Raw genomic sequence first — 114570 nt, forward strand, 5'->3', positions numbered from 1 at the left:
GGAAGCTAAGACTCTCAGCGCCGATGGTACTGCAAGGGGGACCTTGTGGGAGAGTAGGACACCGCCGGACATACTTTGAGAAATGGCCACCCAGCAATGGGTGGCCATTTCGCTTTAACATCACCACAACACCACACTGAGTACGACAGAGATCCCTAGGGGGCCATCGTGAGCGAATCCGACGACGAGCAGCGGAACACCGGCGACCGTCGACCCCCGCGGAAGGACACCGGCTCACGCCCCTTCACCGGCCGCCGCGACAGCAGCTCGGGCCCTGACCGCCCCTCTCGCTCATCCTCGAACTCCGATCGTCCCTCCCGTGACGGCGCTCGTCCCCCTCGGGATGGCGACCGTCCCTTCCGGGCCTCCGACCGTCCGTCCCGTGACGGCGATCGTCCGCAGCGCAGCGGTGACCGTCCCTCGTGCAACTCGGACCGCCCCTCGCGTGGTGGTGACCGTCCCTCCTACAACTCGGATCGCCCCGCCCGTGGTGGTGACCGTCCGTCGTACAACTCGGATCGCCCCGCTCGTGGTGGTGACCGTCCCCAGCGTGACGGCGATCGCCCGCGCTGGAATTCCGACCGCCCGTCGTCGGGTGACCGTCCGCAGCGCAGCGGTGAACGTCCGTCGTACAACTCGGACCGCCCTGCACGTGGTGGTGACCGCCCGTCGTACAACTCGGATCGCCCCGCTCGTGGTAACGACCGTCCCCAGCGGGACGGCGATCGCCCGCGCTGGAACTCCGACCGCCCGTCGTCGGGTGACCGTCCGCAGCGCAGTGGTGACCGTCCGTCGTACAACTCGGATCGCCCCGCTCGTGGTGGCGACCGTCCGTCGTACAACTCGGATCGGCCTGCACGTGGTGGTGACCGTCCCCAGCGGGACGGCGATCGCCCGCGCTGGAACTCCGACCGTCCGTCGTCGGGTGACCGTCCGCAGCGCAGCGGTGACCGTCCGTCGTACAACTCGGATCGGCCCGCCCGTGGCGGTGACCGTCCCTCGTACAACTCGGATCGCCCTGCTCGTAGCGGTGACCGTCCGTCGTACAATTCGGATCGCCCGGCCCGTGGTGGTGACCGCCCGTCGTACAACTCGGACCGGCCGGCCCGGGATGGTGACCGGCCTGCTCGCGGTGGCGACCGGCCCTACAACTCGGATCGTCCCGCCCGTGGTGGAGATCGGCCTTCCTACGGGTCGGACCGTCCGGCGCGCGGTGGAGATCGTCCGTCCTACAACTCCGACCGTTCGGATCGTGGCGGGGATCGCCCCGCCCGCGGCGGTGACCGACCGTCCTACAACTCGGATCGGCCCTCGCGCGGTGGGGACCGCCCGTCGTACGGGTCGGACCGACCGCGTGGTGGGGACCGTCCGGACCGGGGCGGCGATCGACCGCGCCGCGATGGGGGGCGCCCCGGTGGCGACGGAGAGCGTCGGCTCTGGACCCGCGACGGGAAGCCGGCGCGTGGTGACGCGGGCGCATCCCGGTTCGAACGCCCGGAGCCGACCGAGGAAGAGCGCCTGGCCAAAGAGCTGCGCATGGTGCGCACCCGCCACGACGACCCCGAGATCCCGTTCGACGTGACTCCGCGCGACCTGGACAAGGTCGCCCGCAACGAGCTCAAGACGCTGAACAAGGAGAACGCCGACGAGGTCGCCCGCCACCTGGCGATGGCCGCCCGCCTTATCGACGAGGACCCCGAGCTCGCGCATCAGCACGCGATCTCCGCGGGTCGTCGCGCCGGGCGGATCGCCGTCGTGCGCGAGACCCTCGCCATCACGGCGTACAGCACCGGTGACTACGCCCTGGCGCTTCGCGAGCTGCGGACGTATCGGCGCATCTCCGGATCCAACGAGCAGCTCGCGCTGATGATCGACAGCGAACGCGGCATGGGCCGCCCCGAGCGCGGACTCGACGAAGGCCGAGCGGTCGAACGCTCGTCGCTGTCGGTGCCGGCGCAGGTCGCCGTGGCGATCGCGATGTCGGGCGCCCGACTCGACCTCGGTCAGACGGACGCGGCGCTCGGTGAGCTCGAGATCCCGCAGCTGAAGCCGGACGTAGCGTACTCGTACAGCCCCGCCCTCTTCGACGCCTATGCCGAGGTGCTGACGGAGCTCGGTCGTGACGAGGACGCCGCCACCTGGCGCCGTCGCGCCGAGGTCGCGGCCGCAGCACTCCACGGTGACGGCGAGGACGACACCATCGAAGTCGTCGAGGACTTCGACGCCCCCGACGACGACGCGGACGCCTTCGACTCGGCCGCCTTCGATTCGGCCGATGCCGATGCCGATGCCGATGCCGATGCCGATGCCGATGCCGATGCCGGTGCGGATGCCGACGCTGATGTCGATGCCGACGACAGCTCGGCCGATCTCGACGCCGATGCCACCGGTTTCGACGATGAGACTCGGGACGCCGATGGCGCCCTCGACGCGGATGAGCCCGAGGCTGACCTCGACGACCGCGTCCGTCACGCCGACATCGACGACGCGCACAGCAGCATCGCAAGTGTCCCTGATGCTACGGACGAGGTGGATGAGGCGGGCGCAGCGTCCGAGGCCGACGCCGCACCCGCGGACGCGGTGGCTGAGGAGGCTCCCGTCGAGGCGGGATCCTACGTGGACGCGGAGGTGCCCACCGAATCCGACGACGTTCCCACGGACGTCGAGGCTGATGTCGCGTCCGTCGAGGCAGGATCCTACGTGGATGCGGAAGCGCCCACCGACGCAGAGGCCCCCGCGTCGATCACGGCGCCCACGAAGCGGACGACCCCGACGAGGGCGAAGGCCCCGGCGAAAGTTCCGGTGAAGGCCCCGGCCGAAGCGGAGGCACCGGCGAAAGCGAAGACCCCGGCTGTCGGGAAGGCTCCGGCCAAGGCGAAGGCGCAGGCTCCGTCGAAGGCGAAGGCCCCTGTCGAGGCGGAGGCCCCTGTCGAGGTGAAGGCCCGGGTCGTGGCTGAGGCCCCGGTGGAGGCGGAGGCCCCTGTCGAGGTGAAGGCCCCTGTTGAGACGGAGGCCCCGGTCGAGGCGAAGGTGCCGGTGAAGGCGAAGGCGCCGGTGAAGGCTCCGGTGAAAGCGAAGGCCCCGGCGAAGACCCCGGCTGTGGCGAAGGGGAAGGCGCCCGTTGAGACGGAGGCCCCGGTCGAGGGGGAGCCGGCCGTCGATGCGGGAGCCACGGACGAAGGCGCGGCGCAGGCAGAGGTCGCGGAGCCTGCGAAGAAGGCCGCGTCCCGAACTCGCGCCAAGGTCGCGGGTACTGCCGACGTCGCAACGGACGAGGCGTCTGCTCCGACCGAGGCCGCGCCCACCGCCAAGGCGAAAGCCCCTGCCAAAGCGAAGGCGCCCCTGAAGGCGAAAGCGCCCGCCAAGGCGAAGGCGACGGCCGCCGTGGCGGCGTCGGCGGATGAGTCCGCAGGCGCGACGGATGTCGAGGACGTGGTTCCGGCGACGAAGGCGGCTGCGAAGGCTGCGCCCGTCGCGGGCGAGGCTGCTCCGGCCAAGAAGGCGTCCGCTCGGGCGAAGGCTGCGACGGTTGCGGGCGAGGCTGCTCCGGCCGAGAAGGTGTCCGCTCGGGCGAAGGCTGTCGTTTCGTCCGAGTCCGCCGCCCCCACGGAGGACGCGGCTGCCCCGGCAGCGGCGGCCGAGGCCGACGCTCCGGCGAAGAAGACGCGGGTGAAGAAGGCGCCGGCTGCTGCTGCGCCGACCGGGGACGCAGCTGTGGCTCCGAAGAAGGCGGCGGCGAAGAAGGCCCCGGCTGCGGCTGCGCCGGATGGCGATGCGGGGGTCGCTGCCGAGAAGGCAACCGTGAAGAAGGCGCCGGTGAAGAAGGCGGCGGCGAAGAGGGCGCCTGCCACGGCTGCGGCGGGCGAGAGCGGCGGCGCGGGCGACGGCGGCGCGGGCAGCGTGGGCGGGGAGGGTGGCCGTGGGGCTGTTCGGTAAGGCGAAGGGGGAGGTCGTGCATCCGCTCGACGGGGTCGATGCCGTGCTGGCCGACCTCGACGGGGTCGTGTATCAGGGGGCCGGCGCCATTCCGCACGCGGTGGACGCGCTGAACCGGGTGGCCGCCGAGGGGCTGCGCGTGGGGTACATCACGAACAACGCCTCGCGCACCGATGCGCAGGTCGCCGGGCACCTGAGCGAGTTCGGGCTGGCCGTCGCGGCCGAGGACGTCGTGACGTCGCCGCAGGCCGCCATGCGCGTCATGCGCACGCTGATCGCGCCCGGGTCGACCGTGCTGGTCGTGGGCGGGGACGGGCTGACCTCCGAGGTCGAGAAGGCCGGGTTCGTCGTGACGCGCTCGGCCGAGGATGCTCCGGCCGCCGTCGTGCAGGGGTTCGCGCCCGAGGTGGGGTGGACCCAGCTGGCCGAGGCGGCGTTCGCGCTGCACGACCCGGCGGTGCAGTGGGTCGCCACGAACACCGACTGGACGATCCCGGTGGCTCGAGGTATCGCACCCGGCAACGGAACGCTCGTGTCGGCCGTGCACACCGCCGTCGGGCGGCTGCCCGTAGTGGCCGGCAAGCCCGAGACGACGATCTTCGAGGTGGCGGCCGAGCGGTTCTCGGCGCAGAACGCGGCGTTCATCGGCGATCGGCTCGACACCGACACGATGGGGGCGAAGCGGGCGGGACTGCGGGGGATCCACGTGCTGACCGGCATCGATCGCGCGAAGCAGCTGCTGGCGGCGCCGAAGGATTCGCGGCCCGACTTCATCCTCGACGATCTGCGGCAGCTGTTCGAGCCGTATCCGGTGGCGCGTGCCTCGCGCGACGGCGTCGAGACCACGGTGGGGTCGAGCGTCGTGACGATGAAGGGGCACGTCGTGCGGGTCGAGAGGGCCGGCGACCGGCCGGTCGATCTGCTGCGGGCCGGATGCGCGGCGATCTGGGGCTCGGGCAAGTCCATCCACGTGCTCGACGTCGATCCGGCGCTGTACAGCTGAGCTGACGCCGGGCCCCTGGCGCCTGACGCCTGACGACCGGTGCCCGGTGCGCTACCCGATGCCCGACGGGTGCGGTGGCGGGGCCGGTCGCGGCACGGTGGCAGGAAAGCGGGGGCGCGTGGCCGTCCGGCGGTGGAGCGGTGTCGGTGGGCGGCTCTACGCTCGGGGCATGGCGATCGTTCCTGACACCAAGAACTGGACGTGGGTGCTCGAGCGCGAGTGCCCCGACTGCGGCTTCGACTCCTCGGCGACGGCGGCGGGCGAGGTGCCGCGGCTTCTGCGCGAGAACGCGGCGGCCTGGCCCGCCGTGCTCGAGCGCGACGACGTGCGGGAGCGGCCCGACGAGGGCACCTGGTCGGCGCTGGAGTACGCGGCGCACGTGCGGGACGTGTTCCGCGTCTTCGACGGGCGGCTGGCGCTGATGCTCGAGCAGGACGAGCCCGATTTCGCGAACTGGGATCAGGACGCGACGGCGATCGAGGAGCGGTACGCCGAGCAGGACCCAGCGGTGGTCTCGCGGGAGCTCACCGAAGCCGCCGAGACCATGGCGCGGGCGCTCGAGGCGGTTCCCGACGACGCGTGGGGGCGGCGGGGGCTCCGCAGCGACGGGTCGGCGTTCACGGTGGAGACGCTGGCGCAGTACTTCATCCACGACCCGGTGCATCACCTGCATGACGTGCGGGGCTGACCCGCCGAGCTGCGCGAGCCGAGCCGACACACGCCGACCCAAGCCGAGCCGGGGCGGGTCCGGAGTGCCGTCAGGCCTCGGGGTCGCCGATGCGCTCGAGGGCGTCGACGATGAGCGCCCAGAAGCGCTCGTGGTCGAGGTCGACCGCGACCTGGGTGGTGCAGTCCTCCGGCGCGGGGGAACGGAAGTCGGCGACGGTCATGCCGAGCGTCAGCGTGCCCGAGAGCTCGACGTCGAGCGGCACGCGGCGGGCCGTCATCACGTCGGGGTCGATCACCCGCGCCACAGCGCAGGGGTCGTGCACGGGCGGGTGCAGGAAGCCCTGCGCCTCGAGGTAGGTTCCGGCGAAGAACTCGAGCAGCTCCTCCACGAAGCGCCCCGGCGCCGTGTCGATGGCCCGGATGCGCTCCCGCACCTCGGGCGTCGCCAGCGCCTGGTGGGTCAGATCGAGGCCGACCATGGTGAGCGGCCACGACTCGTTGAAGACGATGTGCGCGGCCTCCGGGTCGATGATGATGTTGAACTCGCTCGTCGCGCTCCAGTTGCCCACGTGGTAGCCGCCGCCCATCAGCACGACCTCCTTCACGCGCGGGACGATGCGCGGCTCCTTGCGCGCGGCCATCGCGATGTTGGTGAGGCCGCCGGTCGGCACGAGGGTGACGGTGCCGGGCTCCTCGGCCATGATCGTGTCGATGATCAGGTCGACGGCGTGACGCTCGTCGAGCTCGATCAGGGGCGCGGGCAGCACGGGCCCGTCGAGCCCCGACTCGCCGTGGATGTCGGGGGCGACCTCGACCGTGCGCACGAGCGGGCGGGCGCAGCCGGCGGCGAAGGGTACGCCGGTGATACCCGCGACCCGCGCTACCGACAGGGCGTTGCGGGTGACCTTCTCGAGGGTCTGGTTGCCGACCACCGTCGTGACGGCGAGCAGCTCGATCTCGGGGCTGCCGTGCGCGAGGAGGAGCGCGATGGCGTCGTCGTGACCGGGGTCGCAGTCGAGGATGATCTTCTTCGGCACGGGGTCTCCTCGGGGATGGGTCGGGACGAGCATCCTGAGCATATATGAAATGCGCGTTCATCTGTGCAATACTCGCGCCATGACTGACACCGACCTTGCTGCGCGCGGAGCTGCGCGCGTCGACTGGATCCGTTCACGGATGCCGCTACTCGCCCAGGCCCGGGAGGACCTCGCCGCGACCCGGCCGTTCGCCGGCCACCGCATCGGCATGTCGCTGCACATCGAGCCGAAGACGGCCGTGCTGCTCGAGACGCTCGCCGCGGGTGGTGCCGAGATCGTGGGGACGGGCAATCACGGCTCGACGCAGGACGACGTGGTCGCCTTCCTGCAGACACTCGGCATGACGCTGTTCGGGCGGCGCGACGACACCCTCGAGGAGCACCACGCCAACGTGCTGCGCGTGCTCGATGCCGAGCCCGACATGCTGCTCGACAACGGCGGCGACCTGGCGGCGGGAGTCGTCGCCCGCGGTACCGCGGAGAGCCCGATCGGTGGCACCGAGGAGACCACCTCGGGCGGCGACCGGCTGCGAGGCGAGCTCTCGGGGGCGGTGCCGTTCCCGATGATCGTGATCAACGACAGCCTGCTCAAGGCGATCGGCGAGAACAAGCACGCGGTGGGGCAGTCGGTGGTCGAGAGCTTCATGCGCATCACCAACCTGATGGTGCCCGGGCGGCGGTTCGTCGTGTTCGGCTACGGCTGGTGCGGCCGCGGGGTGGCGCACTACCTGCGGGCGCTCGGCGGCAAGGTGGCCGTGGTCGAGATCGACGAGCTCAAGGCGTTCGAGGCGGCGCTCGACGGGTTCCGGGTGTCGGACGGGCCGTCGCTCGCGCCCTGGGGAGACGTGTTCATCACCGCCACCGGTCACGCCGGCGTGCTGCCGGTCGAGGTCATCGAGCAGATGCAGGACGGGGCGGTGCTGGCGAACTGCGGGCACTTCCCGTGGGAGATCGACGTCGCCGGGCTGCGCGCGGCCGCGGTCGGCAGCCGCGAGATCATCGACGCGGTCGAGCGCATCGACCTGCCGAACGGCCGGCACGTCGTGCTGCTGGCGGGCGGGCGGATGTTCAACCTCGCCGGCCGCGAGCCGAAGGGCAACTCGCTCGAGTCGATGGACCTCGGCTTCCTGCTGCAGACCCTCTCGCTCGAGCGGGTGGCGACGGATGCGGCGGGGCTCGTCGCCGGGGCGCAGCCGGTTCCCGACGACATCGATCGCACGATCGCCCGGCGGATGCTCGCCGCCCTGCACGCGGGGGAGTGACGTGAGCGCGTCCACCGACGGGGTCGAACCCGGTGGGAAGGGGCCCGAGTACGCCGTGCCGGCGTTGGACAAGGCGCTCGACATCCTCGAGGTGCTGGCCGGGCGGCTCGAGGGGATGAGCCAGGTCGAGATCGCGGCGGCGGTGGAGCGGTCGCCGAGTCAGATCTTCCGGGTGCTGACGACGCTCGAGCGGCGGGGGTATCTCTTCCGGGAGCGGCAGACCGGGCTGTACTCGCTGTCGCTGCGGCTGTTCGACCTGGCGCACCGGCAGGAGCCGCTGCGGGCGCTGACCGCGGCCGCGCTGGCCCCGATGCGGCGGCTGGCCGACGAGACGGGGCAGTCGTGCAACCTGAGCGTGCTCGACGTGGACCGGGTGCGGGTGGTGGCGCAGGCGGAGTCGCCGGCGGACTTCGGCTTCCGGGTGCGGGTCGGGGCGACGTTCTCGGTGGAGGAGACGGCGACCGGGGCGGTGCTGCGGGCGTTCGGAGGCCGGGCGGCGGAGGGCGACGGAGGCGTGGCGGCGGGTATCCGGGAGCGCGGTTTCCTCGAGCGGGCGGATGCGGTGCGGGGGTCGATCACGGACGTGGTGTTCCCGGTGCTGGGCGCGTCGGGCGGGGCGGTGGCGGCGCTGACGGTGCCCTATGTGGCGACGAGCTACAGTGCCGTGCCCGCCGAGCAGGTGCGGGAGGCCGCCGCTCGGGCCGCCGCGGAGATCTCGGCGGGCCTCGGCGTCTGAGCCGTGAGAGCAATCAGGCGCCGTGGTGCGGGGGTCAGCGGCACTCGGCCGCGGTGGCGATCTGCTCGTCGGTGGGGCGGCCGTAGGCCTCGATGCCCGAGCCGGGGAGGTCGAAGCCCAGGCTGATCGACCACGCGGTGGCCCAGGTCTCGTGCTCCGAGCCGAAGACGGGGCCGGTGAACAGCGGCTCGCAGACGTCGCGGATGACCTGGGTGTGTCCGACCTCGTGCGCCACCAGCGCGCGGGCGTTCTCGTCGCCGTCGGCCCAGGCCTCCTCGACGGTGTAGTTCAGGCTGATGATCGACCAGCCGCCGTCACTGTCGTAGGTCTCGGCGGTGCCCGAGAGCCAGTTCTCGCCGAGCCCGTTCACCTCGGGTGCCCAGACGAAGTCGAGCACGACGCCGGCGCTGAGCGAGCGGGCGTACTCCTCGATCTCGCGGCGGGTGGCGAAGGCGGGGTCGCTCGCCTCCATGGTCTCGACCGCCTGCGAGTCGCGGAGCGCCTGCTGGGCGGTCTGGAACGAGGTGAGGAACGCGCCGTCGCGGTAGTCGGCCTGGCCCGGGTCGGCGGCGGTGTCGATGAGGTACGAGAGGTCGACCTGCGACTTGCGGCTCGCCAGCGGGCTCGCGTCGATCTCGGCTTGCGCGCGGGTGGCGAGGGAGGAGAAGTAGCCGGCCTCGGCGTCGACGACGGCTTTCTCGGCGTCGTCGGTCGCCTCGGCGGTCGCCAGGAGGAAGGTGGCGACGGTGTCGGCCCGGTGGGCATCCGCTTCGAGCTGCTCGGCCTCGCTCATCAGCTCCCAGGGGAGGGTGAAGGCCGGGGCCGGATCGGCGGCGGCCTGCTCGTCGGTCTCGGCCGGCACGGGGGTCGCGGCGGCCTCGCCGGCCTCGAACAGCGCCAGGTCGAGCGCGCCGAGCGCGGTGCGCAGGGACTCGGCCGAGGGGTCGGTGTCGGCGGCGAAGGGGCCGGAGCCGATGACCCCGCGCACGCGGTCGGCCTCGGCCTGCGAGCTGCGGGTGCGGGCGGTGAGGGCTCCGTGGGCCTCGACGGCGCCGCTCTCGCGATCGGCGAGGAGCGAGACGGCGTCGGCGCGGCGCTGGTCGGCGACGACGGTCCAGCCGTAGAAGCCGCCGAGGAGGAGGGCGACGACGCCGACGAGCGCCGCGACGATGCCGACGACCCGCAGGGCCCGGCGGCGGCGCGGCGCGGGCGGCTGGGCGGGGAAGGGCGGGAGGCCGAAGCCGCCGTCGTGCGCGATGACCGGGGCGCCGCCGGGGCCGCCGACCGGGGCGCCGTCGGGGGCGGGATCGACGCGCTCGCCGTAGCGGGGCTCAGGGATCATGGCGCGGGTCTTCCGTGTCGGCAAGCGGTGCCGTGACGTCACCCGGCGACCAGAGCATAGCCCGTGGTCGACGCTCGTCGGGTAACGATTCGGGCCGGTCGGCCAGGGCGCGGAACCCTAAGCTGGGGACATGAGCACCCCAGCGGAGGAATACCTCGTTCCCGGTTCGACCATCAGCTTCAACTCGCTTCCCAAGGTGTCGTTGCACGATCACCTCGACGGCGGTCTGCGGCCCGCCACGATCGTGGAGCTCGCGAAGCGGATCGGCCTCGAGCTGCCCGCGACCGACCCGGTGGAGCTCGGCGACTGGTTCGAGGACAGCGCCGACTCGGGTTCGCTGCCGGCCTACCTCGCGACCTTCGACATCACCATCGCCGTGATGCAGAGCCGCGAAAACCTGGTGCGCGTCGCCCGCGAGTACGTCACCGACCTGGCGGACGACGGCGTGATCTACGGCGAGGTGCGCTGGGCGCCCGAGCAGCACCTCACCGGCGGCCTCAGCCTCGACGAGGTCGTGGAGGCGGTGCAGGAGGGCATCGAGATCGGCACCGACGACGTGCGGGCGAGCGGCCGCAGCATCCGCGTCGGTCAGCTCGTGACCGCGATGCGGCACGCCGACCGCTCGCTCGAGATCGCCGAGCTGGCCGTGCGGCACCGCGAGAACGGGGTCGTCGGGTTCGACATCGCGGGGGCGGAGGCCGGGTATCCGGCGAGCAAGCACCTCGCCGCGTTCGACTATCTCGCGAAGAACTACTTCCCCACCACGGTTCACGCCGGTGAAGGGGACGGGCTGGAGAGCATCCGGGGCGCCCTGTTCGACGGGCGAGCGCTGCGGCTCGGCCACGGCGTGCGGATCGCCGAGGACATCGAGAACGAGCGGCAGGACGACGAGGCCACCTACGTCTCGCTCGGGCTGCTCGCCCAGTGGGTGAAGGACCGGGAGATCACGCTCGAGCTCTCGCCGTCGTCGAACCTGCAGACCGGGGCCGTGGCGGCGTGGGGCGACGAACTCGTCGACCACCCGTTCGACCTGCTGTACCAGCTCGGCTTCCAGGTGACGGTGAACACCGACAACCGGCTGATGAGCAACACCTCGATCAGCCGCGAACTGGCCCTGTTGACGGATGCGTTCGACTACGAGCTGGCGGACCACGAGGTGTTCCAGCTGAACGCGGCGGCGGCGACGTTCCTGCCGGTGGAGGACCGCGAGGATCTCGCGGACGCGATCTCGGACGGATTCGAGGCGCTCCAGGCGCGCTCGCGCTGATGCCGCCGGCGGTGACGGTGACGGCGGCGGTCGCGGGGGTGCTGCGGTCGCGCCGTCAGGCGGTCGCCGCGGCGGCGCCGGCCGCGTAGGCCGGCAGCTGCTGCAGCGCCCAGCTGTTGCCGTCTGGATCGTCGAAGTACACGAACAGGCCCCAGCCCTCGTCGACCACCTCCGAGCAGGTGACCCCGTTCTCGACGAGGTGGGCGCGGGCCTCGGCGGCATCCGGCACCACGATCTGAACGCCCTTCTGCGTACCGGGCACCATCTCGCCGATGCCCGTGCCGAAGGCGATCGAGCAGGCCGAGCCGGGCGGGGTCAGCTGCACGAAGCGGATCTCGGGCGTCGGCGACTGGTCGTGGTCGGCGTGGAAGCCGAGCTGGTCGACGTAGAACGCCTTGGCGCGGTCGACGTCGGTGACGGGGATGAAGACGAGCTCGATCTTCCAGTTGTCGATCATGGCCGCGATTCTGCTCGGGTGGCGCGACGGCGTCAAGGGCACCGTCAGGCGACGGTCGGGCCGGTCGCAGGGAACTCCCCGGTTGGGGTCGCGCCGGGCTGAGAGAATGAGCCTGCGATGACGTACCAGATGCCCCCGCTCGATCAGTTGCCGGATGCGGCGATCGCCCTCCGCCGACCCGCCGGCGACTGGCAGTCCGCCGTGCTGCGCGCCGCCGAGGCGCTCACGGCGAGCGGCGCGGCCGACCCCTCCTACGGGGAGCGGATGATCGCGATGATCCAGGAGTACGGGCCGTACATCGTGATCGCGCCGGGCCTCGCCATGGCGCACGCGCGGCCGGGGCCCGACGTGCACGCGCCCGGGCTCGTCATCGTCACGCTCGACGAGCCGGTGAGCTTCGGCCACGCCTACAACGACCCGGTGTCGGTGGTGATCGGCATCGCCGCGACCGAGGCCGACCAGCACGTCGCCTCGGTGGCGGCGCTGGCCAACATCTTCAACGACGAGACCGTCATCCCGGCGCTCGCCGCGGCCTCCGACACCGACGAGGTGCGCCGGCTGCTCGCGGCGGCGTCGCACCCTGACCTAGGCTGAGGCCGTGAAGATCGTCGCCCTCTGCGGCGCGGGAATCGGCACCTCCGAGATCCTGCGCGTGAACGCCGTCCGAGCGCTCGCGCGCCTCGACATCGAGGCCGACGTGTCGGCGTCCGACGTGGCAGGGGTGGGGGCGGCGGCCGCCGATGCGCAGGTCATCCTGACGTCGCCCGAGCTGGTGTCGGCGATCGGCCGCACCAACGCCGACGTCGTGGTGATCGAGAACTACTTCGACCTCGACGAGATCACGGCGAAGCTCGAGATCGCGGTCGGCTGACGGCGGCTCGCCGCTTCCGGGTGGGTGGGTACGGATGCGCGGCGGGGGTGTTGCGCCGGGCAGCGTCGGGCGGGTGACGGATGCCCGGCGGGGGTGTGCCGCCGGGCATCCGCTCGTCAGCTGAAGAGGCGGCGGAAGACGTTCGTGTCGGCGAGGTCGATCAGCTCGTCGCCGCGGCCCGACATGATGGTGCGGATGGCGTAGAGACCGAAGCCCTTCGCCTGCTCCACCGAGACGGTGGGCGGGATCGAGAGCTCCTGGCGGGCGGTGACGACGTCGACGAGCGCGGGTCCGTCGTGGGCGAAGGCGTCACGGAGGGCTCCCTCGAGGTCGTCGGGCTTCTCGACGCGGCGGCCGAAGATGCCGAGGGAGGCCGCCACGGCGGCGAAGTCGGGGTTGTCGAGCTCGGTGCCGTAGTTGACGAAGCCTGCCGCCTTCATCTCGACCTCGACGAAGTTGAGCGAGGAGTTGTTGAACACGACGATCTTCACGGGCAGCTTGCTCTGGCGCACCGTGAGCAGCTCGCCGAAGAGCATGGCGAGACCGCCGTCGCCCGAGAGCGCGACGACCTGGCGGTCGGGGAAGGCCGACTGGGCGCCGATCGCGTGCGGGAGCGCGTTGGCCATGGTGCCGTGGCTGAACGACCCGATGAGGCGGCGGCGGCCGTTCATCTTCAGGTAGCGGGCCGCCCAGACGACCGGTGAGCCGACATCGGGGATGAAGACGGCGTCGTCGGTGGCGAGCTCGCTGACGAGGCGCGCGACGTACTGCGGGTGGATCGGCGTGCGGTTGCGGTCGTTGTCGGCGAGCTCGTCGAGGCCCTTGCGGCTCTTCGCGTAGTGCGCGACGGAGGAGTCGAGATGATGGCTGGAGTGCGCATCCGCATCCAGGAGGGGCAGGAGCGCGCGCGCCGTGTCGCCCACGTCGCCCACCAGGCCGAGATCGACGGGGGTGCGCTTGCCAATCTGCTCGCCGCGGATGTCGAGCTGGATGACCGTCGCCTTCGACGGGAAGAACTGCGGGTAGGGGAAGTCGGTGCCGAGCATGAGCAGGGCGTCGCAGTCCTCCATCGCACGGTAGCCGGAGGCGAAGCCGAGGAGGCCGGTCATGCCGACGTCGTAGGGGTTGTCGTACTCCAGGAACTCCTTGCCGCGGAGGGCGTGCACGATCGGGGCCTTGAGGCGCTCGGCGAGGGCGACGACCTCGTCGTGGGCGCCCTGGGTGCCGGCGCCGCCGAGAATCGTGACCTTCTTCGCGCCGTTCAGGATGGCGGCGGCCTTCTCGAGTTCGGCATCGGCGGGGCGCGCGACCGTGGCCGCCCGCACGATCGGTGCCGACTTGGGCCGGCCGGCGGTGGCCTGCAGGAAGATCTCGCCCGGGATGACGACGACCGCGACGCCGCGCTTCTCGATAGCGGTGCGCATGGCGATCTCGAGCACGCGGGGCAGCTGCTCGGGCACGCTGACGAGCTCGGTGTAGACGCTGCACTCGCGGAACAGCTCCTGCGGGTGGGTCTCCTGGAAGTAGCCGGTGCCGATCTCGCTCGCCGGGATGTGGGCGGCGATCGCGAGCACGGGCACGCGGCTGCGGTTGGCGTCGTAGAGTCCGTTGATCAGGTGCAGGTTGCCGGGTCCGCAGCTTCCGGCGCAGACCGTGAGCTCGCCGGTGAGGGCGGCCTCGGCGGCGGCGGCGAAGGCGGCGGCCTCCTCGTGGCGGACATGGGCCCAGGTCACGTCGCCCTTGGTGCGACGGATGGCGTCGGTGAAGCCGTTCAGGGAGTCGCCGGGGAGGCCGTAGACGCGCTCGACCCCCGCGTCCTGGATGATCTCGACGATGGTGTCCGCGATGGTGGTCATGGTTCGAACCTACGGCGTGGGGTGCCGCGGCGCATGCGACCGGTGACGGATGCGGGCGCGGCGGGGCGCCCGCCCGTCAGGAGATGTGGTCGCGCATCCCGCCCTCGAGGCGCTGGAGGAGCTCTACGACGGCGTCGCGGCGCTCGGGCACGCTGCCGGTGTCGCTCCACGCGTCGAGGTAGATCTTGAGCTTGGGCTCGGTGCCGCTCGGACGCACCATCACGCGGGCGCCGTCGAGGTGGAGGCGCAGCACGTCGCTCGGCGGCACGCCGTCTCCGCCACCCTGGGCGAGATCGTCGATGCGCGTCACGGGCAGGCCGCCGATGTTGCTCGGCGGGTCGGCGCGCAGGCGCTGCATCACGCGCTCGATCTGCGAGAGCTCGGTCACCCGCAGCGAGATCTGGGCCGAGCCGTAGTGCCCGAAGCGAGCGCTGAACTCGTCGAGGCGGTCGGCGATCGTGCGGCCGGTGGCGGCGAGCTGGGTCGCCAGGTCGAGGAGGGCGATGGCGGCCGAGATGCCGTCCTTGTCACGCACGGTGCCCGGGTTCACGAGGTAGCCGAGGGCCTCCTCGTAGCCGAAGACGAGGCCGGGGGTGCGGGAGACCCACTTGAAGCCGGTGAGGGTCTCGGCGAAGCGCAGGCCGTGCGCGCGGGCCACGGCGCCGAGGGCGGGAGAGGAGACGATGGAGCAGGCCAGGGCGGGGGCGTCGGGATTCGCGGCGTCACCGGCTGCGGCCGCCTCGGCGGCGCGCCAGCCGAGCAGCATGCCGACCTCGTTGCCGGTTAGCGCGCGGTAGCCGCCGGTCGAGGAGGGGTCGGGGACGGCGATCGCGAGGCGGTCGGCATCCGGGTCGTTGGCGACGACGAGGTCGGCGCCGACCTCGCGCGCGCGGGCGAAGGAGAGGTCGAGGGCGCCGGGCTCCTCGGGGTTCGGGAACGCGACCGTGGGGAACGCGGCATCCGGAGCGATCTGGGGCTCGACGAGCGCCGGCCGCGGGAAGCCTGCCGCGTCGAGCACGCGCGCGAACGTCTCCCAGCCCACACCGTGCATCGCCGTGTAGACGACCGAGAGCGGGGCGCGCTCGGCGCGGCCGCCGGCGACGGCCGCGGTGGCCTCGACGTAGCGCTCGACGAGCGACTCGTCGGCGAGTTCGTAGTCGTTCGACCGAGGCAGCTCGAGCACGCTCTGCGTCGCGGCGACGCGGTCGATCTGCGCGGCGATCTCGCCGTCGGCGGGCGGCACGATCTGGGAGCCCTGGTCGTCGTCGCCGAGGTAGACCTTGTAGCCGTTGTCGCGCGGCGGGTTGTGCGAGGCGGTGACCATGACGCCCGCCGAGACGCCGAGCTCGCGCACGGCGAAGGCGACGAGCGGGGTGGGCAGCAGGCGGGGCAGCAGCACGGCGCGCACGCCGGCTCCGGCCATGATCTCGGAGGTGTCGCGGGCGAAGACCTGCGACTTGGTGCGGCCGTCGTAGCCGATCACGACCGAGGGGGTGGTTCCCGGATGCGCGCGCTCGAGAAGGAACGCGGCGAGGCCGGCGGCCGCCTGGCCCACGAGCACCCGGTTCATGCGGTTGGGGCCGGCGGCGATCTCGCCGCGGAGGCCGGCGGTGCCGAACGCGAGGCGGGAGCCGAAGCGGGAGCGCAGGTCGGCGACGGCGTCGGTGTCGTTGGCTCCGACCCGGCGCAGCAGCATGTGCAGCTCGTGGTGGGTCTCGGGGTCGGGATCCTGGTTCAGCCAGGCCACGGCGTCCTCGACGAGTCGTTCGACCTCGTTCAGCTCGTCGTCGTGCTCGGCCTCGCCACCGTCCAGGCGGGACGCGGCGTCGCGGAGGTCGTCGTGCTCGGCGGTCACAGCGCGGTGACCACCCGGGCGAGCAGGCCGCCGATGGCGGCCTCGGCGTTCTTGCCCGCCTCGATCACCTCGGCGTGGCTGAGCGGCGTCTTCTGGATGCCCGCGGCGAGGTTGGTGATGAGCGAGAAGCCGATGATCTCCATGCCGGCCTCGCGGGCGGCGATCGCCTCGAGCGCGGTCGACATGCCGACGATGTGGCCGCCGATGGCCTTGGCCATCTGCACCTCGGCCGGGGTCTCGTAGTGCGGGCCGCGGAACTGCACGTAGACGCCGTCGTCGAGCGTCGGGTCGACGCCACGGGCGATCTCGCGCAGGCGGCTGGAGTAGAGGTCGGTGAGGTCGACGAAGGTCGCGCCCTCCAGCGGGGAGTCGGCGGTGAGGTTGATGTGGTCGCTGATCAGCACGGGGGTGCCGGGCGTCCAGGTCTCCTTGATGCCGCCGGCGCCGTTCGTGAGCACCATCGTCTTCGCGCCGGTCGCGGCGGCGGTGCGCACGCTGTGCACGACCCGGCGCACGCCATGGCCCTCGTAGTAGTGGGTGCGCGCGCCGATGACGAGGGCGTGCTTGCCGTTCGGCAGGCGCACGGAGCGGAGCGTTCCGACGTGACCGGGGACCGCGGGCATCCCGAACCCGACGACGTCGGTGGCCGGCACGTTGGCGACGGTCTCACCGATGAGGTCGGCCGCCTTGCCCCAGCCGCTGCCGAGGATGAGGGCGACGTCGTGCGAGGGCACCCCGGTGATCTCGGCGATCTGCGCGGCGGCCTCGCGGGCGACCTCGAACGGGTCGGCGTCGGGCAGGTCGAGGGGGTTGGGAGTCGGAGAGGACATTCGTCCACTCTATTCGCCCTCGAGGCCGGTGGGGCGGGCAGGATCTCCGCACGACCGTCCGCCCGAGTGTTCGCCCGACTGTTCGCCCGACGGGCGTGCCCCGTTGGTTTGGCGGGGGTGCGCCGACCGGGGAGAATGGGCCGCATGGGCAATGAGTTCGAGCGCAAGCAGAGGGTCGTCGTCGTGGGCGGGGGCCCCGGGGGATACGAGGCGGCGATCGCCGGAGCGCAGCTCGGTGCGGAGGTGACCCTCGTCGAGCAGGTGGGGGTGGGCGGCTCGGCCGTCATCACCGACGTCGTGCCCTCCAAGACGCTGATCGCGGTGGCCGAGGCGACCAACGGCATCGGCGAGGCGGCCGACCTCGGCGTGCAGTTCTTCTCGCGCAACGAGGCGGGTCGCCCGGTGCGTCCCGAGGTCGCCGTGAACCTCGCCCAGGTGAACAAGCGGCTGCTCGGGCTCGCCCGCCAGCAGTCGGAGGACATGCGGGCGAGCCTCGTGCGCGCCGGCGTCACCATCGTCAGCGGCCACGGGCGGCTCGACGGGGCGAGCTCGGTCATCGTGTCGACGGCCGTCAGCGGGGGCACCGACTTCGACCAGATCGAGGCCGACACGATCGTCGTCTCGGTCGGGGCGAGCCCGCGAATCCTGCCGACCGCCGTGCCCGACGGGGAGCGCATCTTCACCTGGACCCAGCTCTACGGCCTGCAGGCGGTGCCCGAGCACCTGATCGTCGTCGGATCGGGTGTGACGGGAGCGGAGTTCGCCTCGGCCTACACGGCGCTCGGCTCCAAGGTGACGCTGATCTCGAGCCGCGACCAGGTGCTGCCCGGTGAGGACGCCGACGCGGCCGCCGTGATCGAGAACGTCTTCAAGCGCAACGGCATGACCGTGCTGTCGAAGTCGCGGGCCGACAAGGTCGAGCGCACGGCCGACGGGGTCGTCGCCACGCTCAGCGACGGGCGCACCGTCGAGGGCTCGCACTGCCTGATGGCGGTCGGCTCGATCCCGAACACGAAGGACATCGGGCTCGAGCAGGCCGGGGTGCAGCTGTCGGACTCGGGGCACATCCGGGTGAACCGGGTCGCCCGCACGAGCGCGCCGAACATCTACGCCGCGGGGGACTGCACGACGTTCCTGCCGCTGGCGTCGGTGGCGTCGATGCAGGGGCGCACGGCGATGTTCCACGCGATGGGCGACGCGGTGAACCCGACCGAGCTGCGGAACGTCGCCTCGAACATCTTCACCCAGCCCCAGATCGCGACCGTGGGCTGGACCCAGCGGCAGATCGAGGAGGGCATCGCCCAGGGCGACATCTACAAGCTGCCGCTGTCGTCGAACCCGCGCGCCAAGATGATGGGCATCAAGGACGGCTTCGTGAAGCTGTTCGCCCGCACCGGCTCGGGCACCGTGATCGGCGGGGTCGTGGTGGCGCCGAACGCGTCGGAGCTGATCTTCCCGATCGCGCTCGCCGTCGAGCACCGGCTCACGGTCGACCAGGTGTCGCGCGCGTTCACGGTCTACCCGTCGCTGTCGGGGTCGATCTCGGATGCGGCGCGGGCCATGCACATCGTCCTGTAGCCAGGCCGGGTGGCGGTCGCCGTCGGGTCGGGTGCGGCCGGCGCGCGGGCGGCCTCGGTCGCCGGCGCGCGCGGCCGCGGTGCCGGTCGCCGGTCGCCGGTCGCCGCCGGAGGATGTGACGCGGTGGCTAGAGGGGGATCGCGCGGAAGACGGTGGCGATGACGGGGGTCTCGTCGGTGAGCGTCCAGGTGGGGTCGGCGAGGTGGGCGCGGATCGGGTCGGTCAGCGTCTCGAAGTAGTCGCGGTGGGCGGCGCGCCAGGCGTCGACCGAGGATGACTCGTGCCGGGCCAGCTCGGGGGTGATCGCGACGAGCGTGGTCTCGGTCACCTCGAGGTACTCGACCACGGCCGCGGGGCGCCCGTCGGAGTCGACGAGGACTCGGCGCTCGCCGACCTGCGGCACGGGGGTTCCGGTCAGCGGGTAGGCGGCGGCGAGTGTGCTGCTGCCGGTCTTGCGGCCCGAGCGGATGCGCGCGACCATCTCGTCGCGGAAGGCGCCCGGCTCGCCGAAGACCAGGGGCACGAGGGCGGCGACGTCGTCGGCGGTGGGGCGGGCGGCACGGTTCGCGGCGGACGAGGCGAGGATGCGGTCGCAGAGGTCCATGGTGGCGACGTTGTCCCAGGCGCCGTCGGGGGAGAGGGTGCCGGCGGCGACCGCGTCGGCGAAGGCGCGGAGTTCTCCGACGAAGCCGCGGAGGTGGAGGTCGCGGCCGATGCCCGACATCGCGCTCTCGGCGGGGTGCAGCACGACGTCCGCCTCGGCGAGCGTGCCCCAGGCGGGGCCGGCGGCGGGTGGGGCGGCGGCGGTCGCGGGTGTGGCGGAGGCGGTGGCGGCGGGGGCCGCAGGCGCGACGGGCGGCACGAGGTCGGCCGGGGCGGCGGCGGTGCGGTGCAGGCGGAGGGTGCGGGCATCCGTCGTCTCGGCGAAGCCGGTGTCGCCGAGCACGCGCACGCTCTCGACCTCGGTCGCGCGGCTGGGCAGGCCGGTGAGTTCGAGCGTGCCGGCGACGCCCGAGGCGAACCCGAGTGTGACCGAGAGCGCGACGTGGGCGCCCGCGCCGCTGTTGACGGCGTGCACGGTCGCGACCTCGCCGAAGAGGAAGCGCGCGAGGTCGATCAGGTGGATCGCCGCGAGCGTCACGAACTCCGCCTCGGTGCGGCAGAACGGCGTCGAGTCGCAGCCGAACTGCACCGAGAACGAGCGCACCGTGCCGAGCGACCCGTCGGCGATCAGCGTGCGCAGTTGCCGGTAGACCGGGGCGTGCCGCTTCATGAAGCCCACCTGCACCCCGGCGCCCGATTCGTCGGCGGCGCGCGCCACGGTGCGGGCCTCGGCGGCGGTGAGGCCGAGCGGCTTGTCGACGAAGACGGGAACACCGGCCGCGACCGCCCGGTGGGTGATCGCGAGCTGGTCGGCGGGCTGGGCGACGACGATCACGCCGTCGAGCCCCGGATGCGCGAGCAGCGCCTCGACCGAGTCGTACGCCGCTCCGTCCGAACCGAAGCGCGCGAGCGCCGCCCGCGACCCCGCCTCCGAGCGCGTCGCCAGGGCGGCGAGCGGCACGCCCGCGAGGCCGAGGGCCGGCAGGATGTTCGTCGTCGCGTGGAAGCCCGCGCCGACGACGCCGATCACGGGTTCGCGAGGGGCATCGGCGGGCGGGGCGGCGGTCATGCCGAGATGTCGAGCAGCACGTGGCCCGACGAGACGGTGGCCCCGACGGTGGCGGCGATGTTCGCGATCGTGCCGTCCTTGTGCGCGGTGATCGGCTGCTCCATCTTCATGGCCTCGAGTACGAGCACCAGGTCGCCCTTGACGACGGCGTCGCCCTCGGCGACCGCGATCTTGACGACGGTGGCCTGCATGGGGGCCTTCACCGAGTCGCCGGTGGCCGAGGACACGCCGCCGACCGCTGCACCGCGGCGGCGGGGCGGTGCGCCCGCGGTGCGCGAGGCGCCGGCTCCGGCGCGGGCACCGGCCGAGACGAGCGTCTCGGGCAGCACGACCTCGACGCGCTTGCCGTCGACCTCGACGATGACCGTGCGGCGCTCGGCGGGCGCAGGAGCGTCCTCGAGCGAGCCGCTCCACGGCTCGGCGGGGTTGACGTAGTCGGTCTCGATCCAGCGCGTGTAGATGGAGAACGGCGAGCCGTCGGCCGGGGCGAAGGCCTCGTTGCGCACGACGTCGCGGTGGAACGGCAGCACGGTCGGCAGGCCGTTGACCTCGAACTCGTCGAGGGCTCGGCGGGCGCGCTCGAGGGCGTCCTCCCGGCTGGAGCCGGTGACGATGAGCTTGGCGAGGAGCGAGTCGAACGAGCCGGAGATGACGTCGCCGGCCTGCACGCCCGAGTCGACGCGCACGCCGGGGCCGCCGGCGGGCTTGAAGACGTGCACGGGGCCGGGCGAGGGCAGGAACGACCGGCCCGGGTCCTCCCCGTTGATGCGGAACTCGAAGGAGTGGCCGCGGGGCTCGGGGTCGGCGTAGTCGAGCACGCCTCCCTCGGCGATGCGGAACTGCTCGCGCACCAGGTCGATGCCCGTGACCTCCTCGGAGACGGGGTGCTCGACCTGCAAGCGGGTGTTCACCTCGAGGAAGGAGATGGTGCCGTCGCGCCCGACGAGGAACTCGCAGGTGCCGGCGCCGAGGTAGCCGACCTCCTTCAGGATGGCCTTGGACGCGCTGTAGAGCAGCTCGTTCTGCTCGGCGCTGAGGAACGGCGCGGGCGCCTCCTCGACCAGCTTCTGGTGCCGGCGCTGCAGCGAGCAGTCGCGGGTCGACACCACGACGACGTTGCCGTGCGCATCCGCGAGGCACTGGGTCTCGACGTGGCGCGGGCGGTCGAGGTACTTCTCGACGAAGCACTCGCCACGGCCGAACGCAGCGATCGCCTCGCGGGTGGCCGAGTCGAACATCTCGGGCACCTCCTCGACGGTGCGTGCGACCTTGAGGCCGCGGCCGCCGCCTCCGAAGGCCGCCTTGATGGCGACGGGCAGACCGTGCTCGGCCACGAAGTCGAGCACCTCCTCGGCGCCGGTGACGGGGTCGATCGTGCCGGGGGCGAGCGGGGCGCCGACCTTCTCGGCGACGTGCCGGGCCGAGACCTTGTCGCCGAGCTTCTCGATGGCCTCAGGGGAGGGGCCGATCCAGATCAGGCCGGCGTCGATGACGGCGCGCGCGAAGTCGGCGTTCTCGGCCAGGAAGCCGTAGCCCGGGTGCACGGCGTCGGCGCCGGACCGCCGGGCCACCGAGAGGATCTTGTCGATCACGAGATAGGTCTCGGCGCTGGTGGTGCCGTCGAGCGCGTAGGCCTCGTCGGCGAGCTGCACGTGCAGCGCGTCGCGATCCTGGTCGGCGTAGACGGCGACGGAGCCGATCCCGCTGTCTCGAGCGGCCCGGATGACTCGGACCGCGATTTCGCCTCGGTTGGCGATCAGGACCTTGGAGATACGGGGCATAGTGACCTAGCTTATTGCCGCCGTCGATCGCCGTTTTGGCATGTGCGGCCAAAGATGCCCCGGCAGGCAGGTGCAGACCCTACAAACGAGGCCTAGTGCGACGACGGATGCGCGCCCGAGCCGGGCCCCCACAGCTCCGTCCACGACACCCCGAACCCGGCGAGCAGATCGCGCAGCACGGGCAGCGACATGCCGATCACGGCCGACGGCGCCCCGGTGATCGAGCGGATGAACGGTGCCGCCAGCCCGTCGATGGTGAACGCCCCGGCGACCAGCAGCGGCTCTCCCGAGGCCACGTAGGCGTCGATCTCGGCGTCGGCGATGTCGTCGGCGAAGGTGAGCTCGGCCTGGTCGGTGCGGCCGGCCGCGCCCTGCCGCCGCCCGCCGCGGTGGTCGACGAGCCAGTGGCCGGAGTGCAGCACCCCCGTGCGGCCACGCTGGGCGATCCACCGTTCGCGCGCGACCGCGGGGAGGTGCGGCTTGCCGTAGGCGACGCCGTCGAGCTCGAAGGCCGAGTCGCCGCCGAGCACGAAGCCGTCGACCGGCTCCCCGTTCGGCAGCTGCTCGACGGGCAGCGCCGCGAGGGCCGCGACGACCGCCTCGGCCTTGGCCTCGGCGAGCAGCTGCACCAGCTCCGCGGTGGTCAGCGGCGCCCGGCCGGAGGCCAGACGGGCCGCGTTCTCGGCGTCGACCGCCGCGTCCTCGTCGACCTCCGAGGGCAGCACCACCGGCTCGATGCCGATCTGGCGCAGCAGCGCCAGCCGGGCGGGGGAGGTGGAGGCCAGGTAGAGCCGCATCCGGCACGCCTTTCGCTGGGTGGTCGCTCGTCACGGGCGGCGATGTCGTCTCAGGCGTCGACGTCGTCACAGCCAGCTGTGGGATGCTCGGATGATGCCTGACACCGACAGCGAGCTCCTCGAGCTGACCATCGACAATGTAGCCCACGGCGGGGTCTTCGTCGCCCGGCACGAGGGCCGCGTGGTCTTCGTCGCCGACGCGGTCCCGGGCGAGCGCGTTCTCGCCCGCGTCGTCGACGCCAAGTCGTCGTTCTGGCGCGCCGACACCGTCGAGGTGCTCGAGGCCTCGCCCGACCGGGTGCCGCACATCTGGCCGGCGGCCGCACTCGAGCGCGACCCCTCCGCCCGCGCCGGTGGCGCCGAGTTCGGGCACATCGCCCTCGAGCGCCAGCGCGCCCTGAAGGGGCAGGTGCTGACGGAGGCGCTGGCCCGCTTCGGCCGGATCGACCGCCCGGTCGAGGTCGAGGCCGTGCCCGGTGAGGCCGACGGCACCCGCTGGCGCAGCCGGGTGCGCCTGCACGTCGGCCGCGGCGGACGCATCGGCCCCTACGCCGCGCGCTCGCACACGATCGTGCCGGTGGACTCCCTGCCGCTCGCCACCGAGGCCATCGAGGCCGAGGCCCGTGGCGTCGCCGGAGCCCTCGAGCTCGGCGGTCAAGGCGCCGCCGCCGTCGACTTCGTCGAGACCGCCGACGGGGAGCTGCGGGTCTCGCTCGTCGCCGAGGAGCTGTCCAAGTCGGGCGGGCGCGGAGACGGCCGCCGCGGGGGACGCCAGGGCGGCCGGAACGCGGGAGGCCGCGGAGGCCGGGGCGGTGGCCGCGTATCCGGAGCCGGCGAGCGCAGCAGCACCCCCGCCGAGAAGCCCGCGACGATTCTCGAGCGGGTGGGCGACCGCGAGTTCCGCCTGGCCGAGAACGGCTTCTGGCAGGTGCACCGCGCGGCCGCCCAGGTGCTGACGAGCGCGGTGCAGGAGCTGACGCGAGAGGACCTCGTCGACCCGCGCGCCGCCAATCACGACCTCTACGGCGGCGTGGGCCTGCTCGCCGCCGCCTTCGCCGACCGCTTCGGCCAGGCCACCCGCATCACGAGCGTCGAGAGCGAGGCGAGCGCCACCGACCACGCCGCCGAGAACCTGTCGGAGTGGATCGGCGCCCGCGCCGTGACCGGCCGTGTCGACCGCTACCTCGCCGAGCTCGAGCGCGACGCCTCGGCGGAGGACCTGCGGCGCCTCGCAGCCGCGACCATGGTGATCGACCCGCCGCGCTCCGGCGCCGGCAAGGAGGTCGTCGGGGCGCTCACCCGCCTGAACGTGGCCCAGGTGGTCTACGTCGCCTGCGACCCGGTGGCCTTCGCCCGCGACGTCGCGTTCTTCGGCGAGGCGGGCTACGAGCTCGACCGGGTGCGGGCGTTCGACCTCTTCCCGCACACCCATCACCTCGAGACGGTCGGTGTGCTCGTCCGCTCGTAGCGCCGCCCGGCCCCGCCCTAGGATGGGACCAGTCTTCGCGAGGGGTGACCGTGCACGACGAGAACGAGCCGACCACGACGGATGCGGGCAGCGACGCCCCGGCCGCCGCCGTCCCCGCCGTGCGGGTCGCGATCGTCGACGACCACGAGTCGGTGCGGCTGGGCATCCGGGCCGCGTGTCAGGAGGCCGGCTTCGAGGTCGTCGCCGCCAGCGCCTCGGTGAGCGAGCTGTGGGTGGCGCTGGCCGGCCGCGGCTGCGACGTGGTGGTGCTCGACCTCAGCCTCGGTGACGGCTTCTCGGTGACCGAGAACGTGCAGCACGCTCTCTCGATGGGCGCTTCGGTGCTCGTGCACTCGATCGCCGACCGGGTGGGGCTCGTGCGCGAGGCGCTCGCCGCAGGGGCAGCGGGCGTCATCCCGAAGTCGGCCGCCACCAAGACCGTGATCGCGTCGATCGCCGCCGTGGCGCGCGGCGACGTGCTGAACAACCTCGAGTGGGCGAGCGCCATCGACGCCGACCCCGAGTTCGGCAAGGCGCAGCTCGCCCAGCGCGAGCGGGACGTGCTGCACCTCTACGCCTCGGGCCTGCCGCTGTCGCAGGTGGCTCTGAAGCTCAACATCAAGGTCTCGACCGCCAAGGAGTACCTCGACCGGGTGCGGGCGAAGTACGTCGAGGTCGGGCGTCCGGCGCGGTCGAAGGTGGAGCTCTTGCGGCGCGCGGTGGAGGACGGCATCCTGGCCCTCGACGACAACGGACATGTCGGCTAGCAGCGTGCCGCTCAGCCGGGCGCAGATCGACCTGGTGCTGTCGCGCCTGCAGGGGCTGTTCGGCTTCGCCTTCGCGCTGCTGTCGATCCCGGTGCTGGCCGGATCGGCGTCGACGCTGAAACCGGAGTGGGGCTGGGGCATCGCGGTCGTGCTCTTCGGACTGATCGCCGCCTGCTTCGTGACCTCGCTCGCCGGCCGCGGCATCCGGATCAGCATGACCCTGTTCGCCGGGGCGTTCGTGCTCGCCCTGCTGCTCTGGCCGTTCGCGGTGCGGAGCCCGGAGGCCGCGCTCGGGGTGCAGCCGTGGCTCTGGTACATCGTGATCGTCGCCGTGGGGGCGGCCGCGAACGCGCTGCCGACGCCCTGGGCCGTGGTGTACGCGATCGCCGTGCCCGGCCTCTTCTTCGCGCTCCGCCTGCTGCCCGCGGGCGGCGGCGCGCCGGTGCTGATCGCCCTGCTCGACACCGTGTACTCCCTCGTGCTCGGCGCCTTCCTCGTGATCGTGAACACCGGGCTGCGCTCGGCGGCGGGCGGGGTGGACGACGCCCAGCGCACCGCCGTGCGGCGCTACGCGGAGGCGGCCAAGCGGCACGCCACCGAGCAGGAGCGCACTCGGGTCGACACCGTCGTGCACGACCGGGTGCTCTCCACCCTGCTCGCCGCCGCGCGGGCCGAGGGGCCCGACGACCGGCGTCGCGTGGTCGCGATGGCCGAACAGGCGCTGGTGGCGCTGCAGAGCGCGGACGCGGAGTCGGAGCTCGGCGGCGACCGCCCACTGGGCAGCCTCGTCGAGCGGCTGCGCGCGCTGGCCGGCACCATCACGGCCGAGGTGTCCTTCCACGCCGAGGGCGACATCGAGCAGCCGGTGCCCGCGCGGGTGCTCGAGGGCGTCTACAGCGCGGCCGTGCAGGCGGTGTCGAACAGCGTGCAGCACGCGGGCGAGCAGGGCGTGACGCGGAGCGTGCGGGTGCACTGCTGGGGAGCATCCGGATTCAGCGTCGTGATCAGCGACGACGGGCGCGGCTTCGACGCCGACGCGGTGCCCGCCGACCGGCTGGGCCTGCGCGTCTCCATCCGCGAACGGGTCGACGCCGTCGGCGGCTCGGCGAGCGTGTGCTCGACGCCGGGCGGCGGCACGGTCGTGGTGCTCGAGTGGGCGCCCGGCGCGGTGCGGGCCGAGGAGCCGCTGGCATGATCGCCATCCCGCGGCTGCTGCTGGTGGGCCTCGCCGCCATCTTCTCGTCGTTCCACCTCGTGCTCGGCGTCTCGGCGCTCGACGTGCCCTCGAACCCCTGGCCCGGTGTCGTGGCGATGGTGCTCTACGCGGTCGCCACGGCCCTCAGCCTGTTCCCGCTGCGATCGGTGCGGATGCCCGTGGGCGTCGCCGCGGGCAACGTCGCCGTCTCGGCGGTGTCGCTCATCCTCGTGCTGCCCCAGCTCGACCCCGACGCGGAGAACGGCTACGCGACCTGGATCATCGGAGCCATCGGCACCCTGATGACGATCACGGTCGTGCGGCAGCGGGCGCTGTTCGCGTGGGCGGGCATCGTGGTGATGGTGCTGGGCATCCTGGTCTGGACCCGGGATCCGCTGCAGCTGCCCGAGCTCGGGGTGATCGGCGGCCCGATCTGGGTCGGCATCGGCCAGGCGGCGACCATGGCGATCGTGCGGGCGACCCGGGACGCCCGGCTGTTCGAGCTCGCCGAGCAGCGCGCCGCCGAGTGGGAGGCGCAGGAGGAGGCGGAGTTCTACGAGCGCCGGGTGCGCCTCGGCCAGATGGACCGCGTCGTCGCCCCGATGCTGCGGGCCGTGATCGCCGCCGAGGGACGGCTCTCGGCGGACCAGCGGCAGGAGTGCCTGCACCTCGAGGCCGCGATGCGCGACGAGATCCGCGGCCGCCGGCTGCTGGACGACCGGGTGCGGCAGGAGGTGCTCGAGGCCCGGCGCCGGGGCGTCGAGGTCACGCTGCTCGACGACGGCGGCATCGACGACCTCGACCGGCACCAGCACGCGCGGGTGACCGCGGTGATCGCCCAGCAGATCGGCGACAGCACCGCCGACCGGCTGGTGGTGCGGACGGCGCGGCCCGACGACGAGGTGGCCGTGACCATCGTGGGGCTCCGCGACGCGGCCGAGCCGGCGGGCACGGACGAGGAGGAGCCGACGCTCGAGCTCTGGCTCGAGGTGCCGCGCACGCCCGGGCGCGAAAAAGAACCGGGGGCCGATGACTCGGCCCCCGGTTGAGATTTCGAGTCAGGACGATAACCCGAATATCGCCCTGACTCGCCCCCGGAATGCGAGCCCGCTTACCCTAGTCGACCCGCATCCGGCGCGATGCCGCTCCGGAGAGCGCCACCTAGCATGACCATCCTGCCGAGCGTTTCCCGGCTGCGCAGTCGTCATTTCGGTGGACATTTTCGCCGCCGCCCACGGCTGACGTTCAGGATTCGTGCAGGTGGATCAGGCCGAGAACGAGCGCCAGGCGCCCGGGCCGGGCTGCAGCGGCGTGCGCAGGGAGCGCTGACTGCGCTGCCAGGCCGTCGTGGAGGTCGTGGGCTCGGACTGCAGCTGCTCGAGCTCCTGCTGCACGGCGGCCTCGACGACCACCGTCACCGCGGCGAGCTCGCCGGCGCTGAGGCCACGTGTCACCACCCGGAAGGGGGGTTCGGCGGCCGCGAAGTCAGTCGATTCGTCCACACCGTCGAGGCTACATTAGAAGCCGGACCACGAAAGGGCGACCGACGCTGATGCGCAAGGCACTCACCTTCCTCGGGCGGTACCTCGCCACGATCCCGGTCAGTATCGGCTTCGCCGTCCTGATCCTCGTCACCTCGCTCCTCGCCGGCACCTTCTTCGGTCCGCCCTCCGAGGTCACCGAGGACACCTGGGCCGCCGGCGTCACCACGGTGATCGACATGGGCCACTGGTGGACCATCGTGACCGCCCTGTTCATCCCGTGGGATCCGTTCCAGCTCGTCGCGGGTATCCTGGCCTCGCTCACCCTGCTCGGCGTGGCCGAACGGCTGCTCGGCCGGCGCCGGCTCGTGCTCGTCTTCCTCGTCACCGGCCTCCTCGGCGTCTCGCTCGGCGTGCTGCTGCAGTGGATCGGCTCGCTCGCCGGCGAATGGTGGGCCGACGGAACGAGCTACGACCTGACCATCGACCCGCTGACCCCGATCGTCGGTGCGCTGCTGGCGTCGAGCTCGCTGATGGGACCGCTGTGGCGGCGCCGGGTGCGGCTGGTGTCGATCGGGTTCCTGCTGATGTTCACCCTCTACGTGGGCGACACCTCCACGGTCTACCGCCTCATCGCGGGTATCGCCGGTCTCGTGATCGGCCACTACGTCTCGGGCCGCGCGCGCCGGGTGGTGTGGCTGAAGAGCTCCTTCGGCGAGGTGCGGGTGCTGATCGCCACCGTCGTGCTGATCACGGCCGTCGGCCCGCTGGTCTCCTGGCTCGACCCGAACGGCAGCGGGGCGTTCGGCCTCGCCGGCAGCTTCTACGGCGACATCTTCCCCACCGCCTCGGGCATCGACGACTTCTGCTCCACCGCGAACACCGACGTCTGCGACGACGTGAAGCGGCTCGCCGAGCTCGGCGGGCTCGGCCCGATCGTGCAGACCTTCGTGCCGCTCGCGCTGCTGCTGGTGTCGGCCTGGGGTCTCCGCAAGGGCCGGCGCTTCGCGCTCTGGCTCGGCATCGTGACGAACCTGGCCATGATCGTGCTGGCCTTCGTGTTCCTCGGCCTCATCCTGACCCTCGCCGACGGCCAGAACGCGGCCGTCGACGACACGCCGCTGCAGGCGATCGACGTGGGCGAGTACATCGTCTGGGGCGGCTCGACCATCGCCGTGCCGCTGGCGGTCGCCATCCTGCTGTTCGTGAACCGGCGCCGCTTCGCACTGAAGGCGCCGCGCGAGGCGCTGATCCGCTTCGCGGTCGTGGTGGCCGGCAGCGGGGCCGTGCTCGCGCTGGCCTACCTCGTGGTGGGCGGCTTCGCGCTCGAGACGTTCGTGCCGAAGGACACCACGGTGGTCGACCTCTGGTTCGACCTTCCCCGGCGCTTCCTGCCGGTCACGCTCGTCGGGGTGACGGGCGACGTGCTCGTTCCCTCCGCCGGGGTGGCCTCGTTCCTCTTCCAGTGGATCGGCCCGGCGTTCTGGGCCGTGTTCACCGTCGCGTCGCTGCAGCTGATCGCCTCGACCGAGCAGCGCGTGAACGTGGGCGATCACCAGCGCATCCGGGCCCTGCTCCGCCGAGGTGGCGGCGGCACGCTCGGCTGGATGACAACCTGGCCGGGCAACGTCTACTGGTTCAACGCCACGGGTGACGCCGCCGTCGCCTACCGCGTGATCAACGACGTGGCCATCACGATGAGCGACCCGGTCTGCCTGCCCGGCACCGAGCGCGACGTGGTGCGCGACTTCGTGGCGTTCTGCGACTCGCGCAGCTGGACGCCCGTGTTCTACAGCGTGCACGCGCAGTTCCTGCCGGCGTTCGACGAGCTGGAGTGGCAGCACATGTCCGTCGGCGAGGAGACGCTGATGCACCCGCAGACCCTGGAGATGACGGGCAAGGCCTGGCAGAACGTGCGCTCCTCGCTGAACCGCGGCACCCGCGAGGGCATGACGACGCTCTGGACCACCTACGACGAGCTCAGCCGCAGCTACGTCTCGCAGATCAACGCCATCTCCGAGGCCTGGGTCTCGGAGAAGGAGCTGCCCGAGATGGGCTTCACTCTCGGCGCCCTCGAGGAGATCAAGGACCCCGACGTCGCGCTGATGCTGGCTCTCGACTCCACGGGGCGCATCGCCGCCGTGACGAGCTGGCTGCCGGTGTACCGCGACGGCCGGGCCGTCGGCTACACGCTCGACTTCATGCGCCGCGCCGACGAGTCGATGGGCGGCACGATGGAGTTCCTGATCGCCTCGGCCGCGCTGCACATGAAGGAGCTGGGGGTCGAGGTGCTGTCGCTCTCGGGCGCGCCGCTCGCCCAGGCTCCCGTGCCGAAGGGCTCCGAGCCGCCGGCGCCGACCGTCATGACCGAGCTGAGCGATTTCCTCGCTCGCACGCTCGAGCCCGCCTACGGCTTCTCGTCGCTGTTCAAGTTCAAGTCCAAGTTCAACCCGACGTACTCGACCATCTACATGGCGTACCCCGACCCGCTCGGGCTGCCGTCGATCGGCGGGGCGATCGGGCGGGCGTACCTGCCGTCGATGAGCGCCAAGGAGACGGTGGCGCTGGTGCGCACGCTGGTGCCGCGGCGGTAGCTGTCTACGACCGTGGTTTCTCCGGCGTCTCGATCCACTGCTCGAAGAGGTCGTCGAGGTCCTCGCCCGAGACCTCCTCGGCGTGTTCGATGAAGTCGGCGGTGCTGACGGTGCCTCCGGCGTTCTCGGATGCCCAGCCGCGCGCGATCGCGAAGAACGTGTCGTCGCCCACCCGCTCGCGCAGCGCCTCAAGGGTCATCGCGCCGCGCTGGTAGACGGCGTCGTCGAACAGCTCGGCCGGGCCGGGGTCGGACACGGTCACCGACCAGAACGGGTCGTCGGCCGACCGGGCGGCGAGAGCATCCGCCTGCATCGCCGGGGACGGGCCGCCGGTGTGCTCGGTCCAGAGCCACTCGGCGTAGGTGGCGAAGCTCTCGTTCAGCCAGAGGTCCCTCCAGTGCTCGATCGTCACGCTGTCGCCGAACCACTGGTGGGCGTACTCGTGCACGAGGAGGGCGAGGTCGTCGGGATCCTCCCAGGCCCAGGTGGGGTAGACCGGGCGGGTCTGGGTCTCGAGCGCGAACTCCAGCTCGGGCTGGTCGCCCGCGATGCCGCCGGCCTGGTGGAAGGGGTAGGAGCCGAAGCGGTCGGCGAGGAAGGCGACGATCTCGGGCTGGCGGGCGAACTGGGCGGTGGCGACGGCGCCGTAGGTGGGGGCTGCGCCTACGGTGGCGCCAGCGGCTGTAGCGCCGGTGGCGGTGGGGTCGGGGGTGTCGGTGCCGGCGGTGTCGGTGTCGGTGGCGGCGTCGGGGTCGATCGGGCGGTCGAACAGGTCGCGGTCGACGGCGTTCCAGTAGTCGATGCCGTCGACGGTGGCCGTGGTCAGCTCGAAGTCGCCGATCGCCAGGGTGGCGAGATAGGGCGCCATCGGCTCGTCGAGCTGCCAGGACCAGACGGTGCGGCCGCCCGTGCTCTCGGCCGACACCAGCCGGCCGTTCGAGACCGCGGTGAGCCCGTCGGGCACCGAGACGCGCAGCGCGAAGGCCGCCTTGTCGGAGGGATGGTCGTTCGCCGGGAACCAGGTCGCGGCCGAGCGCGGCTGCCCGGCGACGAGCAGCTCGCGGTCGTCGCCGGTGCCGGTCGTGAAGACCCCCGCCGCGCCGAAGCCGTCGTCGATCGTCTCGGGCACCCCCGCGTAGCGCACGCTCACCTCGAAGGCGTCGCCGGCCGCGATGCCGGCCGCGGGCGTCACCGTGAGCTCGGAGCGGCCCGGGGTCACCACCGGGTCGTCGCTGCCCGCCTCGAGCGGCTGACCGGTCAGGGCGCTGATCTCGGTACTGCGCCTGGTCCAGGAGGCGTCGACCCCGTCGACGGTGACCTCCCGCACCTCGAGGTCGTCGAGGTCGAGGTCGAACGCCGAGAGGTTCTGCGTCGCGGTCGCGGCGATGGTCGCCGAGCCCGACAGCTCCCCGGTCCGCGGTTCGTAGCTCAGGTCGAGATCGTAGCGGGCGACGTCGTAGCCGCCGTTGCCGTCGAGCGGGAAGTAGGGGTCGCCGATGCCTTCGGCGCCGGCCGAGAATCCGTCGACCGTCGCCGCGTCGGAGCCCTGGTCGTTCTGACCGTCGGGCCCCGCCACGCAGCCCGCGAGCAGCACGGTGCCGAGCGCCGCCGCGACGACGGCATCGAGCGGCCCGCGCCGGGTCACAGGGGGATGTTGCCGTGCTTCTTCGGGGGCAGGGAGGCACGCTTGGTCTTCAGCGCGCGCAGGGCCTTGATGACCGAGACGCGGGTGGCCGCCGGCTCGATGACGCCGTCGAGCTCGCCGCGCTCGGCCGCGAGGAACGGCGAGGCCACGTTGTAGGTGTACTCGTTCGCGAGCTTCGTGCGCACCGCCGCGACGTCTTCTCCGGCCTCCTCGGCGCGCTTGATCTCGCCGCGGTACAGGATGTTCACGGCACCCTGACCGCCCATGACGGCGATCTCGGCCGTCGGCCAGGCCAGGTTGATGTCGGCGCCGAGCTGCTTGGAGCCCATCACGATGTACGCGCCGCCGTAGGCCTTGCGGAGGATGACGGTGACGAGCGGCACGGTCGCCTCGGCGTACGCGTAGAGCAGCTTGGCGCCGCGGCGGATGACGCCCGTCCACTCCTGGTCGGTGCCGGGCAGGTAGCCGGGCACGTCGACGAGCGTCAGGATCGGGATCGAGAACGCGTCGCAGAACCGCACGAAGCGCGAGGCCTTCTCGCCGGCCTCGATGTTGAGGGTACCGGCCATCGAGTTCGGCTGGTTCGCCACGATGCCCACCGAGCGGCCCTCGATGCGGGCGAAGCCCACCACGATGTTCGGCGCGTAGAGCGGCTGCGTCTCGAGGAACTCGCCGTCGTCGACGAGGTGCTCGATGACGGTGTGCACGTCGTAGGGCTGGTTCGGCGAGTCGGGGATGAGGGTGTTGAGCTTGCGGTCGGCGTCCGTGATCTCGAGCTCGGGGGTGCTGTCGTACTCGGGCAGCTCGGCCAGGTTGTTCTGGGGCAGGAAGCTGAGCAGGGCCCGGGCGTAGTCGAGTGCGTCGTCCTCGTCGCTCGCGAGGTAGTGCGAGACGCCCGAGATGCTGTTGTGGGTGAGCGCGCCGCCGAGCTCCTCCATGCCGACGTCTTCGCCGGTGACCGTCTTGATCACGTCGGGGCCGGTGACGAACATCTGGCTGGTCTTGTCGACCATGATCACGAAGTCGGTGAGCGCGGGGGAGTAGACCGCGCCACCGGCCGCCGGGCCCATGATGATCGAGATCTGCGGGATCACGCCCGACGCCGCCGTGTTGCGGCGGAAGATCTCGCCGTACTTGCCGAGCGCGACGACACCCTCCTGGATGCGCGCGCCGCCCGAGTCGAGCATGCCGATGATGGGCACGCCGGTCTTCAGCGCCAGGTCCATGACCTTGATGATCTTCTCGCCGGCGACCTCGCCGAGCGAGCCGCCGAAGATCGTGAAGTCCTGCGCGTAGACGGCGACCTGACGGCCGTGGATCGTGCCCGTGCCCGTGACGACCGCGTCACCGTAGGGGCGCGACTTCTCCATGCCGAAGGCGTGCGTGCGGTGCCGCACGAACTCGTCGATCTCGACGAAGGAGCCGTGGTCGAGCAGCTGCTCGATGCGCTCGCGGGCCGTCTTCTTGCCACGCTTGTGCTGCTTCTCGATGGCCGCCTCGCCCGACGCGGTCACGGCCTCGTGATAGCGGTTCTTCAGGTCGGCCAGCTTGCCCGCCGTGGTGTACATATCGGGCTGCGTCGTCACGTCTTCACTCACGCGGTTCACTCTACCGGCCAGCCCTACGGCTCTTCGGTTGACGAAAGCTACAGAAACCCGGGCTGTCGGTGGCAGGCCGTAGTTTGGGGGGATGGATCTGCCGCTCTCCCGTGCCCTCGTCCCGCGCCTGGAATGGATGCCGAGGGCGGGGTCGACGAACGAGGTGCTGGTGCGGGCTGCGTCGGGCTCGTCCGGGCCGTCGGGTTCCTCGGGGCCGTCGGGTTCCTCCGCCTCGGCGTGGCCGGCGTTCGCCGTGGTGGCGACCGACGACCAGGTGAGCGGGCGGGGGCGGCTCGGGCGCACGTGGTCGGCTCCGGCGGGGAAGGCGCTCGCCGTGTCGGTGCTGCTCCGGCCCCGCGCCGACACGGCGCTCTGGGGCACGCTGCCGCTGCTCGCGGGGGCCGCGGTGCGGCGGGCCGTCGAGTCGGTTCTCGCCGGGGCGGTGCTGCCCGGGCATCCGGTCGCCCTGAAATGGCCGAACGACGTGCTGATCGGGGGGTCGAAGGTGTCGGGCGTCCTGGGTGAGCTGCTTCCGGATGCTCGGGGCCTCGTGATCGGGGCGGGCATCAACCTGACCCTGGCCGCCGACGAGCTGCCGGTGCCGACGGCGACGTCGCTCGAACTGGCGGGCGCCCCGGCGGCGTCGCTGGGGGTGGATGCGGTGCTCTCGGCGTACCTGCGCGAGCTCGTCGCACTGTTCTCGGCCTGGGAGTCGGCGGGCGGATCGGCGCGGGAGTCGGGGCTGCTCGACGAGCTCGGATCGACGTCGGCGACGCTCGACCGGGCCGTGCGGGTGGAGCTGCCCGGCGGCCTCGTGCGCACCGGGACGGCCCGCGCGATCGACGACGACGGGCGGCTCGTGGTCGACACCGACGACGGATCGGCGCTCGTGGTCGCGGCGGGCGATGTGACGCACCTCCGGCTCCGCGACGGCTGATCGGGGCCTTCGGGGGTGACAATGGCGGGATGTCCCGGCCCGATCACACGACCGTCGAGCCGCCTCGGGAGCTCGTGCTCGCCCGGGTGCGGCCGCACGCGCGACGGCTGACGGTGCCCGTGCTGCTGCTGTTCGCGACGGCGACGGCGTACGGCTGGTTCGGCGGGCGCTTCGCGGAGGAGTGGCAGAACCAGGCCGCGCTGGCGGGCGCGGTGGCTGTCGTGGTGCTCGGCACGGTGCTGCCGTTCCTCACCTGGCTCGGGCACCGGTACACGATCACGTCGCGGCGGATCATCGCGCGGCGCGGGCTCGTGAACCGTCACCGGCACGACCTCTGGCTGTCGCGGGTGACTGCGGTGCGGCTGCGGCGGAACCCGGTGCAGGCGGCGTTCGCCACCGGGAACGTGCTGGTGGAGTCGGGGTCGGAGCTGACTCTGGAGCTGCACGACGTGCCGTCGGCGAAGCTCGTGGCGGCGCTGCTGGACGAACTGACCGAGCACACGCCGCCGCCGTCGCGGCTGCCGGCGTTCCCGGGGTCGTAGCCGGGCTTCCCGGGGTCGTTCCCGGGGTCGTTCGGTGGCGGGCCGCCGCTAGGCTGAATCCGTGACTCTTCGTGTGGGTGTGATCGGTGGCGGACAGCTCGCGCGGATGATGATCCCGCCGGCGATCGAGCTGGGGATCGACATCCGGGTGCTGGCCGAGGCCGAGGGGATGTCGGCGTCTCTCGCCGCGACCGCGGTCGGGGACTACACCGATCTCGACACGGTGCTCTCGTTCGCGAGGGGGGTCGACGTGGTGACGTTCGACCACGAGCACGTGCCTCAGGCCGTGCTGCAGGGGCTCGTCGCGGCGGGTGTGGCCGTGCATCCTGGGCCGGATGCTCTGCAGTACGCCCAGGACAAGCTGCTCATGCGCGCCAAGCTCGCTTCGCTGGGTGTGCCGGTGCCTGCGTGGGCCTCGGTCGCCGACGCCTCCGATCTCGACGCGTTCATCGCCGCCCACGGTGGGCGGGCCGTCGTCAAGACCGCTCGGGGCGGCTACGACGGCAAGGGCGTGCGCGTCGTCTCGTCGGCGGCGGAGGTCGCGGACTGGTTCGGCGACGACCCGCTCCTCGCGGAGGAGCTCGTGGACTTCAAGCGTGAGCTGTCCCAGCTCGTGGCGCGCCGGCCGTCGGGCGACGTGACGCTGTGGCCCGTGGTGGAGTCGATCCAGCGGGACGGGGTGTGCGCCGAGGTGCTCGCCCCCGCGCCGGGCGGGTCGCCGCGGCTCGCCGCCGTGGCCGCGCAGATCGGCACCACGATCGCCGAGTCGCTCGGTGTCACGGGGGTGCTCGCGGTGGAGCTGTTCGAGACGGTCGACGAGCGCATCCTGGTGAACGAGCTGGCGATGCGGCCGCACAACACCGGCCACTGGACCATCGACGGTTCGACCACCAGCCAGTTCGAGCAGCACCTGCGGGCGGTGCTCGACCTGCCGTTCGGGGCCACCGGGCACACCGCCCCCTGGTCGGTCATGGTGAACATTCTCGGCGGGCCCGCCTCGGGGGACCTCGATGCCCCGCTGCGCGCGGCCGCGGCGGCCCAGCCCACGGCGAAGCTGCACCTCTACGGCAAGTCCCCGCGCCCCGGCCGCAAGATCGGCCACGTCACGGTCTCGGGCGACGACCTCGCCACGGTCGCCTACGAGGCCCGCGCCGCCGCCGCCGCCTTCAACTCCTGACATAACCTCACTTCTGCGGTAGCATCGGGGCATGAAGCCCCTCTTCCGAGCCCTCACATTCGCCGTCGCCACCGCGCTGCTCTCCGGCGGTGCTCTGTCGGCGCAGCCGGCCGCGGCCGCGGTCGCGACCTCGGCCTCGGACGCCGCCGCCCGCTCGAGCGCCCGCTTCGACATCCTCGATACGATCGAGCCCGGCTCGGACGAGCTCTACGGCCTGGCGATCGACAACGTCGCTCGGAAAGCCTTCGTGCTCGACAACCGCAATCGGATGCTGCGGGCGTACGACGTCTCAGCGGGGGAGCTCACTCCCTCCGGATCAGTCGTCGTCGGGACGTCAGCCGGGTGGATCAACGGATTGGCGGTCAACGAAACCGCTCACCAGGTCTACGTGGTGGACAACAGTTCCGGCTCTGACGAGCTCGTGGTGGTTGACTCCGCGTCAATGAAGGTCGTCTCCCGTGTCGCGACAGGTGGGCGAGGGGCTACAGCTCTTGCGGTTGACGAGAAGTCCCACCGTGTCTTCGTCGCGAACGTGTCGCCGAGCAACGTCAGCGTCGTCGATCTCGACGACGGCTCGAACCAGAGCATCGCTACCGGTGTGAGACCGCGGGACATCGCCGTCGATCAGGCGACGCAGACCGCCTACGTCGCCAATTCCGACGACTCGTCCCTCGACGCGATCAAGCCGGACGGGTCGTGGACCAGGACGCAGCTCGAGGGCGCTCCGACGCTCGTCCGGATCATCGACGGGCAGCTGGCGGTGGCGGGCAAGGCGGCTTTCGGCTTCGGGATTCAGATGTTCGATACGGCAACCATGACCAGGACGGCGGTGTCGGAATCCTTCGCGAGCCCGATGTCCGACCTCGTCGAGGATCCTGGGCGCAACGTGGTGTACGTCGTCAATGCCGCTGTGGACACGGCCGGGATCGTCGCACTTCGCGGTGACAACCTCCTGACTCTCGGTGTCGGGCCCGTCGACTACTTCGGCGATATGGTCGTGGATCGGGCGAGCCACCGGCTGATCGGCCTGCAGAACGCGGCTTCGTCGAAGGTGCTGTTGATCGAGCCGCGGGTGAGTCCGTTGCCGGCGGTGGATCGGGTGGGGGGTGCGGATCGGTTCGCGGTGGCGGCGGGGGTGTCGCGGGACACGTTCGAGTCGGGGGCGGCGCCGGTGGCGTATGTGGCGTCGGGGGAGGTGTTCGCCGATGCGTTGAGCGGGGCCGCAGCCGCCGGGCTGGCTGGTGGGCCGGTGCTGCTGGTGACGCGGGACGGGGTGCCCGCGGCGACGGCGGAGGAGCTGCGGCGGTTGCGGCCGGGGCGGATTGTGGTGCTGGGCGGGCGCGCCGCCGTGGGTGCCGGGGTGGAGAAGGCGTTGGGGGAGTTCGGGACGGTATCGCGGATCGGCGGACCGGATCGGTTCGCGGTGTCAGCGGCGATTTCGGCGAAGGCGTTCCCGGGCGGGGCGACCTACGCGTACCTGGCGTCGGGCGAGACGTTCCCGGACGCGCTGTCGGCGTCGCCGTTGGCAGGGCGGGAGAAGGGGCCGGTGCTGCTGACGCAGAAGAACGCGCTGCCCGCCGCGGTGGGGGCGGAGATCGGGCGGTTGAAGGCTCAGTACGTGTACGTGATGGGCGGAGAGCAGGCGGTCAGCCCCGCGGTGGTGGCCGAGGTGGAGAAGCAGGCGACGGTGATCCGGATTGACGGTCCGGACCGGTTCGCGGTGTCGGCCGCGGCGTCGAAGCGGTCGTTCCGGCCGCACACGTACACGGTGTACGTGGCGTCGGGGCAGGCGTTCCCGGATGCGCTCGCGGGCGGGCCGGCGGCGATCATCGGCGGGGCGCCGGTGCTGCTGGTGACGAAGGACGGCATCCCCGCGCCGGTCGCGGCCGAGCTGGAGCGGTTGTCGCCGTACCGGATCGTGCTGCTGGGCGGCCCGAACGCCGTCTCCGATGCCGTCAAGACCCAGCTCGAAAGCTATCTGCCCGATTGAGGCACGCGAGCGCGCCGCTCCGCAGAAGCCGGCGGGGGCGACCGTACGATGGGGGCATGCCCGAAGAGAGAGCCGTCGTGGGCGTCGTCATGGGGTCGGACTCCGACTTCTCCGTCATGAGCGACGCCGTGCAGGTGCTGAAGGACTTCGGCGTGCCGCACGAGGTGCGCGTCGTGTCGGCCCACCGCACCCCCGAGGCCATGATCGAGTACGGGCGGAGCGCTCGTGAGCGCGGGCTCAAGGTCGTCATCGCCGGTGCCGGCGGCGCGGCGCATCTGCCCGGGATGATCGCGGCCGTCACGACACTGCCTGTCGTCGGGGTTCCGGTGCCGCTCTCGCGCCTCGACGGTCTCGATTCACTTCTCTCGATCGTGCAGATGCCGGCGGGCATCCCGGTCGCCACCGTCTCGATCGGTGGGGCCAAGAACGCCGCGCTGATCGCTGTCAGCATTCTCTCGACCGGTGATGATGGGCTTGCCGACGCCCTCGACCGTTATCGCAGCGAGCTCTCCGAGCTCGTCGCGCAGAAGAACGAAGACCTCCAGACCCGCCTATGACCACGATGCCAGGCAGCACGACAGCCAGCCCGATCCGGTACCCGGACACCACCTCGCCGAAGGCCATGACCGTTCGCGGGTGGTGGCTGGTGGTGCTCAACGTGCTCATCCCGGGCTCGGCGCAGGTGCTCGCGGGCAACCGCAAGCTCGGCCGCTTCGGGCTGTACTTCACGCTCAGCCTCTGGGCGATCGCCGTGGTCGGCTTCGTGATCTACCTCATCTGGCCGCAGGTGATCTTCTCGATCGCGACGAACCCGATCCCGCTGCTGCTCGTGCAGGTAGTGCTGATCGCGTACGCAGTGCTGTGGATCGTGCTGACCCTCGACACGCTCCGCCTCGTGCGGTTCGTGCGGGTGGGGGAGCGGGCTCGGCCGTGGCTGGCGTCGTTCTCGGTGCTGCTGCTCGTAGGCACCTCGGGGGTCGCTGCGGCGGGCGCCTGGTACGCCAACGTGGCGGCCGACGGGCTCAACTCGGTGTTCTCGGCGCAGGCCGCGGCCGAGCCTCCGGTCGACGGGCGGTACAACATCCTGCTGCTCGGCGGCGACGCCGGGCCCGACCGTGACGGCATGCGGCCCGACAGCATGACCGTGGTGTCGATCGAGGCCGACACCGGGCGCGCCACGATGATCGGGGTGCCGCGCGATCTGCAGCAGGTGCCGATCGGCGCCGACTCACCGCTCGTGGGCAGCGACTACGCGCCCGACGGCGTCTACGACTGCGGCAGCCAGTGCCAGATCAGCTTCCTCTACCCCCGCGTCGAGGCGTATGACCAGGACCTGTACCCGAACGCCGAGGCCGAGGGCTCGAACCCCGGCGTCGAGGCCACGAAGGATGCGATCGAGGGCGCCCTGGGCATCACGATCCAGTACTACGTGATGATCGACATGCAGGGCTTCTCCGACCTCATCGACGCGCTCGGCGGCGTGGACATCAACGTCACCGAGGCGCTGCCCATGGGCGGCGACGAGGAGGGCAACGAGATCGAGGGCTGGATCTGGCCCGGCGAGCAGCACATGAACGGCTACACGGCCCTCTGGTACGCGCGCTCCCGGCACACCACGAGCGACTACGACCGGATGCAGCGGCAGGGCGAGCTGCAGACGGCGATCCTGCAGCAGTTCCAGCCGGTGAACGTCCTCACGAAGTTCCAGGGCATCGTCGAGGCGGGCACCCAGGTGGTGCAGACGGACATCCCGCAGTCGACGCTGTCGTACTTCATCGACCTCGCGATGAAGACGAAGGAGCTGCCGATCGATCGCGTCGACATGACGCCGCCGCTGATCGATCCCGAGAACCCCGACTGGGACGTCGTCCACCAGACGGTCGCCGACGCCCTCGTGCTCTCGACGGCGTCCGACTCCGCCGCCCAGTAGCCCGCGACCTTCCCGCACCGTCGCGAGTGGTCACTCGTGGCGCGAAACACCCCGAGGAAGCGCCGATACTGACCACTCGCGAAAGTGAGTGGGCGCGCGAGGGAGCGGGCGCGAACGCGAGGGGCCGTACTCGGTGACCGGCGGCGGCGGTACCGGCGCCGCACGGCCGCGGCGCAGCCACGGGCGCGCGACGGCGGCACCGCGTATCGCCCGCGCCGCAGCGGCGGCGGCGCGGCTACTTACAAATCCGCGTGGAGCTGCCAGACCTTCTCGGCCGAGTCGCGCCAGGAGAAGGCGCGGGCACGGTCGAGGCCCGAGATCGAGAGGCGGGTGCGGAGCGCCGCGTCGGAGACGACGTCGGCGATGGCCTGGGCGAGCTGCGCCGGGTACTCCGCGGGGGTGGTGCGGGTGACGACGTGCGTGGAGCCGTCGGCCACCTCGAGCAGCGCGGGCACGTCGGCGTGGATGACGGGGGTGCCGAAGTCGAAGGCCTCGATCAGCGGCAGGCCGAAGCCCTCCGCGAGGCTCGGGTAGACGAAGACCGTGGCGCGCTCGAGCACGAGCGCGAGATCGGCGTCGCTGAGGAAGCCGAGCACGCGCACCCGCGCGGGGTCGACCCCGGCCGCCGCGGCGACGGACGCCACGTCGACGTCGCCCCACCCGGAGGGGCCGGCGATCAGCAGCGGCAGCGAGCCGGTGGCCGGCAGCGCGAGCGCCTCGATCAGCGAGGCGAGCCCCTTGCGCGGCTCGAGGGTGCCGACGGCGAGCAGGTACTCATCGGGCAGATCGAGCTCGACAGCACGTGAAGCGGGGTTCGCGGGCAGCCGCAGCTCGTCGCTGACGGCCCCGCCGATGACCCGCAGCCGGTCGCCGAAGCGGAAGTGCCGCGAGAGCTCCTCGGCCACCGCGTGCGTCGGCACGACGACGGCGTCGGAGTAGCGCGCCGCCCGCTTGGCCATCGCCCGGTGCCAGCTGACGCCGCGCGGGGTCAGGGTCTCGGGATGCGTCCACGGCACCACGTCGTGGATCGTGACGGCGGTCTGCGTGCCGATGTCGGCGCGGCGGTCGTGCTTGCGCAGCGGCGCCATCAGGCTCGTGGCGTGCACCATGCCGGCCCCCGAGGAGCCGATGACGCCGTGCTGCCAGGCCGCCGCGAGCTCACGCCGGGGCAGGGTGGCGCGGTGCAGACCGGCCAAGCCGGGCAAGCGGTCGGCAAGAGCATCGGCCGTGGCCTGAGGGATCGCCGGCACGATGCCCTCGACGTCGCAGTCGCGGGGAGCGGTGGCGATCAGCTGCCGGGTGAGCTCGAGCGTGTACCGGCCGATGCCGCCCGGGACCGGAGCCACGAGCTGGTCGACGACTACCCGCAGCGTGGCCATTACTCTCCAAAAACTCCCGAGGTCACCGCCTCGTGCAACGCGGTGCGCCAGTCTCGCATGGGCTCCAATCCCGCTCGGGACCACGCGTCATGCCCGAGCACGGAGTACGCGGGACGCGGGGCGGGACGAACAAACTGCGAGCTGTCCGTGGGCTTGACCTTATCAGGGTCGAGTCCGGCTTCCTGAAAGGTCGCCTGGGCGAAGTCGAACCACGAACCCTGCCCGGAGTTGGTGCCGTGATAGACGCCGGCGGGAGCATCCGAGTCGGCCAGAAGCACCAGCTGACGGGCGAGATCGGCGGTCCAGGTGGGCTGCCCGACCTGGTCGTGCACCACCGAGACGCTGTCGCGCTCGCGGCCGAGCCGGAGCATGGTCGCGGGGAAGTTCGCCCCGTGCCGGCCGTACAGCCAGGCCGTGCGCACGACGTAGCCGCCGGCGGGGTTGCCCGTGAGCACCGCCTCCTCGCCGCCGGCCTTGGTGCGGCCGTAGGCGTTCAGCGGGTCGCGCGGCTCGTCCTCCGAGTAGGGCGACGTGGCGTCGCCCTGGAAGACGTAGTCGGTCGAGATCTGCACGAGCTTGGCGCCGGTCGCGCGAGTGGCCGCGGCGAGCGTGGCGGGCCCGACCGCGTTCACGAGCGCGGCGGCCTCCTCGTCGGTCTCGGCCGCGTCGACCGCGGTGTAGGCGGCGCAATTGAACACGACGTCGACGCCCGCGACGGCGGCGGCCACGGCCGAGGCGTCGGTGATGTCGAGCTCGGCGCGGGTGAGCGCCACGACGTCGCGGCCCGCGAGGGCCTCCTGCAGGTCGCGGCCGAGCATCCCGGCCGCCCCGGTGATGAGATAGCGAGTCATCGGATGCGCGACGCTCAGCTCAGGGCCGCGCGGGCCTTGAGGGGCTCCCACCACTGCCGGTTGTCGCGGTACCACTGCACCACGTCGGCCAGGCCCTGCTCGAACGGCACCTGCGGCTCGTAGCCCAGCTCGTCGCGGATCTTGGAGATGTCGACCGAGTAGCGCAGGTCGTGGCCGAGGCGGTCGGCGACGCGGTCGACGTACGACCAGTCCTTGCCGGTCGCGTCGAGCAGCAGCTGCGTGAGCTCCTTGTTGGTCAGCTCGGTGCCGCCGCCGATGTTGTAGATCTCGCCGGCGCGGCCGTTCACGAGCACCATCGCGATGCCGCGGGTGTGGTCGTCGACGTGCAGCCAGTCGCGGATGTTGTTGCCCTCGCCGTACAGCGGCACGTGCTTGTCGTCGATCAGGTTGGTGACGAACAGCGGGATGACCTTCTCGGGGAAGTGGTACGGCCCGTAGTTGTTCGAGCAGCGCGTGATCGAGATGTTCATGCCGTGCGTGCGGTGGTACGAGCGGGCGAGCAGGTCGCTGCCGGCCTTCGACGCCGAGTAGGGCGAGTTCGGCTCGAGCGGGCGGTCTTCGGCCCAGGAGCCCTCGGCGATCGAGCCGTAGACCTCGTCGGTGGAGACGTGCACGAAGCGGGGGAGGTTGTTGCGGAGCGCCGCGTCGAGCAGCTGCTGGGTGCCGAGCACGTTGGTCTCGACGAAGATCGAGGCGTCGCGCACCGAGCGGTCGACGTGCGACTCGGCGGCGAAGTGCACCACCGCGTCGAGGCCGGGGAAGAGCTCGTCGAGCAGCCCGCCGTCGCGGATGTCGCCCTTCACGAAGGTGTAGCGGGGGCTGTCGGCCACCGAGGCGAGGTTCTCGAGGTTGCCCGAGTAGGTGAGGGCGTCGAGCACGACGACCTCGGCGCCTTCCAGGCCGGGGTAGGCGTCTTCGAGCGTGCGTCGGACGAAGTTGGAGCCGATGAATCCGGCGCCGCCGGTGACAAGAATCTTCATGGTGGGGAGGTCTCCTCAGATGTGGTCGCTCCCGATTGTACGGGAGGGCCGCAGGACGCCCCCGGAGTGGGGCGGGTGTCGCACGGCCCGCTGACGGCTCCGGCCTCTAGAGTGGCCTGCGTGAATGATCCTCAGCAGGCCGGTGCGCCCGGGCCCCTGCTGCGGCTGATCCGCGATCAGCGCATCGCCTTCCTCCTCGTCGGCGCAACCAACACCGGCGTCGGCTTCCTCTTCTTCATCGCCTTCGACCTCACGGTCGGCGCGTGGCTCGACGAGGCCGTCAACGAGACGGTCGGCTCGCTCGGCACCCTGGCCTGCGCGCACGTGCTCGGGGTGCTGTTCGCCTTCGTGATGTACCGCCGGTTCGTCTTCAAGGTGCGCGGCCACGTCTGGCGCGACCTCGCGCGCTTCGAGAGCGTCTATCTCGTGGCCATCGCGATCAACGCGGTCATCCTGCCGGTGCTCGTCGGCTTCGGCTGGAACCGCATCCTCGCGCAGCTGTCGATCCTCGTGGTCACCACGGCGATCAGCTGGTTCGGGCACAAGGGCTTCTCCTTCCGCCGCGGGGCCGCCGAGGCCGAGGCCGCCACCGAGCTGCACGTCGGCACCGACACGACCGAGCCGCGCTGATGCCCAAGCTCTCCGTCGTCATCCCGGCCTTCGACAACGCTGCCTACATCGCCGAGGCGGTCGGCTCCGTGCTGGCTCAGCGGCACGACGACTTCGAGCTCATCGTCGCCGATCACTCCTCGACCGACGGCACCCTCGAGGCGGTGCGCGCCTTCGAAGCGGATGCTCGGCTCACGGTCCTCTCGACCCCCGCCGGGGGAGGCGCGGAGGCCAACTGGCGCCGGGTCTCCGAGGCGGCGAGCGGCGAGTACCTCAAACTGCTGCCGGGCGACGACCTGCTGTACCCCGGCGCCCTCGAGGCGCACTCCGAGGCCCTGGACGCGCATCCGTCGGTCGTGCTCGTGTCGAGCCCGCGCGACATCGTCGACGCGCGAGGGAAGGTGACGATCCGCAACCGCGGCCTGCAGGGCGTGCGGCGCGCCGTGCAGCCGGGCGCCGAGGCGATCCGGCAGACGGTGCGGAAGGGCACGAACGTCTTCGGCGAGCCGGGCTGCGTGACGATGCGCCGCGCCGAGCTCGAGGCGGCCGGCGGCTGGGACGCCCGCTTCCCCTACCTGATCGACCAGACGAGCTATTCGAAGGTGCTGCTGCGCGGCGACTACCTTCCGGTCGACCGCACGCTCGCGGTCTTCCGCGTCAACGACACGCAGTGGAGCGTCGCCCTCGTCGACGAGCAGTCGACCCAGGCCAAGGCGTACCACGCCTGGTGCCGGGAGCAGGCGCCCGACGTGATCAGCGCCGCCGACGTGCGCCTCGGCGACCGCCGAGCCGAGCTGATGGCACTGGCCCGCCGCGGCTACTACGCGCTGAACGCCCGGCGCATGCGAGCGGCGCGATGAGCGCCGCGAGGGCAGTGGCCGTGCGGCTGGCCCCCTACGGCATCGCCGCCGTCGTGTCGCTGCTCGCCGTCTGGTTCGGCCTGAACCTCTGGGCCGTCGACTGGCGCGTGCCCTTCTACTACTCCGGCGACGCGCTCGCCGTGGCCTCGCACTTCAAGACGATCATCGAGACCGGCTGGTTCACCCACCAGCCCGACCTCGGCGCCCCGTACGGCCAGTTCTACAGCGACTACCCGCAGGCCGACAACCTGCACTTCATCGCCGCCGACGTGCTGAGGCTGTTCACCTCCGACTTCGGGGTGGCGATGAACGTCTACTTCGTCATCGGCTTCCCGCTGGCCGCGATCACGGCGCTCTGGTTCCTCCGGCTGGTGGGCGTCGGCACGCCGCTCGCCGTCGCGCTCGGCGTCGTCTACTCGCTGGCGCCGTACCACTTCATCAAGGGCGAAGGGCACCTCTTCCTCGCCGCCTACTTCGTGGTGCCGCTGGCCGTCGGACTGATCTACCTCGTCGCGACCGGGCGGCCGCTCTGGGCCCTCCGCCCGACGGAGCGGGCCGACGGCACCCCCGCGCGGCGCTGGCTCCGGCCGGTCACCGGCCGCAACGCCGCCACCGTCGCCACGGTGGCCCTCCTCGGCACCGCCTCCAGCTACTACTCCGTCTTCGTCGCCCTCGTGCTCGCGGTCGCCGGCCTCAGCGCCCTCTGGCGCAGCCGCGCCTGGCGGCGCTTCTTCGGGGCCGCTGCGGCCGGTCTGCTGATCGCGGGCGTCATGCTCGTGAACCTGACGCCGAGCATCCTGTACCGGCTCGCCAACGGCGTGAACGAGGCCGTGCTCGTGCGCAGCCCGCCCGAGGCCGAGCTCTACTCGTTCAAGCTCTCGTCGTTGCTGCTGCCGGTGCCCGGCCACCGTTTCGGGCCGTTCGCCACGCTGCGCCAGCTCTACGACACCTACTACCCGCTGCCCTCCGAGGAACCGGCCCTCGGGCTGATCGCCGCCGCGGGCTTCGTGGCGCTGGTCGTCGTGGCGGTGCACTTCCTGCTCTCGGCCGGCCGCACCGGCTGGCGGGGTCCGGGGGAGTCGACCCGTACCCTCGCGGTGCTCGCCGGCCTCGCGCTCGTCGCGTTCCTGTTCGGCACGGTCGGCGGGCTGTCGACGCTGCTCTCCTTCGTCGACTTCCCGATCCGCTCGTGGAACCGCATCGCCATCCTGATCGCGCTGCTGGCGCTCGCCGCGGTGGGGCTGCTGCTCGACGGCCTGGTGCGCCGGGTGGCGGGGCGGATGCGCGGCACGACCCGCACCGGCACCCGCCGCGTCACGGCCCTCGCCGTCCCGCTCGCCGTGCTGCTCGTGCTGCTCGCGGTCTGGGACCAGATCCCGCCGGTCGACGCCGAGGCCCGCGCCGCCACCGTGGCCGCCTACGACTCCGACGAGACGTTCACTGAGCAGGTCGAGGCCGACGTGGCGCCCGAGTGCCTGATCTACCAGCTGCCCTACATCGCCTTCCCCGAGTCGCCACCGGTGAACGGCGCGACCGACTCCGACGAGCTGCGCCCTTTCCTGCACTCCGAGACGCTGCGCTGGTCGGCGGGCGGCATCAAGGGCCGCGCCCCCATCGACGAGGTCGGCGCGCTCGCCTCCCTGCCGGCCCCCCAGTTGGTCGACGCGGTCGAGGATCTCGGCGCGTGCGGCTTCGTGCTCGACCGCGCGGCCTACACTGACTCTGGTTCTACGGTCGTCGATCAGATCACGGCGGTCGTCGGACCGACCACCACCTTCGACTCACCCGACGGTCGATTCACGTTCCTGGAGCTCCCGCAGCGATGACCCCCGTCGATCCCGTCCCCTCCCGCCCCGGCGAGCCCGTCTACACGATGTCGGTCGTCGTGCCGGTCTACCAGGGCGAGCGCACCCTCGCGGCGATGGTCGGCGAGCTCGTGCCCTACACGCACGGCGCGATCACCCCCGACGGCCACGCCTACCGCATCGCCGAGGTCATCCTGGTGCACGACAACGGCCCCGACCAGTCGGATGCCGTCATGCGCACCCTCGCCGACCAGCACCCCTTCGTCAGCATCGTCTGGCTGAGCCGCAACTTCGGTCAGCACGCGGCGACGATCGCGGGCATGGCGAAGTCGACGGGCCGCTGGATCGTCACCCTCGACGAGGACGGCCAGCACGACCCGGCCGACCTCGGCGCCTTCCTCGACACCGCCATCCGCGAGCGGGCCGGCGTCGTCTACGCGCGCTTCACCAACGAGCGCCCGCACGGCTTCTTCCGTGCTGCGGCCTCGAAGTCGTCGAAGCGGATGCTCGGCACCGCCTTCCACCTCCCCGACGCCAGCCAGTTCCAGAGCTTCCGCCTGGTGCGTGGCGACATGGGCCGCAAGCTCGCCTCCTTCGCGGCGACCGGCGTCTACCTCGACGTCGCCCTGTCCTGGGTGACGAACCGCGTCGCGACCTGCCCCACCCGGCTGCGCACGGCCGACGGACGGGTCTCGGGCTACTCTCTGCCGGCCCTGTTCGCCTACTTCTGGCGGATGGTGCTGACGAGCGGCACCGCCGGCCTCCGGGCCGTCAGCGTGCTCGGCGGCATCATCGCGCTGCTCGGCATCGGCGTGGCCGTGTACGTGATCGTCGCCCCGCAGGTGGGCACGAACCCCGAGACGGCGGGCTGGGCCTCGCTGATGGTGGCCGTGCTGCTCTGCTCGGGCGCCATTCTGTTCGCGCTCGGGGTGATCGCCGAGTACATCGGCGTTGGCCTGAACGTCTCGATGGGGCGCCCGCTCTACCTCACGGTCGACGATCCCGAGACGATCATGCCCGACGACGCACTCGAGGAGGGGGTCCCGGATGCCCGATGAGATCGTCTTCAGCCGCCCGTACCGGGCGCCCGGTGAGCTGACGAACCTCGCCGCCGTGCTCGACTCCGACCACTCGCACGGCGACGGCGCCTTCACGGCCTCGGCCACCGGGCGCCTCCGCGACCTCACCGGAGCCACCGACGCGCTGCTCACCACCTCCTGCACGCACGCCCTCGAGATGTCGATGCTGCTCCTCGACGTGCGCCCGGGTGACGAGGTCGTGCTGCCGAGCTTCACCTTCACCTCCGCGGCGATCGCGGTCGTGGCCCGCGGCGCGACGCCGGTGTTCGTCGACATCGAGGGCCCGAGCGGCAACCTCGACGTCGGCCAGGTGGCCGAGGCGCTGACGCCGCGCACGAAGGCGGTGATCGCGATGCACTACGGCGGAGCATCCGTCGATCTCGACGCCCTGCTCGCCACGACCGGAGAGGCCGGTGTCGCCTTGATCGAGGACAACGCCCATGGCCTCGGCGGGCGCTCCGGCGCCCACCGTCTCGGCACCGCGGGCGTGCTCGGCACGCAGAGCTTCCACGACACCAAGAACGTGCACTGCGGCGAGGGCGGCGCGCTGCTCGTCAACGACCCGGCGCTCTGGGAACGGGCCGAGGTCATCCGCGAGAAGGGCACCAACCGGGCGCGCTTCCTGCGCGGCCAGGTCGACAAGTACACCTGGCAGGACGAGGGCTCGAGCTACCTGCCGAGCGAGCTCAACGCCGCCGTGCTCGACGCCCAGCTGGCGGCCTTCGACGAGATCCAGCAGCGCCGTCTCGGCGTCTGGACCGCGTACGCCGAGGGGCTCGCCGAGTGGGCCGGTCACGTCGGCGCGACCCTCGTCTCCGACACCGTCGGCCTCGAGCACAGCGCCCACCTCTTCTACGCCGTCATGCCCGACCACGAGGGCCAGCAGGGGCTGATCGCCCACCTCCGCGAGGCGGGCGTTCGGGCGGCCTTCCACTACGTGCCGCTCGACTCATCGCCGGCGGGGCGGCGCTACGGCCGCACCGCCCACGAGCTCGACCGCACCGCCCGGTTCTCGGCGCAGCTCGTTCGCCTGCCGCTCTGGGCCGGCCTCGCCGACGCCCAGATCGAGCGCGTGATCGAGGGTGTCACCTCGTACCGCCCGGTGCGCGTGGCCTGAGTCGTTAGACTCTCCCCGTGCAGATCCGCGAATTGACGATCCCCGACAGCTATGAGATCACGCCGAAGCAGTTCGGCGACGACCGTGGTGTGTTCCTGGAGTGGTACCGCTTCGACAAGCTCGAAGAGGTCATCGGGCATCCGCTCGACCTGGCCCAGGCGAACACGTCCGTGTCGAAGAAGGGTGTCGTGCGCGGCATCCACTTCGCCGACATCCCGCCGTCGCAGGCGAAGTACGTCACCTGCACCCACGGTGCGGTGCTCGACTTCGTGATCGACATCCGGGTCGGCTCGCCGACCTTCGGCCAGTGGGACTCGGTGCTGCTCGACGGCGTCGACCGCCGCGCGATCTACATCAGCGAGGGTCTCGGCCACGCGTTCGTGGCGCTCACCGACGACGCGACCGTGAGCTACCTCGTCACCTCCACCTTCAACGCCGAGCGCGAGCACGGCATCGACCCGCGCGACCCGGCGATCGGCCTGGTGTTCCCGCCCGAGGCGGGAGAGCCGCTGCTCTCCCCGAAGGACACGGATGCACCGACCCTCGCCGAGGCGGCCGAGGCCGGCATCCTCCCCACCTGGGATCAGGCGCGGGCGTTCTACGCCTCGCTGAGCGAGAAGGGCGTCTGATGCGCGGAATCATCCTGGCGGGCGGGTCGGGCACCCGGCTCTGGCCGATCACCAAGGGCATCTCGAAGCAGCTGATGCCGATCTACGACAAGCCGATGGTCTACTACCCCCTCTCGACGCTGATGATGGCCGGCATCAACGAGATCCTGATCATCACCACGCCCGAGTACAACGAGCAGTTCAAGGCGCTGCTCGGCGACGGCTCCGAGCTGGGCATCCGGCTCGAGTACGCGGTGCAGCCCTCGCCCGACGGCCTGGCGCAGGCGTTCATCATCGGCGAGGAGTTCATCGGCGACGAGAGCGTCGCGCTGGTGCTCGGCGACAACATCTTCCACGGTGCGGGCCTCGGGTCCTCCCTCCGCAGCAATGAGAGCCTCGAGGGGGCGCGCATCTTCGCGTACCACGTGGCCGAGCCGCGCGCCTACGGCGTGGTGGAGTTCGACGACGACTTCACGGCGCTGTCGATCGAGGAGAAGCCCGAGCATCCGAAGTCGAACTACGCGGTGCCTGGCCTGTACTTCTACGACAACGACGTGGTGGCGATCGCGAAGTCGATCGAGCCGAGCGCGCGCGGCGAGCTCGAGATCTCGACGGTCAACGAGCGCTACCTCGAGCGCGGCGACCTGCACGTGCAGGTGCTCGAGCGCGGCACGGCGTGGCTCGACACCGGGACCTTCGAGTCGATGATGCAGGCGTCCGAGTACGTGCGCGTGATCGAGGACCGTCAGGGCTTCAAGATCGGCTGCATCGAGGAGATCGCCTGGCGGGCCGGCTGGATCGACTCCGAGCAGCTCGCGAAGCTCGCGGCCCCGCTGGTGAAGAGCGGCTACGGCGCGTACCTGCAGACGCTGATCGCCGCCGAAGAGGGCTGACCAGGCCCGACGCCGCCTGATTCCACCCGGTGGCGGTGCGAGTCGCAGCCGGGCGGGGCGGGGTGCGCCCCGTAGCGTGAAGGGGTGCCCCGCCCCGTCCGCTCTCCGCTCGCGCTCCTCGCCGCCGCCCTCGTGGCCGGCACGCTCCTCGTGGCCCCGGCGGCCACGGCCTCGGCCGAGGCCGACACGCTGCCGCCGCCCACGACGTCGACCCCTGCTCCGGATGCGCGTCCCGACGCCGAGGCCGGCGACACCGTCGAGCTCCCGGCCGACGCGCCGACCATGTCGGCCTACGACGCCACCTCGTACGCCGCCGAGGCCGCCGAGCTCCCCGCCGAGCTGACGGAGGCCGTGCAGCGCGACCTCGGCGAGACCCCCGAGGAGTACCTGGCCCGCTCGAACGCGGCGGCCGACGCCTCCGACGTGGTCGACGCCCTCACCGCGAGCGGCCTCGAGGTGCTCGGCTCGCGCCTGGACGGCACCTCGCTCGTCGTGAACGTGCCCGACGAGGAGGCCGCCGCGACCGTCGAGTCGGTCGGTGCGACCGCCGAGCTGGGCGCCCCGGCCGAGCCCGACCTCTCCGAGCTCACGCTCGACGCGCTCGCCGACATCGTGGGTGGCCAGGGCTTCCAGTTCCTCGCCCAGGGCTACACCTACGTCTGCTCGGTCGGCTTCACAGGCCGCTTCAAGGCCTACCCGCAGCCGCAGTTCGTCACCTCGGGCCACTGCATCGAACCCGACCACGCGGCCGGCACCTACTACTACGAGTCGAAGCAGTCCTCGGCGGGCGGCACCCCGAGCCGCGGCTCGATCATCGGCGCCCCGATCGCCGACCAGTACAAGTTCGGCGGCGGCGCCGACGTGGGCGCCGTCGGCGTCTCGCCCGCCTGGGGCACCAGGCCCGTCGTCTCCACCTGGGGCGGCGGCGCGGGAGCGCTCGGCGCCGGCACCCCCGTCACCGTCAAGGACGCGACGACCGGCATCGTCGGCTCCCCGGTGTGCAAGTCGGGCCGCACCACGGGCTGGACCTGCGGGAGCATCCTCGTCGTCAACGAGTCCTACCCGGTCTACAACCACTCGGGCACACCGCAGTACGTGAACCTCACCCTCACCGACGTCTGCATGCTGCCGGGCGACAGCGGCGCCTCGGCCCTCATCGGCAACTCGGCGTTCGGGCTCGGCACCGCGGGCGACTGGGTGGGGAACTGCGACCGCGGCACGCAGCCGAAGGCCATCAGCGCCTTCTTCCCGCTGATCACGGCCAACGGCAGCCCGAGCGTGGCGAGCGCGCTGCCGACCTGGGAGCTCGGCGTGCAACTGGCGACTCCGACGTACGTGCGACCCTCCTTCGTCGGCGACAGCATCCGCGGCACCCTCGCCGACGGCGGCCCGCGGCACCGGGTGCTCGTGACGATCGACGGCAACTCGTTCAGCGTCACGCCCGACTCGAAGGGCGCCTGGTCGCTGCCGATCCCGTCGAACCTGCAGTCGGGCCGGCACTCCTTCACCGTCGGGGCGAAGTGGGGCGACGTCACCTACTCCTCGGTGGTGAGCGACAGCTACCAGCTTCTGCCCCGTCCCGCGGTCGACCGCATCGGCGGCGCCACCCGCTACGACGTCGCCGCGACCATCTCGAAGCGCGCCTACCCGGGCACCGCCGAGGTGGTCTTCGTGGCCGCGGGCAGCAACTACCCGGATGCCCTCAGCGCCGCCCCGGCGGCCGTGAAGCTCGGCGGCCCGCTGCTGCTCACGCCCACCGACCAGCTGCTGCCCGTGGTCGCGGCGGAGATCGCCCGTCTGAAGCCGCAGAAGATCGTCGTGGTCGGCGGACGCTTCGCCGTGAACGACGCCGTGCTCGCCCAGCTGAAGGCGCTCGTCGCCGACACCGCGCGGATCGACGGCGACGACCGCTTCGCCGTCTCGCGCGCGGTCGCCGACTACGCGTTCCCCACCGCTCCGCTGGCCTACGCCGCCACGGGCGCGAACTTCCCCGACGCGCTCTCGGCGGGCCCGGCGGCCGGGTCGAAGGGTGCCCCGATCGTGCTCGTCAACGGCGGCGCGGCCACGGCCGACCAGCCCACCCTGCAGCTGTTCGCCGCGAAGGGCACGACGAAGGCGGCCATCGCGGGCGGTGTCTACTCCGTCTCCACCGGGATCGAGTCCTCGCTCAAGGGAGCCGGGCTGAGCGTGCAGCGCCTGCAGGGCGACGACCGCTTCGCGACCTCGCAGGTGGTCAACCGCTCGGCGTTCACGACGAGCAGCACCGTGTACCTCGCGACGGGCTACAACTTCCCCGACGCCCTGGCGGGCGGCGTGCTGGCCGGGCTCACCAAGGCGCCGCTCTACATCGTTCCGCGCGACTGCGTGCCCCGCGGGGTGATCGCCGACATCGGCACGCTGAAGGCGACCAAGGTGGTGCTGCTCGGCGGAGCCGACACGCTCGGCGCGGGAGTGGCCGGCCTGACGGCCTGCGCGAGCTGACGGGCGGTCGACCGGCCTGCCGTACCGGTGGCGAGGCCGGGCTCAGCCTTTGGTGCCGGGCAGCGCCCGCCGCAGCCGGTTCGCCACCCGCACCTCGGGCCGGTGCCGCAGCCGCGCGATCTCGGCCTCGAGGGATGCCGCGTGGGCCTTGGTGAGCGCGAGCTCCTCCTGGGCCAGCCGCCGCTCGTGGTCGACCGCGCCGAGCCGGTCGCTCGCCGCGTTCAGCTCGCCGCGCAGCTCGGCCTCGAGGGTCTCCAGGGCGCGGGCGCTCTCCTCCTCGCTCAGCCGGAGGCGCTCCTCCACCGAGGCGAGCAGGCTGAAGCCGCGCGTCTCGGCGTCACGGAGGGCCGGCGCGAACTCGCGGAAGCGCTCGAGCAGGGCCGGATCGAAGGGCACGTCGGCGACGGGGGACGCGAGCGTGCCGGCGAGCATCCGCTCTTCGACGAAGTGCCCGGCGGCGACCCCCTCGGCGAGCTCCTGCTCGTCGGGGTGGCGCAGCAGGTAGAACGGCAGCAGCGCACCCGCCTGCAGGCGCCGGTAGTCGCGCATGCCGTGGTGGTTCGGGCTCGGGGTGAGCTCGGGGTTCTCGTCGTAGGCACGTCCCGAGACCTCGACCTTGTGCCGGTATTGGGCCCACGATCGCCAGGGCAGGTGGAGCACCTCGATCCCGAGCTCCTCGGGCGGCAGCCCCGCCGAGGCGATGCTGACGAAGTGGTTGCCCTGGATGACGTCGACCTCGGGGTCGCCCACGTGCACCGCGTCGGCCGTGGGGTGGTCGCGGAGGCCGGTGGCGCGCAGCTGCTCGACGGGCCGGTGGTCGCGGTAGACCAGCCGGTCGAAGCCGGTGCCCGCCTCGGCCGCCGTGCCCGTGAGGTTCGTGACGGGCACCAGGAAGGAGCGGATGGCCGGGTCGAGCCGCTCGAACACCTGATGCAGCGTGAGGGAGCGGTCGACGGGCGCGAAGAACTCGTCGGCGTCGGCGTTGATCACCCAGTCGGCGCCGTGCAGGGCGGCCGCGTCGCGGGCCATCCGGGTGACGACGGGGCTCTGCTGCTTGCGGTGCACGGGGTCGTGCCGCAGCTCGATGCGCCCCTCGTCGGCGTAGCGCTGCAGGATCTCGGCGGTGCCGTCGCCCGAGCCGTTGTCGGTCACGATCAGGATGTCGACACCCTGCGCGAGATGGTGGTCGATCATCGGCCCGATGATGTCCGCCTCGTCGCGCACCATCAGGGTCATTGCGAGCTTCACCGGGCGGATCTCCATCTCTGGTCGGGTTCGTCCAGCCTCCACCCTAGCGAACGCGGTCCGGGCGAGACCGGGCCGGGGCTCGCGGCCCTGTTCAGTGCGCCGAGCGCCGCCGCACGAATGCCGAGCGCACGCCGAGGCCGAGCGACAGCACAGTGCGGAGCGGCCACCACAGCGGCCCCGAGTACTTCTTGGCGAGGAAGCGCTTGGCGCTGTCGTGGTGGGCCTGCAGCATGCGCGCCGACTCGGTCGTGGTGGAGTGCGCGCCGGTGTGCAGCACCTCGGCGGCCGGCTCGTAGACGTTCCGCCAGCCGGCTCGTCCGATGCGGTAGCCGAGGTCGACGTCCTCGAAGTACATGAAGTAGCCGGTGTCGAAGCCGCCGAGGGCGTCGAACACCTCCCGCCGCACCAGGAAGCAGGAGCCCGAGAGCCAGCCCGCGTCGCGGCGCACCGGGTTCTCGCCGATCTCGAGGCGGTACGCGCGCGTCCACGGGTTGGCCGGCCAGACGTTGGCGAAGAGCGCGTGCCCGATGCCGTTCCGGATCGAGGGGACCGATCGCGCCGAGGGGTAGGCGCTGCCGTCGCTCTCGAGGATCTTCGGGCCGATCGCACCGGCGTCGCCGAGCTCGAGCATGGTGTCGACGAGCACGTCGACCGAGCCGGGCGCGAGCACCACGTCGGGGTTCGAGACGAGCACGAACTCGTGGTCGCCGCCGAGCGAGGCGACGGCTTCGTTGATCGCGTGCCCGTAGCCCACGTTGTCCGTCATCGGCAGGTAGCGGCCGCCGGCGTCGGCGACCAGACGCTCGACCTCGGCCCGGGCGGGCGAGCCCGGCTTGTTGTCGGCCACGACCACGTCGACCTCGGTGCGCGCCGCGGCTGCCGGCACCGAGTCGAGGAACGGCCCCAGCACGGCGGCCGAGTCGTAGCTGACGGTCACCACCGCGATGCGGGGGCGGGTTCCGGATGCGCGCTGCGCCGTCACGCGGCCACCCCCGTCACGACGCCCGCATCGGCGTAGGCGTCGAGGTGCACCCGCGCGCAGGCGGCCCAGGTGAACTCGCGCGCGCGCCGGAGGGCGGCCCCGGACAGGTCGGCGCGCCGCTCCGGCTCGTCGAGCAGGCGGCCAAGGGCCTCGGCGATCGACCGCGCATCCGGCTCGGTGTAGGCCACGGCGTCGCCGCCGACCTCGGGGATGGAGAGCCGATCGGTGGTGAGCACGGTTCCACCACTGGCCATCGCCTCGAGCACGGGCAGCCCGAAGCCCTCGCCGAGCGAGGGGTAGGCGACGACGGTGGCGCCGCCGAGGAAGGCGCCGAGCTCGTCGAGCGGGAGGTAGCCGGCCTCGGTGACGCCGTCGCGCGGGGTGTCGAGGAGGCGCGCGGCCTCCTCGTCCCAGCCGCGGGAGCCCGAGAGCACGAGGGCGGGGGTGGCGAGGCCGCGGGCGCTGCGCTCGGTGCGGAGGAGCGCGTAGGCGGCGAGCAGGGCCGGTACGTTCTTGCGCGGCTCGATGGTGCCGAGGAAGGCGATCCAGCCGTCGCTGCCGCTGCCCGTGTCGTCGCCGGTGCCGGTGCCCAGGCCGTGCGCCGCGGCGAAGGTCTCGACGGCGGCGGGCAGCGGCGGCCGGAAGACCGCGGGGTCGACCCCGAGGTACGCCACCCGGATATCGGGGCGCACGGCGACGGCGTCGCGCACCGCCCGCGCGGTCGCTCGGCTCGGCGCCACGAGGGCGTCGGCGCGACGCCCGGCCTCGCGCGTCCAGCTCGTGAAGAAGGTGCGCTTCAGGCGCGAGTGCACACCGGGGTCGGTGAAGAAGGTGGCGTCGTGCAGGGTGACGACCCGGGCCCGCCGGGAGGCGAGAGGGAAGGTGTAGTGCGGCGAGTGGATGGCCGAGACCCCCAGCCGGGCGGCCAGGCGGGGCAGGCCGAGCTGCTCCCAGAGCAGGCGCACGGGGCGCTTGGCGAGCAGGGCGGGGCCCGCGTGGTAGCTGTGGCCGGGCGCCGCGGTGCGCAGGCGCTCGAGGTCACCGGGCTTCACGACGACGTCGAGCGACACCCCGAGCTCGCCGAGGCCCGTGAGCAGCCCCTCGATGTAGCGGGCCACTCCGCCCCACGACGGCGGCAGGCTCGTCGCGTCGAGGAGGACTGGGATCTGAGTGCTCACCACGCTGTCCTAGGTCTCGTTCCGGGAGGGGCGCCCGGAGGCAGCCTCCAGCATACCCGCCGCCTCGCCGCTCAATCGGCGACCAGGAAGGCGGCGACGGCCCGCCGCGGCACCCGGGCGGCGCGGTCGATCCGCACCCGGCGGGCGAGGTTCGCCGGGGTCAGGCGGAGGGCCGAGCCGAACGAGCGCAGACGCCGGCGGGCGTCGGCGCGGTGCTCCGGCGAGGGGGTGCGCGCCACGGCGAGCAGCGCGCGCAGGGTGCCGGCCGCGGTGCGGGCGACGGCGGTGAGGGCGACGGGGGCCGGCGCGTGGCGGAGGGCCACGAGCATCCGGTTGCGCTCGTTGCTGAAGCGGAAGACGTCGCTGCCCGTGCCCGAGGATGCGGCGTGCGCGTGACGCACCACGGCGTCGGGGGAGTAGCGGATGCTCCAGCCGGCGCGCCGCAGCCGCCAGGAGAGGTCGGTGTCCTCGTAGTACATGAACAGGCTCTCGTCGAAGAGCCCGACGTCGTCGAGGGCGCGGGCGTCGAGGGCAGCGGCGCCACCCGAGAAGCCCATCACCTCGCCGGCCGGGCGATGCTCGTCGGCGGCGGGCACGAGCCAGTCGCGGTCGCGGCCGTTGCCCGAGCGGGTCATCTCGTTGCCGGTGCTGTTGACGAGCAGCGGGTCGGTGCCGGCGAGCAGGATGCGCGCGGTGACGGCCCCGCGCCGCTCGGTGCCGGCGCCCTCGGCCCCGCGCAGCTCGTCGACGAGGGCGGCCACGAAGCCGGGCTCGGCTTCGGCGTCGTTGTTGAGCAGCACGTAGACATCGGCGGGGCGGGCGCGGATGCCCGTGTTCACGCCCGCGCCGAAGCCGTCGTTGCGGCCGCCGTCGACCACGAGGTGCTGCGGGTGCCGCTTCCGCAGCAGCGCGAGCGAGTCGTCGCCCGATCCGTTGTCGACGATCACGACGGCGAGGTCGAGGCCGCGCTCGGCGAGACCGGTCTGCCGTTCGAGCGACGCCACCGCCGCAGAGGTGAGATCGGGCTGGCGCCAGTTCACCAGGATCGCCGAGACGGCGACCCGGGCATCCGCTTCACCCGTCATGCTGAAGCCCCGGCGCTCAGGCGCCGACGACGCGGATCTCCGGCTGGGCGTGCAGGATGCCGACCGCGAGGTCGTAGTAGGGCACGTCGAACGAGACGGCCTGCGGCACGTCGTGCACGTGGGCGCGCTCGCGGTTCATCAGCGTGGAGTTGATGAAGTACTTGCCGGTGCCGAACTGCACGTCGTGCAGCACGAACTCCACGGTGGTGGGCTCGCGCAGCGTGCCGAGGTCGAGGCGCGTGCGCGGGGAGGCGGTGCCGTAGACCGGCACGCCCTGCACGTTGTCGATCTGGATTGCGGCGATCCAGTCGGGCAGGCCCGTGGGGTGCTCGTAGGTGACACGCACGATGAGGTCGTCGCCCGGATGCACGGGGTCGCCCTCGGCGCGGCCGGCGGCGTGCACCGTGGTGGAGACGATGCGGCCGTTGTTCACCGGCACCTTCTCTTCGTGGCTGGCGTTGTGCGCCTCGGCCTCGCCTTGACGGCGCTCCTCGAGCACGTCGCGGAAGTCGCGCACGGCCTCGTGGGGAACACCGTCGAAGAGCACCTCGCCCTTGTTCAGCAGCACCGCGCGGTCGCAGAACTCGGTGATCTGGCCGAGCGAGTGGGTGACCAGCACGATGGTGCGGCCCTCGCGCTGGAAGGAGCGGATCTTGTCGAGGCACTTGCGCTGGAAGGCCTCGTCGCCGACGGCGAGCACCTCGTCGACGAGCAGCAGGTCGGGGTCGACGTGCACGGCCACCGCGAAGGCGAGCCGCACGTACATGCCGGAGGAGTAGAACTTCACCTGGGTGTCGATGAAGTCCTTGATGCCCGAGAACTCGACGATGTCGTCGAAGTAGAGGTCGGTCTGCTTGCGCGAGAGACCCAGGATCGAGGCGTTCAGGTAGACGTTCTCGCGCCCGGTGAGGTCTTGGTGGAACCCGGCGCCGAGCTCGAGCAGCGCCGCGAGGCGGCCCCGTCGGCGGATGGTGCCGGTGGTCGGCTGGATGATGCCGCCGATGGTCTTCAAGAGGGTCGACTTGCCCGAGCCGTTCGGGCCGATCAGGCCGATGGTCTGGCCGGAGCCGATTTCGAGCGAGACGTTCTTCAGGGCCCAGAAGTCCTCTTTGAACTGCTTCGAGCGGCCGGCGTTGACCAGGCGCTCCTTGAGGCTCTTCTCCTTGCGGATGATGAACCGCTTCGAGACGTCGTTGACCTCGACGACGGGGACGTGCTCTGCCATCACAGCTCCTGTGCGAAGTCGCCCTGCAGGCGGCTGAAGACTCGTTGGGCGGCGAACAGGGCGAGAAGGCCCACGACGCCGGCGATCAGCATCCGGATGGCCAGGTGCGGCAGGGGGACGCCGTTGGACGCCTCCGACCAGAAGGCCTCCTGGAAGCCCAGCACGGCGAGCGTGATGGGGGAGTTGACGTAGATCTCGAGCAGCCACTGCGGCAGGATCGCCGCGGCCTGCTGCCACGAGTAGAGGATGGGGGAGGCCCACATGAGCAGCAGCAGAACGACCTCGACGAGGTACTGGATGTCGCGGAGGTAGACGTTCAGCGCCGCGAGCAGCACGCCGACGGCGGTGCCCCAGATCAGGATGAGCACGAGTGCGCCGAGGCCGAACAGCAGCTGCGGCCCGAAGCTCAGCGTGCCGACCACGATCGACGCGATGATCAGGATGACGAACTGCACGGCGAAGTTGAACAGCGCCGAGCCGACCGCGGCGAGCGGGAAGATCTCGCGCGGCAGGTAGACCTTCTTCACCAGGCCCGCGTTCGCGATGATGGAACCGGTGCCCGCACCGACGATCTCGCTGAACAGCGTGTAGATCGTGAGGCCGGCGAAGATGTAGATGGCGAAGTTCTCGATGCCGCGGGCGGCGCCGAGGAACTGACCGATCACCAGGTAGTAGATGAACAGCTGGGTCAGCGGCTTCGCCAGGCTCCAGAGGAACCCGCCCGCGCTGTCCTTGTAGCGCGACTTGAGCTCGCGCCCGGTGAGCAGGCGGAGCAGTCGTCGCTGCTCCCAGATCTCGCGCACCGAGGCGATGGTTCCGGTCACGCCCGAGCTGCGGCCACCGGCCTGCTGCCAGGGCTCGGTGCTCAATCGGTTCGCCCGCTGCAGCGGGGACTCTTGCAAGCCAGTCATGCTTCCGGCCTCCAAAGCCTTCATCCGGGTAGGTCAGCGGTCACCGCCGACTGCCGGGATCGAGGATACAACACGGCCCCTGGGCGAAGGCCCGGGGCGCGGGGCCCAGGGCGCGGGGCCCGGGGGCGTGCCGGGGCGACCGCCGCGTCAGCGGCGCCCGGCGCGGGCGTGCTCCGAGCGGGAGCGCACCTTCGCGATCAGCGACGAGACGCCGCCGTTGGTGAGGTAGTGGCGGGCCAGCGCGATGTCGCGCCCGATCCCGTGCCGCCTGGTCGAGATGGCCTGGAACTTCTCCTCGGCGGTGACCGGCCGGCGGCGGCGACCGGCTCCACCGAGCTCGATGGGGGCCGAGAGGGAGCCGAGCACGCGATCGGCGGCGGGGTGCGGGTCGCGGCAGAACTCCACCAGCGGGCGGAGGGTCTCCTCCCAGGTGAAGCGCTCGCGCACCCGGCCGACCGCCTCGACGGCCGCGGCCCGCTCGTCGACGTCGTAGAGCATCCGCTCGAGGGCGTCGGCCAGGGCCTCGACGTCGCGCTCGGGCACGCTCACCCCGAGCCCCTCCTTCTCGACCAGGTCGCCGAAGCTGTCTCCGCGGGTGGTGACGATCGGCAGCGAGGCCCAGAGGTAGTCGAGGATGCGCGTGCGGAACGAGAACGTGGTCTCGATGTGGTCGAAGTGGGTGCTCACGCCGACGTCGGCCTCGAGCAGGTAGTTCTGCCGGTCGTCCAGGTCGACCCAGGAGTCGTTGAAGAAGACGTGCCGGCCGGTGAGCCCGAGCTCCTCGGCGAGCCGCCGGGTCTGCTGCACGATCGCCATCTCGGGCACGTCGGGGTTCGGATGCGCGACGCCCATGAAGAACAGGCGCACGTCGGGGCGGCGCTCGGCCAGCGCCCCGATGGCCCGCACGAGGGTGAGGGTGTCGAACCAGTTGTAGATGCCGCCGCCCCAGATGACGAGCTTGTCGTCCTTCCCGATGCCGGGCACGACGCCGCGCACCGCGTCGCGGGTGTGCCGCGGGGGAGTCGAGTCGAGGCCGAACGGCGCGATCGAGATGAGCTCGTCGAGCGAGTCGTCGGCGGCGTAGTTGGCCGGGTTGATGCGGCCGAGGGCGGCGAGCTGGCCGAGCCAGAACAGGCGCTGCCGCTCGGAGGCGCAGAGGAAGAAGTCGGCACGGGAGAGCTGCGCGTTCAGCACCTCGGTGGCCGAGCGCACGATGTTCGTCCAGCGCTCGGTGCCGAACTCCCGGCCCTGCTCGAGCTGCTCGAGGTGCATCGGGTCGTAGATGTCGGCGACGACGATCTTCTCGCTCTTCTGCAGGGTGGTGAAGTGGTGCAGGGCGTAGCCCTGGAAGAAGATGACGTCGGCCCACTCCTCGTGCACCGCCATCTGGCGCTCGTTCTGCAGCTGCACGTGTGCGACCTCGAAGCGGTCGGAGTGGCGCTTGGCCGCGTTCCAGGTGACCAGGCGCACGTCGTGCTCGGCGCTCAGAGCCTCGCTGATCTTCCAGGCTCGGAGGCCCGGCCCGGCCATCTTCTCGCCCAGCGCGTCGCCCGTGATCACGAGCACGTGCCGCCGGTCGGTGGCGGCCTCGATCTCGAAGGCGTCGACCACCGCGCGGAAGCCGGAGAGGTAGGAGGAGTCGCCGAGCAGCGGGTGGATCATGTTGCCGAAGAGCCGGAACAGCTCGGCGTCGGTGCGGCGGCGGCCGGCCTGCAGCTCGTCGCGGGTCGCCGAGAGCGACTCGAGCTCCTCGACGAACTGGTCGAGTGCGAACAGGCTCGCGAGCGACTCCTTCGACACCGGCGTCGTCGCGTCGAACTCGTCGGCGGCCCCGTCGAAGCGGCGGATGTCGAACAGCTGCGAGTCGAGGTCGCTCTTCGCGACCGCGCGCCGGGCGAGCAGCGCCATGGCCCCGGGCAGGAAGCGGCCGAGGTTCTCGGCCGAGAGGTTCTTGTAGAGGGTGGCCAGGGCGTTGCGCTCGAGCAGGTAGCTCTCCCGGTAGGGGCCGAAGCTCCGCATCGAGGCGTGGTGGCGGTGGTAGACGATCGACGCGGGCGCGAAGCGCACCCGGTAGCCGAGCAGGTTCAGGCGCCAGCCGAGGTCGATGTCCTCGTAGAACATGAAGAAGCGCTCGTCGAAGCCGCCCGCCTCGGCGAAGGCCGACGCGCGCACGAACAGCGCCGAGCCGGTGCCGTAGAGGATGTCGCGGGGCTCCTGGAAGCGCTCGTCGTCGGGCTGGTTCTCGTGATCCTTGTAGCCCATGCCGAACCAGGTCAGGCTGCCGCCGACGAAGTCGACCACCTTGCCCTCCCAGTCGAGCACCTTGCTGCCGACCGCCGCGACCGCTGGGCTGGTCTCGAACTGCGCCACCGCCTCGCGCACCCAGGCCGCGTGCGGCTTGGCGTCGCTGTTCAGGAAGGCGACGAACTCGCCGCGGGCGCTCGCCGCACCGAGGTTGGAGCCGCCGGCGAAGCCGAGGTTCTCGGCCGACTCGATCACGCGCACCCGCTCGTCGCCCGCGAAGGCGGCGCGGAGCCGGGCCAGGCTGTCGTCGCCCGAACCGTTCTCGACGACGACGACGTCGAGCCGCTCGCGCGGCCAGTCGACCTGCGACAGCTGCGAGACGCACTCGATGGTGTCGTCGGCGCCCCGGAAGTTCACCACGACCACCGAGACGACTCCGGACTGGGCTGCTGGCATGGCGATCTTCACCCGATCAGCCTATCGCCGGAGCGTCAGCGGGCATCCGGGAACGCGGTGCCTAGGATCGGGGTCATGGCACGTTCGACTCTCCTCCGCGCATCCGTCAGCACCCTCATCGTCGCCGCGGCGGCCCTGTCGACGGCCGGCTGCATCGGCGGAGCGGCCTCACCGAGCCCCACGGCGAGCTCGCCGGCGCCGACCCGCTCGGCCACCCCCACGGCCACGGCCACCCCGGCGCCCACGCCGACCCCGACGGCGGCGCCCGAGCCGACGCCGACCCCGACGCCGACCACCCCGGAGTCGTCGGTGGTCTCCCTCGAGATCCTGAACAGCTCCTACGACCCGTCGACCTCGACCGTCTCGGTCGCCGGCATGGTGACCGACCTCGTCTCCTCCACCGGCACCTGCACGATCACCGTCAGCCAGGGCGAGCAGAGCGTCACCACCGAGGCGGCGGGCATGGCGGATGCGGCGGTCACCTACTGCTCGAACCTCGCGGTCGTGCTCCCGGCCGGGGCCACCGGCACCTGGGACATCGAGCTCGCCTTCACCGACCCCACGCACTCCGGGTCGACCAGCGGCACCGTCGACGCCGCCTGACGGGCCTGGCTCCCAGGCGACGGCGTCCGAACCCGAATACAGTGGGGGAGTTTCCCCCGTCATGAAGGATCGGTACCGGGCATGAGCTCAGCAGTCACACCCCACGACGGCGACGGCGACGTCGCGAACGAGCTGCGCGAACTGCGCCTCGAGGTCGCGGCGCTGCGCGCGCAGCTCGCGCGGCGCACGGCGGAGACCGAGGAGTACCGTCGTCGGCTCGTGGCGAGCCGCAACCAGGCCGAGCGCCTGGCCACCCAGCTGAAGGCCCTGCGCGGATCGAGCTCGTGGTCGATCACGCGGCCGCTGCGCATGCGCCGCCGCAAGGCACTCAACAACGGCTGGACCTGATCCCGTGAGCACGAGAGTCCTCGACAAGGTGCTCCCGCTCACCGTCGTCGAGAGCAGCAAGCGCCGTCTGCCCGCCACCGACCGCGTCGCGGTCGTCGCGAGCTACGGCACCTCCTCCACGGTCTCGCTGTCGCTGTCCTGGATGGTCGCGCGCCTCGAGGAGGCCGGCTACGAGGTGGTCGTGGTGCGGGCATCCGACGACCACGCCCCGCTGGACTGGTCGCGCGGGCCGGCGAACGACGCGATCGTCGTGCGGAAGCCCAACATCGGCTACGACTTCGGCTCCTGGGCGACGGGGCTCGAACTCTTCCCCGAGATCCGCCGGAAGCCCTACGTGCTGCTCACCAACGACTCGCTCGTGGGGCCGTTCGCGAGCCTTCAGCCCATGGTCGAGGACTTCGAGACGAGCTTCTTCGACGTCTGGGGCGGCACCTGGACGAGCCAGTACATGCAGCACCTGCAGAGCTTCCTGATGGGGTTCAAGGGCGGCGTGCTCGACGACCCCACGCTGCGGCACTTCTGGCAGAACCTGCCCGAGCAGCCCACCAAGTTCGACATCATCGACAAGTACGAGCTGGGCCTCAGCCGCCTGCTCTACGGCGAGGGCTACGTCTCGGGCGCCTGGTTCGACTACGAGCTCGTGGTGCAGTACACACAGAACCCCACCATCCAGGGCTGGAAGGGCCTGCTCGAGCACGGCTTCCCGTTCGTCAAACGGGAGCTCGTGACCAACCCGGGTATCGTGGGGGACGCTTTCGAGGTGCCCGCCGTGATCGAGCGGATGTTCGGCGAAGACCCGCGCGACTGGGTCTGATCTCCCGCAAGGGTCTGAGAGCCCACCAGGCTGTGAGAGTTAGAGGGTCATGAGAAAAATCACCATCGGCGGAGTCAAGCGCCGCACCGGCCGCGCCATGCTCAAGGTGGGCGACAAGCTCGCCGAGTCGCCGGCCCCCGCCGCACCCGACGACTTCCCCGCGGGCTTCAGCTCCTGGGCGTACAACCGCAGCAGCCGGCTCAAGGCGCTGTACCCGGGCGAGTGGAAGAAGCAGTTCGTCGCCGAGCCCGCCACCTCCCGCGTGGCCGTGGTCGTGCACGTGTTCTATACCGACCTCGTCGCGCAGATCCTGCAGTCGCTCGAGGCGCTGCCGGTGCAGTTCGACCTGATCGTCACCAACGCCTCGGGCGAGGAGCTCTCGCTCGACACGAGCCGTCTGGCGAACGTCGGCCGCGTGCAGGTCTTCGACATCGCCAATCACGGCCGGGACATCCTGCCGTTGGTCTCGGTGGTGAACGCCGGGCTCCTCGACCCCTACGAGCTCGTGTTCAAGGTGCACACCAAGAAGAGCGCCTGGCGCGAGGCCCACGGCGAGCTCTCCGGCTCGGGCGACGAGTGGCGTGAGAGCTTCTTCTCGGAGCTGGCCGGCTCGGTCGAGACGGTCACCCGGGTGCTGAACGAGTTCGCGAGCGACCCCGCCCTGGGCATCCTGACCTCGACCGGCAACGTGCTCGGCCCCGAGTTCTGGGGCGGCGACCGCGAGATCGTCGGTTCGCTGCTCAGGCGCATCCAGATGGACCGCGACGAGGACCGCCTGCGCTTCGCCGCCGGCAGCATCTACTGGGTGCGCGGCTTCCTGCTGCAGGGGCTCCGCGCCTTCGAGCTGCAGGCCTCCGACTTCGAGGAAGAGGCGGGCCAGGTCGACGCCACCACCGCGCACGCGATCGAGCGCATCCTGGGCATCGTGGCCGGCGAGGCGGGCTACGACGTGCGCGACGCCTCGACGCTCACCGCGACGGCCGACGGCACGGCCTTCGAGCGGTTCTCGGCGGATGCGGTGGTGCAGCCACGCGCTCGGGTCATCCCGTTCTACCTGCCGCAGTTCCACACCTTCCCCGAGAACGACGAGTGGTGGGAGAAGGGCTTCACCGAGTGGTCGAACGTGGCCGCCGGCACCCCGCTCTACCCCGGGCACATCCAGCCGCTGCTGCCGAGCGAGCTGGGCTTCTACGACCTCCGCACGCCCGGCGTGCGCGACGCCCAGTACGAGCTCGCCACCGCCGCGGGCCTCGAGGGCTTCATGTACTACTACTACTGGTTCGCGGGCAAGAAGCTGATGGACCTGCCCGTCGAGGAGCTCGTGGCCTCCGACTCCGACCAGCCGTTCTGCATCATGTGGGCGAACGAGAACTGGACGAGGCGGTGGGACGGCAGCGAGAAGAACATCCTGATCGCGCAGGACTACGACCGCGTCTCGGCCAAGCAGTTCATCCACGACGTGCTGCACCTCATCACCGACCCGCGCTACATCCGCATCGACGACAAGCCGGTGATCGCGGTCTACCGCATCACCCAGATCCCCGACCACGTCGAGGTCGTCGCGCATTGGCGTCAGGTGGCCGAGGAGGCCGGCCTGCCGGGCCTCCACCTCGTGACGGTCGACGTCGGCACCTCGATGCAGGGCGTCGAGGGCTCGCTCGCCGAGCACGGACTCGACGCCTACCTCGAGTTCGCGCCGCACAACATGTTCTGGCAGTCGCTGCCCCGCGACCACCGCGGGCTCGACGAGCGCTTCCAGGGCAACCTGCTCTCCTACCCGGCCATGGCCGAGAAGGCGGAGGAGCGGCTGAACACCACGCCGCCCGCCCACCGCTACCCCGGCGTGATGGTGAACTTCGACAACACCGCCCGCCGGCAGTGGCAGCCCGACATGTGGTACGGCTCGAACCCGTTCACGTTCCGGCGCTGGCTGAACACCACCGTCTCCTCGGTGGCCGAGCGGCCGCGCGACGAGCGGGTCGTGTTCGTCAACGCCTGGAACGAGTGGGCCGAGGGTGCGGTGCTCGAGCCGTCGCAGCGCTACGGCCGCACCTACCTGCTCGCGGTGCGGGACGTGCTGCACCGCTGACCCGGTGCCGCCGCCCGGCTGACACGCCGCAGCCGGGCGAGTCCCCGGGCTTCGCACAGCCTCTCTTTAGGATGAGGTGTGATGAGCGGAGCCACGATGACACGCACGACCACTCGACGGGGACTGGTCGCAGCCGTTCTCAGCCTGATCCTCGTCGTGGCCGGCCTGACCGCCGCCGGGGCGGAGCCCGCCTCGGCCGCGGCGCCCGTGCTCACCCGCAGCGCCCCGCAGGCCCTCGTCACCGCGACCGCCGCCGACTTCGACCCCGGCAACATCATCAGCGACGAGAACTTCTTCAACGGCAACGCGATGTCGGCCGGTGCGATCCAGAACTTCCTGAACAGCCAGGTCTCGAGCTGCCGCTCGGGCTACACCTGCCTGAAGGACTACCGGCAGACGACCTGGTCCCGCTCGGCCGACGCGATGTGCAACGCCTACGCCGGAGCGCCGAACGAGACCTCGGCGACGATCATCTACAAGGTCGGCCAGGCCTGCAACGTCAGCCAGTCGGTGCTGATCGTGCTGCTGCAGAAGGAGCAGTCGCTGATCACGGACTCCTGGCCGAGCCAGAGCCAGTACACCTCGGCGACCGGCTTCGCCTGCCCCGACACCGCCCCCTGCGACGCCGAGTTCTCGGGCTTCTACAACCAGGTCTACAAGGCGGCCTGGCAGTACAAGCGCTACACGAACCCCGCCGGCACCTCGGCGTTCTTCACCTGGTTCCCCGTCGGCAAGTACTCGGCCGTGCGCTACCACCCGAACGCGGCCTGCGGCTCCTCGCCCGTGCTGATCAAGAACAAGGCGACCGCGGGCCTCTACTACTACACGCCGTACCAGCCCAACGCGGTGGCGATGTCGAACCTCTACGGCGGCCAGACCGACGGCTGCTCGTCCTACGGCAACCGCAACTTCTGGCGTCTGTACACCGACTGGTTCGGCGACCCCCGGAGCAGCAGCAACCCGCACGGTGCACTCGACTCGGTCAAGCCGGTCGCGGGCGGCGTGCAGGTCACCGGCTGGGCGGTCGACCCCGCGAAGGACAGCCCCGTCACCGTGACCATCTCGGTCGACGGCGTCTCGTCGACCCTCACCGCCGACAAGCCGCTCGGCTGGATTCCGGTGCTCTACCCGAACCTCGGGCCGAACCACGGCTTCAACGGCATCGTCGGAGCCTCCGCGGGCACCCACACCGTCTGCGCCGCGAAGTCGAACGGCACCGACCTCGGCTGCCGCACCGTGACCGTGCCGAAGAGCACGGCGGCGGGCTACCTCGACACCGCCGAGGGCGTCGTCGGGGGCATCCGCGTCGCCGGCTGGTCGCTGAACACGGCCAGCTCCGCGCAGACCTACATCTGGGTCGACGTCGACGGCCAGGGTCAGAACTACAAGGTCGACAAGCCGCTCGGCTGGACCCCCGTGCTCTACCCGGGCACCGGCAACCTGCACGGCTTCGACCGCGTGGTGCCGGCGAAGCCCGGCACCCACCAGGTCTGCGTCTCGGGCTACGCCGGCGTGCTGCTGCGGTGCGCGAGCGTGACGGTGCCGACGAACGAGGCCGGAGCGGTGCAGAGCGCCACCGGCAAGCTCGGCTCGATCACCGTCACGGGCTGGAGCCTCGACAAGCGCAGCACGGCCCCGAGCTACGTCTGGATCAACGTCGACGGCAAGGGCAAGGCGTACTACGCCGGCGAGAACAACGACGCGGCCGCGGCGGCCTGGCCCTCGGCGGGCAAGCGGCACGGCTTCAGCGCGACCATCCTGGCCGCCCCCGGGGCGCATCAGGTCTGCGTCATCGGCACGCTCGAGAACACCTCCTACGGCTGCCGCACGGTGACCGTGCCGAACAACGAGGTCGGCTCCTTCGACAGCGTGTCGGCCGAGATCGGCAAGATCAGTGTCAGCGGCTGGTCGCTCGACCAGACCTCGTCCGAGTCGACCTACGTCTGGGTCTCGATCGACGGCAAGGGCGGCGGAGCGATCTGGGCGGGCGGCAAGCTCAACTGGATCGAGGGGCTGTTCCCGGGCAAGGGCCCGCGGCACGGCTTCAGCGGCTCGTTCCCGGCGACCTCGGGAGTGCACACCGTCTGCGTGACCGGCACGAAGGAGAACGTCTCCTACGGCTGCAAGCAGGTGACGGTGCCCTCCAGCGGAGCCGCCTCGTGGGACTCGCTGACCGCCTCCGACCAGAAGATCACCCTCACCGGCTGGGCGGTCGACCGCATCTCCACCACCCAGCAGTACGTCTGGATCACGGTGGACGGCAAGGGCGCGCCCTACCTCGCGGCCGACCGGCTCGACTGGATCGACTCGTACTTCCCGGGCGTGGGCAAGAACCACGGCTTCACCGTCTCCCTCAAAGCGGGCGCCGGGCCCCACACGGTCTGCGTGCGGGCCAGCTTCGACGGCCAGGACCTCGGCTGCCGCACCATCGACGTGCCCTCCACCGGGGCCACGAACATCGACTCGGTCACCGGGGTCAAGGGCGGCGTGAAGATCACCGGATGGTCGGTCGACCGCAACTCGACGGCGACCACCTACATCTGGGTCGACGTCGACGGCAAGGGCGCCCCGATCGCGGCGGCGACCCGGCTGGACTGGATCGCGTCGTACTTCCCGGGTGTCGGCCCGCTGCACGGCATCGACAGCGTCGTGCCGGCGAGCTCAGGGAGCCATCGGGTCTGCCTGACGGCGACCTTCGACAACCGCGACCTCGGCTGCCGCACCGTCGTCGTCCCCTGACCCCGTCCCCGCCCCGGTGGAGCGCCCCGCTCGTCCCGCCCAGCGGGTGAGCGGCAGGGGAGCGGCGAGGAGCACGAGCAGGGCGCCCGCCGCGATCACCGCGGCCGCCGGTGAGAGCGGGCGGGCCGCCGCGTCCTGCAGGGTGAAGGCGGAGTAGACGACGACGGTCGCGACCGCCTGCACGCCCAGGGCCAGGTGTGCGATCCGCGGGGTGCGCTCGGCCGCCCAGGCGATCGGGATGAGCACGAACGCGAGCATCCACGCATGGGAGCCCTGTGCCACGAAGGTGGCGTTCGGCAGGAACATCGCGAGCACCCAGACGAGAAGGCAGAGCCCGAACCCTGCAAGGAGCATCAGCCGCAGCCGGGCTGGCCCGTCGAGCCGCCGACGGTGCCGGAGCGACCACGCGAGCATCGCGACCAGGGCGACGACGGCGGGGAGGCCCAGCGCGAACAGCGTGCTCGTCCAGTCCTCGACCCGGAAGAAGCGCACGAGGTCGACCGTCGGCCCCTGCAGGCGGTGCAGCTGGTCGATTCCGAGCAGCGTGATCACGTTCTCCAGGCGGTTCGAGAGCAGTTCGGGCAGGGGCGTCGAGCGGTACCGGTCGAGGAGCACCGAGGGGAAGGAGTCGGGCGTCACCGGGATGACGCCCGCGAGGTGCCACTTCAGCAGGCGGTCGCCGGGCGGGTCGACGAGGCGCTGGTAGAGCATCCACGGCAGGTACAGCAGGAGACCGACGGCCCCGGCCACCACGACCGGCACGGCGGCCGAGCGGAGGGTGCGGCGGTGGGTGCGCAGCACGGCGAGCCCCACCAGCACGAGCACCGGGACGGTGAAGGCCGCGGCACCGTGGGCGAGCACGGCGAGGGCCGCGGACGCGACCGCCAGCACGAACGGCCAGATCGCTCGCGGCGCCGCCTGGCGCTGCGCGAGCAGGAAGGCCAGCGCCGAGAGCACCAGCGCGGCGGAGAGCAGCTTCGGCCAGGTGAACAGGGTGTTGACCAGCACGGTCGGCACCAGGGCCGCGACGGACAGGGCGAGGACGGTCGAGCGCGGGGAGAAGGCGAGCATCCGGAGCAGGGCGTAGCCGGCGGGGAGCCAGAGCAGCTGGGCGAGCACGTCGGCGGCGAAGGCCGCGCCCTCGGGCAGCACGCCGCCGAAGCCGACGACCGCGCCGCCGCCCATCAGCTGGGCCAGCGCGACGAGGGGTCCGAGCGCGAGTTCGAGGCCGGTCTGCAGGGGCGGCCGATCGCCGCCGTTCCAGTCGCCGATCATCGCGCGGGTGCTCTGTCCGAGCGCCAGGCGGTCGGCGAACAGGCCGGGGATGGTGTTGTCGCTCGGCAGGGCGAAGTGGAAGAAGCGGTCGGCGACGGTCGTGTACGGGTCGGCGCCCGGGCCCCAGAGCCAGGCGAAGGCGAGCGCGAAGCCCCCTGCCGCCGCGGCGAGCACGACCACCGGAAGGGCGTTGCGCCAGAGCCGCCAGACCCCCGTGCGCAGCACCGTGGCCACCGAGCCGAGGAGCACCAGGGCCCCGAGCACCAGCCCGAGCGGTGGGCTGATCCAGACGGCCACGAAGGCGAGCCAGGCGGTGCCCGCCACCCCGAGCACGCCGAACGCCGGGGCGAGCCCTGGCATCGACCGCCAGAGCCGGCCCGTCAGCCCCACGGCGGCGGCGAAGACGAGCAGCACGGGCACCGCCAGGGCGGCGCACCAGCCGAGCACGAGCCAGAGTGACACGATCGTCAGCTCCCCGTCGGAGCCGGGTCGAGGATGCGCTCGCAGGGCACGAGGAACCAGTAGCCGGCCGGACCGATGGGCACCTGCATCGAGGCGGACGGGTCGGCGGCGCACTCGTCGCGGAAGCCGGGCACGGAGACGCTGAGCTCGGGCACGCCGGCCTTGTTCTCGGGCGAGCGGTAGTCGATCACACCGGGGGCGATCAGGGCCGCGGCCAGCACGAGGACCACCCCGAGCCGCACCGCCCGACGGCCGCCCCGGGCGCCCGCGGGAGGCAGCAAGGCGCTGATCGCGGCCACGATCGAGACGATCAGGAGCAGCGACGGCACCACGAGGTAGCGACCGCCGAGGAACACCTCGGCGCCCGGGTCCTGCAGGCCGAGACGGTTCCAGGTGAGCACGGCGGTGACGCCGAAGAACCCGGCCGAGGCGACCAGCGCGATCGCCGGCAGACCGTCGCGACGCAGTCGCAGGGCGATCAGCACGACGAGCAGGAGGAGCACCGCGACAGCGATCAGCACGACGGGGCGCCGGCCGAGCTCGGCGTAGACCGAGGTGCCGGTGGTGTGCCCGAGCAGGTCTCCGAAGACGACGCGGACGAGGTAGGTCGAGGCCATGGCCGCCGGCTGGAGGGTGGGGTCGCCGCGGTCGCGCTCGGTGCCGAGCACGGCGATCACCTGCACGACGGCGGCCGCCGCGAAGACGATGCCCACGACGTTCTCCCGGAGCCGGGGCAGCACCACGGCCCGCGCGAGCACGAGGGGCGCGAACACGAGCGAGAGCGGATCGCTCAGCACCGAGGCGGCGACCAGCACCGAGCCGAAGACCGTCCTCGCCACCCCCGGGCCCGAGCGGGCCGACAGCACGAGGAACAGCGAGAACATCAGGAACCAGTGCGAGTTCGAGACGTTGGTCGCGACCTCCAGCGAGCCGATCGGCAGGATGAGCACCAGCAGCCAGAGCAGGCATCGCAGCGGGAGCTGCACACGCTCGCGGGTGAAGACGAAGGCCGCGACGGCCGCCGCCGACCAGACCGCCGCGCCCGCGAGGTTCATGCCGGTGCCGAGCTGGGTGGTGGGCAGGACGGCCTCGACGATCTGCGCGGCCGTGCGCGGCACCGCGTGCAGGTAGCCGGCGTACGGCGTGGCCAGAATGCCGAGGTAGTCGTGCCGGAACGCGCCCTCGAGGAACTGGTTGCCGTCCTCCGACCAGAGCACGTTCCGCTGCCCGTCGGGCAGTCGCAGGGCGGCGATCGCGGTGCCGGCGGCGAACAGGGCGGTGACGGCTCCCGCGCGGGCGAGGAGCGGCCGCACGCGGCCCGGAACCGGCCCGAGCAGCCAGTCGGCCGCCCCGGTCAGCGGCACGCCGTCACCGCGGTGTCACCGGCCGTGACGACGGAGGGACGGTCGGCGGTCGAGGCGAGCAGGGTGCCGTCGTCGTCGACCCCGACCGGAATCGACGCCTCGCTCGTCGGGTAGGCGAGCGTGACGACGGTGGTGCTCTCGAGCGCTCCGACCGGGGCGAGCGCCACCTGCGCCGTCGCCGGGAGGTCGATCGAGGTGTGCGGGGCGATCGTCTCGCAGCTCGTCAAGTCGCCCGTCACCGGGGTGCTGAGCCCCGTCCACTGCACGTTGAGCGAGACCTGGTCGGCGTTCAGCGCCGAGGGCTCGACGTCGGCGATGCGGTCGTCGGCGGCCATCTCCGACAGCTCGGCCCAGCTCACGGTGGGGGCGAGCTGCGGCGAGGGGACGGCGTCGTCGCTCACCGCGACCAGGCCGTCGTCGCTCAGTGACGCGGCGGCGCCGAGGAGGGCGGCGTTGCCCGACTTCCAGTCCGACAGGCCCTCGGCCTCGTCGCCGAGGGCCACGATGTTTATCGCAGCCCAGCCGCCGAGCAGCAGCACGAGCAGCGCGACCGCGATCCGGGTGCCGGTGACGAAGCGGGCGAGGCTCGCGACGAAGACCGGGATGGCGACGATCAGGATGAAGTAGGAGTAGCCGCCGCTGGCCGACTCGGCGACGTCGCGGCTGAGCCGGCCGATCAGCGTGATGGCCAGCGAGAGCACGAGGGCGACGAGGAGGAACAGGTAGGTGCGCCGGGCGCGGCTGCCGGCGAGTGGGCCGGGGCGGACGGCGAGGTAGGCGAGCACGCCCACCGTGGCCACGACCAGCACCGCCGGCGTGAACGGGTCGGCCACGGGGATCGAGTCGTTGACCGCCTTGGCCAGCAGGGCGTAGACGAACTCAGGACCGTCGCGAAGCACCTGGTCGAGGCTGTGCGCGCTGTTGTAGCTCGGGATCGTCCAGACCACCCGCACAACGACGAACCAGATCGCCGGGACGGCGATGGCGATCGCCCCGAGGAGGTAGCGCCGCAGCGAGATGAGGGCGAGACCGGCGGCCACCCCGAGCGGGATGTAGGCCGATCCGCTGAAGGTGCCGAACAGCGACAGCGCGATCACCCCGGCCACCCGGAGCCGCGGGCCGACGCGGGGGGACAGTGCGAGGTAGAGCACCCACAGCCCGGCGGCGGTGGCCGCGGTGTACTGGAACTGGCCGGCCCAGGTCACCGTGCCGGCCCCGGCGGCCATGATGAGCACGGGGGCCACGACGGCGACGCAGACCGCACGGGAGGGCACCACCAGGCGGAGCAGCGCGTAGACCGCGACGCCGCCGGCGAGGTGGCAGAGGAGCATCGGCAGGGCGTAGAGCCAATAGCCCTGCAGGCCGATGGTCTGGTAGAGCAGCGAGAACCAGACCTTCGTGAACAGGATGGTGTGCTCGTTGTGCGGCGTGATGATCCAGCGCAGCCAGTTCGCCCCGTCGGGCGGGGTGAGGTAGTCGAACTCGTCGTAGATGAAGTACTGGGTGCGCACGTCGGAGAACACGACCACCGCGGCGATCAGCACCACGGCCGCCAGCGCGACGGCGGCGACCACGTCGGGGTTCAGCCGCGCTGAGACGGCGCGCAGCCGGTGGTGCACGCTCCGCACCCCGCGGTCGACCGCCGCGTCGACGCGACCCCTCGGAGTGGTGCGCGGGGAGCTGTCCGTCATTTCTGGCCGCCGTTCGTGGGGGAGGGGTGCAGCTGGTCGGCCGAGAGCGCGCCCGCGGCCACGAGGGCACGCAGGTCGCCCACGGTCAGGGAGGGGGCGTAGACCGGGTCGGGCCGGCTGGAGATGTCCACATCGTGCACCGCCAGCTCGTCGACGACCGCATAGATCTTCGCACGGGTGTCCTGCTCGGTGGCTGCCTGCGCCCGACCGGACTGCAGGAGCACGTGACCGCCGTAGACGGTGGTGAGCGCGAGGGCGGCGGCGATCGCGAGCTCGACGCCCCGGTGCAGGCCGGCGAGCTCGGTGGCCAGCAGCCCGATCAGGGGCATCAGCAGCACCGTCGTCAGGTAGATGTAGCGGCTGGACGCGGCCGTGTCGGCGGCGAAGTCGAAGCGCGAGTACGCGGTGAGCAGCGCGAAGGCGACCGCCGACGCCGCGAGTCCGAGCGCGAGCGGTGCGCGCTGCCAGAGTTGCGGGCCCCGTACCGTGGCGTACGAAGCGAGGACGAGGAACAGCACCAGCCCGAGGAACGGCACCGGGGTGAGGCCGTCGAGGCCGCCGCTGAGCATCCGGAAGGCGAAGCCTCCCATCCGGCCGACGAGGGAGAGCACCGGGTAGCCGCTGGGTCCGGGGGGCATGAAGTAGACGGGGTTGCTCTGCGCGTAGAGGTACCAGGCCAGGTACACCGCCGCCGAGGGGGCGACGAGCAGCGCCGCCCGCCAGAGGCCGACCCGGCGGAGCGCGACGAGGGCTACCCCGCCGATCAGCGGGAGCGCCGTGCCCGAGAACATCAGCGACGCCACGGTGAGGGCGACGACGGGCGCGTAGCCCCGCCGGTAGCGCTCACGGCTCGCCCGGTCGACGAGCAGCACGGCGATGAGGTTGAGCAGCACGGCGCCGAGGAAGCCGAACTGGAAGGCCCAGAGGATGTTCTCGCTGCCCGCGCCGAACAGGGCGATGACGAAGGCGAGCAGCACGGCGATCCAGGGCGTCACGCCGGCGCGCCGGAGCAGGCGCCACAGCACGTGGACGATGCCGAGGTGCACGAGCACGGCGGTGAGCAGGTACGGCCAGTAGCTGCCGAGCCCGACCAGGTCACGGAGACCGGCGGTCACGAGCATCGGGACGGTGCTCCAGTGACCCAGGTGCGGCGTCAGGAAGTCGGTGGAGGAGAGCTTGAGGAAGTCCCACTCGTCGAAGAAGAACCATTGACCTCGTGCGCAGACGAGGATCCAGGCGAACGCGACGACGAGTGAGACGTAGTGAGCGGTCGCCGGCGAGAGCCACCGGCGGCCGCCCATCAAGGATCTAGATCGTGCCGTCGGCGACGGCATTCTCGATCCACGGGATGACCTCGTCCAGCATGTCATCGAGCGTGGTGGTCGCCTCGAAGCCGAGCAGCTCCTTGGCCTTGGTGACGTCGGGGACGCGCTTCGCGACGTCGTACTCGAAGCCGGGGTCGGACGTGTAGTTGAACGGCACGTCCGCGCCCTTGATCTTGCGCCAGATGGTCTCGGCGAGCTCGAGCACGGAGTGGCCCTCGGCGGTCGAGACGTTGAAGTCGTTGTTCAGTGCGGCCGGGTGGTCGAGCGAGAGCACGATGCCGCGCGCGAGGTCGCCGCCGTAGGTGTAGTGACGCACCTGCTCGCCCGAGCCGAGGATGTGCAGCGGGTCCTGGCCCTTGAGCACCTTCTGCACGAGGTCGGGCACGACGTGGCTCATCGCGAGCTTGACGTTGCCCGAGTCGATCTCGACGTCGCCGAGCGCGCGGCTCTCGCCGATGCCCACGCAGTTGAAGGGGCGCAGGATCGTGTAGGGCAGCTTGTACTGGTCCCAGGCGGCGCGGGCGAAGTACTCCACGGCCAGCTTCTGGAAGCCGTAGCTCGACAGCGGCGGCGGGACGATGCGCTCGTCGCCCTCCTTCGACGGCCAGCGGTCGGTCGACTCGAAGACCATCGAGCTCGACATGTAGGTCACCTTCTCGAGGCGGCCCTTCTTGTGCGCGGCGATCGCGGCGTCGACGCTCGAGGCGATGATCCGCTCGTTCTGCGCGAGCAGGTCGTAGGCGTAGGTGTGGAAGTAGGAGATGCCGCCGATCAGCGCGGCGCCCGCGATGAAGTGGTCGCAGTCCTCGAGCAGACGCGTCATCAGCTCGACGTCCTGCACGTCGCCGACGACGAGCTCGTAGTTCGGGTTGTCGTCGTAGGACTTCTTGACGGGGCCGTACTTGGAGTAGTTGTCGACTCCGACGACCTGGTAGCCCTTCTCGAGGAGCTCCTCGACGATGTAGCCGCCGATGAATCCCGCGGATCCGGTGACGAGAACCTTCTTCATATGATGTGTTCCTTCTGGTGGGTGTTCAGCGTGGTGGTGATCAGGGAGTGGTGGGGGAGTCGGTGAGGGCGCGCAGCTCGTCGACGGTGAGCTTGCGGCCGAACGCGAAACGGTACCAGCGCAGGTACTTCGGAATCCACTTCGCGAGCTTGAAGTTCGACTCGCCGAAGGCGCGGTCGAGCCAGATCGTGGGGATCTCGGCGACCGGCAGCCGCAGCCGCCTCGCCTTCGCCGTGAGCTCGAGGCCGATCTCGAAGCCGTCCTTGGAGTCGATCCCGACCTGGCGCACGAACTCGGCGTTGTAGGCCTTGAAGGAGTTCGTGGCGTCCCGCGTGCCGGCGTTGGTGAACACGTGCAGCGTGATGCCGGCCATCCGTGACAGGAAGCTCTTGAAGCGCGGGCCGCCGACCTGCTGGCCGCCGGGCATGTAGCGCGAGGCGGCCGCGACGACGACACCGCGCTCGACCAGACGCACGAGGTCGTCGATCTGGCGCGGGTCGTCGCACCCGTCGGCCATCGTGACGACGACGGTCTCGCTGGTGGCGTGATCGATGCCGTAGCGGATGGCGTAGGCAGGACCCCGGCCGTAGTCGTTGATCAGTACCCTGAGGTTCGGTCGCCCCGCCGCGGCGTACGCCTCGACGACGGGCACCGTGGTGTCGGTCGTGGCGTCGACGACGACGAGCACCTCGGAGTCGAGCTTCACGGCCTCGAAGATGCGGTCGAGACCGGGGACGATGTCGTCCCCCTCGTTGTACGCGGGGATGACGATCGAGGCGCGCAGGCCCTCGGTCAAATCACGACTCCCTGGCCGAGGAGGTTCCAGACGTCGGCCACCGGCTTGTCGGTGACGAGGCCCTTGTACTCGCTGTGCGGGGTGGCGACGATGAGGATGTCGGCCTTCTCGAGCACCGAGTCGAGCGGCAGCAGCGTGTCGTCGGTCTCCTCGGTGACGTAGGGGTCGGTGCCGATGACGGCCTTGGCCCGGAACTTCAGCACCCGGCGCAGCTTGTACGACAGGCTCGAGCGGATGTCGTCGGAGCCGGCCTTGAATGACATGCCGAGGATGCCCACGGTGAGGTTCTCGAGGTCGAACCGCTTCTCGAGCTGGGTGACGATGTAGAGCGGCAGCCCTTCGTTCACCTGCATGGCCGAGTGGCCGAGCGCGAACTTGTTGTCGCTGAAGGCGGCGAGCTGCATCGTGTCCTTGAACAGACACGGGCCGGCGGCGAAGCCGGGGCCGGGCAGGTCCTTCGCGCGCGGGTAGTCGTGGGTCAGGCCCTTGCGGATCTTCTCGAAGTCGAGCCCGCGGTCGTTGGCCATCATGTAGAACTGGTTGGCCGCCGCGAACTTGATGTAGCGCCAGGTGTTCGTGAACAGCTTCGCGAGCTCGGCCTCCTCGGGCTCGAGGTCGACGATCTGGTCGGTCAGCGTCGAGAACAGAGCGGATGCGCGGGCCCGGCCGGTCTCGGTGCGGCTCGACACGATCTGCGGCAGCGTGAACAGCTCCTCCATCGCCTTGTGCTCGGCGATGCGCTCGGGGCAGAAGGCGACCTCGGTGGCCAGGCCCGCCTCGCGGAGGCGACGCTCGACCAGCGCGGTGACGCCGGGGTAGACGGTGCTGCGGAGGATGAGCAGCTGCTCGTCGCTGAAGAAGGGCATGCAGGTCTCGAGCGCCTTGGGGATGGCGTTCGGGTCGGGGTTGAGGTGCTCGTCGACCGGGGTGCCGATGACGACGATGACGTTCTCCGCGGTGGCCACGACGCTCGCATCGGTGGAGGCGGAGAACATGCCGTTCGCCAGCACCTTCTGCAGCACGGGCTCGGCACCCGGCTCGCTGAAGGGCATGCGGCCGGCCAGGATGCCTTCTACGGCGCGCTCGCTCACGTCGTAGACGACGACCTTCGAGCCGCGGTCGGCGAGGGCGATGGCCAGGGGGAGGCCGACATGACCGCCGCCTCCGATGACGACGACGTCGTTGCTGAACTTCGATGACACGCGGTTGACCTCGTTCGTAAGGGGATGTTCGGCTGCGACACGATTAGTCGACAGCGGTAGAGCAGATGACAGGATACCTCGACGGTTATCATTTTGAGGGCTCGGGACGCGGGCCCCGGCACCGACGCGCAGAAAGCACCATCAGTGAAGAAGATCTGGGACTACCTCTGGGAGCGCTTGGTGCGCTACGCGCTGAAGTTCGGGGTGGTCGGACTGGTCGGCTACGTGATCGACCTCAGCGTGTCGAACCTGCTCTGGTCGGGTGCCCTCGGCGACGGCTGGTACGAGACCCCGCTCGGCGGAAAGTTCATCTCGGTCGCCATCTCGACGCTGGCCACCTGGTTCGGCAACCGGTACTGGACCTTCCGCGACCACCGCCGCAAGAACTTCCTGCTCGAGCTGGCCGAGTTCACCCTGATCGCCGTGCTCGGGCTCGGCATCTCGCTCGCCTGCCTCTACGTCTCGCACTACCTGCTCGGCCTCACCAGCATCGTGGCCGACAACATCTCGGGCAACGTGATCGGGCTCGTGCTGGCGACGGCGTTCCGCTTCCTGCTCTACCGCTACTGGGTGTTCGCGCCGAACCGCGCCGACGGGTTCACGGCGCTGAAGAACCGCGAGGCCGCGGAAGCCGCCGCCGAGCAGGCCGCCGCGGAGCAGGCCGTCAGAGACGCACAGGCGCGCTGACCCCGCCGGGCTGCCCGTAGTCGGTCCCGCCCTGCCCCGGCCCGAAGCCGAACGGCCCGTCGGGCGAGAACGTCGCCGGTGCTGCCACCCATCGAGGGTCGCGCCCGACGATCACGACGGTCAGCGCGAACGCCACCGCCACCACTGCGAACGCGATGATCAGCGGGATCGCGCCGAACGGCGGCACCCAGGCGCTCGGTTCGAGCATCGCCGGCCAGTCGGTCTTGTAGCCCGAGGCGAAGCGCCGCAGCGTGGTCGCGAAGGCGTAGACGGTCGCGTAGACCCACGCCGCTCCGAACAGCCAGGCGACGAAGCCGAGCAGCACCCGCGGCGGGCGCCGGTCGAAGCGCGGCGACGTGGCGATGGCCGCGGCCATCCCGAGCAGGAAGGTCATCAGCAGGATGAGCGTGTAACGCCCCTGCCAGATGAACCCGCCGGCGGTCACGTAGACGGCCTGCACGAGCGGCGGCAGGAAGAAGAACGCCAGCGCAAGGGCGATCACGAACACCAGCCGCCGGCCGCGCACCCAGACGAGCACGCCGACGACGAGCAGGGCGAAGATCACGTAGCTCACCCAGTAGACCGAGGGGTGCAGGGTGGTGTCGAGCCAGCCCAGGATGCCCACCATCTGCCGCAGCTGCTGGTAGAAGTTGCCCAGCAGCCCGAAGAACCCCTCGACCGGGCTGAGTCCGACGCCCTCGTTCACCGGTGGGGTCGCGGGCCCGGCACTCGGAGCGGTGCCGAGCGAGTTGCTCGTAAGCGTCCACCACGCGCTCGCCAGCGCCGACGCCACGATCAGCAGGATGCTCACCAGCACGCTCGGCCGCCGCAGCAGCGCCCAGAGCTCCCGGCCGCTGAGCAGCAGCAGCGGCACCGCGAGCAGCACGGCCACCCAGAGCGGTGAGATGCCCCGCGAGTTGGAGACGAGGGCCGCCGCCACGACGACCATCGTGAGCCGGCTGCCGAGGAGCCTCGGGTTCGGCTGCAGCACGATGCCGAGCATCGCCGTGAACAGGGCGAGGCCGCCGGTGTACTCCAGCGCGTTCGGGTTGACGGTGCCCATGAGGTAGACCGCGATGGGGGTGAGCCCGGCGAGCAGGGCGATCGTCGGCAGTCGGCGCCGCTTCCACGAGCCGATCATGTAGAAGCACGACGCCACGAAGAACGAGGTGATCACGGCGCTGACGATGCGCATGGCGTAGATGCCCGAGATGTCGGGCAGGGCGAGCGAGGGCCAGCCGACCATCCAGTAGTAGACCGGGTTGTACAGGCTCGCCGCCGAGTAGCTCTCGACGAGCGCGGACGGGTCGCCACTGAACTCCGGCGCGCACGAGGCCGGGGTGTCGGCGAAGAAGGCGAAGCAGTTCTGGGTGTACTCGAACGCCAGCGCGGCCGGCACGTGCAGCACGCCGCCGGTCGGGATCATCGTCTCGGGCAGCAGCTCGCCGCGCACGACCGAGCCCGCCTTCACCACGTGGGCGGGCTCGTCGGGGGAGCCGCCGATCGGGGTCGCGAGGGCCCACAGGGTGCCCATCAGCGCGATCAAGAGCCAGGGGAGGAGCAGCCAGCGCCCGACCGGACGGGGGACGGGGGCGGTGGCGGCAGGGGCGGTGGGAGCCGCCGTGGGTGGTGCGGACGTCATCGATTCCTTCGCGACTCGATCTCGGCGAGAGCGGCCTCGAGCTCCCGGATGCGCAGATCCTGCAGCGCGACCGACTCGGCCAGCGTGCGGGTCTCGCTCTCGAGCTCGGTCAGCTCGCCGGAGTGCTGGATGGAGACCAGGAACAGCACCGCGATGCTGAGGAAGAAGACGAGGTTCGTCGGCACGGTAACGCCGACGAGCGAGGCGGCCCAGCCGAGCAGGTCGGGGAAGACGCCGATGATCAGAGCGACGATGCCGGCGAGCAGCCACCAGATGGCGTGGCGCTCCCGCAGGTGGTGGCGGCGCAGCGATTCGATCACCACGCCGAGCACGATCAGCGCGGCGACGATGCCGAAGATGTAGGTGACGGTGCTCATGCGCTCACCGCGGCGGGCTCGACGAAGGTGACCGGCGGGCGGATCAGCGCCACGAACAGCGCCATGCCGGCCCGGCCGAGGTAGACGGCGGCCTTGTAGGGGTTGTGCGAGGGCACGCCGCCGGCGCGCGGGCGCATGGCCACAGGCACCTGCGCGACGGTGAGCTTCGCCCGCGAGGCGATCACGAGCGACTCGACGGTGTCGCCGAGGTACTCCGAGGGGTAGTGCTGGGCGAACAGCGCTACCGCGCGGGGCCCGCTGGCGCGGAAGCCCGAGGTCGTGTCGGTGAGCCGGGTCTTCGTGAGCTTGCTCAGGATGCCCGAGAGCACCTTCATGGCCCAGTGCCGCGGCCCGCGCACGGCGTAGTCGCCCACCCCGGCGAACCGGGCGCCGAGCACGAGGTCGTGCCGGTCGAGCTCGTCGACCAGGGTCGCGATGCCGGCCGGGTCGTGCTGCCCGTCGGAGTCGACCTGAACCACGTTCTGGAAGCCGTTCTGGATGGCGTACTTGAAGCCCGCGCGCATGGCGCCGCCCACCCCGAGGTTGATCGGCAGCCGCAGCACGGTCGCGCCGGCGGCGGTGGCCTCGCGGGCGGTCGCGTCGCGCGAGCCGTCGTCGACCACGAGCACCGCGACGCCGGGCACCGTGGCGAAGACCTCGCGCACGACGGCGGCGACCGACTCCTCCTCGTTGAACGCGGGCATCACGATCAGCGTGCGTTCGAGGGCGGTCGGCATGTCGCCCATCATAGCGGCGGGCCCCTGTCAGGGCCGGGAGAGCCGGGCGCGGTCAGCTCCGGCGCAGCCGGGCCTCCACGGCGGCCGGGATGCGGCCGGTGCGCCCGGCCCAGCCGTCCCGGAGGCCGGCGGACGCCGCGAGCAGCCGCGCGCCCCGGCCCGGCACGAACAGCGTGACGATGACGAGGTGTCGGAGGTCGGCGATGGTCTCGCGCGCGGGCCGGTAGCCGCGGTAGAGGCGGCGGCGTCGGTTCAGCAGCACCCGGTTGCGCGCCAGGTAGTAGTAGCGGAACGGTGCGCTGTGGGTGAGCTCCACGGTGCGGCCGGCGATCGTCGCCGAGTGCCGGCGGCCCAGGCTGTGGCCGAGCTCGGTGCCCCGGGCGTGCACCACCGCGAGGCCGGCGCGGGCGGCGCGCAGGGCGTAGTCGGTGTCGACGCCGTCGATGAACAGCTCCTCCGCGAAGCCGCCGACCGCGTCGAGGGTGCTGAAGGGCACCAGGAGGCCGGACTGGATCGGGGTGCGGCCCACGAGGATGCCGCGCTGCGTGCGGAGCTCCGGCGCGGGCTGCCCCGAGACCGCGGCGGGGGCGGCGAGACCGGCGGGGATGCCGGCGCCGCGGGCGGTGCCGAGGGCCGCGACGAGGGCGTCGACGAAGCCGGCGCCGACCGCCGAGTCCTCGTCGAAGGTGATCACGTGGCGGGCGCCCGGAACGGCGCGGGCCGCGGCCGTGCCGGTGTTGAGGGCGGCGGCGATGCCGCGGTTCACGGAGTGCCGGAGGACGGTGCCGCCGGCGTTCTCGGCCGCGAGGAGGGCGGGACGCGCATCCGTCGCCCCGCTGTCGTCGACCACGATCACGCGGGCCGTCTGCGGGACGAGGCTCTCTACCAGCTCGGCGAGCCGGAGGCCCGGCGCGAAGGCGGTGACGACCGCGACGACCTCGTCTGACACTCGTGCCTCTCCGCCCCGGGGGCTCGTCCGGGAGCGCCTACTATGCTTGCACGCTATGAACGGAGAGCCGCGGGCGACCATCGGCCGGCGCTCCTTCGTGGGCGTGGGGCTGGCGTCGCTGATCTCGGCGGGCGTCGGCTTCGCGGTCATCATCATCGTTCCCAAGACCTTCGGGGACGACCAGGCGGCCACCACGACGTTCCTGGCGTTCTGGTCGTTCCTGTTCGCCTGGTACGGCATCCTGGGCGGGCTCTCGTCGGAGACCACCCGGGCCGTGCACGTCAGCGACACCCTCGACCGGGCCGACCGGCGTGAGCCGCGGCTGCTCGTCGTGGGCCTCGCCGTCGGCGTCGGCCTCGGCGTGCTGCTCTGGGCGTCGAGCCTGTGGTGGGGCCCGGCCGTGCTCGGGGCGGAGTACGCCTGGTTGGCCGTGCCGCTCAGCTGCTCGGTGGCCCTCTACTCGGGCCATGCGACCATCGTGGGCATCCTCGGTGGGCGCCTGGAGTGGGCCACCTTCGCCCGGCTCGTGATCGGCGACTCGGCGCTCAGGATCGTGCTCGTCGGAGGTGCCGCGCTGATCGCCGCCAGCGTCGCAGGGTTCGCCGTGGCCGCCAGCGCCGCGTCGGTGGCCTGGCTGATCGGGCTGCTGTTCTCGCCCACTCTGCGCCGGGCGGCCTCGGCCCGCAGCGACGTGGGGCTCGGCGACCTGCTGAAGCGCATCGGCCACGCCTGCCTGGCCTCGGGGTCGAGCGCTGTGCTGGTGGTGGGGTTCCCCGTCATCCTCACGCTCACCTCCACCCGCGCCGAATACGAGGCCGCGGCCGCCCTGCTGGTCGCCGTCACCTTCACCCGGGCGCCGCTGCTCATCCCGTTGAACGCCTATCAGGGCGTGGCCATCGCGCACTTCGTGAACAACCGCTCGGCGGGGCTCCGCGCCCTCGCGCCGGTCGCGCGGCTGATCGGCATGATCGCCGTCGCCGGCGCGGTGCTCGGCGGGTTGATCGGCCCGTGGCTGCTCACGCTCGTCTACGGCCCCGACTACGTGATCAGCGGCTGGACGGTCGCCGGGCTCGTGCTCGCCGCCGCGATGCTCGCGCTCTTGACGCTCACCGGCGCGCTCTGCCTCGCGCTCGAGAAGCACCGCTGGTTCTCGCTCGGGTGGCTGGCCGCGACGGCGCTCGCCGTGCTGCTCCTGCTGCTGCCCCTCGAGGGCGAGGGCGGCACCGAGTTGCGCTCGGTGCTCGCACTCGGTATGGGACCGTTCGCAGGTCTAGGAATCCACCTCGTCGTGCTGCGGCGCGCGAGCCGGCAGGAGAGGATGGTGACGGCATGAGCTCGAGCTCGGGCGAGATCCGTGCCAGCGTCTGCATGGCCACCTACAAGGGATCGGCCTACGTGGCCGAGCAGATCGAGTCGATCGTCGCCCAGCTCGGTCCCGACGACGAGCTCGTGATCGTCGACGACTCCTCGCCCGACGACACCGCCGCCGTCATCGTGCAGACGGTGGCGCGGCTGAACGAGTCGCGGGTGTTCCTCACGTCCACGAACGAGAACGTCGGCTACGTGCGGGCCTTCGAGGCCGCCATCCGCCGGGCGCGTGGCCGCTACGTCTTCCTCAGCGACCAGGACGACGTCTGGACCCCGGGCCGCCACGAGGCCATGATCGCCGGCCTCTCCGACGCGCTCGTGGTGGCCGGCAACCACTCCATCCTCGGACGTGCCGGCAAACGCCTCTGGTACCCGCCGCTCCGCGACAGCACCTCGTCGAAGCACTTGCTCAACCTGTTCGCGATCCTCATCGGCTACCGGCCCTACTTCGGCTGCGCGATGGGCTTCCGGCGCGAGGCGATCGACGGCGGCATCCTGCCGATCCCCGCGTTCATCACGGAGTCGCACGACGTGTGGATCGCCATCACGGGCAACGTGCGGGGGAGCATCCGCCACCTCGAGCGCGACGTCGTCGAGCGTCGCCTGCACGACTCGAACCAGACGCCGCTCGGCGTGCGTGGCCTCGGCACCATCCTCCGCGCCCGACGGATGCTCGTCCGAGCCGTGATCGAGGCGTGGCGCCGCGCGCTCGCCGCCAAACGGGCGCGGCGCTAGCTGCGCGAACCAGGATCCCTCATGAGCGTTCCGCACTCCGCGGGCTTGTGCGCGACGCCTCTCGACTCAGCCATGACCATCTCGGGCAAGCGCGTCAGCGCGCGGCAGCTCGCCTGCTGCCGCGCGCTTCGCGCTTGCCCTCGGAAAATGGTGGCTGGCTAGGCGGCGGGTCGCTGGATCGTGCGACGACGGGTAGTCGGGATCGGCTTCTGCTCCGTGTCGACCCACCGGGGCGGAATCAGATGCGGCACCCCGTCGTGCATGGTCAATTTCCACGGCGATTTGTGCAGGTGGGAATGATGGAAGTGGCAGAGAAGGACGCCGTTGTCGATATCAGTGCGGCCGGGCGGATGATCGTCCGAAACCCACTCGTTCGCATGATGCGTCTCGCAGAACGACGGTGGCCGGTCGCAGGAGGGCCACACGCATCCGCCGTCCCGGGCCGCTAGCGCCCGGTTCTGCGCCGCGGTGAAGAGGCGCTTGGCCTTGCCGTGGTAGAGGACCTCGCCCCGGTCACCGAAGAGGGTTGAGGCGACGGGGGATGAGCAGCGCAGCTGCTCGACGGTGGAGGCGGGGACGGGCTGGTCGATGCCGTCGATCCACCCGACGCCGCGACCCGCCAGGAGGTCGTCGAGGGTCATGTGGACGTTGACGGTGGCGATTGCCCCATTGATGCGGGGCATGTCGTCCGCCCCGGCGGCGCGGGCGATCAGCTCGGTGATGGTGTCGGCGTTCTTCTGCGCTGCGGTACGTCCATCAGCAGTCACGTACTCGTCGCCATCGACGAAACGCGGCCCCGTCACTCGCGGGCTCTGCATCACTTGGATGCTCGACATCCACACCCCGCCTTGCTCGGGCGCGAGCGCGAACGTCCCCCGGTACATCCCATCCGGCGCCAGCGCGATGGTCAGCGACCGCTGCATCTGCAGCACCTCGTCACGCGGTTCGGCGCCGTCGGGGTCGACGACCTCGCGGAGGTGGATGGCGGCCCGAAGGGTCTCATCCGCGGTCAGTCGGCACGAGAGGGTCTGGTCGACGAGGGTCTCTTCGGCGAGGGCCACGACGTCGGCCGGGCACCCGCGGTCGGCGAGCGCACTGCAGTGCTTCACGATGGCCGTCGCTGCCTCGACCCCGAGCACGCCCTCTTCGAGCACGCGGGCGACCGCCGAGAACGGCGCCGGCCCCTCGCCGCCACCCAGCAGCACGGCACCGCGGAGCTTCCGCCCGAGGTCGAGCCGCGCCTTGCACGTGCGCGCCGACGCGCCCGTGACCTTCGAGATGAGCGCGACGGGGGTCGTGAAGTTCTGCGACCGGCTCAGCCCCTCGTCGCCGAGCTCGCTGCGCGACCGCACCCCGACCTCGCCGGCGAGATGAACCTGCACGACCGAGGCGAGCCGCCCGACCGCCTCGGCTGCAGCCAGGAACTCGAGCAATTCGCCATCCTTCAGCCCCGCCGACTCGGCTCCGACGGAGCCGGCGACGACCCGGAGGTCGTCAGCCATCTCGAGGAGGAGAGCGGTTGACGTCATGCTGAGATTCTATCAGAAAACCCTGATGAAAGCTCGATAAAGACAGCTAGCGCAGGAGATGCCGAAGCAGCGCCCGACGCCCCGCCCGATCGCCCGCCCGCAGTGCGGCCGGGAGCTCGGTGACCGCGTTCAGGCGTGAGGTCGGGTGCAGGCGCGCCGCCCGCTCGGCCCTGTGCCAGCGCTCCGCGTGCGCCCGCGCCGCGGTCTCGGTGAAGAGCGCGTGCTCCTCGGCGAACTTCGCCCCGTCGGGCCCGGTGACCGCCGAGACGCTCGTGGCGTGCCGCCGGTAGGAGAAGATGACCTCGTCGTCGACGAGCATCGACCCGCCGTCGAAGACGATGTCGAGCATCAGCTGCAGGTCCTGCACCACCTCGTAGCCGGGGCGGAAGCCGAACCTCCTCAGCGCGTCCGCCTGCCAGACCACCGACGGGAAGTAGGCCCAGTTGCCGATCAGCAGACTCCGCGCGAGCGGCTCCCCGGCGAGCAATTCGGGCTTCGGCCCGCGCGGTCGGAGCACCGCCTTGACCCGGTCGGCGAGCGGGCGGTGCGGTCGCCCCTCCGCGTCGATCACCTCGACGCCCGGCTGCACGATGGCGGCCTCAGGATGCTCGCGCACGAGCTCGGCCACGCGGGCCACGTAGCCCACGTGCATCCGGTCGTCGCAGCCCATCAGCACGGCGCGGTCGTTCTCGATCAGCCGCACGCACTCGCGGAAGTTGCCCCCGACGCCGAGGTTCACCACGTTGCGCAGGTAGTGCACCCGGGGATCGCCGAGCGAGGCCGCCCACTCGCCCGGAGCCGGATCGGGGTAGACGTCGTCGACGATCACGAGCCGCCAGTCGGGGTCGCTCTGGGCGAGCACGCTCTCGACCGCCTCGCGGAAGTGGTCGAAGCGGCCGTAGAACGGCATCATGATGTCGAGCGTCACGGGGTGGTCTCCTGGGCAGGGGCGGGCACGGGGTCGTCGGCGCGGCGGAGGTTGCGCCGCCAGCTGAGGTCGCGGGCGGCCTTCACCGAGCAGATCACGAGCAGCAGCCAGCCGTACTCCACGAGCACCGCGCTCTCGGCCGAGCTGGTGACCACGAGCACCACCATGACGAGGGCGATCCAGACGTAGACGATGCTCTTGCGGGCTGCCGCAAGCACCCAGGCGCGCCCCATGGTGAGGGCCACGAACACCACGAAGATGGCGATGCCGATCAGGCCGGTCTGGAAGTACACGTCGAAGTAGGCGTTCAGCGCCGAGGTGTGCGCGCGGTTGCCGATCACGTCGAGGGCGAAGAAGGGCGAGACGTTCGAGCGCCAGAACCCGGTCCAGCCCCAGCCCTCGAGCGGGTTGAGGTCGATCAGGCGCCAGAGCTCCCGCCAGATCTCGAGCCGGTAGGTGAACTCGCGCCGGGTGCTGAGGATCTCGAGGATGCGCCCGCGCACCAGGAAGCCGAGCACGAGCGTCAGCAGCCCCACCGCTAGCAGCACGAAGTGCCAGCCCCGCCGGGTGTCGGGTGCGGCGCTGCGCAGCGCGAACAGCACCAGCGCCGCGACCGCCGTCACGATGGCGACACCGAGGGTGACGGGGGAGCCGGAGAACACGATGGCGAGCGCGGCCACGATCACCGAGAACACCCAGGTGCCGCGGCGCACCGAGCGCGTGGCGAGCTCGATCACGAAGGTCACGAGCGCGATCAGGCCGACGAAGCCGAGCATGTTGCGGGTGCCGAGCACGCCCTGGATCGGCCCGCCCGACGCGAGCGCCCCGGTCACGCCGAGGAAGCGGATCGGCACGTCGAGGAGGATGCCCGAGAGCACCTCGACCACCAGCGAGAGCGTGAGCACCACCCGCAGCACGTCGCCCAGCGCGCGCACGATCTGGATGAGGTCGCGCACCACCGCGACGTAGATGCCCAGGAAGGCATATGCCAGCAGGTAGGCCAGGCCGTTCAGGGTCGAGGGCAGGTACTGGCTCCAGAGCGAGGTCAGGGCGCACCAGGCCAGGAACAGCAGCAGCGACACCGGCAGCAGTCCGTGCCAGTCGAGCTCGCGCCAGCGGCCGGCGAACGACAGAGCGGCGAGCAGCACCAGCACGGCGACCATCGCGATCAGCCCCGGCCAGCCGACGGTCGAGCGCAGGAGGTGGGAGAAGAAGGCGGTGCCGAGGATCGCGACGGTCAGCGCCTTCGCGAACCGGGTCTGGCCGAAGAAGGTCAGCGCGGCCGCGACGGGGTGGTGCGGAGGTCTCGGCTCCGCGGTCATCGCCGCGCCGGCTCGGCCAGGCCGAGGAGTCGGGGCGGCTCGGTGCCGAGGTCCTGGGCCACGGCGCCGAGGTCGAGCTTCGTCTTCACCGCGATCACGACGAACAGCAGCCAGCCGCCCTCGACGAGCAGACGGCTCTCGACGACGCTCTGGGCGAGCAGGGCGGTGAGCAGCAGGATGGGCGCCAGCGTCAGGGCGACCCGCGGCAGGGCGCGGCCGCCCGCGTCGAGCGGGTGGTCGACCGCGAACCACCAGCTGCGGTAGAAGGTGCCGACGGCCAGCATCGCGAAGAGCACGAGCCCGACGATGCCGACCTGGAGGTACACGTCGAGCCACGCGTCGTGGGCCTGCAGGTAGACGACGCCCTTCCGCTCAGCCAGGCCGTCGAAGGGTTCGACCCAGGGCGCCCAGTAGCTCACCCAGCCCCAGCCGAAGGCGGGCCGCTGGGCGGCGAGCTCGCTGACCGAGCGCCAGATGTCGACGCGTCCGGTGAGGTCGTCGCTCTTGCCGAAGAGGCCGAGGATCTGCGACCAGAAGGTGCTGACGCCCACGATGGCGAGCGCGACGACGGCGGCGACCCCCGCGAGCAGCCAGGTGCGGCGGCCGGGGCCGGCACGGCGGGCGAGCAGGAGCACGCCGAGCATCCCGGCCGTGATCACGAGGGCGGCGATGGCAGTGGCCGAGCGGGTGAGGGCGAGAGTGCCCACCGCGACGACCACCCAGGCGAGGGCGGGGCCGCGCCGACGCAGGCCCTGGGCGAGCTGCACCAGGATGAGCACGAGTGCGAGCACGGCGACGAAGGCGAGCAGGTTGCGGTTGCCGACGACGCCCTGCACCGGGCCGCCCTCGAACAGCAGGCCCTGCGACCAGTAGAAGGCGTCCGGTACCTTCTGACCCGCGTAGTCGGTGAAGAAGGGGAGCACGGGCTGCCGCACGAAAACGGCTACGACCAGCTCGAAGAGCAGGGAGAGCCCGAGGATCCAGTTGAGCGCAGTGGATGCGGCCGCCACGATCTGGGGCCAGCTCAGGGCGGCCACGAGGAACAGGGCGCAGAGCGTCGTGGCGGCCTGCGCGAGGAGGCCGAGCACGGTCGCGCCCGGATAGAACGACCATGCGAGCGACAGCACGAGCAGCAGCGCGAACAGCACGAAGGTGCGCGGCAGGCGGCGCGGGCGCAACACGCCCCAGAGCCGGCGCCGGGTGAGCAGCGCCGCCGAGGCGGCGGTCAGCACGGCCGCGACCGCGAGGTAGCCCCACCAGCCGAGCAGGCTGCGCCACAGGTCGGCACCGAACGCCGTGAAGAACACGAGCACGGCGAGCGACCGGATCACGGCGTCGGTCGGGTAGCGCATGGCGAGAAGCCTACCCGGGGAGGGCCTACACGAAGGCGGCGAAGCCGGTGAGGCTGCGGCCCACGATGAGCGTGTTCATCTCGCGCGTGCCCTCGTAGGAGTAGAGCGCCTCGGCGTCGGCGAAGTGGCGGGCCACGTCGTACTCGAGCACGATGCCGTTGCCGCCGAGGGCCTCGCGGCACCAGGCGACGGTCTCGCGCATCCGGGCCGTCGTGTAGGCCTTGGCGAGGGCCGAGTGGTCGTCCTTCTGGGTGCCCTCGTCGAGCATCTGCGAGACGCGCACGACCATGCCGAGGCTCGCGGTGATGTTGCCGATGCTCTTGACGAGCAGGTCCTGGATGAGCTGGTGGCTCGCGATCGGCTTGCCGAACTGCACCCGCTCCTTGGTGTAGCGCAGGGCGGCCTCGTAGGCGCCGACCGAGTTGCCGACCGCGGCCCAGGCCACCTCGGCGCGGGTCAGGCGCAGCACCTTCGCGGTGTCGCGGAAGGAGTTCGCGTTCTGCAGCCGCAGGCTCTCGGGCACCCGCACGTCCTCGAGCGTGATGTCGGCGTTCTGCACGATGCGCAGGCTCTGCTTGCCCTCGATCTTGGTGGCCGTGTACCCGGGGGTGCTCGTCGGCACGATGAAGCCCTTGACCTGGCCGTCGGCCGCATCCTTCGCCCAGATGACGGTGATGTCGCTGAAGGTGGCGTTGCCGATCCAGCGCTTGGAGCCGTTCAGCACCCACTCGTCGCCGTCGCGCGTGGCGACGGTTCGCAGGCCCTGCGCGCTGTCGGAGCCCGAGGTCGGCTCGGTCAGGCCGAAGGCGCCGACGACCTCGCCGCTCGCCATCTTCGGCAGCCACTCGGCGCGCTGCTCCGCAGAGCCGGTGACGCTGATCGAGCCCATCGCCAGGCCGTTCTGCACGCCGACCAGCGTGGCGACGCTCGCGTCGACGCGAGCGAGCTCGAGCGCGACGAAGCCGCGGAAGACGGCCGAGTTCTCGAACGGCTTCGTCTCCTCCCAGGCGTAGCTGTAGACGCCGCGCTCGGCGAGGCCTTTCACGATCTCGTGCGGGAAGGTCGCCGCCTCCCAGTGGCCGTTCACGATCGGCTTCACCTCGGTCTCGAGGTAGTGCCGCAGCTCGGCGATCGCCGTCTTCTCCTGCTCGTTCAGAAGATTCTCATAGGAGTAGAAGTCGCTGGCGAGGAGCTCGAAGGTCATGGCCGGAGCCTATTCGGGCGTGCATCCGTCGTCGCAGGCGCTTGGTAGTTTGGTCTAAACGGCCCATCGACGGGCCGCCGCCGCTTGTAGGTCGCTGATAAGCCGCCCCGAAGTGAAGAGGGAAGATGTTCGTACCCATCACCAACACGCCGCGCGACTACGCCTGGGGGTCCGAGACCGCGATCCCGCGCCTGCTCGGCACGGAGGAGACCGGGGAGCCGCAGGCCGAGCTCTGGCTCGGGGCGCACCCCGGGAGCCCGGCGCGCATCCTCGACCCGTCGCTGACCGGCGGGCACACCGATCTGGAGTCGTGGATCGCGAGCGACCCCACGCGCATCGTGGGGCGGCGCGGAACGCTGCCGTACCTGCTGAAGATCCTGGCGGCCGCCGCCCCGCTGTCGCTGCAGGCGCACCCGACGCTCGAGCGCGCCCGCGAGGGCTTCGAGCGTGAGAACGCCGCCGGTGTGCCGCTCGACGACCCGAAGCGCAACTACAAGGATGCGCTGCACAAGCCCGAGCTCGTCGTCGCGCTGAGCGAGCGGTACGAGGCGCTCTGCGGCTTCCGCGCCCTCGTCGAGGTGCGCCAGATCGTCGACCTGCTGGTGATGATCGACGGCTCGCAGTCGGCGCCGCGATGGGAGCTCTACGGCCCCATCGTGCACCTGCTCGAAGACTCGCCGACGGCGTTCGAGAGCGATGCCGACATCCTGCGCTCGGTCGTGTCGTACCTCCTGAGCGGTGCCGAGGAGGTGCCGGCGCTCGTCGGGCACCTCGTGCGCACCGCCGAGAAGGCGCTGCACCCGGCGCACGCGCACCTCACCGACCCGTACACGCCGTCGCTCGAGACCGTCGTGCGGTTGAACGAGGAGTACCCGGGCGACCCCGGCATCGTCATCTCCCTGCTGCTGAACCGGGTGACGCTCGCCAAGGGGCAGGCGCTGTACCTGCCGGCCGGCAACATCCACGCCTACCTCTCGGGGCTCGGAGTCGAGCTCATGTCGGCGAGCGACAACGTGCTGCGCGGCGGGCTGACGCCCAAGCACGTCGACGTGGCCGAGCTGCTCGAGGTGCTCGACTTCGACGCGCTGCCCGTGCCCTACCTCGTGCCCACGCAGCCGGTGCCGGGGCTGTCGCTGTTCACGCCGGGCGTGCCCGACTTCGTGCTGGCGCAGGTGGAGGTCGGCATCGACCGGCCGTTCGCGGCGCCGACGGTGGGCTTCACGCCGCTCGGGGCGGCCATCGGCATCTGCATCGCGGGCGCCGTCACCGTGACCGGCGCATCGGGCACGCACCGGGTCTCGCGCGGCGAGGCGTTCTTCGCGACGCCCGACGAGGGGGCGCTGGCGTTCGGCGGCTCGGGAACGGTGTTCGTGGCGGCGCCGGGCGCGCCCGCGGCCGAGCTGCCCTAGCCTCCGGTCGGCACGGGAGGAGAATCCCGCCTTCGAGGCCATATGCGGCCTAACGGTCGGATTCTCCTCCCGTGCCGACGGCAGCGGGGTCTTCTCAGGCCGGGATGCGGCAGAACGCGCGGCGGTAGGCCGCCGGGGTGGTGCTGAGCGTCTTCGAGAAGTGGTGGCGCATCACCGCGGCCGTTCCGAAGCCGCTCTCGGCCGCGACCGTGTCGAGCGCGAGCGAGCTCTCCTCGAGCAGCTGCTGCGCGCGCAGCAGGCGCTGGCGGTTCAGCCACGCGCCGGGCGTCGCACCTGTGTCGGCCTTGAAGCGGCGGGCGAAGGTGCGCGGCGACATCAGCGCCTTGCGCGCCAGCTCGTCGACGGTGAGCTCCTGGTCGAGGTTCTCGAGCATCCACGCCGTGACCTCGGCGAAGGAGTCGCTGCGGCACTCGGGGATGGGCGTCGCGATGTACTGCGACTGCCCGCCCGAGCGCTGCGGCGGCACCACCATGCGCCGGGCGACGACGTTCGCGGCCGAGGCTCCGAGCTCCGTGCGGATGAGATGAAGGCAGGCATCGATCCCCGAGGCGGTTCCGGCGCCGGTGATGATGTTCCCGTCCTCCACGAAGAGCACGTCGGGGTCGACGTCGATGTCGGGGAAGTCGCGGGCGAGGCGGTCGGCGTGCATCCAGTGCGTCGTCGCGCGCCGTCCCGAGAGCAGCCCGGCCTTGGCGAGGGTGAAGGCGCCGCTGCAGATGCTGAGGATCCACGCGCCCCGGGCCGCGGCGTCCTGCAGCAGGCGCACGACGTCCGGATGCACGTCGGCGTCGATCTCGTGCGCCGGCACCGCGATCAGGTCGGCGTCGGCCGCCTCGTCGAGGCCGTCGGCGATCATCATCTCGTACCCCAGGCTGGTGCGGACGGGGCCCGGTTCGGCCGTGACGATCGTGAAGTCGAACTTCGGGCCGCCGTGGTCGGTGCGGTCGATGCCGAAGGCCTCGCAGACGACGCCGAACTCGAACGGGGCGACGCCGGGGATGGCGAGCAGGACGACCTTCTGAAGCATGGTGGCAGGATATCGATGGCACCCGATAAATGTCCAGTTCGAGCCCTCGACCTGCCACGACACGCGCCGTGTCGCAACACTTAAGGCGTGGTTGAGGGTTTACCATCTGCGACTTGACGTGAGCGAACTACACGGGTGTAATTAGGCATCGGGGTTTTCGGCAAGTCGCAAGCTGGTTCAGAGGGTGGAGCGTGATATGGCCATGTCAGAGTATCGCTCAGGCGTACCGGATGACTGGTTCGTCGACCCGGTCAGCCTCGGCGTTCCCGGTGTGCGCAAGCCCCGTGTCGACGAAGAGGAGAACCCTCTCGCCTGGCAGGCCGACTCGCTCTGCGCGCAGACCGACCCCGAGGCGTTCTTCCCCGAGAAGGGCGGATCGACCCGCGACGCCAAGCGCATCTGCACCTCGTGCGAGGTGAAGGCCCAGTGCCTCGACTACGCACTGCAGAACGACGAGCGCTTCGGCATCTGGGGCGGCCTCAGCGAGCGCGAGCGCCGCAAGCTCCGCAAGCGCGCCGTATAGCCATCTGCGGTCGGGCTGCGCCCGCCCGGTGCGCCGCCGCCTCTACGGCGCACTTCCCTCCCCACTTCACACGGGATTCATAAGAAGCGGCACGCCGCGGAGGTCGCCGGGCAAGGCGTCGAGGGCCACTTAGAGTCGTCACGATATGCACGCCCGAGTCACTGCCGTCCTCGTCTCCTCCAACGGAGCCGACTACCTCCCGCGAACCCTCGAGGCCATCGCGGCCCAGACCCGAGCCCCCGATGCGCTCGTGGTCGTGGACTGCGCCTCGACCGACGCCACCTCCGCGCTGCTGGCGGCCGCGCATCCGACCCGCTTCATCCAGGCCTCGAGCCGGCTGAACTTCGGCACCGCGATCTCGCACGCCCTCGGCGTCGCGCCCCCGCCCGACGACGAGAACGAGTGGCTCTGGCTGCTCGCCCACGACACCGCCCCCGAGCCCGAAGCGCTCGCCGCCCTGCTCGCCGCCGTGGAGGTCAACCCCTCGGTGGCCGCCGCCGGTCCGAAGCAGATGGAGTGGGACGACCCCGACTACATCAGCGAGTTCGGCGAGACCGTGACCCGCCTCGGCGCCAGCGTGCCGCTCGTCGAGACCGAGCTCGACCAGGCCCAGCACGACCGGATGAGCGACGTGCTCGCCATGGGCGCCGCCGGCCTGCTCGTGCGCCACACCGTCTGGAACGAGGTCGGCGGCTTCGACCCCGCCCTGCCGACGGCCGACAACGCGCTCGACTTCAGCATCCGCACCCGCCTGGCCGGTCACCGCGTACTCGCCGTTCCCGCCGCGCGGGTGTCCACCGACGGCGACGGGCTCTCCGGGCCCGGCCGCTCGATCAAGGGCTCCGCCCGGCGCAAGCGCCAGACCGCTCGCCGCGCGGCCCAGCTGCACCGCCGCCTGGTCTACGCACCCCCGTTCGCCGTCGTCTTCCACTGGCTCTCGCTCGTGCCGCTCGCCGTCGCGCGCTCGCTCTTCCAGCTCGTGCGCAAGCAGCCCGGCGCCATCGGCGGCGAGTTCGCTGCGGCCTTCAAGACCGCCTTCGGCTCGCACATCGGCGCGGCCCGCAGACGGCTGAAGGCGTCGAAGAAGGTCGGCTGGCGGGCGATCGCCCCGCTCCGGATGCCCGGTGACGAGATGCGGCGCCGCGCCTCCCTGCAGCGCGAGATCGCCCTGACCTACCTCCGGGGCGAGCGCGACCGGATCCAGTTCATCTCGAGCGGGGGAGTGGCGACCGTGCTGGTCGTCGCCCTGATCGGTTTCGTCGTGTTCCTGCCCGTGTTCGGAGCAGCGGCGATCACCGGCGGCGGCGCACTGCCCCTCGAGACCACCGTCGGCGGGCTCTGGGCGCAGATCGGCACCGGCTTCCGCGACATCGGCCTCGGCTTCGTCGGCGCGGCCGACCCGTTCGCCGCCGTGCTGGCCGTGCTCGGCAGCATCGCGTTCTGGTCGCCGTCGCTGGCGATCGTCGGCCTCTACCTCGTCGCGCTGCCGCTGGCCGCGCTGGCCGCCTGGTTCTGCGCCGCCCGCCTCACCGACCGTCCCGTGCTGCGCAGCGCGGCCGCGGTGCTCTGGGTGCTCGCCCCGCCGTTCGTCGGCGCCCTCGACGCCGGCATGATCGGCCCGGTGCTCGCCCACCTGCTGCTGCCGTGGCTGATGCTCGCGCTGCTCGCGGCGCCGAAATCGTGGTCGGCCTCGGCGATCGCGTCGATCCTGTTCGCCGCCGTGCTGGCCACGGCCCCCTCGCTCTGGCCGGCGCTCATCGTGGTCTGGCTGATCGCCACGATCGCGAGCCGGCGCGACGTGATGCGGCTGATCGGCATCCCCGTGCCGGCGCTCGCGCTCTTCGCGCCGCTCGTCTGGGACCAGTTCCAGCGCGGCACCCCGCTCGCCCTCCTCGCCGACCCCGGGCTGCCCGTGTGGCGTCCGACCGTGCCGGTGATCGAGCTGCTGCTCGGGCTGCCCCGCACGGGGCTCGGCGGCTGGGAGTCGTTGGCCGCCGGCGTCGGCATCGATGCCGGGGTCGTGCTGCTGGTGCTCGGCATCCTCGTGGTGCCGCTCGCGCTGATCGCCCTGGCCGCCCTGTTCCTGCCGGGCTCGTACCGTGCGGTGGTCGCCGTCGTGATCGCGCTGCTCGGCTTCGCCACCGCGGTGGGCTCGCAGCAGCTCGCGCTCGCCACCACCGGGTCGCAGGCAGTCACGATCTGGCCCGGCTCGGGGCTCAGCCTCGCCTGGCTCGGGCTGATCGGCGCCGCCGTGCTCGGGCTCTCCTCGCTTCCGCGTCTCGTGGCGCTGCCGGCCGTGGTCGCCACGGCGGCGGTCGCCGTGATCGTGCTGCCGTCGGCGCTCGGGGTGCTGCTCGGCACCTCCGAGGTCGCCGCCGGATCGGCCCGGCAGCTGCCCGCCTACGTCACGGCCGAGGCCTCGAACGCCCCTCGCGTGGGCACGCTGCTGCTCGCGCCGCAGGGCGACGGCGGGATCGGGGCGTCCGTCGTGCACGGGGCCGGTCCGACGCTCGACCAGCAGTCCACGCTCGCGTCGACGGCGGCGCTCTCGGACTCGGTGGGCGCCGACGGCTCGGAGCTCGCGTCGATCGTCGGCAACGCGGCGTCGATCAGCGGCGCCGAGGTCTCGAGCCGCCTGACCGCGCTCGGCATCGAGTTCGTGCTGCTCACCCCGGCCCCGGCCGACGAGCGGGGCGCGCCCGCCGACGACATCGCCGCCCGCACGGCCAACGCCCTCAACAGCAACGCGCAGTTCACCTACATCGGCGACACCTTCGCCGGCTCGCTCTGGCAGGTCGCCGACGACGGCACCCTGGCGAGCCTGCCCGAGCCGTCGCCCACCAACACCGGGACGCCGCTCGGCGTGCTGGTGCTCGTGATCCAGGCCTTCGTGTTCGGCATCGCGCTGCTTCTGGCCCTGCCGGCGGGGCGCCTGCAGGTGCAGGGCAACCGCGCGGTCAGCACCACGGCGCACGTCGGCGCGGCCGACTCGGTCGAGGAGGAGATCGCGGAGGAGAAGCTCACCGACGTCGCCGACCGCGTCCCCGTCGGCGAGGAGCCCGAGGCGCTCGACACGCCCGCTGGTCCCGAGGCCGCCCCGGTCGCGCGGCCCGCGACCCCCGCCGCGGCACCTTCCGCCGAGCCCTCTGCTGCGCCGTCCGCGCCGTCCTCGCTCGAGAGCGCGGGCCCGGCGGCGGCCCAGGGCATCGGCTCCGGTGGCTCAGCCGCCGCCACGGTCTCGGCCGCGGCCCTCGCCGGTGCGGCCACAACGGCCCTCGTCGCCGATCGCGCTGCCGACCCCGCCCAGCCGGGCGTCGCCGAGGGTGACGAGCCCGGCGAGCCCGAGGCGACCGGTGCGGCTTCGACAGGTGAGCGCGCCGCGAGCAGCGTCACCACCTCGGCCGGCGTCTACGCGGCGCACTACGTCGACGAGCAGCCCGCGGCTCCGGATGCTCCCGCCCCCGCCGTGGCCCCCGGCTCCGATGCCGACGCCCCCTGGTGGGCGGGCACCTCGCGGCCCACCATGCTGGCGGCCGAGCAGAACTCCACCGCCGAGTTCGCGGGCCGTCGCGCGGAGCCGACCTCCGACGAGGTGGGAGCGCCGACCAGCGCGCCTGCCGAGACGGCGGACCGCACCGAGGCGGCTGAGCCGAGCCTGCCAATGGAGCCCGCTGAGATGGCCGACCCCACCGAGGCGGTCCAGCCCACCGAGACGGCGGGGCCCGCCGAGACGGCGGAGCCCACTGAGATGGCCGAGCAGGTGGAGGCGGCCACCGCCGACACCGCCCCGACGCCCGTCATCGCGCCTGCCGGCCAGACCCCGGACGACACCACACGCGACGACGAGGGTTCCGACGACGAGGTGCTGCCCGCCCCGGTGTCGGCCTTCGATCACGCCGCCACCCAGCCGACCGGCCCTGTCGATGCTCTCCCGGGTGACGAGGCTCGTCCGATGTCCCGGTTCGAGCCCGGCTACTCGGCGCCGACGGCGGACCCGCTGCCCGGCCCGGACTACTCCGACTACGACCCCGATGACGAGACGGTCCTGACCGTCCGCGACGCCGCCGACGCCGCCCACGAGAACCACGAGGAGGGAACCACCGATGGCCGATGAGTCCCGCCCCACGAACGGCGAGCCCGAAAACACCGACTCGACCGACGCGCCCGCAGGTGAGCCCGCACCCGCAACCGCGGCCGGAGACATGGATGCGAACGCGTCTGGTGCGACCACCGCAGCGAGCGACGTGACGGATCCCGCTGACAGCACGACCCCCGCAGCCGCCACCGCGACAGCCGCCGCCGACGCGGCCGCCGACAGCGGCGCCGCCGCGAAGCGCGCCGCGCGCCCGCGCCGCACCCGCCGGCCGGCGAAGCCGGCCAAGCGCCCCGCCTCCGGCTCCCGCCGCGCCGTCGCCACCGGCGCCCGCGTCGCGACCGGCGTGGTCGTCGTCGCCCTCGGCGCCGCCGTCGTCGGCGCCGCCTTCGTGCTGCCCCTGCCCACGGTGACCGCCGCGCCCGCGTCCGAGACCGTCGACCCGGCCCCCGCCGGGGAGGTGCGGGCCTGCCCCGGCCCCCTCGTGCGCCTCTCCGACGAGTCGGGCCAGGACGCCACCGCGATCTCCGGCGTCGGCACCGCCCAGACGAGCGAGGCCGCCTCGACGCCCGACGCGGCGATCGACGTCAGCGCCCTGCTCTCACCCGACGACCGCACCTCGACGGGCGACTCGGCCCCCCTGCGCATCGCGCTGCCGGCCGACGAGGCCGCCGCCGGCGACACCCTCTTCGCCGCCGCTCAGTCCCAGAACATCGCCGAGGGCGACATCGTGGGCCTCGCCACCACCGCCTGCGGCGAGGCGAGCGCCGACAGCTGGCTCGTGGCCGGCGCCACGACGGTCGGCCGCACCAGTTTCGTGGTGCTGGGCAATCCGGGCGACGTGCCCGCGGTGGTCGACCTGGCGCTGTACGGCGAGCAGGGTTCGATCGACGCGCCCGGCGCCTCGAACATCGACGTGCCCGCGCGCTCGACGCGCATCCTGTCACTGGCCGGTCTCGCGCCCGACCTCGCCTCGCCCGTGCTGCACGTGACCGCCGAGGTGGGTGCCGTGACGGCCGCGCTGCAGCAGAGCGTCGTGCGGGGCCTCGCGCCCGGCGGCGTCGAGCTGGCCGGTGCCGTCGCGGGGGCGTCGACCGAGCAGGTCATCGCGGGCATCCGTGTCTCGGGCACCTCGTCGATCGCCGAGCAGGTGGGCAGCCCCGAGACCGCCGACCTGCAGAGCGTGCTGCGCATGCTCGTGCCCGGCACCGACCCCGCCTCCGTCACCATCCGCGTCTCCGAGGAGCGCACGGGCGGCACCGAGACCGAGTACCAGGTCGGCCTGACCCCGGGCGTGGTGACCGAGTTCCCGCTGCAGGACATCCCCGACGGCCTCTACTCGGTGACCGTCGACTCCGACCAGCCCGTGGTCGCCGGCGCCCGCACCTCGACGATCGTCAACGGCACGACGGACTTCGCCTGGTACCAGCCCGTCGAGCAGCTCGACTCGCCGTTCTTCGTCACCATCGCCGACGCCCCGGGCGCCCGCCTGCACCTGGTGAACGAGGGCGAGGGCGACGCCGACGTGGTGTTCGCCAAGACCGACGGCACCGAGTCGACCGGCACCTTCGTGCCCGGGGCGCGCTCGCTGTCGCTCGAGCCCGGCTCGTACCTCGTCACCTCGTCGGTGCCCGTCGGCGCGACCGTGAGCTACTTCGGCGACGGCGTGCTCTCGTCATACTCGATCGCGCGACCGGGCCCCGAGGCCACGCCGATCACCGTCTACCCCTGAGCCGAGTGGCCTGGCCCGGCAGCGCTGGGCGACGGATGCTCGACAGCGCCCACACCCCACAAGACCCCGAGGCTCAGAAGTGCCGGAACCGCTCCGGCGCCAGGTCCCACGGGTCCTTGCCGAGCAGCTCGGCGACCGCGCGGAAGACGCACGACTCGATCGCGAGCCGCCGATGCGTCTCGTCGTCCTCGTGGAGGCGCGACATCCGCTCGATCGGCAGCCGGAACATGATCACCCGCGTCTTCGTCACCGCCCAGCGGTCGACGTGGTCGGGGGAGCCGAAGCGGCCGAACGGCATGGTGGCCACCTCGAAGGCGACACCCTCGAGCTCGGCCGGCCAGAGGCTCTTGAGGTACTCGGCGGTCGACGCGACCGTCTGGTCGAACAGGTCGATGCGCGTGCGGAGGAACGGCAGGTGCGGCCCGGCCACCGAGGAGCGCAGCTCCCGCCCGTGGCGGCTGCGGCTGCGCGCCAGCACCGCCGCCGATCGCGGTGACCTGCGGGAACGTGCCATGCGCCCAGTCTAGAGCCGCGCCCGCCGTCACCGACGGCCCGACGGCGTCTCCGCCGCGACACGGTGCGCCGCTGCGGCCCGGTGTCGGAGGCCGCGGTTAGGGTGGGATCGATGACGAACAGGGAATGCTCTCGGCCCTCGTGCCGTGGTGAGGCCACCACGACGCTCACCTACGACTACGCCGATTCGCTGATCGTCGTCGGCCCGCTCAGCCCCGTCGCCGAGCCGCACAGCTACGACCTCTGCGCCCGCCACATCGACCGCTTCTCGGCTCCTCAGGGCTGGCAGGTCATGCGGCACGTCTACATCGAGAACTAGACCGAGCCCGAGCCGGAGTCCGGCATGGTTCCGGATGCGCGTTCCGCGCGCTCCCCGGCCAGCCGCCGTTCACGCGCCGAGAGGAACAGCGGGAACGCGAACGCCAGGGCCACGAACGGCACCAGCAGCACGTAGATCGCGAGTCCGCGCATCCCGAGCCGCCGGCCCTCGACGAGCATGAACACGATGGCGGCCACCGCCACCACCGCGAGGTCGACCCCGAGCGAGTTGACCGACGGCCCGCTGCCGAACCACTCGCCGAGGAAGTCGCGCTTCTCGACGATGGCGATCACGTTGAAGGTCCAGGTGCCGGCGAGCCCCACGAGCGCCAGCGCGAGGTAGATCACGGCCGCGGCGCTCCAGCGCCCGCGCACCCGCCCGGCGGCGCCCGCTCCGGCGCTCATGCCCGCACCTCGCCGCTCGCGACGCGCTCGGCACGGACGCCTCCCGGCGACGACGGCGGTGGCGTGTCAGCCGAGGGCCGGCCGCGGGGTGCCGTGACCAGCACCGTCCCCGACGCGATCACCACGGCGGCCACGACCGCCCACCCCGCCACGAGCACCGGCCCCGACGGCTGCACGATCGACTGCCCCGCGAGCGCCTGCACCGTGAGCACCCCGAGCCCCGCCGCGTACCCGGCCACCGCGACCACCACGAGTCGCGTGCGCACCCGGTCGTCGGCCAGTCGCCGCACCCGTCGCCCGAGCAGGTCGAGCCCGATCGCCAGGAGCGGTATCAGCTGCAGCGCGTGCATCCCCACGAAATGCGGGATGCGCAGATCGCCCGCCACTGTGCTCCAACCGAGCACCGGCAGCCCTGGCCCACCGTCGGCGAGCCCCACGGTGTGGGCTCCGGCGATGCCCTGCCAGTCGTCCAGCTGGGCCGCCGTCGGCCCCGTCATGAGGAACGCGAGGCCGATGCCCACCAGCGCGAGCGCGGCTCCGGCCCGCACGGCGACGGTCAGCGACCGGGTCGGCAGCCGGAACCAGAACAGCAGCACCGTCGTGACGAAGGTCGCGAGGTAAAGCACGGTGATCGAGACGGCCATGACGCCCCAGACCGCCGCCGAGAATCCAGTCGAGACGTTGAAATGGCTCGTGATGCCCGCGGCGGCGGCCCCCACGATGGCCACCTGCTCCACGGCGAGGGCCACGGCGATCACGGTGCCCGAGACGTGCGCCAGGCGCCGGAACCGCGGCAGATGGGCGATCAGCCAGGCCCAGGTGACGCTGTAGACGAGGATCGACAGCGAGAACTTCAGCGGCTTCAGCCAGACCTCGGCGCCCGTCACCTGCCGAGGGTCGACGGCCGCGCCCACCAGGCAGACGACGGAGCAGAGCACCATCAGGGCGGCGACGGCCATCAGCGGCCGGTGCCAGTCGAACGCCCGCAGCAGGGCGGGGCGGGGAGTCGTCATCGGAGGTTCCTTTCGGCGGTGCGGTGGGCCTGGGCGATGCGCCGGAGGCCGAGGGAGAGGGTGTCGCCGAGCACGGTGCCGACGACCATGAGCTCGGTGCGGTCGGCCCGGTCGGCGACCGCGCCCACCGCGTCGAGGTCGGCCGAGGCGACCGTGGCGGCGGCCTCGGCGTAGCGGTCGAGGTAGTCGTCGGTGAGCGGATGCCCCGCCTTCGCGAACGCGTCGATCGTCTGGGCGACGATGCGGCGCCCCACGTTGTCGCCGCAGTGCGCCCACCCCGCCCGCTCGATCACGCCGTCGGCGCGCTCGAAGCTCTCGGCACCGGGCTCGGAGACGCCGGGCACCGCGTCGCGCGACAGTGCGTTCTGGGCCGTCTCGAAGGTCTCGGCGATCGGGCGCTCCTCGTCGTCGAGCGCCTCGAGCACCGCCGACACGGAGCCGATCGACAGCTTGCCCACCTCGAGCAGGGCCCGGATGAGCCTCAGCCGATGCAGGTGGGTGTCGTCGTAGCTGGTGCGGTTGCCGCCCTCCCGGGCTCCGGCGGGCAGCAGCCCCTCCCGCACGTAGTACTTGATGGTGGCGGCGGGGGTGCCCGACAGATCGGCGAGGGCGGAGATGAGCATGAGCTGATAGTAGCACTACCGGTAGCGCCGCTACCAGTGCTTTCCCTCCTGGGATGAGAAGCGATCGCGGCCCGGAGAGCCCTTCTGCTACGGTGACCACGCGCCGACTCGTCCGTTTCGGCGGAACCGTGACGCTGCGGGGGGGTAGCCGGCGGATGAGCATCTTCGACGCCATCGGGGGATCGTCGGTCGTCACGTCGACCGTCACCGTGCTGTACGACCGCGTCACGGCCGACCCGCAGCTCGCGCCGTGGTTCGACGGCATCGATCTGCGCCGGCTGAAGGCCCACCAGCGGGAGTTCCTCACGGTCGCGCTCGGCGGCGCCGAGGTGTTCAACGGCCGCAGCATCGCCGAGGCGCACCGCGGCCTGGCGATCACCGGTGAGGCGTTCGACGCCCTGCTCGCGCACCTGCGGGAGATCGTCGAGGACCTCGGTGTCGAGCCCGACGGTGTCGACGAGATCATCGCCCGGGTGGCGGCGCTGCGCGCCGACGTCGTGACGGAGGCCTGACCCCGTGTCCCCGGCCGCGCCCGCCGAGTGGACGGTGCTGCAGCGCCCCGCGATCGTGTCCCAGGCCGTCGCCCCCGTGCTCGAGGGCGCGGCGACGGGTGCCCTCTTCATGGGGGAGACGGGATCGGGCAAGACCACGCTCGCGCTCGCCGCGGCCCGGGAGCTGACCGAGGGCGACTTCGTGCGGCTGCGCGGGAGCGTGCTGACCAGCGAGGTGCCGTACGGCCTGCTCTTCGGCCTGCTGAAGAACGCCGAGACCGACGCGTTCGCCAACTCGGCCGCGTTCTACACGGTGCTGAGCGCGGCGGTCGCGGCGCAGACGTCGGCACCGCGTCCCGTGATCCTCGTCGACAACGCCCACCTCGCCGACCCGCTGAGCGCCCACGCGCTGGCGCACCTCGCCGCCACCTTCAGCGTGCGGCTGGTGCTCGCGGTCCCCGAGCTCGGAGGCCTGCCCGAGGCCTTCCTCGACCTCTGGCGCGACGGACTGCTCGGTGCCACCGAGGTGCCGCCGCTGACCGCCGCCGAGGTGGCGGAGGTGCTGGCCCTCTATCTCAACGGCCCGGTGGTGCCGGCGGCCGCGCACCATCTCGCCGAGCGGTCCGGCGGGAACCCGCTCTTCCTCAGCTACCTCGCGATCGAGCAGCTCGAGGAGGGGCTGCTGACGCAGCACGAGGGAATCTGGACCTTGGCGGGCCGCGCATCCCTCACCAGCGACCGGCTGATCGGCATGCTCAAGACCCGGGTCGGGCACTGGAGCGACGCGCAGCGCGAGGTGCTGGAGATCGTGGCGCTGCTGGAGACCGTGCCGCTGGACCGCCTGGAGCAGCTCGTCGATCCGGCGCTCATCGACGAGCTGCTGGACGCCGGGGCGATCGCGGTGCAGAGCGACGACGGGCTGCACCTCGGCCTCGCCCGGGCCTTCGGCGACGTGCCGGGAGCGCCGGCGATCGTGATGAGGAACGCCCTCATGGCCGATGTCGTGCGCGCGGGGGTGCCGTTCCTTCGGCGCCGCCAGCTGCGGGAGCGGATCGCGCCGTTCTTCGAGGATCCCGCCGGCAGCGACTACCAGAGCGCACTCGCGTTCAGCGTCTGGACGCTGGAGTGCGGTGCGAGGCTCGAGCCCTCGTTGGCGCTGCACGCGGCCCGGCTCGCCAACCGCCTGTTCGACCCCGAGTTCGCCATCCGGGTGGCGTCGACCGTGGTCGAGGGCCCGCTGCTCGTGCCGGCCGGCGTGCAGAAGTCCCGCGCGATGCGCACACTCGGCCGGGCGGCGAACGCCGGGCAGATCCTCCGGCGGCTGGCTCCCCGGGTGCGAGAGGGCGAGCCCGTCGAGGTGCTCGTGGAGTTCGTGCAGGAGGTGGCCCGGGTGCAGGGCGTGCTGCCCGGCTTCGACGAGTTCGCCGGGCTGCACGAACTCGCCCTCGCCCGGGTCGCGGCCGTGCAGCCCGAGGCCGAGCGCCGCGGGCTCCTGCAGCGGCTCGAGCTCACAGGGTGGTCGCTCACGCTCGGCTCAGGGGACCACCGGCGGGCGCTCGACGAGGTGCAGGCGGCCTACGACCGGCGGCCTGACGCCTCCGCCCTGACCGACGACCCGGCCGAGGCGGCGCGCGCCGCCGAGTACGAGGTGCGGTTGACGGGCATGCTCGCCGAGTGCCTCTGCGCCGTGGGCCGCCAGGACGAGGCGCTGGCCCTGGCGCTCCAGCTCGAGGCCGCCGAGGCGACGGGCGAGCTCGGCGAGGACGCGGTCGACGAGCTGCACTCCGCGCTCTCGCTGATCTACCTCAGCACCGGGCAGTGGCAGCGCCGACGCGAGCTGATCGGCTCCCGCGCCCGCGGAGTGCTCGGCCGCGAGCTCTACCGGGGCAGCGGCGACGACGGCGCCATCGGGGTGGGGCACCTGTTCGGCGGGGCGTCCCGGCTCGGTCGCCAGCACCTGATGAGCGCCCTCAGCCAGTTCCGGCTGCGCGACGCCGGCAACGGCCGCAGCGAGATCCTCGCCGCCCTGGCCTACTCCTCGGCGCTCGACGGCGACGTGGAGTCGGCCCGCGACTACCTGGCCGAGTCCCGGGCCGGGGCGCTCACGAGCTGGAACTCGGCCGCCTCCGCCACCTACCTCGGGTTGAGCGCCGAGGCGCTCCTCGACCGTGACGGCGACGCCGCCGAGCGGATGCTCGCGATCGCCGACGACTACCGGGAGCGCGGCCTCGTCGCCGACGCCTTCCTGCTCGTCTCGGCGGCCGCGCGATCGGGCTCGCAGGAGGCGCTCGACCGCCTGCGCACCGACCGCATGCCCCAGCCCGGCCCGGCGGCCGCGGCGGTCTACCTCTGGGTCGACGGACTCGGCGCGGGCGACCCGGAGCTCGTGCTCGACGCCGCCGAGGCGCTGCTCGCGCAGGGCAATCACCTGTTCGCCCGGGAGCTCGCGACCACGGTGGCGGCCACGGCGCCTCCGGCTCTGCTCGGCCGGGCGGCGGCGGTGCTCCGCGAGACCGGGGAGGTGCTGGGCGAGCTGCCGTCAGGCGCGGCCGTCGTCTCCCGCTTCGACGGACTCACCAACCGTGAGCGCGACGTCGCCCTGCTGGTCGCCGAGGGGCTGTCCAACCGCGACGTCGCCGCCGCGCTGCACCTCTCGGTGCGCACCGTCGAGAGCTACCTGCAGTCGGCCTTCGGCAAGCTCGGCATCGCGAACCGGCGTGAACTCGCCGAGCTGGGCGCCGCCGCCGGCTGAACACCGGATGCGCGACCGGCGCGTCAGCGGTCGGGGAACCCGTTCGGCAGCCCCTTCAGCACCGGGTCGACCCGGGCGAGGCGCTCGCGCTCGATCATCAGCGCCCGGTACTCGCGGTCGCGGCGGAGGGCGGCCACCCCGACGAGGAAGGTCTCCGGATGCACGTTCGGCAGCGGCGACACGAACGGCGACGTCTCGGCGGCGAGCTCGTGCGCGAGGCGGGCGCGTGTGGCCGGGGCCATCCGCTCGGCCTGCGTGAGGAACGCCACGAGACGCCGGGACAGCCGGTCGGGCAGCTTCGCCACGTCGGCCGTCTGCGCCCAGAACGCGAGCTCGGGCGGCACCCCGACCGCGAAGGGCCGCGGGGCCGGAACGCGCTCGTGCTGGCTGTAAGTGCCCGCGAGCAGGTCGCCGAGCCGCTTCGAGCGGGAGTTCAGCAGCGAGGTGATGAAGGCGAGGCCGCCGAGGGTCATGAAGATCTCGACGAAGCCGAGCAGTCCGCGGATGATGCTGTGCCGCAGCGCGATGGCCCCGCCGTCGTCGCGCACGATGCGGGCGCCGATGGCCAGGCGGCCGAGCGAGCGGCCGCCCGAGGCGAACTCGACGACGATCGGCGCGATCACGAGGAAGCCGATCAGGAGCGCGATCGAGAGGGCCTGGGTGAGCGCCGGGTCGAACGCGGCGCCCGAGGCGACCACCGCGGAGAAGAACCAGAGGGCGCCGATCAGGGGCAGCACGTAGGCGAGGAAGTCGATCGCCCCGCTCGCGCTGCGCAGCAGGAAGCTCGCGGGACGCACGTCGAGGGCGACGGCCTCGCCGGTGAGGAGCTCGTCGTCGGCGACGGCCGCACTGGTTCCCACCACGGACGGCTGCGACATGAATATCATCTAATCAGATGGATCTCGATGCGTACTCCGAAGCCCATCGTGACGAGTGGACTCGTCTCGATGAACTCGGGCGACGCCGCGCGTTCTCGGGTCGCGAGGCCGACGAGCTGATCGAGCGCTACCAGTCCGGCTCCACGCAGCTCTCGGCGATCAAGACGGTGGCCGGCTCCACCGCTCAGGGCGACCGGCTCTCGGTGTCGCTCTCGCGCGCCCGCCTGCGGTTCACGGGCGCCGGTTCGAACCTCTTCCGCCGGCTGCCGCTGTTCTTCGCGGTGCAGCTGCCGGCAGCCCTCTACCGCCTGCGCTGGCTGACGCTGGCGGTCGCGGTCGCCACGGTCGTGATCGCGGGGCTCTACGCGATCTGGATCTCGCAGAACCCCGCGGTGCTCGCGGCCCTCGGCGACGACGCCACGCTGAAGAAGCTGGCGGAGGAGGACTTCGTCGACTACTACTCCGAGAACCCCGCGGCCTCGTTCACCGGCCTCGTCTGGACGAACAACGCCTGGATCGCGGCCCAGTGCATCGCCTTCGGCATCCTGGGGTTCTATGTGCCGGCGATCATCATCAGCAACGCCCAGAACCTCGGCGTGAACGCCGCCGTGATGTTCGAGTACGGCCACGGCGACATCTTCTTCCTCTACATCATGCCGCACGGCCTGCTGGAGCTGACGGCCATCTTCGTGGCCGCCGCGGCTGGCCTGCGCATCTTCTGGGCCTGGATCGCACCCGGCGCGAAGACCCGCGGGCGGTCGCTCGCCGAGAACGGCCGCTCCCTGTTCACCGTGGCCATCGGCCTGGTGTTCGTGCTGTTCGTCTCGGGCGTGATCGAGGGTTTCGTGACGCCGGCGCCGTGGCCGTGGTGGCTGAAGATCGGCATCGGCGCGGTGGCGCTCCTGGCGTTCCTGTTCTACATGGTCGTGATCGGCGGCCGCGCCGCCCGGGCCGGGCAGACGGGCGACCTCGAGGAGTTCGAGGCGGGGGCCACGCAGCTCGTCGCGGGCTGAGCCGGGCTCAGAGCCGCCCGGCCGCCTTCAGGGCGATGTAGCGGTCGGCGAGGGCCGGCGGCAGCTCGGCGGGCGAGCCGGTGATCACGTCGGCGCCGTAGCGCTTCAGCACGGTGGTCACCCGCGCCGCGTCGAGGAGGGCGCGCTCGGCCGCCGCGGCGCGGTAGACCTCCTCGCGGTCGCCGCGCCGGTGCACCCCCGCGAGCACGTCGGGGTCGCTGACCGAGCTCACGACGACCGTGTGGTCGCGGGTGAGCTGAGGCACGATCGCCATCAGCTCGCGAGAGATGCCGGGGGCGTCGATGGCCGTGGCCAGCACGACCAGCGAGCGCTGGGTGGTGACCTGGCGCACGAGGCCGGGCACCGCGGTCCAGTCCATCTCGATCAGGTCGGGGTCGATCGGCGCCATCACGTCGACCATGCGCGAGAGGAGTTCCGGGCCCGAGGCGCCGTGCACCCGGCCGCGGAGCCGGCGGTCGTAGAGGATGACGTCGACCCGGTCGCCCGCGCGGGTGGCGAGCGCCGCGAGCAGCAGGGCGCTCTCGAAGGCGGTGTCGATGCGCGGCTCGTCGTCGATGCGCGCCGCCTGGGTGCGGCCGGTGTCGATCACGATCACGACGCGGCGGTCGCGCTCCGGGCGCCAGGTGCGCACCATCACGTCGCTGTGCCGGGCCGTCGCGCGCCAGTCGATCGAGCGCACGTCGTCGCCCCGCACGTACTCGCGCAGGCTGTCGAACTCGGTGCCCTGGCCGCGGATCATGACGCTCGCGCGGCCGTCGAGCTCGCGCAGCCGGGCGAGTCGCGACGGCAGGTGCTGGCGGGCGTTGAACGGGGGCAGCACCCGGATGCGCCCGGACGCCGTCAGGGTCGCCTGGCGGGCGGCCAGGCCGAGCGGTCCGGTGCTGCGCACGGTGATGCGCTCCGTGCGGCGCTCGCCGCGGCGGAACGGGGTCAGCGCGAGCGTCAGGGCGCGCCGCTCGCCGGCCGGGATCGCGACCGGCTGGCGCGCGGTGCTCGGGCCGGCCGAGGGCTGCCAGGCGTCGCGCACGACGGCCCGCAGCATCCGTCGACCGGTGTTGGTGAGCAGGAGGGTGCTCTCGGTGGTCTCGCCGAGGCGCACCCGGGCGGGCAGCGTGCGCTCGACGCGCAGCCGCCGCGGCGAGGCGGCCGCCACCAGGTCGATCACGACGAGCGCGACGACGAGCGCGATCCAGACGAGCAGGGCCTCGAGGGCGCTGTCGTAGAACTCGCCGATCAGCACCACCGGCACGACGCCGAGGGCCACCAGGGCGACCAGGCGCCCGGTGACCGTCATGCGCGGCCCTCCGGGGGCGTCACGGTGAGCGTCATCAGATCGGCACCCGCACCTGGGTGAGGATCGAGCGAAGGATCGCGTCGACGGACACGCCCTCGAGCTCGGCCTCGGGCCGCAGCTGGATGCGGTGCCGGAGCACCGGCAGCACCATCGCCTGCACGTGGTCGGGCGTGATGCCCGTCGAGCCGTTCAGCCAGGCCCAGGCCTTGCTGGCGGCCAGCAGCGCGGTCGAGCCTCGGGGCGAGACACCGAGCTTCACCGAGGGGCTCTGCCGCGTGGCACGGGCGAGGTCGACGATGTAGCCGAGCACGTCGGGGGAGGCCTGCACCCGGGCCACCGCGCGCTGCGCCTGGGTGAGCTCGGCGGCACCGAGCACCGGGGTGACGCCCGCCGCGGTGAGGTCGCGCGGGTTGAAGCCGCCGGCGTGCCGGGTCAGCACGTCGACCTCGACGGCGCGCTCGGGCAGGTCGAGCACGAGCTTCAGCAGGAAGCGGTCGAGCTGCGCCTCGGGCAGCGTGTAGGTGCCCTCGTACTCGATCGGGTTCTGGGTGGCCGCGACCAGGAACGGGTCGGGCAGGGCCCGGGTGACGCCGTCGGCGCTGACCTGGCGCTCCTCCATGGCCTCCAGCAGGGAGGACTGCGTCTTGGGAGGCGTTCGGTTGATCTCGTCGGCGAGCAGGATGTTCGTGAACACCGGCCCCTCGCGGAACGAGAACTCGCCGGCCTTGGCGTCGTAGATCAGCGAGCCGGTGACGTCGCCCGGCATCAGGTCGGGCGTGAACTGCACGCGCTTGGTGTCGAGGCTGAGCGCGTGGCTGACCGAGCGCACGAGCAGGGTCTTGGCGACACCGGGCACGCCCTCCAGCAGCACGTGGCCGCGGGCGAGCAGCGCGATGATCATGCCTGTCACGGCGCCGTCCTGGCCGACGACGGCCTTGCCGACCTCGGTGCGCACCTGGGCGAGGGTGCGGCGCAGCTCGTCGTCGCTCGGGGTGGCGGTGTACTGGTCGGTCATCCGGGGTTCCTCACTGCTTCGCTGGACGTGGGTTCTGCCGCCGCGGTCATCGCGGCCTGTTCGCGGCGACCTGCTGCTCGAGCACGAGCAGGCGGTCGGAGTACTCGATCAGCTCGCGCTCGGAGCGGGGCACGGCGCCGACCAGGATGTCGTGCACCTCGTCGACCCGCCGACCGGTGCTGTTGGCCACCGAGCGGCTGACCTCCACCACCGAGGCGTAGCGCGGCAGGTTCAGCGCGACGGTGAGCCGCGCGATCGTGCCGATGCGCAGGGCGTCGAGGGCCCGGCCGTGCGCCGACTGCCGGGCGTAGAGCCGGGCGCGGCCCTCCATCGTCTCGGAGGCGCGCACGGTGACGGGAAGGTTCTCGACCACGACGGGGCCGAACCGGCGGCCGCGCCAGATGCCGGCGGCGACCGTCGTGAGCAGCAGCACCAGGATGACCGGGGTGACCCAGCCCGGGGTCAGCTCGCCGAGCGTGGGGGTCGCCCCGTCGAAGTCCTCGTAGCCGGGCTGGTACCAGACCAGGGTCTCGTGAGCGCCCAGGAGGCCGAGCACGAGCGCTGCGTTCCCCTGGAGGGCGACCGACCCGTTGGTCAGGGCATCGCCGGCGCCGAGCACGGTCACCGTTCCGTCGCCGGCCGGCTGCTGCAGCACGGCGAAGGAGTCGCCGCCGGCGGGGAAGCAGGTGAGGGTGTCCGTGCCGGCTGCGGCGGCTCCGGCCTCGCCCGCGTCGAGCAGGCGGTAGGCCCAGGAGGGCTGGGAGATCGTTCCGGCGCGCTCGGCGGCCGGCAGCGTGCATCCGGCCGCCACCGAGGCGTCGTCCTCGGCGGCCCCCGCGTTGGCGATGCCGTCGGTCATCGACTCGAGCTCGTCGGAGCCCGGCTCCACCAGCACGAGGTCGGCGCCGCGCTCGGCGAGGCCCCGCACGGCGTCGCGGCCGTCGGCGTCGAGGTAGCCCGAGGCGTCGGAGAACAGGATGCCCGCCCGGCCGCCCGCGACGTCGACCGCCGCCTGCGCCTCGTCGAGCGTGCTGGCCTCGACCACGTCGACGCCCTGCTGGCGGAGCACCTCGGCGACCGCCCGGCTGCCGCTCGCGCCGGCGTTGCCGATCGAGAAGCGCTCGCCGTCGGGGATGCCCGAGGCGCTGGAGAAGACGGTGAACAGGGCGCCGAGGACGGCGAGCACGATCGCGGCGATCCAGAACAGGCGGCGGCGCAGGGTGGTGCGCAGCCGCGGGGTCTCGGTGACGGCGTCGGGCCGGGTGTCGGCGGCCTTGGTGCCGGCGCCGGGGGCGGCATCGGCGGATGCGCGGGCGGGCGCCGGGGGCGGGGCGACGCTCATCGCACCAGCTCGGCGGGCACGGCCTCGAGTGCCGCGGGTCGCTCGGTCTGCAGCCGGCGGTCGAGGCCGACGATGCGGTCGTAGCCGGCCCGGTCTGCCGGGCGGTCGAGGTAGCGCACGCCGTCGAAGAGGGCGGCACCCTCGGCGAGCTCGCCGCCCGCGGCGGGGAAAGCGGTGGCGGCGCGGCGCGAGAAGTCCTGGGCGGTCGTGCCGGGGGAGGTCGTGACGATCGTGCGTTCGGTGAGGCCGCGGGCGAGCCCGCGGAAGGCCTCCTCGACGGCGACCGTGAAGTCGCCGGCGGCGGCCGCCCGGGCGGCGGAGGCGCGGAGCTCGGCGGCCGAGCGGGTGTCGTCGGTGCCGAACAGCCCGCCGATCTCGGCACGGCTGCGGCGGTTCAGCCGGGGGCGGCCGTAGACGAGGAAGACGACGACGAGCACGATCACGACGATCACGACCCCGATCAGCGGGATGAGTCCGCCGAATCCCGAGCCGTCGGGCACCCGGAGCGACGCGAACCAGTCGCCGACCGCCTGGGAGAGCAGGTCGAACCAGGTCGGCTGGGCGGCCTGGTACGGGGCCTTGCTGAGCTCGCCGATCATCCACTCGCGCGCCTCGTCGGCCCCGGGCTCCACCGGCACGTCGGCTGTGGCGGCGGGCAGGGCGGCGGCGAGGGCGGCGATCATGCGCGGCGCTCGGCGGGGAGGGGGCCGGTGGCGTAGGGGCCGGTGCTGTACGGGTCGGGCCAGGAGTCGAGGCCGTCCTGGCGGGACTCGACGAAGCGCTGGAGCTCGATGTCGAGGCCCTCCTTGCGCATCCGCAGATCGAGGTAGACGACGGCGACAGTGGCCGCCTGCACAACCGAGGTGACGGCGCCGAGCAGCAGGGTGAGGGCGAGGAAGAGCACGTACAGCGCGACCGCGGCCACGATCCCCGAGCCGGTGTTGTTCGGGTCGATCACCGTCATGACGACGGGGATGAGGAAGGAGAACGGCGTCTGGATGATCTGGCCCGCGATCGAGAGGATGACCGAGACCAGCCAGATCACACCGAGGGTGCGCCAGAAGTTGCCGTTCGTCAGGCTCCACGAGCGGCGCACGGCGCGCACGACGCCGGCCCGCTCGAGCACGATCACGCTCGGCACGAGGGCGAGCTTCGTGGAGAGCCAGGCGCCGAGCACCACCAGGGCGAGACTGAGCAGCACCGTCACGACGATGCCCACCACGAGGCCGCCGTTGCCACCGACGAGGTTCGCGAGCAGCACGATGCCGACGAGGATCGCGATCACCACGATCACGGCCGCCGCGGTGATCGCGAACCAGCCCGCCAGCGGGAGGGTGCGCTTGAACGCGGCCTTCCAGAGCTCGCCCAGCCGCCGCTTCTCGCCCAGGGTGGCGCGGGCGACCTCGATCACGAGCACCGCCTGCAGCAGGGCCGAGGCGAACAGCGAGAGCGCGAGCGGCACCACGAGCGAGACGAGCACGATGCCGACGCTGCCGGCCGCGACCGCGTCGGCGTCGGCCTGGCCCTCGGCCGAGACCGAGCGCGAGATCGCCCAGAACACGGCGACCCCGACGAAGACGCCGGTGACCAGCACGATCACGAGCTGCACCAGCAGGCCGGAGCCGAAGGTGGCCTTCGGGTTGCGCCGGATCACCTGGAACGGCGCCCCCAGCAAGGTGCCGAAGCCGAGCGGCCGCAGCGGGATGAGGCCCGGCTTGGGCGGCGGGGCCCACTGCGGCGGGGCCGCGTACCCGGTGGGCGGAGCGGCGTACTGCCACGCGGGCGGCCGCTGCTGCCACGCGGGCTGCTGCTGCGGGGGCTGCGGCGGCGCGTACTGCCCGTACTGCGGGGCGGGCGGCTGCTGCTGCTGCTGGGCGTACTGCCCGTACTGCGGCATCGGCGGCACGGATGACGGCGCCGCGGGTGCCGGTGCCACGGGCGGAGGCGTCACGGGCCGAGCGGCCTGCGCATCCGGCCGCTCGCCAAGCTCTTCGCCCGGCTCTCGGTCGGGCTCAGCGCCGGGCGCGGCCCAGCTGCCTCCATCGCTCATCGGCACTCCTCGACCTCTGTGACGACCCGACCCCCACGCCGACGCCCCGACTTGATGCCCCCATGCTTTCACACTCGCTCGGAGTTCGCCCGGCAACCACCCGGGAGCCCGCCGCATCCGCTTGATGCCGCCCCTGCTCGGCTACTCTGGTCGCCATGGACCCTCGCATTCTCGTTGTCGACGACGACACGGCCCTTGCGGAGATGATCGGCATCGTGCTGCGCGCGGAGGGTTTCGACCCCGTGTTCTGCGCCGACGGCTCGGAGGTGCTCGCCGCCTTCCGCGACGCCAAGCCCGACCTCGTGCTGCTCGACCTGATGCTCCCGGGCATGGACGGCATCGAGGTCTGCGGCCTCATCCGTGCCGAGTCCGGCACCCCGATCATCATGCTGACCGCCCGCACCGACACCTCCGACGTGGTGAAGGGCCTCGAGTCGGGCGCCGACGACTACGTGGTCAAGCCCTTCAATCCCAAGGAGCTCGTGGCGCGCATCCGCACCCGTCTGCGCCCCGCGCCCGAGTCGACACCCGAGACCCTGCAGATCGGCGACCTCACCCTCGACGTCGCCGGGCACGAGGTGAAGCGCGGCGCCGAGCGCATCAACCTCACCCCGCTCGAGTTCGACCTGCTGCTCGCGCTCGCCTCCAAGCCCCAGCAGGTCTTCACCCGCGAGATGCTGCTCGAGCAGGTCTGGGGCTACCACTACAAGGCCGACACGCGCCTCGTGAACGTGCACGTGCAGCGCCTGCGCGCCAAGGTCGAGGAAGACCCCGACAACCCCAAGATCGTGATGACCGTGCGCGGGGTCGGCTACCGCGCCGGGTCGTCCTGATGCCGTGAGCGACGGCCGGGGCATCCGTCGCCCCTCGGCCGTGCTGCGCGACTGGCGCTCGTGGCCGCGCCGGATCGTGCGCGCCTGGCGGCGCTCGCTGCAGTTCCGCACCGTCGTCATCACGGTGGCGCTCTCGGCCGTCGCCGTGCTCGTGACGGGCACCTACATGTCGATCTCGATCGGCAACGACCTGTTCCAGTCGCGGCTGCAGCAGGTGCTCGTCGAGTCGAAGAACGCGGCCTCGGCGGCGCAGACCATCTTCGACTCCTCGGATGCGGGGGGCGAGGCCTCGACGATCTCCCTGCTCTCCTCGGCCAAGTCGGCCATCATCGCCTCCTCGTCGAGCCGGCTGATCGCGCTCTACGCCACCCCC

The 114570-nt window shown here is 71.9% G+C and carries 95 protein-coding genes (1 of these 95 only partly in view); 46 read left to right on the top strand and 49 right to left on the bottom strand.

Translation table 11 applies throughout. The annotated features are described in order from the left end of the window. The first annotated feature begins 168 nt into the window (after positions 1 to 168). The 3 genes from HQQ85_RS21195 (at position 169) to HQQ85_RS18260 (ending at position 5627) form a co-directional block, all read left to right on the top strand. Entirely contained in the window at positions 169 to 3936 is a 3768-nt protein-coding gene (locus HQQ85_RS21195) for a hypothetical protein (protein WP_254069582.1), read from the top strand. Next, a complete protein-coding gene (locus HQQ85_RS18255) occupies positions 3920 to 4939 on the top strand; it encodes an HAD-IIA family hydrolase (RefSeq protein ID WP_371741958.1) in 1020 nt (339 codons plus the stop codon). The genes HQQ85_RS21195 and HQQ85_RS18255 overlap by 17 nt, the downstream gene beginning before the upstream one ends. A gap of 169 nt (positions 4940 to 5108) precedes the next feature. Continuing rightward, positions 5109 to 5627: a DinB family protein gene (locus HQQ85_RS18260; RefSeq protein ID WP_173183989.1), complete on the top strand. Its 519-nt coding sequence runs from the start codon at positions 5109 to 5111 to the stop codon at positions 5625 to 5627. 70 nt (positions 5628 to 5697) lie between these two features. Here HQQ85_RS18260 and HQQ85_RS18265 read toward each other — a convergent pair whose 3' ends face one another. Beyond that, entirely contained in the window at positions 5698 to 6678 is a 981-nt protein-coding gene (locus HQQ85_RS18265; RefSeq protein ID WP_173183990.1) for a nucleoside hydrolase, read from the bottom strand. A 46-nt stretch (positions 6679 to 6724) separates the two neighbouring features. Here HQQ85_RS18265 and HQQ85_RS18270 point away from each other — a divergent pair, with 46 nt between their 5' ends. Further along, positions 6725 to 7906 (top strand): adenosylhomocysteinase, encoded by a 1182-nt coding sequence (locus HQQ85_RS18270; protein ID WP_173183991.1) that lies wholly within the window; start codon positions 6725 to 6727, stop codon positions 7904 to 7906. 1 nt (position 7907) lies between these two features. Next, the gene (locus tag HQQ85_RS18275) at positions 7908 to 8642 is read left to right on the top strand and encodes an IclR family transcriptional regulator (protein WP_371741959.1); all 735 of its coding nucleotides are present in this window, start codon (positions 7908 to 7910) and stop codon (positions 8640 to 8642) included. A gap of 34 nt (positions 8643 to 8676) precedes the next feature. Here the strand turns inward: HQQ85_RS18275 and HQQ85_RS18280 are convergent, their stop codons facing one another. Continuing rightward, the gene (locus HQQ85_RS18280) at positions 8677 to 9984 is read right to left on the bottom strand and encodes a hypothetical protein (RefSeq protein WP_173183993.1); all 1308 of its coding nucleotides are present in this window, start codon (positions 9982 to 9984) and stop codon (positions 8677 to 8679) included. Between the two features lie 130 nt (positions 9985 to 10114). On the opposite strand from HQQ85_RS18280, the gene HQQ85_RS18285 reads away from it, so the two are divergent. Continuing rightward, a complete protein-coding gene (locus HQQ85_RS18285) occupies positions 10115 to 11251 on the top strand; it encodes an adenosine deaminase (RefSeq protein WP_173183994.1) in 1137 nt (378 codons plus the stop codon). A gap of 55 nt (positions 11252 to 11306) precedes the next feature. Here the strand turns inward: HQQ85_RS18285 and HQQ85_RS18290 are convergent, their stop codons facing one another. Beyond that, a complete protein-coding gene (locus tag HQQ85_RS18290) occupies positions 11307 to 11708 on the bottom strand; it encodes a VOC family protein (RefSeq protein WP_173183995.1) in 402 nt (133 codons plus the stop codon). A gap of 117 nt (positions 11709 to 11825) precedes the next feature. Between HQQ85_RS18290 and HQQ85_RS18295 the strand changes: the two genes are divergently transcribed. Together HQQ85_RS18295 and HQQ85_RS18300 are read left to right on the top strand one after the other, a co-directional pair. Further along, positions 11826 to 12302, top strand: a complete 477-nt coding sequence (locus HQQ85_RS18295; RefSeq protein WP_254069583.1) for a PTS sugar transporter subunit IIA — start codon at positions 11826 to 11828, stop codon at positions 12300 to 12302. A 4-nt stretch (positions 12303 to 12306) separates the two neighbouring features. After that, complete coding sequence (locus HQQ85_RS18300; protein WP_173183996.1) at positions 12307 to 12579, top strand: PTS sugar transporter subunit IIB; 273 nt, start codon at positions 12307 to 12309, stop codon at positions 12577 to 12579. Between the two features lie 116 nt (positions 12580 to 12695). Here the strand turns inward: HQQ85_RS18300 and poxB are convergent, their stop codons facing one another. The 3 genes from poxB to HQQ85_RS18315 form a co-directional block, all read right to left on the bottom strand. Beyond that, on the bottom strand, positions 12696 to 14435 hold the full coding sequence (gene poxB / locus HQQ85_RS18305) for a ubiquinone-dependent pyruvate dehydrogenase (protein WP_173183997.1): 1740 nt from the start codon (positions 14433 to 14435) through the stop codon (positions 12696 to 12698). Between the two features lie 76 nt (positions 14436 to 14511). Beyond that, on the bottom strand, positions 14512 to 16215 hold the full coding sequence (locus tag HQQ85_RS18310) for a phospho-sugar mutase (protein WP_254069593.1): 1704 nt from the start codon (positions 16213 to 16215) through the stop codon (positions 14512 to 14514). Positions 16216 to 16286: 71 nt separating this feature from the next. Then, complete coding sequence (locus HQQ85_RS18315; RefSeq protein WP_173183998.1) at positions 16287 to 17120, bottom strand: purine-nucleoside phosphorylase; 834 nt, start codon at positions 17118 to 17120, stop codon at positions 16287 to 16289. A 144-nt stretch (positions 17121 to 17264) separates the two neighbouring features. Between HQQ85_RS18315 and HQQ85_RS18320 the strand changes: the two genes are divergently transcribed. Next, positions 17265 to 18698, top strand: coding sequence for an NAD(P)H-quinone dehydrogenase (locus tag HQQ85_RS18320; RefSeq protein WP_173183999.1), 1434 nt, complete (start codon positions 17265 to 17267; stop codon positions 18696 to 18698). A gap of 127 nt (positions 18699 to 18825) precedes the next feature. On the opposite strand, the gene HQQ85_RS18325 is transcribed toward HQQ85_RS18320, so the two are convergent. From HQQ85_RS18325 to HQQ85_RS18335, 3 genes are all read right to left on the bottom strand, one after another. Continuing rightward, complete coding sequence (locus HQQ85_RS18325) at positions 18826 to 20370, bottom strand: Gfo/Idh/MocA family oxidoreductase (RefSeq protein WP_173184000.1); 1545 nt, start codon at positions 20368 to 20370, stop codon at positions 18826 to 18828. Continuing rightward, positions 20367 to 22151 carry a biotin carboxylase N-terminal domain-containing protein gene (locus tag HQQ85_RS18330; protein WP_173184001.1) on the bottom strand — a complete coding sequence of 595 codons (1785 nt, stop codon included), beginning with the start codon at positions 22149 to 22151 and terminating at the stop codon, positions 20367 to 20369. Before HQQ85_RS18330 ends, HQQ85_RS18325 begins: the two co-directional genes overlap by 4 nt. 92 nt (positions 22152 to 22243) lie before the next feature. Next, positions 22244 to 22948, bottom strand: coding sequence for a nucleoside triphosphate pyrophosphatase (locus tag HQQ85_RS18335; RefSeq protein ID WP_173184002.1), 705 nt, complete (start codon positions 22946 to 22948; stop codon positions 22244 to 22246). A gap of 94 nt (positions 22949 to 23042) precedes the next feature. Between HQQ85_RS18335 and HQQ85_RS18340 the strand changes: the two genes are divergently transcribed. The 4 genes from HQQ85_RS18340 (at position 23043) to HQQ85_RS18355 (ending at position 27427) form a co-directional block, all read left to right on the top strand. Continuing rightward, a complete protein-coding gene (locus HQQ85_RS18340) occupies positions 23043 to 24416 on the top strand; it encodes a class I SAM-dependent RNA methyltransferase (protein WP_173184003.1) in 1374 nt (457 codons plus the stop codon). 119 nt (positions 24417 to 24535) lie between these two features. Next, positions 24536 to 25183, top strand: coding sequence for a response regulator (locus HQQ85_RS18345; protein ID WP_371741979.1), 648 nt, complete (start codon positions 24536 to 24538; stop codon positions 25181 to 25183). Further along, positions 25173 to 26378, top strand: coding sequence for a sensor histidine kinase (locus tag HQQ85_RS18350; RefSeq protein WP_173184005.1), 1206 nt, complete (start codon positions 25173 to 25175; stop codon positions 26376 to 26378). The genes HQQ85_RS18345 and HQQ85_RS18350 overlap by 11 nt, the downstream gene beginning before the upstream one ends. Beyond that, positions 26375 to 27427, top strand: a complete 1053-nt coding sequence (locus tag HQQ85_RS18355) for a hypothetical protein (RefSeq protein WP_173184006.1) — start codon at positions 26375 to 26377, stop codon at positions 27425 to 27427. The genes HQQ85_RS18350 and HQQ85_RS18355 overlap by 4 nt, the downstream gene beginning before the upstream one ends. Positions 27428 to 27643: 216 nt before the next feature. On the opposite strand, the gene HQQ85_RS18360 is transcribed toward HQQ85_RS18355, so the two are convergent. After that, positions 27644 to 27880, bottom strand: a complete 237-nt coding sequence (locus HQQ85_RS18360; RefSeq protein ID WP_173184007.1) for an acyl-CoA carboxylase epsilon subunit — start codon at positions 27878 to 27880, stop codon at positions 27644 to 27646. Between the two features lie 50 nt (positions 27881 to 27930). On the opposite strand from HQQ85_RS18360, the gene HQQ85_RS18365 reads away from it, so the two are divergent. Next, positions 27931 to 30453 (top strand): bifunctional lysylphosphatidylglycerol flippase/synthetase MprF, encoded by a 2523-nt coding sequence (locus HQQ85_RS18365; protein WP_173184008.1) that lies wholly within the window; start codon positions 27931 to 27933, stop codon positions 30451 to 30453. 4 nt (positions 30454 to 30457) lie between these two features. Here HQQ85_RS18365 and HQQ85_RS18370 read toward each other — a convergent pair whose 3' ends face one another. Both HQQ85_RS18370 and HQQ85_RS18375 read right to left on the bottom strand, forming a co-directional pair. Continuing rightward, positions 30458 to 32098, bottom strand: coding sequence for a M1 family aminopeptidase (locus HQQ85_RS18370; protein ID WP_173184009.1), 1641 nt, complete (start codon positions 32096 to 32098; stop codon positions 30458 to 30460). Continuing rightward, entirely contained in the window at positions 32095 to 33666 is a 1572-nt protein-coding gene (locus HQQ85_RS18375) for an acyl-CoA carboxylase subunit beta (RefSeq protein WP_173184404.1), read from the bottom strand. The genes HQQ85_RS18370 and HQQ85_RS18375 overlap by 4 nt, the downstream gene beginning before the upstream one ends. 121 nt (positions 33667 to 33787) lie before the next feature. Here HQQ85_RS18375 and HQQ85_RS18380 point away from each other — a divergent pair, with 121 nt between their 5' ends. From HQQ85_RS18380 to HQQ85_RS18405, 6 genes are all read left to right on the top strand, one after another. Further along, positions 33788 to 34633, top strand: coding sequence for a biotin--[acetyl-CoA-carboxylase] ligase (locus tag HQQ85_RS18380; RefSeq protein WP_173184010.1), 846 nt, complete (start codon positions 33788 to 33790; stop codon positions 34631 to 34633). A gap of 29 nt (positions 34634 to 34662) precedes the next feature. Then, the gene (locus HQQ85_RS18385) at positions 34663 to 35175 is read left to right on the top strand and encodes a PH domain-containing protein (protein ID WP_173184011.1); all 513 of its coding nucleotides are present in this window, start codon (positions 34663 to 34665) and stop codon (positions 35173 to 35175) included. A 61-nt stretch (positions 35176 to 35236) separates the two neighbouring features. Then, complete coding sequence (locus HQQ85_RS18390) at positions 35237 to 36352, top strand: 5-(carboxyamino)imidazole ribonucleotide synthase (protein WP_173184012.1); 1116 nt, start codon at positions 35237 to 35239, stop codon at positions 36350 to 36352. Between the two features lie 31 nt (positions 36353 to 36383). Further along, positions 36384 to 38342 (top strand): cell wall-binding repeat-containing protein, encoded by a 1959-nt coding sequence (locus HQQ85_RS18395; RefSeq protein ID WP_173184013.1) that lies wholly within the window; start codon positions 36384 to 36386, stop codon positions 38340 to 38342. Between the two features lie 56 nt (positions 38343 to 38398). Further along, positions 38399 to 38899: a 5-(carboxyamino)imidazole ribonucleotide mutase gene (gene purE, locus HQQ85_RS18400; protein WP_173184014.1), complete on the top strand. Its 501-nt coding sequence runs from the start codon at positions 38399 to 38401 to the stop codon at positions 38897 to 38899. Further along, on the top strand, positions 38896 to 40272 hold the full coding sequence (locus HQQ85_RS18405) for an LCP family protein (protein WP_254069584.1): 1377 nt from the start codon (positions 38896 to 38898) through the stop codon (positions 40270 to 40272). Before purE ends, HQQ85_RS18405 begins: the two co-directional genes overlap by 4 nt. A 239-nt stretch (positions 40273 to 40511) precedes the next feature. On the opposite strand, the gene HQQ85_RS18410 is transcribed toward HQQ85_RS18405, so the two are convergent. The 3 genes from HQQ85_RS18410 to rfbB are packed head-to-tail and all read right to left on the bottom strand — an operon-like array spanning position 40512 to position 43503. Next, complete coding sequence (locus tag HQQ85_RS18410; protein ID WP_173184015.1) at positions 40512 to 41651, bottom strand: glycosyltransferase family 1 protein; 1140 nt, start codon at positions 41649 to 41651, stop codon at positions 40512 to 40514. After that, positions 41651 to 42502, bottom strand: a complete 852-nt coding sequence (gene rfbD, locus HQQ85_RS18415; protein ID WP_173184016.1) for a dTDP-4-dehydrorhamnose reductase — start codon at positions 42500 to 42502, stop codon at positions 41651 to 41653. The genes HQQ85_RS18410 and rfbD overlap by 1 nt, the downstream gene beginning before the upstream one ends. Before the next feature lie 14 nt (positions 42503 to 42516). Then, complete coding sequence (gene rfbB / locus HQQ85_RS18420; RefSeq protein WP_173184017.1) at positions 42517 to 43503, bottom strand: dTDP-glucose 4,6-dehydratase; 987 nt, start codon at positions 43501 to 43503, stop codon at positions 42517 to 42519. 120 nt (positions 43504 to 43623) lie between these two features. Here rfbB and HQQ85_RS18425 point away from each other — a divergent pair, with 120 nt between their 5' ends. The 8 genes from HQQ85_RS18425 to HQQ85_RS21720 all read left to right on the top strand — a co-directional run bounded on the left by HQQ85_RS18425 (position 43624) and on the right by HQQ85_RS21720 (position 52955). After that, positions 43624 to 44133, top strand: a complete 510-nt coding sequence (locus HQQ85_RS18425) for a GtrA family protein (RefSeq protein ID WP_371741960.1) — start codon at positions 43624 to 43626, stop codon at positions 44131 to 44133. Next, complete coding sequence (locus tag HQQ85_RS18430; protein WP_173184019.1) at positions 44133 to 44972, top strand: glycosyltransferase family A protein; 840 nt, start codon at positions 44133 to 44135, stop codon at positions 44970 to 44972. Before HQQ85_RS18425 ends, HQQ85_RS18430 begins: the two co-directional genes overlap by 1 nt. Next, complete coding sequence (locus tag HQQ85_RS18435) at positions 44969 to 46798, top strand: DUF948 domain-containing protein (RefSeq protein WP_173184020.1); 1830 nt, start codon at positions 44969 to 44971, stop codon at positions 46796 to 46798. The genes HQQ85_RS18430 and HQQ85_RS18435 overlap by 4 nt, the downstream gene beginning before the upstream one ends. Further along, positions 46795 to 47835 (top strand): glycosyltransferase, encoded by a 1041-nt coding sequence (locus HQQ85_RS18440; RefSeq protein ID WP_216851892.1) that lies wholly within the window; start codon positions 46795 to 46797, stop codon positions 47833 to 47835. The genes HQQ85_RS18435 and HQQ85_RS18440 overlap by 4 nt, the downstream gene beginning before the upstream one ends. After that, complete coding sequence (gene rffA, locus HQQ85_RS18445) at positions 47825 to 48973, top strand: dTDP-4-amino-4,6-dideoxygalactose transaminase (RefSeq protein WP_173184021.1); 1149 nt, start codon at positions 47825 to 47827, stop codon at positions 48971 to 48973. Before HQQ85_RS18440 ends, rffA begins: the two co-directional genes overlap by 11 nt. Before the next feature lie 17 nt (positions 48974 to 48990). Next, complete coding sequence (locus tag HQQ85_RS18450; RefSeq protein ID WP_173184022.1) at positions 48991 to 49602, top strand: dTDP-4-dehydrorhamnose 3,5-epimerase; 612 nt, start codon at positions 48991 to 48993, stop codon at positions 49600 to 49602. Then, positions 49602 to 50474: a glucose-1-phosphate thymidylyltransferase RfbA gene (gene rfbA, locus HQQ85_RS18455; RefSeq protein WP_173184023.1), complete on the top strand. Its 873-nt coding sequence runs from the start codon at positions 49602 to 49604 to the stop codon at positions 50472 to 50474. Before HQQ85_RS18450 ends, rfbA begins: the two co-directional genes overlap by 1 nt. A gap of 84 nt (positions 50475 to 50558) precedes the next feature. Further along, a complete protein-coding gene (locus HQQ85_RS21720) occupies positions 50559 to 52955 on the top strand; it encodes a cell wall-binding repeat-containing protein (RefSeq protein ID WP_173184024.1) in 2397 nt (798 codons plus the stop codon). A 42-nt stretch (positions 52956 to 52997) separates the two neighbouring features. Here HQQ85_RS21720 and HQQ85_RS18465 read toward each other — a convergent pair whose 3' ends face one another. The 7 genes from HQQ85_RS18465 to HQQ85_RS18495 all read right to left on the bottom strand — a co-directional run bounded on the left by HQQ85_RS18465 (position 52998) and on the right by HQQ85_RS18495 (position 62296). Beyond that, positions 52998 to 54203, bottom strand: a complete 1206-nt coding sequence (locus HQQ85_RS18465) for a glycosyltransferase family 2 protein (protein WP_371741961.1) — start codon at positions 54201 to 54203, stop codon at positions 52998 to 53000. Between the two features lie 91 nt (positions 54204 to 54294). Continuing rightward, positions 54295 to 55185 carry a glycosyltransferase family 2 protein gene (locus tag HQQ85_RS18470; protein WP_173184025.1) on the bottom strand — a complete coding sequence of 297 codons (891 nt, stop codon included), beginning with the start codon at positions 55183 to 55185 and terminating at the stop codon, positions 54295 to 54297. Then, positions 55182 to 56363 (bottom strand): glycosyltransferase family 1 protein, encoded by a 1182-nt coding sequence (locus tag HQQ85_RS18475; RefSeq protein WP_173184026.1) that lies wholly within the window; start codon positions 56361 to 56363, stop codon positions 55182 to 55184. The genes HQQ85_RS18470 and HQQ85_RS18475 overlap by 4 nt, the downstream gene beginning before the upstream one ends. Before the next feature lie 71 nt (positions 56364 to 56434). Next, complete coding sequence (locus HQQ85_RS18480; protein ID WP_173184027.1) at positions 56435 to 57448, bottom strand: glycosyltransferase family 2 protein; 1014 nt, start codon at positions 57446 to 57448, stop codon at positions 56435 to 56437. Between the two features lie 16 nt (positions 57449 to 57464). Then, positions 57465 to 58673, bottom strand: coding sequence for an ABC transporter ATP-binding protein (locus tag HQQ85_RS18485; RefSeq protein WP_173184028.1), 1209 nt, complete (start codon positions 58671 to 58673; stop codon positions 57465 to 57467). After that, a complete protein-coding gene (locus tag HQQ85_RS18490; RefSeq protein WP_173184029.1) occupies positions 58673 to 59584 on the bottom strand; it encodes an ABC transporter permease in 912 nt (303 codons plus the stop codon). Before HQQ85_RS18490 ends, HQQ85_RS18485 begins: the two co-directional genes overlap by 1 nt. Positions 59585 to 59731: 147 nt before the next feature. Then, entirely contained in the window at positions 59732 to 62296 is a 2565-nt protein-coding gene (locus tag HQQ85_RS18495) for a glycosyltransferase (RefSeq protein WP_371741962.1), read from the bottom strand. A gap of 63 nt (positions 62297 to 62359) precedes the next feature. Between HQQ85_RS18495 and HQQ85_RS18500 the strand changes: the two genes are divergently transcribed. The 5 genes from HQQ85_RS18500 (at position 62360) to HQQ85_RS18520 (ending at position 68877) form a co-directional block, all read left to right on the top strand. Beyond that, positions 62360 to 62887, top strand: coding sequence for a hypothetical protein (locus HQQ85_RS18500; protein WP_173183987.1), 528 nt, complete (start codon positions 62360 to 62362; stop codon positions 62885 to 62887). 81 nt (positions 62888 to 62968) lie between these two features. Continuing rightward, positions 62969 to 63235 carry a hypothetical protein gene (locus HQQ85_RS18505; RefSeq protein ID WP_173184030.1) on the top strand — a complete coding sequence of 89 codons (267 nt, stop codon included), beginning with the start codon at positions 62969 to 62971 and terminating at the stop codon, positions 63233 to 63235. 4 nt (positions 63236 to 63239) lie between these two features. Next, complete coding sequence (locus HQQ85_RS18510; RefSeq protein ID WP_173184031.1) at positions 63240 to 64049, top strand: rhamnan synthesis F family protein; 810 nt, start codon at positions 63240 to 63242, stop codon at positions 64047 to 64049. 49 nt (positions 64050 to 64098) lie between these two features. Beyond that, a complete protein-coding gene (locus HQQ85_RS18515) occupies positions 64099 to 66138 on the top strand; it encodes a glycoside hydrolase family 99-like domain-containing protein (RefSeq protein ID WP_173184032.1) in 2040 nt (679 codons plus the stop codon). An 81-nt stretch (positions 66139 to 66219) separates the two neighbouring features. Continuing rightward, positions 66220 to 68877 (top strand): hypothetical protein, encoded by a 2658-nt coding sequence (locus tag HQQ85_RS18520; protein WP_173184033.1) that lies wholly within the window; start codon positions 66220 to 66222, stop codon positions 68875 to 68877. Here HQQ85_RS18520 and HQQ85_RS18525 read toward each other — a convergent pair. From HQQ85_RS18525 to HQQ85_RS18555, 7 genes are read right to left on the bottom strand one after another with little or no spacing between them, the layout of a single operon-like run. Further along, a complete protein-coding gene (locus tag HQQ85_RS18525) occupies positions 68800 to 70614 on the bottom strand; it encodes a hypothetical protein (RefSeq protein ID WP_173184034.1) in 1815 nt (604 codons plus the stop codon). The genes HQQ85_RS18520 and HQQ85_RS18525 overlap by 78 nt on opposite strands. Before the next feature lie 5 nt (positions 70615 to 70619). Then, positions 70620 to 71978, bottom strand: a complete 1359-nt coding sequence (locus HQQ85_RS18530; RefSeq protein ID WP_173184035.1) for a hypothetical protein — start codon at positions 71976 to 71978, stop codon at positions 70620 to 70622. Beyond that, on the bottom strand, positions 71969 to 73669 hold the full coding sequence (locus HQQ85_RS18535; protein WP_173184036.1) for a hypothetical protein: 1701 nt from the start codon (positions 73667 to 73669) through the stop codon (positions 71969 to 71971). Before HQQ85_RS18535 ends, HQQ85_RS18530 begins: the two co-directional genes overlap by 10 nt. Beyond that, on the bottom strand, positions 73666 to 74970 hold the full coding sequence (locus HQQ85_RS18540; RefSeq protein WP_173184037.1) for a hypothetical protein: 1305 nt from the start codon (positions 74968 to 74970) through the stop codon (positions 73666 to 73668). Before HQQ85_RS18540 ends, HQQ85_RS18535 begins: the two co-directional genes overlap by 4 nt. Before the next feature lie 7 nt (positions 74971 to 74977). Continuing rightward, entirely contained in the window at positions 74978 to 76003 is a 1026-nt protein-coding gene (locus HQQ85_RS18545) for an NAD(P)-dependent oxidoreductase (protein WP_173184038.1), read from the bottom strand. Positions 76004 to 76043: 40 nt separating this feature from the next. Beyond that, on the bottom strand, positions 76044 to 76799 hold the full coding sequence (locus HQQ85_RS18550) for a glycosyltransferase (protein WP_173184039.1): 756 nt from the start codon (positions 76797 to 76799) through the stop codon (positions 76044 to 76046). Continuing rightward, the gene (locus HQQ85_RS18555) at positions 76796 to 78001 is read right to left on the bottom strand and encodes a nucleotide sugar dehydrogenase (protein WP_371741963.1); all 1206 of its coding nucleotides are present in this window, start codon (positions 77999 to 78001) and stop codon (positions 76796 to 76798) included. The genes HQQ85_RS18550 and HQQ85_RS18555 overlap by 4 nt, the downstream gene beginning before the upstream one ends. A 144-nt stretch (positions 78002 to 78145) precedes the next feature. Here HQQ85_RS18555 and HQQ85_RS18560 point away from each other — a divergent pair, with 144 nt between their 5' ends. Next, complete coding sequence (locus HQQ85_RS18560) at positions 78146 to 78688, top strand: GtrA family protein (protein WP_173184040.1); 543 nt, start codon at positions 78146 to 78148, stop codon at positions 78686 to 78688. On the opposite strand, the gene HQQ85_RS18565 is transcribed toward HQQ85_RS18560, so the two are convergent. The 4 genes from HQQ85_RS18565 to HQQ85_RS18580 are packed head-to-tail and all read right to left on the bottom strand — an operon-like array spanning position 78666 to position 82393. Next, complete coding sequence (locus tag HQQ85_RS18565) at positions 78666 to 80330, bottom strand: DUF2142 domain-containing protein (RefSeq protein ID WP_173184041.1); 1665 nt, start codon at positions 80328 to 80330, stop codon at positions 78666 to 78668. The genes HQQ85_RS18560 and HQQ85_RS18565 overlap by 23 nt on opposite strands. After that, the gene (locus tag HQQ85_RS18570; RefSeq protein WP_173184042.1) at positions 80327 to 80707 is read right to left on the bottom strand and encodes a DUF2304 domain-containing protein; all 381 of its coding nucleotides are present in this window, start codon (positions 80705 to 80707) and stop codon (positions 80327 to 80329) included. The genes HQQ85_RS18565 and HQQ85_RS18570 overlap by 4 nt, the downstream gene beginning before the upstream one ends. Next, entirely contained in the window at positions 80704 to 81444 is a 741-nt protein-coding gene (locus HQQ85_RS18575) for a glycosyltransferase family 2 protein (RefSeq protein WP_173184043.1), read from the bottom strand. The genes HQQ85_RS18570 and HQQ85_RS18575 overlap by 4 nt, the downstream gene beginning before the upstream one ends. 52 nt (positions 81445 to 81496) lie before the next feature. Next, complete coding sequence (locus HQQ85_RS18580; protein WP_173184044.1) at positions 81497 to 82393, bottom strand: glycosyltransferase; 897 nt, start codon at positions 82391 to 82393, stop codon at positions 81497 to 81499. Positions 82394 to 82448: 55 nt separating this feature from the next. Between HQQ85_RS18580 and HQQ85_RS18585 the strand changes: the two genes are divergently transcribed. Both HQQ85_RS18585 and HQQ85_RS18590 read left to right on the top strand, forming a co-directional pair. After that, positions 82449 to 83726: a hypothetical protein gene (locus HQQ85_RS18585; RefSeq protein WP_173184045.1), complete on the top strand. Its 1278-nt coding sequence runs from the start codon at positions 82449 to 82451 to the stop codon at positions 83724 to 83726. Beyond that, positions 83723 to 84496 (top strand): glycosyltransferase, encoded by a 774-nt coding sequence (locus HQQ85_RS18590; protein ID WP_173184046.1) that lies wholly within the window; start codon positions 83723 to 83725, stop codon positions 84494 to 84496. The genes HQQ85_RS18585 and HQQ85_RS18590 overlap by 4 nt, the downstream gene beginning before the upstream one ends. A gap of 158 nt (positions 84497 to 84654) precedes the next feature. Here HQQ85_RS18590 and HQQ85_RS18595 read toward each other — a convergent pair whose 3' ends face one another. From HQQ85_RS18595 to HQQ85_RS18615, 5 genes are read right to left on the bottom strand one after another with little or no spacing between them, the layout of a single operon-like run. Then, positions 84655 to 86025 (bottom strand): HNH endonuclease signature motif containing protein, encoded by a 1371-nt coding sequence (locus tag HQQ85_RS18595; protein WP_173184047.1) that lies wholly within the window; start codon positions 86023 to 86025, stop codon positions 84655 to 84657. Between the two features lie 46 nt (positions 86026 to 86071). After that, positions 86072 to 86953, bottom strand: a complete 882-nt coding sequence (locus HQQ85_RS18600; RefSeq protein ID WP_173184048.1) for a glycosyltransferase family 2 protein — start codon at positions 86951 to 86953, stop codon at positions 86072 to 86074. Further along, on the bottom strand, positions 86950 to 88275 hold the full coding sequence (locus tag HQQ85_RS18605) for an O-antigen ligase (protein ID WP_173184049.1): 1326 nt from the start codon (positions 88273 to 88275) through the stop codon (positions 86950 to 86952). Before HQQ85_RS18605 ends, HQQ85_RS18600 begins: the two co-directional genes overlap by 4 nt. Next, entirely contained in the window at positions 88272 to 89627 is a 1356-nt protein-coding gene (locus tag HQQ85_RS18610) for an O-antigen ligase (RefSeq protein ID WP_173184050.1), read from the bottom strand. The genes HQQ85_RS18605 and HQQ85_RS18610 overlap by 4 nt, the downstream gene beginning before the upstream one ends. A 25-nt stretch (positions 89628 to 89652) precedes the next feature. Further along, positions 89653 to 90831, bottom strand: a complete 1179-nt coding sequence (locus HQQ85_RS18615; RefSeq protein ID WP_173184051.1) for an acyl-CoA dehydrogenase family protein — start codon at positions 90829 to 90831, stop codon at positions 89653 to 89655. Between the two features lie 125 nt (positions 90832 to 90956). On the opposite strand from HQQ85_RS18615, the gene manA reads away from it, so the two are divergent. Then, positions 90957 to 92240 (top strand): mannose-6-phosphate isomerase, class I, encoded by a 1284-nt coding sequence (gene manA, locus HQQ85_RS18620; protein WP_173184052.1) that lies wholly within the window; start codon positions 90957 to 90959, stop codon positions 92238 to 92240. 94 nt (positions 92241 to 92334) lie between these two features. Here manA and HQQ85_RS18625 read toward each other — a convergent pair whose 3' ends face one another. Further along, the gene (locus HQQ85_RS18625; RefSeq protein ID WP_173184053.1) at positions 92335 to 93288 is read right to left on the bottom strand and encodes a GlxA family transcriptional regulator; all 954 of its coding nucleotides are present in this window, start codon (positions 93286 to 93288) and stop codon (positions 92335 to 92337) included. A 196-nt stretch (positions 93289 to 93484) separates the two neighbouring features. Here HQQ85_RS18625 and HQQ85_RS18630 point away from each other — a divergent pair, with 196 nt between their 5' ends. The 3 genes from HQQ85_RS18630 to HQQ85_RS18640 all read left to right on the top strand — a co-directional run bounded on the left by HQQ85_RS18630 (position 93485) and on the right by HQQ85_RS18640 (position 99636). Next, entirely contained in the window at positions 93485 to 93811 is a 327-nt protein-coding gene (locus HQQ85_RS18630; RefSeq protein ID WP_173184054.1) for a WhiB family transcriptional regulator, read from the top strand. A 145-nt stretch (positions 93812 to 93956) separates the two neighbouring features. Further along, positions 93957 to 97925, top strand: a complete 3969-nt coding sequence (locus tag HQQ85_RS18635) for a glycosyltransferase (RefSeq protein ID WP_173184055.1) — start codon at positions 93957 to 93959, stop codon at positions 97923 to 97925. Beyond that, positions 97915 to 99636 carry a DUF5719 family protein gene (locus HQQ85_RS18640; RefSeq protein WP_173184056.1) on the top strand — a complete coding sequence of 574 codons (1722 nt, stop codon included), beginning with the start codon at positions 97915 to 97917 and terminating at the stop codon, positions 99634 to 99636. Before HQQ85_RS18635 ends, HQQ85_RS18640 begins: the two co-directional genes overlap by 11 nt. Positions 99637 to 99709: 73 nt before the next feature. On the opposite strand, the gene HQQ85_RS18645 is transcribed toward HQQ85_RS18640, so the two are convergent. After that, the gene (locus HQQ85_RS18645; protein ID WP_173184057.1) at positions 99710 to 100150 is read right to left on the bottom strand and encodes a metallopeptidase family protein; all 441 of its coding nucleotides are present in this window, start codon (positions 100148 to 100150) and stop codon (positions 99710 to 99712) included. 111 nt (positions 100151 to 100261) lie between these two features. On the opposite strand from HQQ85_RS18645, the gene HQQ85_RS18650 reads away from it, so the two are divergent. Continuing rightward, the gene (locus HQQ85_RS18650; protein ID WP_173184058.1) at positions 100262 to 100468 is read left to right on the top strand and encodes a DUF3499 family protein; all 207 of its coding nucleotides are present in this window, start codon (positions 100262 to 100264) and stop codon (positions 100466 to 100468) included. On the opposite strand, the gene HQQ85_RS18655 is transcribed toward HQQ85_RS18650, so the two are convergent. The 3 genes from HQQ85_RS18655 to HQQ85_RS18665 are packed head-to-tail and all read right to left on the bottom strand — an operon-like array spanning position 100465 to position 102508. Further along, on the bottom strand, positions 100465 to 100872 hold the full coding sequence (locus HQQ85_RS18655; protein WP_173184059.1) for a DUF2834 domain-containing protein: 408 nt from the start codon (positions 100870 to 100872) through the stop codon (positions 100465 to 100467). The two genes, HQQ85_RS18650 and HQQ85_RS18655, sit on opposite strands and share 4 nt — an antisense overlap. Beyond that, positions 100869 to 101885 carry a hypothetical protein gene (locus HQQ85_RS18660; RefSeq protein WP_254069586.1) on the bottom strand — a complete coding sequence of 339 codons (1017 nt, stop codon included), beginning with the start codon at positions 101883 to 101885 and terminating at the stop codon, positions 100869 to 100871. The genes HQQ85_RS18655 and HQQ85_RS18660 overlap by 4 nt, the downstream gene beginning before the upstream one ends. Then, complete coding sequence (locus HQQ85_RS18665) at positions 101882 to 102508, bottom strand: MerR family transcriptional regulator (RefSeq protein ID WP_173184060.1); 627 nt, start codon at positions 102506 to 102508, stop codon at positions 101882 to 101884. Before HQQ85_RS18665 ends, HQQ85_RS18660 begins: the two co-directional genes overlap by 4 nt. Before the next feature lie 155 nt (positions 102509 to 102663). Here HQQ85_RS18665 and HQQ85_RS18670 point away from each other — a divergent pair, with 155 nt between their 5' ends. Together HQQ85_RS18670 and HQQ85_RS21725 are read left to right on the top strand one after the other, a co-directional pair. Continuing rightward, the gene (locus tag HQQ85_RS18670; protein ID WP_173184061.1) at positions 102664 to 103020 is read left to right on the top strand and encodes a group 1 truncated hemoglobin; all 357 of its coding nucleotides are present in this window, start codon (positions 102664 to 102666) and stop codon (positions 103018 to 103020) included. Between the two features lie 4 nt (positions 103021 to 103024). Further along, positions 103025 to 105751 carry a LuxR C-terminal-related transcriptional regulator gene (locus HQQ85_RS21725; RefSeq protein ID WP_173184062.1) on the top strand — a complete coding sequence of 909 codons (2727 nt, stop codon included), beginning with the start codon at positions 103025 to 103027 and terminating at the stop codon, positions 105749 to 105751. Positions 105752 to 105774: 23 nt separating this feature from the next. Here the strand turns inward: HQQ85_RS21725 and HQQ85_RS18680 are convergent, their stop codons facing one another. After that, the gene (locus tag HQQ85_RS18680) at positions 105775 to 106629 is read right to left on the bottom strand and encodes an RDD family protein (protein ID WP_173184063.1); all 855 of its coding nucleotides are present in this window, start codon (positions 106627 to 106629) and stop codon (positions 105775 to 105777) included. A 17-nt stretch (positions 106630 to 106646) separates the two neighbouring features. On the opposite strand from HQQ85_RS18680, the gene HQQ85_RS18685 reads away from it, so the two are divergent. Then, positions 106647 to 107642, top strand: a complete 996-nt coding sequence (locus HQQ85_RS18685) for a stage II sporulation protein M (RefSeq protein WP_173184064.1) — start codon at positions 106647 to 106649, stop codon at positions 107640 to 107642. A 7-nt stretch (positions 107643 to 107649) separates the two neighbouring features. Here HQQ85_RS18685 and HQQ85_RS18690 read toward each other — a convergent pair whose 3' ends face one another. The 5 genes from HQQ85_RS18690 to HQQ85_RS18710 are packed head-to-tail and all read right to left on the bottom strand — an operon-like array spanning position 107650 to position 113364. Next, positions 107650 to 108957, bottom strand: a complete 1308-nt coding sequence (locus HQQ85_RS18690; RefSeq protein WP_173184065.1) for a DUF58 domain-containing protein — start codon at positions 108955 to 108957, stop codon at positions 107650 to 107652. A 34-nt stretch (positions 108958 to 108991) separates the two neighbouring features. Next, on the bottom strand, positions 108992 to 109972 hold the full coding sequence (locus HQQ85_RS18695; RefSeq protein WP_173184066.1) for a MoxR family ATPase: 981 nt from the start codon (positions 109970 to 109972) through the stop codon (positions 108992 to 108994). A gap of 46 nt (positions 109973 to 110018) precedes the next feature. Beyond that, positions 110019 to 111314 carry a DUF4350 domain-containing protein gene (locus tag HQQ85_RS18700; protein WP_173184067.1) on the bottom strand — a complete coding sequence of 432 codons (1296 nt, stop codon included), beginning with the start codon at positions 111312 to 111314 and terminating at the stop codon, positions 110019 to 110021. Beyond that, the gene (locus HQQ85_RS18705) at positions 111311 to 111997 is read right to left on the bottom strand and encodes a DUF4129 domain-containing protein (protein WP_173184068.1); all 687 of its coding nucleotides are present in this window, start codon (positions 111995 to 111997) and stop codon (positions 111311 to 111313) included. Before HQQ85_RS18705 ends, HQQ85_RS18700 begins: the two co-directional genes overlap by 4 nt. Next, the gene (locus HQQ85_RS18710; protein WP_173184069.1) at positions 111994 to 113364 is read right to left on the bottom strand and encodes a glycerophosphoryl diester phosphodiesterase membrane domain-containing protein; all 1371 of its coding nucleotides are present in this window, start codon (positions 113362 to 113364) and stop codon (positions 111994 to 111996) included. Before HQQ85_RS18710 ends, HQQ85_RS18705 begins: the two co-directional genes overlap by 4 nt. A 155-nt stretch (positions 113365 to 113519) precedes the next feature. Here HQQ85_RS18710 and mtrA point away from each other — a divergent pair, with 155 nt between their 5' ends. Continuing rightward, positions 113520 to 114197, top strand: a complete 678-nt coding sequence (gene mtrA, locus HQQ85_RS18715) for an MtrAB system response regulator MtrA (protein ID WP_173184070.1) — start codon at positions 113520 to 113522, stop codon at positions 114195 to 114197. Between the two features lie 4 nt (positions 114198 to 114201). Then, positions 114202 to 114570 carry the beginning of an MtrAB system histidine kinase MtrB gene (mtrB, locus tag HQQ85_RS18720; RefSeq protein ID WP_371741964.1) on the top strand. The gene runs 1335 nt beyond the window's last position, so 369 of the gene's 1704 nt are visible here — the first part of the coding sequence; it begins with the start codon at positions 114202 to 114204; the stop codon falls past the right edge of the window.

This window comes from Herbiconiux sp. VKM Ac-2851 (genome assembly GCF_013205105.1).
In the GTDB taxonomy this organism is placed as follows: Bacteria; Actinomycetota; Actinomycetes; order Actinomycetales; family Microbacteriaceae; genus Herbiconiux; species Herbiconiux flava.

Coding starts and splice junctions, on each gene's coding strand:
- rffA (WP_173184021.1), top strand. CDS start 47,825: ATGCCCGATGAGATCGTCTTCAGCCGCCCGTACCGGGCGCCCGGTGAG.
- HQQ85_RS18660 (WP_254069586.1), bottom strand. CDS start 101,885: ATGACGACTCCCCGCCCCGCCCTGCTGCGGGCGTTCGACTGGCACCGG.
- HQQ85_RS18440 (WP_216851892.1), top strand. CDS start 46,795: ATGACCCCCGTCGATCCCGTCCCCTCCCGCCCCGGCGAGCCCGTCTAC.
- HQQ85_RS18505 (WP_173184030.1), top strand. CDS start 62,969: ATGAGCTCAGCAGTCACACCCCACGACGGCGACGGCGACGTCGCGAAC.
- HQQ85_RS18270 (WP_173183991.1), top strand. CDS start 6,725: ATGACTGACACCGACCTTGCTGCGCGCGGAGCTGCGCGCGTCGACTGG.
- HQQ85_RS18570 (WP_173184042.1), bottom strand. CDS start 80,707: ATGAGCACCGTCACCTACATCTTCGGCATCGTCGCCGCGCTGATCGTG.
- HQQ85_RS18700 (WP_173184067.1), bottom strand. CDS start 111,314: ATGAGCGTCGCCCCGCCCCCGGCGCCCGCCCGCGCATCCGCCGATGCC.
- HQQ85_RS18260 (WP_173183989.1), top strand. CDS start 5,109: ATGGCGATCGTTCCTGACACCAAGAACTGGACGTGGGTGCTCGAGCGC.
- HQQ85_RS18330 (WP_173184001.1), bottom strand. CDS start 22,151: ATGCCCCGTATCTCCAAGGTCCTGATCGCCAACCGAGGCGAAATCGCG.
- HQQ85_RS18520 (WP_173184033.1), top strand. CDS start 66,220: ATGAGCGGAGCCACGATGACACGCACGACCACTCGACGGGGACTGGTC.
- HQQ85_RS18395 (WP_173184013.1), top strand. CDS start 36,384: ATGAAGCCCCTCTTCCGAGCCCTCACATTCGCCGTCGCCACCGCGCTG.
- HQQ85_RS18585 (WP_173184045.1), top strand. CDS start 82,449: ATGAACGGAGAGCCGCGGGCGACCATCGGCCGGCGCTCCTTCGTGGGC.
- HQQ85_RS18410 (WP_173184015.1), bottom strand. CDS start 41,651: ATGGCCACGCTGCGGGTAGTCGTCGACCAGCTCGTGGCTCCGGTCCCG.
- HQQ85_RS18340 (WP_173184003.1), top strand. CDS start 23,043: ATGCCTGACACCGACAGCGAGCTCCTCGAGCTGACCATCGACAATGTA.
- rfbB (WP_173184017.1), bottom strand. CDS start 43,503: ATGAAGATTCTTGTCACCGGCGGCGCCGGATTCATCGGCTCCAACTTC.
- HQQ85_RS18695 (WP_173184066.1), bottom strand. CDS start 109,972: ATGACCGACCAGTACACCGCCACCCCGAGCGACGACGAGCTGCGCCGC.
- HQQ85_RS18595 (WP_173184047.1), bottom strand. CDS start 86,025: ATGACGTCAACCGCTCTCCTCCTCGAGATGGCTGACGACCTCCGGGTC.
- HQQ85_RS18710 (WP_173184069.1), bottom strand. CDS start 113,364: ATGAGCGATGGAGGCAGCTGGGCCGCGCCCGGCGCTGAGCCCGACCGA.
- HQQ85_RS18625 (WP_173184053.1), bottom strand. CDS start 93,288: ATGCTTCAGAAGGTCGTCCTGCTCGCCATCCCCGGCGTCGCCCCGTTC.
- HQQ85_RS18705 (WP_173184068.1), bottom strand. CDS start 111,997: ATGATCGCCGCCCTCGCCGCCGCCCTGCCCGCCGCCACAGCCGACGTG.
- HQQ85_RS18605 (WP_173184049.1), bottom strand. CDS start 88,275: ATGACCGCGGAGCCGAGACCTCCGCACCACCCCGTCGCGGCCGCGCTG.
- HQQ85_RS18615 (WP_173184051.1), bottom strand. CDS start 90,831: ATGACCTTCGAGCTCCTCGCCAGCGACTTCTACTCCTATGAGAATCTT.
- HQQ85_RS18380 (WP_173184010.1), top strand. CDS start 33,788: ATGGATCTGCCGCTCTCCCGTGCCCTCGTCCCGCGCCTGGAATGGATG.
- rfbA (WP_173184023.1), top strand. CDS start 49,602: ATGCGCGGAATCATCCTGGCGGGCGGGTCGGGCACCCGGCTCTGGCCG.
- HQQ85_RS18355 (WP_173184006.1), top strand. CDS start 26,375: ATGATCGCCATCCCGCGGCTGCTGCTGGTGGGCCTCGCCGCCATCTTC.
- HQQ85_RS18670 (WP_173184061.1), top strand. CDS start 102,664: ATGAGCATCTTCGACGCCATCGGGGGATCGTCGGTCGTCACGTCGACC.
- HQQ85_RS18485 (WP_173184028.1), bottom strand. CDS start 58,673: ATGGCAGAGCACGTCCCCGTCGTCGAGGTCAACGACGTCTCGAAGCGG.
- poxB (WP_173183997.1), bottom strand. CDS start 14,435: ATGACCACCATCGCGGACACCATCGTCGAGATCATCCAGGACGCGGGG.
- HQQ85_RS18325 (WP_173184000.1), bottom strand. CDS start 20,370: ATGACCGCCGCCCCGCCCGCCGATGCCCCTCGCGAACCCGTGATCGGC.
- rfbD (WP_173184016.1), bottom strand. CDS start 42,502: ATGACTCGCTATCTCATCACCGGGGCGGCCGGGATGCTCGGCCGCGAC.
- HQQ85_RS18435 (WP_173184020.1), top strand. CDS start 44,969: ATGAGCGCCGCGAGGGCAGTGGCCGTGCGGCTGGCCCCCTACGGCATC.
- purE (WP_173184014.1), top strand. CDS start 38,399: ATGCCCGAAGAGAGAGCCGTCGTGGGCGTCGTCATGGGGTCGGACTCC.
- HQQ85_RS18375 (WP_173184404.1), bottom strand. CDS start 33,666: ATGTACACCACGGCGGGCAAGCTGGCCGACCTGAAGAACCGCTATCAC.
- HQQ85_RS18590 (WP_173184046.1), top strand. CDS start 83,723: ATGAGCTCGAGCTCGGGCGAGATCCGTGCCAGCGTCTGCATGGCCACC.
- mtrA (WP_173184070.1), top strand. CDS start 113,520: ATGGACCCTCGCATTCTCGTTGTCGACGACGACACGGCCCTTGCGGAG.
- HQQ85_RS18545 (WP_173184038.1), bottom strand. CDS start 76,003: ATGAAGAAGGTTCTCGTCACCGGATCCGCGGGATTCATCGGCGGCTAC.
- HQQ85_RS18265 (WP_173183990.1), bottom strand. CDS start 6,678: ATGCTCGTCCCGACCCATCCCCGAGGAGACCCCGTGCCGAAGAAGATC.
- HQQ85_RS18405 (WP_254069584.1), top strand. CDS start 38,896: ATGACCACGATGCCAGGCAGCACGACAGCCAGCCCGATCCGGTACCCG.
- HQQ85_RS18490 (WP_173184029.1), bottom strand. CDS start 59,584: ATGACTGGCTTGCAAGAGTCCCCGCTGCAGCGGGCGAACCGATTGAGC.
- HQQ85_RS18385 (WP_173184011.1), top strand. CDS start 34,663: ATGTCCCGGCCCGATCACACGACCGTCGAGCCGCCTCGGGAGCTCGTG.
- HQQ85_RS18540 (WP_173184037.1), bottom strand. CDS start 74,970: ATGGGCGGCCGCCGGTGGCTCTCGCCGGCGACCGCTCACTACGTCTCA.
- HQQ85_RS18295 (WP_254069583.1), top strand. CDS start 11,826: ATGACGTACCAGATGCCCCCGCTCGATCAGTTGCCGGATGCGGCGATC.
- HQQ85_RS18315 (WP_173183998.1), bottom strand. CDS start 17,120: ATGTCCTCTCCGACTCCCAACCCCCTCGACCTGCCCGACGCCGACCCG.
- HQQ85_RS18285 (WP_173183994.1), top strand. CDS start 10,115: ATGAGCACCCCAGCGGAGGAATACCTCGTTCCCGGTTCGACCATCAGC.
- HQQ85_RS18685 (WP_173184064.1), top strand. CDS start 106,647: ATGGATCTCGATGCGTACTCCGAAGCCCATCGTGACGAGTGGACTCGT.
- HQQ85_RS18680 (WP_173184063.1), bottom strand. CDS start 106,629: ATGTCGCAGCCGTCCGTGGTGGGAACCAGTGCGGCCGTCGCCGACGAC.
- HQQ85_RS18535 (WP_173184036.1), bottom strand. CDS start 73,669: ATGACGGACAGCTCCCCGCGCACCACTCCGAGGGGTCGCGTCGACGCG.
- HQQ85_RS18280 (WP_173183993.1), bottom strand. CDS start 9,984: ATGATCCCTGAGCCCCGCTACGGCGAGCGCGTCGATCCCGCCCCCGAC.
- HQQ85_RS18575 (WP_173184043.1), bottom strand. CDS start 81,444: ATGCCGACCGCCCTCGAACGCACGCTGATCGTGATGCCCGCGTTCAAC.
- HQQ85_RS18565 (WP_173184041.1), bottom strand. CDS start 80,330: ATGACGTCCGCACCACCCACGGCGGCTCCCACCGCCCCTGCCGCCACC.
- HQQ85_RS18650 (WP_173184058.1), top strand. CDS start 100,262: ATGACGAACAGGGAATGCTCTCGGCCCTCGTGCCGTGGTGAGGCCACC.
- HQQ85_RS18365 (WP_173184008.1), top strand. CDS start 27,931: ATGCGCAAGGCACTCACCTTCCTCGGGCGGTACCTCGCCACGATCCCG.
- HQQ85_RS18480 (WP_173184027.1), bottom strand. CDS start 57,448: ATGACGGGTGAAGCGGATGCCCGGGTCGCCGTCTCGGCGATCCTGGTG.
- HQQ85_RS18350 (WP_173184005.1), top strand. CDS start 25,173: ATGTCGGCTAGCAGCGTGCCGCTCAGCCGGGCGCAGATCGACCTGGTG.
- HQQ85_RS18665 (WP_173184060.1), bottom strand. CDS start 102,508: ATGCTCATCTCCGCCCTCGCCGATCTGTCGGGCACCCCCGCCGCCACC.
- HQQ85_RS18610 (WP_173184050.1), bottom strand. CDS start 89,627: ATGCGCTACCCGACCGACGCCGTGATCCGGTCGCTCGCCGTGCTCGTG.
- HQQ85_RS18640 (WP_173184056.1), top strand. CDS start 97,915: ATGGCCGATGAGTCCCGCCCCACGAACGGCGAGCCCGAAAACACCGAC.
- HQQ85_RS18655 (WP_173184059.1), bottom strand. CDS start 100,872: ATGAGCGCCGGAGCGGGCGCCGCCGGGCGGGTGCGCGGGCGCTGGAGC.
- HQQ85_RS18320 (WP_173183999.1), top strand. CDS start 17,265: ATGGGCAATGAGTTCGAGCGCAAGCAGAGGGTCGTCGTCGTGGGCGGG.
- HQQ85_RS18430 (WP_173184019.1), top strand. CDS start 44,133: ATGCCCAAGCTCTCCGTCGTCATCCCGGCCTTCGACAACGCTGCCTAC.
- HQQ85_RS18515 (WP_173184032.1), top strand. CDS start 64,099: ATGAGAAAAATCACCATCGGCGGAGTCAAGCGCCGCACCGGCCGCGCC.
- HQQ85_RS18500 (WP_173183987.1), top strand. CDS start 62,360: ATGGCACGTTCGACTCTCCTCCGCGCATCCGTCAGCACCCTCATCGTC.
- HQQ85_RS18335 (WP_173184002.1), bottom strand. CDS start 22,948: ATGCGGCTCTACCTGGCCTCCACCTCCCCCGCCCGGCTGGCGCTGCTG.
- HQQ85_RS18630 (WP_173184054.1), top strand. CDS start 93,485: ATGGCCATGTCAGAGTATCGCTCAGGCGTACCGGATGACTGGTTCGTC.
- manA (WP_173184052.1), top strand. CDS start 90,957: ATGTTCGTACCCATCACCAACACGCCGCGCGACTACGCCTGGGGGTCC.
- HQQ85_RS18635 (WP_173184055.1), top strand. CDS start 93,957: ATGCACGCCCGAGTCACTGCCGTCCTCGTCTCCTCCAACGGAGCCGAC.
- HQQ85_RS18290 (WP_173183995.1), bottom strand. CDS start 11,708: ATGATCGACAACTGGAAGATCGAGCTCGTCTTCATCCCCGTCACCGAC.
- HQQ85_RS18690 (WP_173184065.1), bottom strand. CDS start 108,957: ATGACGGTCACCGGGCGCCTGGTCGCCCTGGTGGCCCTCGGCGTCGTG.
- HQQ85_RS18645 (WP_173184057.1), bottom strand. CDS start 100,150: ATGGCACGTTCCCGCAGGTCACCGCGATCGGCGGCGGTGCTGGCGCGC.